The organism is Paenibacillus sp. J22R56 (assembly GCF_056269375.1).
Map to the genome: position 1 here is coordinate 749184 of NZ_JBWDNV010000001.1, position 115343 is coordinate 864526.

Annotated in this window: 95 protein-coding genes (2 of these 95 cut by a window edge); 26 read left to right on the forward strand and 69 right to left on the reverse strand. The window is 47.2% G+C overall.

Translation table 11 applies throughout. The features are described 5' to 3' along the window. The 3 genes from AC0YNT_RS03215 to AC0YNT_RS03225 form a co-directional block, all read right to left on the reverse strand. Positions 1–245 carry the 5' end (the start) of a response regulator transcription factor gene (locus AC0YNT_RS03215; protein ID WP_475803295.1) on the reverse strand. 1273 nt of this gene lie to the left of the window's left edge, so 245 of the gene's 1518 nt are visible here — the first part of the coding sequence; the start codon lies at positions 243–245; its stop codon lies beyond the left edge, outside the window. A gap of 5 nt (positions 246–250) precedes the next feature. Further along, complete coding sequence (locus AC0YNT_RS03220; RefSeq protein WP_475803296.1) at positions 251–2017, reverse strand: sensor histidine kinase; 1767 nt, start codon at positions 2015–2017, stop codon at positions 251–253. A gap of 206 nt (positions 2018–2223) precedes the next feature. Next, complete coding sequence (locus AC0YNT_RS03225; RefSeq protein WP_475803297.1) at positions 2224–4722, reverse strand: beta-glucosidase; 2499 nt, start codon at positions 4720–4722, stop codon at positions 2224–2226. Between the two features lie 35 nt (positions 4723–4757). Between AC0YNT_RS03225 and AC0YNT_RS03230 the strand changes: the two genes are divergently transcribed. After that, positions 4758–5867: an AraC family transcriptional regulator gene (locus AC0YNT_RS03230; RefSeq protein WP_475803298.1), complete on the forward strand. Its 1110-nt coding sequence runs from the start codon at positions 4758–4760 to the stop codon at positions 5865–5867. Positions 5868–6152: 285 nt separating this feature from the next. On the opposite strand, the gene AC0YNT_RS03235 is transcribed toward AC0YNT_RS03230, so the two are convergent. The 9 genes from AC0YNT_RS03235 to AC0YNT_RS03275 form a co-directional block, all read right to left on the reverse strand. Further along, positions 6153–7289, reverse strand: a complete 1137-nt coding sequence (locus AC0YNT_RS03235) for a bifunctional cystathionine gamma-lyase/homocysteine desulfhydrase (RefSeq protein ID WP_475803299.1) — start codon at positions 7287–7289, stop codon at positions 6153–6155. 14 nt (positions 7290–7303) lie between these two features. Continuing rightward, positions 7304–8221, reverse strand: a complete 918-nt coding sequence (locus tag AC0YNT_RS03240; protein WP_475803300.1) for a PLP-dependent cysteine synthase family protein — start codon at positions 8219–8221, stop codon at positions 7304–7306. A 43-nt stretch (positions 8222–8264) separates the two neighbouring features. Further along, positions 8265–8906: a class I SAM-dependent DNA methyltransferase gene (locus tag AC0YNT_RS03245; protein ID WP_475803301.1), complete on the reverse strand. Its 642-nt coding sequence runs from the start codon at positions 8904–8906 to the stop codon at positions 8265–8267. 166 nt (positions 8907–9072) lie between these two features. After that, positions 9073–11313: an ATP-binding cassette domain-containing protein gene (locus AC0YNT_RS03250; RefSeq protein WP_475803302.1), complete on the reverse strand. Its 2241-nt coding sequence runs from the start codon at positions 11311–11313 to the stop codon at positions 9073–9075. Between the two features lie 175 nt (positions 11314–11488). Further along, positions 11489–12547, reverse strand: coding sequence for an S-layer homology domain-containing protein (locus tag AC0YNT_RS03255; RefSeq protein ID WP_475803303.1), 1059 nt, complete (start codon positions 12545–12547; stop codon positions 11489–11491). 55 nt (positions 12548–12602) lie between these two features. Next, the gene (locus AC0YNT_RS03260; protein WP_475803304.1) at positions 12603–17114 is read right to left on the reverse strand and encodes a glycoside hydrolase family 3 C-terminal domain-containing protein; all 4512 of its coding nucleotides are present in this window, start codon (positions 17112–17114) and stop codon (positions 12603–12605) included. 368 nt (positions 17115–17482) lie between these two features. Further along, a complete protein-coding gene (locus AC0YNT_RS03265; protein WP_475803305.1) occupies positions 17483–18697 on the reverse strand; it encodes an MFS transporter in 1215 nt (404 codons plus the stop codon). Positions 18698–18768: 71 nt separating this feature from the next. Next, on the reverse strand, positions 18769–19368 hold the full coding sequence (locus AC0YNT_RS03270; RefSeq protein ID WP_475803306.1) for a TetR/AcrR family transcriptional regulator: 600 nt from the start codon (positions 19366–19368) through the stop codon (positions 18769–18771). A 444-nt stretch (positions 19369–19812) separates the two neighbouring features. Continuing rightward, the gene (locus AC0YNT_RS03275) at positions 19813–20856 is read right to left on the reverse strand and encodes an oxidoreductase (RefSeq protein ID WP_475803307.1); all 1044 of its coding nucleotides are present in this window, start codon (positions 20854–20856) and stop codon (positions 19813–19815) included. Between the two features lie 215 nt (positions 20857–21071). Here AC0YNT_RS03275 and AC0YNT_RS03280 point away from each other — a divergent pair, with 215 nt between their 5' ends. Continuing rightward, positions 21072–21833 (forward strand): DeoR/GlpR family DNA-binding transcription regulator, encoded by a 762-nt coding sequence (locus AC0YNT_RS03280; RefSeq protein WP_475803308.1) that lies wholly within the window; start codon positions 21072–21074, stop codon positions 21831–21833. 77 nt (positions 21834–21910) lie between these two features. On the opposite strand, the gene AC0YNT_RS03285 is transcribed toward AC0YNT_RS03280, so the two are convergent. Further along, positions 21911–22840, reverse strand: coding sequence for a glycoside hydrolase family 43 protein (locus AC0YNT_RS03285; protein ID WP_475803309.1), 930 nt, complete (start codon positions 22838–22840; stop codon positions 21911–21913). Between the two features lie 257 nt (positions 22841–23097). On the opposite strand from AC0YNT_RS03285, the gene AC0YNT_RS03290 reads away from it, so the two are divergent. Further along, positions 23098–24639 (forward strand): acetamidase/formamidase family protein, encoded by a 1542-nt coding sequence (locus AC0YNT_RS03290; protein ID WP_475803310.1) that lies wholly within the window; start codon positions 23098–23100, stop codon positions 24637–24639. A 63-nt stretch (positions 24640–24702) separates the two neighbouring features. On the opposite strand, the gene AC0YNT_RS03295 is transcribed toward AC0YNT_RS03290, so the two are convergent. The 6 genes from AC0YNT_RS03295 to AC0YNT_RS03320 form a co-directional block, all read right to left on the reverse strand. Continuing rightward, positions 24703–25152, reverse strand: a complete 450-nt coding sequence (locus AC0YNT_RS03295) for an Lrp/AsnC family transcriptional regulator (RefSeq protein ID WP_475803311.1) — start codon at positions 25150–25152, stop codon at positions 24703–24705. An 83-nt stretch (positions 25153–25235) separates the two neighbouring features. Continuing rightward, complete coding sequence (locus AC0YNT_RS03300) at positions 25236–25934, reverse strand: hypothetical protein (protein ID WP_475803312.1); 699 nt, start codon at positions 25932–25934, stop codon at positions 25236–25238. Between the two features lie 18 nt (positions 25935–25952). Beyond that, complete coding sequence (locus tag AC0YNT_RS03305) at positions 25953–26303, reverse strand: hypothetical protein (protein ID WP_475803313.1); 351 nt, start codon at positions 26301–26303, stop codon at positions 25953–25955. Further along, complete coding sequence (locus AC0YNT_RS03310) at positions 26287–26892, reverse strand: hypothetical protein (RefSeq protein WP_475803314.1); 606 nt, start codon at positions 26890–26892, stop codon at positions 26287–26289. Before AC0YNT_RS03310 ends, AC0YNT_RS03305 begins: the two co-directional genes overlap by 17 nt. A 438-nt stretch (positions 26893–27330) precedes the next feature. Further along, on the reverse strand, positions 27331–28188 hold the full coding sequence (locus AC0YNT_RS03315) for a sugar phosphate isomerase/epimerase family protein (protein WP_475803315.1): 858 nt from the start codon (positions 28186–28188) through the stop codon (positions 27331–27333). A gap of 96 nt (positions 28189–28284) precedes the next feature. Beyond that, a complete protein-coding gene (locus tag AC0YNT_RS03320) occupies positions 28285–28857 on the reverse strand; it encodes a P-loop nucleotide/nucleoside kinase family protein (RefSeq protein ID WP_475803316.1) in 573 nt (190 codons plus the stop codon). Positions 28858–29007: 150 nt separating this feature from the next. Between AC0YNT_RS03320 and AC0YNT_RS03325 the strand changes: the two genes are divergently transcribed. Next, positions 29008–30765, forward strand: a complete 1758-nt coding sequence (locus AC0YNT_RS03325) for a glycoside hydrolase family 2 protein (protein ID WP_475803317.1) — start codon at positions 29008–29010, stop codon at positions 30763–30765. Between the two features lie 83 nt (positions 30766–30848). Here AC0YNT_RS03325 and AC0YNT_RS03330 read toward each other — a convergent pair whose 3' ends face one another. The 10 genes from AC0YNT_RS03330 to AC0YNT_RS03375 form a co-directional block, all read right to left on the reverse strand. Then, positions 30849–31481 carry an ABC transporter permease gene (locus tag AC0YNT_RS03330; protein ID WP_475803318.1) on the reverse strand — a complete coding sequence of 211 codons (633 nt, stop codon included), beginning with the start codon at positions 31479–31481 and terminating at the stop codon, positions 30849–30851. A 14-nt stretch (positions 31482–31495) separates the two neighbouring features. Continuing rightward, entirely contained in the window at positions 31496–32392 is an 897-nt protein-coding gene (locus AC0YNT_RS03335; RefSeq protein WP_475803417.1) for a glycine betaine ABC transporter substrate-binding protein, read from the reverse strand. Between the two features lie 45 nt (positions 32393–32437). Then, positions 32438–33112, reverse strand: a complete 675-nt coding sequence (locus AC0YNT_RS03340; RefSeq protein ID WP_208420395.1) for an ABC transporter permease — start codon at positions 33110–33112, stop codon at positions 32438–32440. Next, on the reverse strand, positions 33109–34332 hold the full coding sequence (locus tag AC0YNT_RS03345; RefSeq protein WP_475803319.1) for an ABC transporter ATP-binding protein: 1224 nt from the start codon (positions 34330–34332) through the stop codon (positions 33109–33111). Before AC0YNT_RS03345 ends, AC0YNT_RS03340 begins: the two co-directional genes overlap by 4 nt. A gap of 256 nt (positions 34333–34588) precedes the next feature. Next, positions 34589–35581 (reverse strand): cation diffusion facilitator family transporter, encoded by a 993-nt coding sequence (locus AC0YNT_RS03350; protein ID WP_475803320.1) that lies wholly within the window; start codon positions 35579–35581, stop codon positions 34589–34591. Between the two features lie 23 nt (positions 35582–35604). Then, positions 35605–36051, reverse strand: a complete 447-nt coding sequence (locus tag AC0YNT_RS03355) for a CBO0543 family protein (RefSeq protein ID WP_475803321.1) — start codon at positions 36049–36051, stop codon at positions 35605–35607. 73 nt (positions 36052–36124) lie between these two features. Continuing rightward, positions 36125–36343: a hypothetical protein gene (locus AC0YNT_RS03360; protein ID WP_475803322.1), complete on the reverse strand. Its 219-nt coding sequence runs from the start codon at positions 36341–36343 to the stop codon at positions 36125–36127. A 79-nt stretch (positions 36344–36422) separates the two neighbouring features. Beyond that, positions 36423–37523, reverse strand: coding sequence for a GerAB/ArcD/ProY family transporter (locus tag AC0YNT_RS03365; protein ID WP_475803323.1), 1101 nt, complete (start codon positions 37521–37523; stop codon positions 36423–36425). A 21-nt stretch (positions 37524–37544) separates the two neighbouring features. Further along, entirely contained in the window at positions 37545–38666 is a 1122-nt protein-coding gene (locus AC0YNT_RS03370) for a Ger(x)C family spore germination protein (RefSeq protein ID WP_475803324.1), read from the reverse strand. 133 nt (positions 38667–38799) lie between these two features. Continuing rightward, positions 38800–40338, reverse strand: a complete 1539-nt coding sequence (locus tag AC0YNT_RS03375; RefSeq protein ID WP_475803325.1) for a spore germination protein — start codon at positions 40336–40338, stop codon at positions 38800–38802. A gap of 416 nt (positions 40339–40754) precedes the next feature. Here AC0YNT_RS03375 and AC0YNT_RS03380 point away from each other — a divergent pair, with 416 nt between their 5' ends. Continuing rightward, the gene (locus tag AC0YNT_RS03380) at positions 40755–41480 is read left to right on the forward strand and encodes an alpha/beta fold hydrolase (protein WP_475803326.1); all 726 of its coding nucleotides are present in this window, start codon (positions 40755–40757) and stop codon (positions 41478–41480) included. A 2-nt stretch (positions 41481–41482) separates the two neighbouring features. On the opposite strand, the gene AC0YNT_RS03385 is transcribed toward AC0YNT_RS03380, so the two are convergent. Genes AC0YNT_RS03385 through AC0YNT_RS03395 form a run of 3 tightly spaced genes read right to left on the reverse strand, consistent with a single transcriptional unit; the run spans position 41483 to position 44218 of the window. Continuing rightward, complete coding sequence (locus AC0YNT_RS03385) at positions 41483–42115, reverse strand: bifunctional 4-hydroxy-2-oxoglutarate aldolase/2-dehydro-3-deoxy-phosphogluconate aldolase (RefSeq protein ID WP_475803327.1); 633 nt, start codon at positions 42113–42115, stop codon at positions 41483–41485. Between the two features lie 13 nt (positions 42116–42128). Then, entirely contained in the window at positions 42129–43331 is a 1203-nt protein-coding gene (gene mutY, locus AC0YNT_RS03390; protein WP_475803328.1) for an A/G-specific adenine glycosylase, read from the reverse strand. Beyond that, complete coding sequence (locus AC0YNT_RS03395) at positions 43331–44218, reverse strand: AraC family transcriptional regulator (RefSeq protein WP_475803329.1); 888 nt, start codon at positions 44216–44218, stop codon at positions 43331–43333. Before AC0YNT_RS03395 ends, mutY begins: the two co-directional genes overlap by 1 nt. Positions 44219–44355: 137 nt before the next feature. On the opposite strand from AC0YNT_RS03395, the gene AC0YNT_RS03400 reads away from it, so the two are divergent. Continuing rightward, positions 44356–44697, forward strand: coding sequence for a c-type cytochrome (locus AC0YNT_RS03400; protein ID WP_475803330.1), 342 nt, complete (start codon positions 44356–44358; stop codon positions 44695–44697). Positions 44698–44766: 69 nt separating this feature from the next. On the opposite strand, the gene acpS is transcribed toward AC0YNT_RS03400, so the two are convergent. The 7 genes from acpS to AC0YNT_RS03435 form a co-directional block, all read right to left on the reverse strand. Next, on the reverse strand, positions 44767–45162 hold the full coding sequence (gene acpS / locus AC0YNT_RS03405) for a holo-ACP synthase (RefSeq protein ID WP_475803331.1): 396 nt from the start codon (positions 45160–45162) through the stop codon (positions 44767–44769). A gap of 8 nt (positions 45163–45170) precedes the next feature. Then, complete coding sequence (gene nadE / locus AC0YNT_RS03410) at positions 45171–45980, reverse strand: ammonia-dependent NAD(+) synthetase (RefSeq protein ID WP_475803332.1); 810 nt, start codon at positions 45978–45980, stop codon at positions 45171–45173. Positions 45981–46010: 30 nt separating this feature from the next. Further along, on the reverse strand, positions 46011–46445 hold the full coding sequence (locus AC0YNT_RS03415) for a BrxA/BrxB family bacilliredoxin (RefSeq protein ID WP_475803333.1): 435 nt from the start codon (positions 46443–46445) through the stop codon (positions 46011–46013). 81 nt (positions 46446–46526) lie between these two features. After that, on the reverse strand, positions 46527–46904 hold the full coding sequence (locus tag AC0YNT_RS03420; protein WP_475803334.1) for a DUF3905 domain-containing protein: 378 nt from the start codon (positions 46902–46904) through the stop codon (positions 46527–46529). Between the two features lie 11 nt (positions 46905–46915). Further along, a complete protein-coding gene (locus AC0YNT_RS03425; RefSeq protein ID WP_475803335.1) occupies positions 46916–47047 on the reverse strand; it encodes a hypothetical protein in 132 nt (43 codons plus the stop codon). 74 nt (positions 47048–47121) lie between these two features. Further along, complete coding sequence (locus AC0YNT_RS03430) at positions 47122–48783, reverse strand: ATP-binding protein (protein ID WP_475803336.1); 1662 nt, start codon at positions 48781–48783, stop codon at positions 47122–47124. 103 nt (positions 48784–48886) lie between these two features. After that, positions 48887–49720 (reverse strand): lysophospholipase, encoded by an 834-nt coding sequence (locus tag AC0YNT_RS03435; protein WP_475803337.1) that lies wholly within the window; start codon positions 49718–49720, stop codon positions 48887–48889. A gap of 139 nt (positions 49721–49859) precedes the next feature. Here AC0YNT_RS03435 and AC0YNT_RS03440 point away from each other — a divergent pair, with 139 nt between their 5' ends. Continuing rightward, positions 49860–51140: a BaiN/RdsA family NAD(P)/FAD-dependent oxidoreductase gene (locus tag AC0YNT_RS03440; protein WP_167279298.1), complete on the forward strand. Its 1281-nt coding sequence runs from the start codon at positions 49860–49862 to the stop codon at positions 51138–51140. 30 nt (positions 51141–51170) lie between these two features. On the opposite strand, the gene AC0YNT_RS03445 is transcribed toward AC0YNT_RS03440, so the two are convergent. Beyond that, on the reverse strand, positions 51171–51563 hold the full coding sequence (locus tag AC0YNT_RS03445) for a hypothetical protein (protein WP_475803338.1): 393 nt from the start codon (positions 51561–51563) through the stop codon (positions 51171–51173). A gap of 194 nt (positions 51564–51757) precedes the next feature. On the opposite strand from AC0YNT_RS03445, the gene AC0YNT_RS03450 reads away from it, so the two are divergent. Then, the gene (locus tag AC0YNT_RS03450) at positions 51758–52654 is read left to right on the forward strand and encodes a helix-turn-helix domain-containing protein (RefSeq protein ID WP_475803339.1); all 897 of its coding nucleotides are present in this window, start codon (positions 51758–51760) and stop codon (positions 52652–52654) included. A gap of 9 nt (positions 52655–52663) precedes the next feature. On the opposite strand, the gene AC0YNT_RS03455 is transcribed toward AC0YNT_RS03450, so the two are convergent. The 3 genes from AC0YNT_RS03455 to AC0YNT_RS03465 all read right to left on the reverse strand — a co-directional run bounded on the left by AC0YNT_RS03455 (position 52664) and on the right by AC0YNT_RS03465 (position 55580). Continuing rightward, positions 52664–54394: a methyl-accepting chemotaxis protein gene (locus AC0YNT_RS03455; RefSeq protein WP_475803340.1), complete on the reverse strand. Its 1731-nt coding sequence runs from the start codon at positions 54392–54394 to the stop codon at positions 52664–52666. Between the two features lie 215 nt (positions 54395–54609). After that, the gene (gene tatC, locus AC0YNT_RS03460; protein WP_167279294.1) at positions 54610–55353 is read right to left on the reverse strand and encodes a twin-arginine translocase subunit TatC; all 744 of its coding nucleotides are present in this window, start codon (positions 55351–55353) and stop codon (positions 54610–54612) included. Further along, entirely contained in the window at positions 55350–55580 is a 231-nt protein-coding gene (locus AC0YNT_RS03465) for a MerR family transcriptional regulator (RefSeq protein ID WP_167279293.1), read from the reverse strand. The genes tatC and AC0YNT_RS03465 overlap by 4 nt, the downstream gene beginning before the upstream one ends. Before the next feature lie 384 nt (positions 55581–55964). Here AC0YNT_RS03465 and AC0YNT_RS03470 point away from each other — a divergent pair, with 384 nt between their 5' ends. The 3 genes from AC0YNT_RS03470 to AC0YNT_RS03480 are packed head-to-tail and all read left to right on the forward strand — an operon-like array spanning position 55965 to position 58355. Next, positions 55965–57569 carry a flavin monoamine oxidase family protein gene (locus AC0YNT_RS03470; RefSeq protein WP_475803341.1) on the forward strand — a complete coding sequence of 535 codons (1605 nt, stop codon included), beginning with the start codon at positions 55965–55967 and terminating at the stop codon, positions 57567–57569. 15 nt (positions 57570–57584) lie between these two features. Continuing rightward, positions 57585–58145: a RidA family protein gene (locus AC0YNT_RS03475; RefSeq protein ID WP_341805835.1), complete on the forward strand. Its 561-nt coding sequence runs from the start codon at positions 57585–57587 to the stop codon at positions 58143–58145. A 24-nt stretch (positions 58146–58169) separates the two neighbouring features. Beyond that, positions 58170–58355, forward strand: a complete 186-nt coding sequence (locus tag AC0YNT_RS03480) for a twin-arginine translocase TatA/TatE family subunit (RefSeq protein ID WP_167279291.1) — start codon at positions 58170–58172, stop codon at positions 58353–58355. A 420-nt stretch (positions 58356–58775) separates the two neighbouring features. On the opposite strand, the gene xylB is transcribed toward AC0YNT_RS03480, so the two are convergent. Both xylB and xylA read right to left on the reverse strand, forming a co-directional pair. Then, positions 58776–60272, reverse strand: coding sequence for a xylulokinase (gene xylB, locus AC0YNT_RS03485; RefSeq protein ID WP_475803342.1), 1497 nt, complete (start codon positions 60270–60272; stop codon positions 58776–58778). A gap of 37 nt (positions 60273–60309) precedes the next feature. Continuing rightward, entirely contained in the window at positions 60310–61623 is a 1314-nt protein-coding gene (gene xylA, locus AC0YNT_RS03490; RefSeq protein WP_475803343.1) for a xylose isomerase, read from the reverse strand. 215 nt (positions 61624–61838) lie between these two features. Here xylA and AC0YNT_RS03495 point away from each other — a divergent pair, with 215 nt between their 5' ends. Then, the gene (locus AC0YNT_RS03495) at positions 61839–63002 is read left to right on the forward strand and encodes an ROK family transcriptional regulator (protein WP_475803344.1); all 1164 of its coding nucleotides are present in this window, start codon (positions 61839–61841) and stop codon (positions 63000–63002) included. 42 nt (positions 63003–63044) lie between these two features. Here the strand turns inward: AC0YNT_RS03495 and AC0YNT_RS03500 are convergent, their stop codons facing one another. The 5 genes from AC0YNT_RS03500 to AC0YNT_RS03520 form a co-directional block, all read right to left on the reverse strand. Further along, on the reverse strand, positions 63045–63872 hold the full coding sequence (locus tag AC0YNT_RS03500) for a hypothetical protein (RefSeq protein WP_475803345.1): 828 nt from the start codon (positions 63870–63872) through the stop codon (positions 63045–63047). A gap of 161 nt (positions 63873–64033) precedes the next feature. Continuing rightward, positions 64034–69736 carry a hypothetical protein gene (locus AC0YNT_RS03505; RefSeq protein WP_475803346.1) on the reverse strand — a complete coding sequence of 1901 codons (5703 nt, stop codon included), beginning with the start codon at positions 69734–69736 and terminating at the stop codon, positions 64034–64036. Positions 69737–70569: 833 nt separating this feature from the next. Continuing rightward, on the reverse strand, positions 70570–71769 hold the full coding sequence (locus AC0YNT_RS03510; protein WP_475803347.1) for an S-layer homology domain-containing protein: 1200 nt from the start codon (positions 71767–71769) through the stop codon (positions 70570–70572). Positions 71770–71949: 180 nt separating this feature from the next. Further along, the gene (locus AC0YNT_RS03515; protein WP_475803348.1) at positions 71950–73170 is read right to left on the reverse strand and encodes an MFS transporter; all 1221 of its coding nucleotides are present in this window, start codon (positions 73168–73170) and stop codon (positions 71950–71952) included. 27 nt (positions 73171–73197) lie between these two features. Next, positions 73198–74274, reverse strand: coding sequence for a lactonase family protein (locus AC0YNT_RS03520; RefSeq protein ID WP_475803349.1), 1077 nt, complete (start codon positions 74272–74274; stop codon positions 73198–73200). Between the two features lie 160 nt (positions 74275–74434). On the opposite strand from AC0YNT_RS03520, the gene AC0YNT_RS03525 reads away from it, so the two are divergent. Together AC0YNT_RS03525 and AC0YNT_RS03530 are read left to right on the forward strand one after the other, a co-directional pair. Then, complete coding sequence (locus AC0YNT_RS03525) at positions 74435–74797, forward strand: LytTR family transcriptional regulator DNA-binding domain-containing protein (protein ID WP_441891808.1); 363 nt, start codon at positions 74435–74437, stop codon at positions 74795–74797. 110 nt (positions 74798–74907) lie between these two features. Continuing rightward, on the forward strand, positions 74908–75912 hold the full coding sequence (locus AC0YNT_RS03530; protein ID WP_475803350.1) for an aldose epimerase family protein: 1005 nt from the start codon (positions 74908–74910) through the stop codon (positions 75910–75912). 48 nt (positions 75913–75960) lie between these two features. On the opposite strand, the gene sbnB is transcribed toward AC0YNT_RS03530, so the two are convergent. Genes sbnB through AC0YNT_RS03545 form a run of 3 tightly spaced genes read right to left on the reverse strand, consistent with a single transcriptional unit; the run spans position 75961 to position 79189 of the window. Then, positions 75961–76929 (reverse strand): 2,3-diaminopropionate biosynthesis protein SbnB, encoded by a 969-nt coding sequence (gene sbnB, locus AC0YNT_RS03535; RefSeq protein ID WP_475803351.1) that lies wholly within the window; start codon positions 76927–76929, stop codon positions 75961–75963. After that, the gene (sbnA, locus tag AC0YNT_RS03540; protein ID WP_475803352.1) at positions 76926–77930 is read right to left on the reverse strand and encodes a 2,3-diaminopropionate biosynthesis protein SbnA; all 1005 of its coding nucleotides are present in this window, start codon (positions 77928–77930) and stop codon (positions 76926–76928) included. Before sbnA ends, sbnB begins: the two co-directional genes overlap by 4 nt. Further along, the gene (locus AC0YNT_RS03545) at positions 77927–79189 is read right to left on the reverse strand and encodes a phenylacetate--CoA ligase family protein (RefSeq protein ID WP_475803353.1); all 1263 of its coding nucleotides are present in this window, start codon (positions 79187–79189) and stop codon (positions 77927–77929) included. The genes sbnA and AC0YNT_RS03545 overlap by 4 nt, the downstream gene beginning before the upstream one ends. A gap of 155 nt (positions 79190–79344) precedes the next feature. Between AC0YNT_RS03545 and AC0YNT_RS03550 the strand changes: the two genes are divergently transcribed. The 3 genes from AC0YNT_RS03550 (at position 79345) to msrA (ending at position 81817) form a co-directional block, all read left to right on the forward strand. Beyond that, positions 79345–80094: a YheC/YheD family protein gene (locus AC0YNT_RS03550; protein WP_475803354.1), complete on the forward strand. Its 750-nt coding sequence runs from the start codon at positions 79345–79347 to the stop codon at positions 80092–80094. A 371-nt stretch (positions 80095–80465) separates the two neighbouring features. Continuing rightward, complete coding sequence (locus AC0YNT_RS03555) at positions 80466–81131, forward strand: ABC transporter ATP-binding protein (RefSeq protein ID WP_475803355.1); 666 nt, start codon at positions 80466–80468, stop codon at positions 81129–81131. Between the two features lie 164 nt (positions 81132–81295). Beyond that, positions 81296–81817 (forward strand): peptide-methionine (S)-S-oxide reductase MsrA, encoded by a 522-nt coding sequence (msrA, locus tag AC0YNT_RS03560; protein WP_475803356.1) that lies wholly within the window; start codon positions 81296–81298, stop codon positions 81815–81817. Positions 81818–81861: 44 nt separating this feature from the next. On the opposite strand, the gene AC0YNT_RS03565 is transcribed toward msrA, so the two are convergent. After that, positions 81862–82866, reverse strand: a complete 1005-nt coding sequence (locus AC0YNT_RS03565) for an NADPH:quinone oxidoreductase family protein (RefSeq protein WP_475803357.1) — start codon at positions 82864–82866, stop codon at positions 81862–81864. Positions 82867–82941: 75 nt separating this feature from the next. Next, on the reverse strand, positions 82942–83613 hold the full coding sequence (locus tag AC0YNT_RS03570; protein ID WP_475803358.1) for an O-methyltransferase: 672 nt from the start codon (positions 83611–83613) through the stop codon (positions 82942–82944). A gap of 140 nt (positions 83614–83753) precedes the next feature. Here AC0YNT_RS03570 and AC0YNT_RS03575 point away from each other — a divergent pair, with 140 nt between their 5' ends. Further along, the gene (locus tag AC0YNT_RS03575) at positions 83754–84650 is read left to right on the forward strand and encodes a LysR substrate-binding domain-containing protein (RefSeq protein WP_475803359.1); all 897 of its coding nucleotides are present in this window, start codon (positions 83754–83756) and stop codon (positions 84648–84650) included. A gap of 55 nt (positions 84651–84705) precedes the next feature. On the opposite strand, the gene AC0YNT_RS03580 is transcribed toward AC0YNT_RS03575, so the two are convergent. From AC0YNT_RS03580 to AC0YNT_RS03590, 3 genes are all read right to left on the reverse strand, one after another. Continuing rightward, entirely contained in the window at positions 84706–91164 is a 6459-nt protein-coding gene (locus tag AC0YNT_RS03580) for an S-layer homology domain-containing protein (RefSeq protein ID WP_475803360.1), read from the reverse strand. Between the two features lie 322 nt (positions 91165–91486). Further along, positions 91487–92035: a GNAT family N-acetyltransferase gene (locus AC0YNT_RS03585; protein WP_475803361.1), complete on the reverse strand. Its 549-nt coding sequence runs from the start codon at positions 92033–92035 to the stop codon at positions 91487–91489. Positions 92036–92053: 18 nt separating this feature from the next. Continuing rightward, the gene (locus tag AC0YNT_RS03590; protein ID WP_475803362.1) at positions 92054–92890 is read right to left on the reverse strand and encodes an AraC family transcriptional regulator; all 837 of its coding nucleotides are present in this window, start codon (positions 92888–92890) and stop codon (positions 92054–92056) included. Positions 92891–93012: 122 nt separating this feature from the next. On the opposite strand from AC0YNT_RS03590, the gene AC0YNT_RS03595 reads away from it, so the two are divergent. After that, entirely contained in the window at positions 93013–94086 is a 1074-nt protein-coding gene (locus tag AC0YNT_RS03595) for a Gfo/Idh/MocA family protein (protein WP_475803363.1), read from the forward strand. Positions 94087–94100: 14 nt separating this feature from the next. Further along, positions 94101–95258, forward strand: coding sequence for a Gfo/Idh/MocA family protein (locus AC0YNT_RS03600; RefSeq protein ID WP_475803364.1), 1158 nt, complete (start codon positions 94101–94103; stop codon positions 95256–95258). Positions 95259–95903: 645 nt separating this feature from the next. Here AC0YNT_RS03600 and AC0YNT_RS03605 read toward each other — a convergent pair. Beyond that, positions 95904–97382, reverse strand: a complete 1479-nt coding sequence (locus AC0YNT_RS03605) for an alpha-N-arabinofuranosidase (protein ID WP_475803365.1) — start codon at positions 97380–97382, stop codon at positions 95904–95906. 35 nt (positions 97383–97417) lie between these two features. Then, on the reverse strand, positions 97418–97735 hold the full coding sequence (locus tag AC0YNT_RS03610; protein WP_475803366.1) for a DUF6171 family protein: 318 nt from the start codon (positions 97733–97735) through the stop codon (positions 97418–97420). A 133-nt stretch (positions 97736–97868) separates the two neighbouring features. Between AC0YNT_RS03610 and AC0YNT_RS03615 the strand changes: the two genes are divergently transcribed. After that, entirely contained in the window at positions 97869–98657 is a 789-nt protein-coding gene (locus tag AC0YNT_RS03615) for a helix-turn-helix transcriptional regulator (RefSeq protein WP_475803367.1), read from the forward strand. A gap of 2 nt (positions 98658–98659) precedes the next feature. On the opposite strand, the gene AC0YNT_RS03620 is transcribed toward AC0YNT_RS03615, so the two are convergent. Next, positions 98660–99439, reverse strand: coding sequence for a helix-turn-helix domain-containing protein (locus AC0YNT_RS03620; RefSeq protein WP_475803368.1), 780 nt, complete (start codon positions 99437–99439; stop codon positions 98660–98662). 174 nt (positions 99440–99613) lie between these two features. Here AC0YNT_RS03620 and AC0YNT_RS03625 point away from each other — a divergent pair, with 174 nt between their 5' ends. Continuing rightward, positions 99614–100417 carry a phytanoyl-CoA dioxygenase family protein gene (locus AC0YNT_RS03625; protein ID WP_167279266.1) on the forward strand — a complete coding sequence of 268 codons (804 nt, stop codon included), beginning with the start codon at positions 99614–99616 and terminating at the stop codon, positions 100415–100417. Between the two features lie 51 nt (positions 100418–100468). On the opposite strand, the gene AC0YNT_RS03630 is transcribed toward AC0YNT_RS03625, so the two are convergent. Together AC0YNT_RS03630 and AC0YNT_RS03635 are read right to left on the reverse strand one after the other, a co-directional pair. Beyond that, on the reverse strand, positions 100469–101431 hold the full coding sequence (locus tag AC0YNT_RS03630) for a carbohydrate kinase family protein (RefSeq protein WP_475803369.1): 963 nt from the start codon (positions 101429–101431) through the stop codon (positions 100469–100471). A gap of 59 nt (positions 101432–101490) precedes the next feature. Next, positions 101491–102474: a LacI family DNA-binding transcriptional regulator gene (locus AC0YNT_RS03635; RefSeq protein WP_475803370.1), complete on the reverse strand. Its 984-nt coding sequence runs from the start codon at positions 102472–102474 to the stop codon at positions 101491–101493. Between the two features lie 203 nt (positions 102475–102677). Here AC0YNT_RS03635 and AC0YNT_RS03640 point away from each other — a divergent pair, with 203 nt between their 5' ends. The 4 genes from AC0YNT_RS03640 to AC0YNT_RS03655 all read left to right on the forward strand — a co-directional run bounded on the left by AC0YNT_RS03640 (position 102678) and on the right by AC0YNT_RS03655 (position 107821). Continuing rightward, positions 102678–103613: an ABC transporter permease gene (locus tag AC0YNT_RS03640; protein ID WP_475803371.1), complete on the forward strand. Its 936-nt coding sequence runs from the start codon at positions 102678–102680 to the stop codon at positions 103611–103613. A 214-nt stretch (positions 103614–103827) separates the two neighbouring features. Next, complete coding sequence (locus tag AC0YNT_RS03645; RefSeq protein ID WP_475803372.1) at positions 103828–104709, forward strand: carbohydrate ABC transporter permease; 882 nt, start codon at positions 103828–103830, stop codon at positions 104707–104709. 22 nt (positions 104710–104731) lie between these two features. Continuing rightward, positions 104732–106348, forward strand: coding sequence for an ABC transporter substrate-binding protein (locus AC0YNT_RS03650; protein ID WP_475803373.1), 1617 nt, complete (start codon positions 104732–104734; stop codon positions 106346–106348). Positions 106349–106363: 15 nt separating this feature from the next. Continuing rightward, on the forward strand, positions 106364–107821 hold the full coding sequence (locus AC0YNT_RS03655; protein WP_475803374.1) for a glycoside hydrolase family 32 protein: 1458 nt from the start codon (positions 106364–106366) through the stop codon (positions 107819–107821). Positions 107822–108597: 776 nt separating this feature from the next. Here the strand turns inward: AC0YNT_RS03655 and AC0YNT_RS03660 are convergent. The 6 genes in view from AC0YNT_RS03660 to AC0YNT_RS03685 are tightly spaced (at most 22 nt apart) and all read right to left on the reverse strand, a layout consistent with a single transcriptional unit that may run on beyond the window. Further along, positions 108598–109659, reverse strand: coding sequence for an LLM class flavin-dependent oxidoreductase (locus AC0YNT_RS03660; RefSeq protein WP_475803375.1), 1062 nt, complete (start codon positions 109657–109659; stop codon positions 108598–108600). Continuing rightward, positions 109656–111122, reverse strand: a complete 1467-nt coding sequence (locus AC0YNT_RS03665; protein WP_475803376.1) for a DHA2 family efflux MFS transporter permease subunit — start codon at positions 111120–111122, stop codon at positions 109656–109658. Before AC0YNT_RS03665 ends, AC0YNT_RS03660 begins: the two co-directional genes overlap by 4 nt. Further along, a complete protein-coding gene (locus AC0YNT_RS03670; RefSeq protein ID WP_475803377.1) occupies positions 111119–113146 on the reverse strand; it encodes an ABC transporter ATP-binding protein in 2028 nt (675 codons plus the stop codon). Before AC0YNT_RS03670 ends, AC0YNT_RS03665 begins: the two co-directional genes overlap by 4 nt. 16 nt (positions 113147–113162) lie before the next feature. Then, on the reverse strand, positions 113163–114056 hold the full coding sequence (locus AC0YNT_RS03675) for an ABC transporter permease (protein WP_475803378.1): 894 nt from the start codon (positions 114054–114056) through the stop codon (positions 113163–113165). Between the two features lie 22 nt (positions 114057–114078). Continuing rightward, entirely contained in the window at positions 114079–114999 is a 921-nt protein-coding gene (locus AC0YNT_RS03680) for an ABC transporter permease (RefSeq protein ID WP_475803379.1), read from the reverse strand. A gap of 21 nt (positions 115000–115020) precedes the next feature. After that, on the reverse strand, positions 115021–115343 hold the final stretch of the coding sequence (locus AC0YNT_RS03685) for an ABC transporter substrate-binding protein (protein WP_475803380.1). 1339 nt of this gene lie beyond the right edge of the window; the window shows 323 of its 1662 coding nt (coding positions 1340–1662); its start codon lies off the right edge, out of view; the stop codon is at positions 115021–115023.

Below are 115343 nucleotides of genomic sequence, written 5' to 3' on the forward strand. Positions count from 1 at the left end.
AACACAATACAGGCTGTATCGGGCTTTTCCTTCGCAATCTCTTCAATAAGCTGCAGTCCGGTTAACCCGGGCATACGAATATCGGTCATGACAATGTCAGGCGCAAGCTCCCGAACCATCTGCAGAGCGGAGATGCCGTCATCGGCTGTGCCGACTAGCTCAATGCCGTATCGAGACCAGTCAACCATCATTTGAAGCCCTTGTGTCACGATATATTCATCGTCGAAAATAACGGCCTTTAACATGACTCTCAACCCTCTCTGATTTCATTTGGCCGGAATCTGATCTCAACGACCGTTCCTTTTCCCGGTTCACTGCTTACCCGAAGCGAGCTTCTCTGACCATAGTACAGCATGATACGCTCCCGGACATTTACAAGCCCATAACCCTTCTCCGTAGCCTGAATATCCTCCATCCCAACGCCATCATCTTCTACCGTGAAGACAGCCGTTCCGTCCTCCATTCTGCCTGTAAGCCGAATCATTCCTTCACCAATCTTCGGCTCCAGCCCGTGATAGATGGCGTTCTCCACCAGCGGCTGCAGAATAAGCTTCAGAATTTCAATGCTCATAAGCCCTTGCTCAACATTCACTGTGTATTGAAACCTCGACTTATATCGAAGGTTCTGTATCGTCATATAATGCTCGATATGCTGGAGCTCCTTGAATACCGGAATCGTTTCTTTCCCTTTGTTCAGGCTGATCTTGAAGCTTTCCGATAAAGCAATGGTCATCTTGGCGATATCCGCGTTATTCTGCAGGATGGCCATCCAGTAAATCGAATCAAGCGTATTATAGAGAAAATGCGGCTTGATCTGCGCCTGCAGCGTCCGAAGCTCCGCTTCCCTCTCTTTTAATTGTGAGTGAATCAGTCTTTCATTGAGTTGGATGTTCTCCGTGGAAATTTTACGGAACGTCTCCCCAATTGCCCCTACTTCATCCTCCTCAAAGGAAATCAGATGTACAGAGGCACCGGAGCCTTTGGACCAGTCAACCATCATCTTCTTCAGCTGCAGCAGCGGCCGGGTAATGCTTCCCGAAACAAACATCGACAGGATAATGGCAATAAGCGCAATAAAAGCAGCAATAAGAGTCGTATACGTACCGATCCGGTTCGAATCCTGCAGCAGCACATTCGCCTTCACAACATGCAGGAAGGTCCAATTCGTTGTCGCGTTATGATAACCAACCGTCAAATAGCCATGCTGATGCAGCTCCTGGAGTACTGCAGCTTCTCCATCCTCCCGATCGATTAGATTCGCAATAGAATCATTTTGCGCATATACGCTGCGTGACAGCTCCCCGGTCGTATCTAGCACGACAAAATCCCCGTCATCCCCCATTGCTTGCTCAAATATCGTTTTCTTCAAATTAATAATCAGCAGCCCGATAACACGGAAATTCGCCGGGTCACGCAGCAGCTTCACGCTCGAGAAAGACATGCCCGTATTGCCCGAGTTAAGGGATTGAAGCACATTGTAGCTGAAAAACACTTCTTTACCGTTAGCGGCAGCCGCACGCTTATACCAATCTGTCCGACCGATTAACTCCCGGCTTGTCTCATCATCATAAATACCCGCATTAGCTTCAACACTTCCGTAGCAGACGGAATGGAAGCCACGATCAAATAAACAAATTGAGTCAATATGGCGGGTATCAATTAAATTGCGTACAACGAGATTTTGCAGACGGTTAGCCGTCCGGATATCAAGTACATGGCTTTCATCTGCCGCACTATCCTTCAATTCTTCCCGAAGCTGATCATTCGCCAGAATCAGCCGGTGCATATTAATCACGTTTCGAAATAATAAATCCGCCACTTCGCTGGCTGTCTGCAAATTATGCTTGTTATTGTCCAGGTGGTTATGAACGATCGTATCCTTCGAGATATTAAACGAGATATACCCCAGGATAATGAGCGGCGGCACCGACAATAAAACAACGGCCAGGAGTATTCTTGTACGAAGTCTGCGGGGACGATACTGCCTTAGAAGCGAGGATAAGGAAAATAAACGCATCCGCTTTGATCTCCTTGGCCGATTCGGCTCGTAATGATGTTTCCTTCATTGTAAACGAATACATGGCGAATATCACGGCGCCTTTTTTTAGGTGGAGTGTCTGTTTTTTTTTGATTCGTTGGGTGGAAAAAAGCTCTGTAAGACTCCTTCGGGAGCTTACAGAGCAATGATTGCTTACAGCATTCAGGCTTACCTAATAATGGCTGTTAGTATACCTGCTTCCAGCCGTGTATGACGCTGTCACAGCGTTCGACTGCCTGAGCAAGCTCCAGAGACGGGATGACGGTTGTCTGTAGAACAAGCTGCTTGGAGGACTCGCCAATCAGAATGGTGAACTCTCCAGCTGGAACCACCCACTTATTGCTTGTAGTATTCCAAATGCTGAAGGCTCTTGGGTTTAGAAGCATTTCCGCTTGGACTGCTTGTCCTGCCGGAACCGCTACTTTCGTGTAGCTCCTCAGCTGCACCGGCGGTTCACCAGCAGCTGCCGGGAAGCTCAGATACAGCTGTGGGACGGCGTGGCCGTAGATCTCACATTCATTTCGAATATTGAAGGTAACTTGTAAGCAAGGCATTCCCGCATGCTCCATTTGCGCTGTTTGCAGGTCACCATAGCTGAAAGAGGTGTATGAAAGACCATGGCCAAACGGGAATAACGCCTTCTCTCCGGATGCAGCAAACCAGCGGTAACCAACGTCCAGCTTCTCGGAGTAAACCGTGTCGAGCCCTATGCCTGGATATTGTCCTTTCGTCACGATTGGACCTTGTTCGCTTGATGCCGGGAAGCTGACCGGCAGATGCCCTGACGGATTCGTATCACCGAACAATACTTTGGCTATCGCCTCTCCGCCTTGCTGACCGGGATACCAAGCTTCCACAACGCCTTTCACTTTGTCCACCCAAGGCATCTCAACCGGGCCGCCGGTATTCAGCACAACAATCGTATTCGGATTGGCTTCGGCGACGGCTTCAATTAATTGATTTTGTGCGCCGGGCAGCCTTAGATTCGGCTTATCGAAATTTTCGGTCATGTAGTCATTTACGAATACAACTGCTGTATCCGCCAGCGCTGCTGTCTTAACGGCCTCTTCTATTAAAGCTTCATCCGTTCCTGCATACCACTCCAGCGTAATAGAAGGAAGAGCTGCAGCTTCTCCGCTGGAAGAGGTATAGTGAACCTCCATTATGACACGGCTTCCTGCTTCTAATCTCTTGACTCCGGTCCGGTAGAGAGACTGAAAATTCCAGTTGTCGATGATAAGCTCTCCATCTACATATAAACGGGTCCCGCCTGAAGCCGGGACGTAAAACGTATAATCTGCCGTCTTCTTCGGAATCAGTGTACCAGTCCACTTCGCAGATGAAGTATGCGGAACACCGTCAAACTGCCAGTTCAAACAAAGCTTCTCCATCATTTGTGTGCGCACAGGTTCACCGCTTAAATTTGCAGAATCATATGCCTCCAGCAGCAAACCATTCTCGAACGCTTCGGCCGGAATCGTGTTGCCTGCATTCGGAGACGGATAGATAAAGGAAGGGCCAGAAGGAACAGGCGCTGTACCAGGTACGTAGCTAACCCGCACATCAGGTCCAGCACGATGCTCGATAGCTTGAAGCGGAGTAACCGAGCCTGCATAAGGCACATGGGCGCTGCCTCCGCCTGATGCAATCAGGTTTACAGCTGCTTGCCCGATAATCGCAATGGAATTGGCTTGCGCAAGTGGAAGGATGCTGTCATCGTTCTTCAGCAGAACAATCGATTGTTCCGCGAGGAGCAAAGCTTCCACATCATGCTTGGAATAGACTTTCCTTTCACTGCCTGACTCGTGCGATTCCTGGTCAAATAAGCCGAAGCTGAACATTTTCCTCAGGATGCGGCCGGCACTGTCATCAATCTTCTCCATCGGCACTTGCTCACTGGCTACAGCCTGCTTTAACGGTTCGCCGAAGTACCGCTTAAAGGGAATGGTAAGCTCATAGTCCAGCCCAGCGAATATCGACCTGACCGTGCTTTGGGTAGCTAGAAAATCAGAGACAACAAAGCCGTCGAACTCCCAATTTTCTTTCAGTACCTGATTGAGCAAATGGTGGTTCTCTGCACCGTATGCTCCGTTGATTATATTGTAAGACGCCATGATTGATGCGGCATTGCCTTCTTTAACTGCCGCTTCGAAAGCAGGAAGATAAATCTCGCGCAGCGTCCTCTCATCGATAATACTGTTCTGCACCATACGGTCTGCTTCCTGATTATTGGCCGCGTAATGCTTGATGCAGGCCATGACGCCCTGCTCCTGAATCCCTTGAATAACAGCCGTTCCGGTTACAGCCGACAGCATCGGGTCCTCGCCGTAGCCTTCAAACGTCCGTCCATTAAGCGGAGTTCGAGCGATATTAACGGTTGGACCCAGCAATAACGATGTCCCGCGCTCCCGAGCATCCTTGCCTATGATCTCCCCATATTGATAAGCGGCCTCTTGATCAAATGCTGCTCCCATTGCAATTGGAGCAGGTAACTGCGTCCCTACCGTTTCATGAGGCCCAGTTACACCGCCGGGTCCGTCGTTCAGCTTCAGTAGAGGAATGCCTAATTTTTCATCAGGTGTGCCGCCATGCATCAGGGCTAACTTGTCATCAAGCGTCATAGCCGCAAGCAATTCCTTTACTCTTTGTTCAACGCTTAGCGTTGTGTCCATCCATCGTTTCATCTTCTGTTCAACCCTCTCCAGCATTCTTCGATTGCATGCAGTGTTCATATCGCGATATTCTTATTAAAACGCTTTCTATCGCTCCTAACAATTCCGCTTTTACGGATATCGTTCTCCGATTTACAGATGATGAAGACAGGGGGATTATGGTGAACCACCAACAGCTGGATAGGTATTTAAAAAAAGTCAATGAGACGGAAGCAAGGCAGCTCGAGTGGAAGGAGAACGTGAATGACATTCCTTCTGCACCACGACAGCGGGAAATAAACGTCCCCTTCCGTATGCCGGATTCTCCTTTTTTCACTAACGGACCGATTCATATCCGCAAGCATAACCGTTTTGCTCCGATGCCGCCGCATTATCATGATTTTATCGAGCTGAATTATATCTATTCCGGAACGTGCAGGCAGACGATTAATGGTGAAGAAGTAGTGCTTCAAGAGGGACAAGTTTGTCTTCTGGATTCCGAGGTCGTTCACAGCATTGATGCTATGGGGGAAGATGACCTACTCATTAATATAATCATGAAGAAAGACACCTTCACCTCCTCCTTCTTAAGTCGCTTCGGATCGAGGGGAATTGTCTCGGATTTCCTGGCTAATGCCATTACGGAGAATACGAATCATAACCGATACATCGTCTTTGAGTCGGAGGGGCATGAGGATCTGCAGCTATTCATGAAAAATATGATAGGCGAAACGTTTGGCAGCCGGGTCTACGCACAGGAGATGATCTATAACTACACCATGCTCATCTTTACAGAATTAATGAGAGTTTATACAGTCAGAACGAACAACGAAAGCTTGCAAGGTGCTGCCAAAGCCGACCTGATCCAGATTCTTGATTATATCGAGAAGAACTATCGGGACTGCAGCCTCACCCAGCTGTCGAAGGCCTTCAGCTTTAATGCCAATTACATCGGCAATATGCTTAAGAAGAGAACCGGTAAAACGTTTATCGAGCTGGTCAAAACCCAGCGTCTGATCCATGCGGCGGGCCTGCTCGCGAACACAAACCTTCCCATCGAGGACATTGCCCATGATGTGGGATACAGCAGTCTCGGATTCTTCTACCGAATATTCGCCGAGCAGTATCAGATGACTCCTATGTCTTATCGGAATGATCGGCGAACTGGTGCAACATAGATCTCTATGTTATTAGAAGTCAGTAGTCTGAACAGCCTCATTCTCCGTACTGCTATTTCACAGCACTATTGACTCATTCTCGTTAGGTTGGATTTTGTCCAATAAAGCTTCATTTAGTTACTGGACAAGGTAGGCTAGATCAAATCCAACATAAGTCCGGCCAGGGTAACTGCAAGTTAAATTAGACTGTAGTAAATCCAACTTACGCCTCCTGATCGGACTTAAAGAGCAGCAAAAAAGGCTGTTCCACCAGCCGCACTGGCTAGGAACAGCCCCTCACTTCCACTATTCTCCCAAGCTCTGCACCAGATCTGCGATCAGATCCTCCCGGTCCTCAATGCCAACCGAGATGCGGATCAGCCCATCGGTAATACCAAGCAGCTCTCTTCGTTCCTTCGGAATTGATGCATGCGTCATTCGTGCAGGAACAGAGATAAGGCTTTCTACCGCGCCTAAGCTTTCAGCAAGTGTAAAATATTTCACTTTCCGCAGCACTTCCGCTGCCCGCTCCGCGCTTCCGACATCAAAGGAGATCATTCCGCCGAAGCCAAGAGCCTGCTGCTTTGCCAGCTCATGCTGCGGATGCTCCGCCAAGCCGGGATAATAAACCTTTCGTACCGCTGAATGGTCAGCAAGAACACTAGCGATTGCGCGGGCATTCGCCTCATGCGCCTCCATACGAAGCCCTAATGTCTTCATCCCCCGCATCAGAAGCCATGAATCATGAGGACCAAGCACGCCGCCAACGGCATTTTGAATATAATGCAGCTCTTCGCCCAGCTTCTCATCTGCCGTTACAACCAGTCCAGCAACAACATCGCTATGCCCGCCTAAATATTTGGTAGCCGAATGAACAACAACATCAGCGCCAAGCGTCAGAGGTGTCTGCCAATACGGCGTACCAAACGTGTTGTCTACGATAAACATCAGGCCATGGGTCTTCGCCCAGGCGGATACGGCAGCAATATCCGTCAGCTTCAGCAGCGGATTCGTTGGCGTTTCGACCAGCAAAGCTTTGGTATTAGGCCGCATTGCCTCCCCTAGGGCAACCAGATCCGCCGTATCCACGAAGGTAGCCTCGATGCCAAGCCGCGCCAGCACGCGAGTTACGATCCGGAACGTTCCGCCATACACATCATCGGTTACAAGCAGATGATCACCGCTATCGAGGCGGGACAGCACCGTATGAATAGCGGCCATCCCCGAACTAAATGCGAGCCCACGCGCTCCTCCTTCTAGCTCCTTGATCAATTCCTCCAGCGCATGCCGTGTCGGGTTGCCCGTACGTGAATATTCGTAGCCGCGGTGAACGCCAATATCATCCTGTTTATAGGTGCTGGTCTGATAGATCGGCACACTTACGGCACCTGTATGCGGATCAACCGGCGTACCGCCGTGGATCAGCTTCGTTAATCGCTTCATCCTTCGCAGCCTCCTTACTCCCCGTAAATCTGCTTGCTGAGATACCTCTCGCTGCCATCCGGGAACACCGTAACAATTCGGCTATTATACGGGGCAAGCTCCGCTTCCCTCAGAGCAGCTTCAAGCGCAGCACCGGAAGAGCTGCCAACGAGCAGTCCTTCCAGCCTTGCCAGCTCCTTCACACGGGCAAAAGCATCATCATCCGTTATCGTATGAATAGCATCGAAATAGGAAGGATCCATAAACGGAGCCAGCTTTTCCACGCCAATCCCCTCCGTCCGGTGGGAACCTGCCGCTCCGCCCGCCAATATTGAGCCCTCCGGTTCGACAATCACGGTCTTCAGAGACGGGCTTTGCTCCTTCAAATAGCGTGCTGTCCCCATAAAAGTACCGCCGGTTCCCGCACCTGCAACAAAAATATCAATCTTCCCCTCCAGCTCCTGCCATAGCTCCGGACCAAGCGTTGAATAATAGGCAGCAGGGTTAGCCGGATTGGAGAATTGTGACGGTGTATACGCTCCCGGAATATTCCGTACAAGCTCTTCCGCTTTACTTATTGCTCCGAGCATTCCTTCTGAGGTTGGAGTATGGACAACTTCCGCACCAAGCGCACGCATTAATGTCTGCTTCTCGATGCTGAATTTCTCAGGTACAACAAACATCACTTTATAGCCAAGCCCAATCGCGGCAAGTGCCAAGCCAATTCCAGTGTTGCCGGCTGTCGGCTCTATTATGGTTCCCCCAGGCTTCAGCTCTCCCCGCTCCGCCGCGTCGTTAAGCAGCGCAAGCCCAAGACGGTCCTTCACGCTGCCCCCGGGATTCATCATCTCCAGCTTAGCGAATAACCGGATACCTGCGGGTAACGGAAAACGGGTCAGTTCAACGATTGGTGTATTTCCGATCAGCTCACGGACATTGCGATATACAGCCATGTAAGCATCTCTCCTCTGCTGTTTCCATCTGGAGGTGCAGTTTCTAGGCCAGCTTGACTGCTTCCAGCAGCCAGACATAACGATTGAGGCGGGTGAAGCTGACCGTAAATCCATGCTCCATAAACAGCTTATTCAGGATCTCCAAAGACGTATAATATTCCGTGCGCAAATCTTGATAAAGATTCAAAAACCCCGCTTCAAGCGCAGATTGTTCAATCTCATGCCGCTCCTCCGCACTGGCAAATGATGTATCTGCGAATACAACACGCCCTCCAGGGGCAAGCAGCTGGCTGTACAACGCGACTGCCCGCTCTTTCTCCACATCCGTCAGATGGTGAAAAGCATACGTGCTTACAATCGCATCAATCGAAGACGGCAGTGCCGGAAATTCCAAAAAGTCGCCGTCCAGGAGCTCCATCGGCAGTTCTCGCTTGAGCACCTCCCGGCGCATCCCTTCCGAGGGCTCTATTCCATATACTTTATCGCTCTTCGCAAGCAATTTCTCGGTCAAATTACCTGTGCCAACGCCAAACTCTACAACCGTGCCGCTTACCCTCTCCGCTACTGCTTCGAGGATGCGGTCATATCCTTCGAATACTTCCCGATATTCCACATCTTCCCCGGCAACCGTACGATCATAAGACTCCGACCATTCGTCAAACAGCGCTGTAAACTCTCTGCCCATCTGTACGTATGCTCCCCTCGTGCTGCCACAATGTGTTGCTTGCTATCAGCATATGTAGCCGGGCTTTATTTGTTCTCAATATCCAATCCGTTTAATGGGGTTTAAAAAAAGAAACAGCCCTGCTCAGCTTGACCAATAGCATCAAGTGAACAGAGCTGTCTATTCTCTACAAATACTTTGCTGTAACCGAACGCTCGCAAGTCAAGATCCCTGCCGGCGGTCCTTCGTATATCATTTCCCCTCCGCCTGAGCCGCCATCCGGCCCCAGATCAATAATCCAATCGCTCTTGCGGATCACGTCCAGATTATGTTCAATCACAATTACTGTATTACCTTTCTCGACCAGCTCATTAATAATATTCAAAATGTTGGACACATCCGACATATGAAGACCGGTTGTTGGCTCGTCGAGAATATAGATATTGCCTTTCTTGTTCAGCTCTTTACCCAGCTTCAGCCGTTGGCATTCGCCGCCTGAGAGCGTTGAAAGCGGCTGGCCTAAAGTCAGATAACCAAGACCCACCAATTCCAGACCCTTCAGCTTAGTCCGGATGTCTTTGGCTTCGAAGAAGTCTTCTGCTTCAGCAATCGTCATTTCCATGACAGCAACAATATTTTTCCCTTTGTACTCATATTGAAGCACTTCCTGCTTGAACCGATTGCCGTTGCATTCGCTGCATTCGATCTCCACCTTATCCATAAACGACATGTTCAGCTCAATCGAACCTGTTCCGTTGCAGGCCTCGCAGCCGCCCTCGGAGTTAAAGCTGAACAGCCCGGCCGACACATCATTAGCATCCGCAAATGCTTTACGGATCGACCCCATAATGTCTGAATAGGTTGCTGGATTGGAGCGGATATTGCCGTTTACTGCACTTTGATCAATCCGAATCGCCTCGGGAAAATCATGCGCAAACACTTGATTAACAAGTGTACTTTTACCTGAGCCCGCTACACCAGTTATAACCGTGAAGACGCCTTTAGGAACGGAGAGGCTGACGTTCTTCAAATTATGAAGGCTGCTCCGCTTGCTTTCATAGAATTCCGAGACTGGCCTTGGATTAGCATTCAATTCCTCATGACGGGTTAAATACTCGCCTGTAAGGGTTCCCGATGTGAGCAAGCCCTCGTAGCTGCCGCTGTACATAATCTTTCCGCCGCCTGAGCCAGCTTTGGGTCCAACATCAATGATATAATCTGCCACTTGAATGACATCCGGGTCATGCTCGACGACGAGTACAGTATTGCCTCTGTCACGGAGCTTGACCAGAAGTTCATTTAGACGGTATACATCTCTTGGATGCAGACCCGTACTAGGCTCATCGAAAATGTACATTAGCCCTGTTAAGCTGCTCGACAGATGCTTGACCATCTTCACCCGCTGGGATTCACCGCCGGACAATGTTGCCGTCTCCCGAGTTAAGTCCATATAGCCTAGTCCGATTTCAACCAGATTTCGGAGGCGCTCCACAAGACCATCTACGATCGGCTTTGCCACCGGGTTGTCGAGGCGTTGCAGTACATGTATCAGTTCATCCAACTGCAGGACGGTCATGTCGTAAATCGAATAACCCATCATTTTAGAAGCTAGAACCTTCTCGTTATACCGTTTACCCTTGCAGACAGGGCATCTGCCGGTCGTTGTAAACTTGCTCAGCTTATCGGCACCTTTGGAGGAAGTTACCCTGTCGGTCTTAACATTCTGACGCATAAACCGGACTGCAAGCCCCTCATAGGTAGCGTTAATATCGCTCTCCTGATAAGTGACGGTAACCTTTTGCGGCTCTGCGAACAGCAGCTTGTCCAGTTCTTCTTCACTAAAGTCTTTAATCTTCTTATCGTTATCAAAGAAGCCTGATTCCCCATACGTCTTCCACTGCCAAGTACCTGGCGCAAAAGCCGGAAGCAGAATGGCTCCTTCGTTTAATGATTTATCCATATCCAATGCGGCTTCCACATTTAGCGTAATCGACCTGCCGATCCCTTCGCATTCGAGGCACATACCGCTTGGATCATTAAAGGAATAAGCATTGCTGTAACCGATATGCGGCTCGGCAAAACGCGAAAACAACAGACGCAGCAAAGAGTTAATGTCCGTAACTGTACCAAGCGTAGAACGGGCATTTCCGCCAAGCCGTTTCTGGTCAATTACAATCGCCGTAGCTAAATTTCTAATTTCATCAGCTTCCGGCCTGCTGTAACGCGGCAGAAAAGTCCGGATAAAGCTGCTATACGTTTCGTTCAGCTGCCTTCCTGCTTCCTGAGCGATCGTATCAAATACGATGGATGACTTGCCTGAACCGGATACCCCTGTGAAGATCGTGATCTTTCCTTTCGGGATCTGTACACTGACGTTCTTGAGATTGTTCACTCTTGCGTTAACGATTTCGATAAAATCCTGATTCATAGATTGGTATAAGCCTCCTTCGAATTTGGCACTACTCTTTCAGGCAGATGTTCAGTCTATCAGTAGGAGATACGAGATTTCAAGCGAAAATATTCAGTATTCGCAAACTTTACGCAGAATATACGAAGAAGCCCGGAATCACTAGGATTCCGGGTTTCTAACCGTGCAGTATCAGCTACTTATTATAATCAACAATTCGCAGGATCATCGTCACAGCCTCAGCCCTATTCGCAGAATCTGCAGGTACAAACTTGTTATTACCCCGGCCGTTCACAAGACCGGCTTTAACTGCAGCTGCAACAGCCTTCTTCGCCCAAGACGGTATGCTGTCTGCGTCTGCGAATGTAAGCTGACCGGCTTGCTCCGTATCCAGCTTAAGCGCGCGAACGGCTATTACAGTCATTTCCGCACGGGTGATCGGAAGATCAGGACGGAATGTTCCGTCTGCAAAGCCCTTGATCCAGCCTGCAGCTACTCCGCTCTCCACATAAGGCTTCGCCCAATTGCCGATTTTGTCATTATCCTTAAAGGCTGCAGCCGAATTATCCCCATTAAGAGATAACTGCAGCGCACGCGCCAACATCGTCACAAATTCCGCCCTTGTAACCTGCTTAAGCGGTTTAAACGTACCGTCTGTATAACCATTGACGAAGCCAAGCTTAGCCGCTCTCGTAATGGCCTCCTGCGCCCAGAAGTTTGCAGCAACATCTTTAAATTCGCCGCTGACATTCGTGGAAGCCAGGATATTCACCTGTACGGTTTTATTTGGCGTTTGCTTATCGGCTGTCAAATCCGAGCGGACAATCTTAACGGATTCAATAACTACCGAAGCCTTTCCTTCTGCTAATCCATTAAACGTAAAGGCAGCTAGAGATTTAGTCCCGGAAGCACCTGAAACCGAACCCACCTTTGTATAAGCGAAAGTTACCTTATTTCCCGATTTAATAGGAGAGATTGCGAAGCCGTTTTGTTCGGATGTACTGTTTTTCGGCAAAACATTATTCGCTGATTGAAAGGAAAGCTTGCTTGTATCGTAAGAAAGGACGATCTCATAGCCATAAACATCCTTCAATTCGTTCCCGTTAACCGTTACGATTAACGCATTATTCACGCTGACGCTCGTCTTATCCGTACCGATAGAATAAGAAGCTGTTGCCGCTGACACCGAATTAACCGCAACACCGGACAATAGCAAACATAAGGCGATTGTAGATAAGAACCATTTCCGCAGCATCGATAATCTCCCCCATGAAAGCAGGAGGAAGGGTCACCCCCTCCTCCTCTTTGAATTAAGATTGCAGAATTTTTTGCGCGATCATGACGAGGTCGGAAATATCGATAACACCGTCATTATTAAGATCCATCCGTTTTATCGCATTCCAATCTGTGGATTGCGATGTTTTGCCATAGTTGACGGACACTTGAGCCAGGTCGAGCACGCTGATTCTATTGTCACCATTCACATCGCCTACAACCTGCGTTACAACAAGCTGCTTGAACGCTTGAAGCGCTTGGCTAAGTGCTGCAACAGCATCTTGAACCTGCTGCTCAGTTGGTGTACCTCCAGCAACTGTAATCGCTGCATCAATTGCCGCTTGCAGAGTTGCTTTGGAGCCTGCAGGGTATTGACCAAGTGCTGTTCCTTCAACTGCAGCATCATGGAAGGCTTGTGCTTCTGTGATCTTATCAAGCAGCGCATGATTATTGACGTACAGAATTTGAACGCTTAACGAATCACCCGGTTCTGCCGTAATCTCCGTAGTACCGTCCGAGAATAAAGCGTTTGTGATCGCGAAGGCTGCTGTTTGGTTTTGCGTAAGCGCCTTGGCTTTCAAATTCAACTTGATCACATTACCATCGGCCGATACGGCATGGTCCGGACCTTCACTGACAAGCAGGATCCGCACGGTTCCAGGATCATCCGAATCTGTACCAACAATGCTCACACCATCCGCCAGAGATTCCGCACTTAGGAACTCAACCGCGCTGGAATCATAGCTTACCTCAATATCCTGAGCGAGCAGCGGTGAAGATACATGGCTTAAACCAATGTTAAGGCTAAATGGAGCATTGGAGTAGACTTGATTGACTCCGTTCAGGGAGGCTTTAAAAGCTCCCGCAGCGTTGACAACCAGTGAGTTAGTGACGGAAATCGAAGTCGTATTGGTATCCGTAACCGTAATCGTCACCGTATACGGGCTTGCTTCGTTTGTTCCTTCAGCAGGGGTTCCGGTAATTCTTCCGGTCGCTGGATCGAAGGTCAAGCCATCTGGAAGTCCCGTCACGCTCCACGTATAAGGAGCGGTGCCGCCAACAGCACCAAGCGTCAGCTGCTGATCGTAAGCACTGCCGATCTCTGCGCCCGGCAGAACCGCATTAGCAGCCGGAGAACTTATCGTAAGCTCATTTTCCGTTACCTGCATACTGTCGATACGCAGATCCGGCGAGTCGAACACGACATATACCGTGTGCTGCCCTTGCGGTGCATCATCAATTGTGGCTTCAACTTCTGTAAATCCAAGCTCTCTAACCGTTTGATCCGCCGCAGTCGGCATCGTGTAGGTAGATACACTCGTTACCGGCACTGCGATTGTTGCAAATGGCTCATTGGTCGGAGAGTCGGCTCTTAACGTAATGTTACCGCCGCTTCCATTACTCGCAACGCTGGCTACAAGGGTGTTAGCTCCGGTGAAGTCAGCTTTCGGAAGGGCTACCCAGGAGCCTTGTTTCTTCGAATTAACGGTGTAGTATTCGCCTGCTACTTTGTCGTCTCTCAAGCTCTCTACCGTCCGGGCTTTGGAAGCCTCCGAATAGTTCACATAACTTGCAGCAAAGGCATGATCGAACACATTAAACTTATCTGTTGCAGGGAGGGTAGAAAGCTGATCACCTGCAATCGTAATATTACTTGTGTAGCGGATATCATCTGACGAATGGCCTACCAAAAGCGAATAGGAGCCGTCCTCTACGATGTAATCTCCCTTATTCACATCCCAGATAGCGAGATCCTTAGGATCTACAGTCAGAGTAACCACTTTATGTTCACCTGCTGTGAGCGATACTTTCTCGTAACCAACAAGCTTCTTCTGAGGTGTCTCGGCACCGTATGCGGAGCCATTTTTCTTCGCATACAGCTGTACTACTTCTGATGTTGCAATATTGCCCTCATTCGTAATTTCGACGGACACGTTGAATGGCGAGCTGCTGCTGGTTGTAGACGGAGAGACGAAGTCTTTGTAAGTAAATTCAGCGTAACCAAGTCCATATCCGAATGGATACGTAACTGGAGCACTCGTATACATGTACGTTAATTTCGTTTCAACCGGATCTGCATTAAACATATCAACGGTATAACGCGGATCGATCTGGCTTAATGTTGTTGCATTGCCTTCTGGAATCGAATACTTATCGATTGCTGGCAGTGCAGACATATCTGCATACCAAGTGGAAGACAATCTTCCCGTAGGTGCATAGTCGCCATAGAGTACATCGACAAGACCTTGCGCATCGAACTCACCGGAATATGGCTGTTCGACGATGGCAGATACGTTAGGGTCATTTTGAATAGCTTCCATAATAACCGGCGAGCTTGCAAGCAGTACCACAATCGTTTTCTTGTTCTTCGCTGCGAAAGCCGCGGCTGCGTTCTTCACCAGCTTGTAATCATTAGCCCCAAGGTACAGATCGGCACGGTCATTGCCTTCTGCCGCACTGTTGCTTGGATGCGCGCCTACGAATACAAGGGCATAATCTTGTGTTTCGGCCAATGCAGCTGCGTCCGCGCCTGCTTCCTTCACTGTTGTTTTCTCAAACTTCACGTCATCGCCGCGTGTATTCAAGTTCGCTTGATTACCGATAGCTGCAGCGCCAGTTGCGATCTTGCCATCCCCTGCAGTTGTCAGGAATCTGCCGCTGTATACACCCGTCTGGAAGCCTAACCCGCCGGAGATAATGGAGACGGAATTGTCCGCATTGCTCTCGAAGCGAAGCTTAGCAGGCACAGTGCTGTTATTACCCAGAGAAGTAAGAGTAGACCAGTCCGGGTTTGTGAGCAGCAGGCTTGCTGTTGCCGTATTCCCAACGGCCGAGTTATTTGCGGTTGGAGCTGTAACCCAGCGGCTGTTTTCCTTGGAGACAAGACTTGTCGCTTGCTGACCCCAATCATAAACCTCGAACAGCTGGGCGTTGTTGAATGTCTCTCCAGCTGGCGTATAGTCAGCTGACAGTTGCGCTCCTGCAGCAGATCCAGCAGTCAGGTACCTGCCGTTTGCCTTAGATTTAAGCGCGATAACTTCGCCGCCTGTATTAAATTGCACATTGGAAGCGCCAATCGTGTTCAAGATAGAGAATAATGGTGTTTTCCCTGCCGTCGGAAGGCTTGGAGTGCTCGCCGAGTATTGGGCTTTCATACGCATATCGGCATAAGCTCCGATGACAGCTGCTTTTTTGTTTTTCGCCAGAGGGAGCGCATTGTCCGTATTTTTCAACAGTACAACGGTTTCTCTCGCAGCCTGCTGAGCAACCTCTTGATGGGCTGTGGTGCTAAAGCTGGTGAGATTGGAGGATACATCCTTTGCCTGGCTGGCAAAAGGATAATATTTAGGAATACCATTCTGATCCACTTCGTTAAATATACCTGCGCGGACAAGCTGATTGATAAGTGGACGACCAGATGCTTGAACATCCTGTAAGGTAATGCCGTACAAACCTTCTTTAACAGCGTTCGCCAGTGTCACGACATCCGTCTTATCCGTGCCGCTTGCCCGAACAGATTCCGAATGACCAAGCACCATAAGCGCAAGCGCATGTTTGCGGTCTAAAGTGTATTGCGTGTCATAACCGTTCCCGAAGCTTGTGTTATACAAATGCTGCTCCCCGTTAAAGTCCGGCGAGGAGTACATGCCATACTTGGCCATGTTATCGCCTAGAATCATGTAAGGAGAAATAATATTAGGAATACCGTTTGTACGTCCGAATGAGGTCATGATGCCAGATACTGAACCCGACTGTAATCCCTTAAACGCAGATGGAGTCTGATACTCGTAAATGGATCTTGCTCCGGCTGCCGTACTGGAAGATTGCCGGTACCACTCCGCGTTGTACATGGAGAAATGCTTGGTTCCTACAATTGCCCGGATCCAGAAGCCGTCTTCACTCGAGCTTTGATCCGTACCGGACAGGCCTGCTGCCATATTGTCGATCATCGTTGCCGACAAATACGGATCTTCACCATAGCCCTCTGGGAAACGTCCGTTAAGCGGGTTAATACGCATATCCGATAATGCAGTGAAAGCAATCAGTCTGGACGTATTAGAACCGTTGTGAATATTAGCTGTGCCTTGTTTTACATTGTTTTGGCTGATTTTCTCACTGCCCATCACTTGCCCTACTTGAGTCAGAAGCTCCTTATTCCAAGTCTGCCCCAAACCTACAAGAGCCGGAAAATCCGTTGATACTCCATACACGTTATCTGCCGCAGAGATGCCCCCAGGTACGGTTTTCCCCTTGATCGGATTGTCATCCATAACGAACGTATAATTGTCGCGGATACCCGTTGCATACAAGGCTGCACCTTCAAGCCCGACATAATTAAAGTAAGTATCAACGAATGCATCCAAGTGCGAAGGAACTCCATCAAACAATGGCATTCCATCAAAAATGCCGCCAACCTGCGTGTTAAAGCTAACCGCATCTGCTGAGACTTTACCGGGCATTACCTGCAGTGAACCGCTAAGCAATAATGTACCTGCCAATAAGACCGACGTTACTTTTCTTCTCTTTAGCCCCTTCGTACTGACCATGCTGACACCATCCTATTCATCCCAATTTAATGATTGTGACTGACGATGGATGCTTGCTAAGCTTGCAACGGCTAGCCTTCCTCCTCTCGGAAGTAAACAACTGATTTGTCGACACCCTTAGTGTAAACGCTTACTTTAAAGTCGGTAAGCGCCTCATTTTTTGGGATAAGTTGCTCTTTTTTTTTGATAATGGCATTAAATAAGTGTAAACGGCTACGCCGTCCTTAGGAGGAGCAGCAAACGTTTCGCGAAAAATATAATCCCTCATAGAGAGAGAGAATCTATACGTGGGCTTATATTTAAAAAAAACAGACGCCGGTATAAAAAATACCGACGTCTGTATGAAGGAACGGGAAGTCAAAGAACTATCACGTACGCGTACCTTGCAGACTTCGTTTCCTTTCACTTAACGTCAACAGGAAGCTTACAAGCAGAACTAGACAAGCTAACCCGTACGGATAGTTAATATCGATATCAAACAAGAATCCTGCGATGATGGGTCCTGCAATATTGCCAAGACTAGTGAAGGCGGAGTTCAGGCCCGCTACATAACCCTGCTGATCCTTTGCCACCATCGACATCTGCGTACTGATCGCCGGTCTTAATATATCGATTGCCAGGAAAATAATAAACGTAACAGCAAATACCATCCAGAATTGATGGACAAACAGCGTCAGCGCAATAAACAATCCAGCGAACAACAAGCAGATCGAAATGACACGCTTCTCGCCAAACTTCTCCAAAATCCAGCTGAAGATGGTCACCTGGACGACAGCGCCAGCGATCGAGCCAAACGTTATAATAAAGGCGATATCCTTAGGCTCATAGCCGAACTTATGATCAACGAACAATCCAAATACGGTCTCAAAATTCGCAAGCCCAAAGGACAAGACAAATACAATAATCAAGCTTAAGAAATAAGGCTCGCGATAGGAATGCTTCAGTTGGCTAAGAAAGCCGCCCTGTCCTTTTGCTTTAATTGTAGACGGAGCAGTTGAGGACTCTCCCACTTCCTTTACCGGTCTCGACTCCCGCAGACTCACCAGATTGATGAGGGCTGCAACAAGACCTGCTGCCCCAGCAGCATAAAACGGTGCACGAATTCCGAATTCGGCAATATAGCCGCCAATACCAGGACCGATAATAAATCCGGTTGTAATCGCTGCGTTGATAAAGCCCATTCCCTTGGCACGTTCTTCTTTGGTTGTAACATCAGCTGCATAAGCCATAACCGCAGGCATAATCATTGCTGCAGCAATGCCGCCGAGCAACCTCGACACAAACAGCAGGACGGAAGAAGAAGCAAATCCGAACATCGCTTCCGATACAGCAAATACAATCATCCCAATGACGATCATCTTTTTCCTGCCGAATTTATCCGACAGACGTCCGGCGAGCGGCGAGAACAGAAGCTGCGTCAGCGAAAAGGCAGCGACGAGAAGGCCTACAATCCCTCCCGTAATGCCCAGCGTCTCCATAAACTTCGGCATGATTGGGATAACGAGCCCAATCCCCGTGAAGACTAGCAGTAAATTAAACATCAGGATGAGCATTGCTCCCCGATTTTTTAGCAACAACGTCATTCTTTATTCCCCCGATTTCCAAGCTGTCATAATACTGAATATTCATTCTAGATTATTGCGTAAAAAAAGGCCTAGCGGCCCGACTTGGCAATGCCGTGTAAGAACACATCTATCGCCAGCCGGTAAGCCGCCAGCGCTTCATCCCGTTCCATTCTTCTCGTATGCTGATTTAGACCGTACATCAGACTATCCAGAATAATAGCGAGTCCGGTCACATTCGTCGTTTCGAATTCACCATTATCGATCCCCCGCTGCAACAGCTCTCGGTTAAAATCAATATAACCTTTAACCATCTCATTAATGCGCTCTTCTACTTCAGGATTTTTCTCTGCATTGTAAAAAAACTCATCAACAGCCTTAGTAAGAGGGTGATTCAGCTGATCTTCCGCCAGATGCTCTGCCATCCCATACAGCTTATCGATGGTTGTCGGGTAAAGAGGCTCCTTCGCCAGCCAGTTCACTTCCCACTCCGTATTCCAATCCTCGATCAGATGCAGGAACAGTCCTTCCTTGCTTTTGAAATGATAATAAATGTTGCCTGCACTGCAGCCTGTCGCTTTCACGATATCTTCAATGGAAGTCGCCTTGTAGCCCTTTTGCACGAATAAAGCTCGGGCGGCATCAGCTATCTTCTTCTTTGTCTGCTCGGTTTGCTGCTGCTTCTTATTCATCTAGTCTTCACCTCACTTGAGCTCCGATCATTCATACTGAACATTTATTCAGTATTGTAATGGATACACGCTTAATTGGCAACTCGCCAATTGAATGGAATACCTGAAGGTTACATATTCCAGCTCGTTCTTGGAAATAATTAGCGAGAAAATCTGCTGACTTCGGGAGGGAAATGATATTGGGGAACAAACAAACCATTAGCTCTAAGCAGATGCTTTCCCTAATGATATTGTTCGAGTTCGGCACGGCTATCGTCGTTCATATCGGATTTGAATCAAACCATGCCACTTGGCTGCCCATCCTGATCGCACTCCCTCCGATTAACTATTTCCAGTTTCCCGTTTTTTTCAAGATAATATGTATTCATGCAAGTAGACAAGTCAAAAAGCGCTTACCACGGAATGACCATGTTAAGCGCTATTCTACTTCATGCAATAGTTGCTTTAATTAAAAGGCAAAGCTCTTTTCTCCGCGCTGCTTTGCATCGCGAGTTCAATGACTCTGATCGTATTCCTTGCCTCTTCCGCAGCAACCGGCACAGGCTTATTGTCCGTTATCGCTTGGTACATCCCCTCATAGAAGCGTTCATAACTTCCTTGGTGGGTCTCAACCTTACTCGTCTCAGCTTTACCGTCAGCCATTAAAGTAAGCTCGCCATACCATTCTTCCCGGTCTTTGCCCCAAGCAGGCTGCCCCGGCAAGCCGCCATTTCGCAGCATCTCCTCTTGCGAATCCAGACCATACTTGATAAAGCTGCCTTGGCTGCCGTGTACCTGGAACCTTGGACCATGCTGCATGACAAGAGAACCGCTATGGAGAATTACCCGCATATTCTCATACGTCAATACAAGGTGGAAATAATCAACGACCTCAGATCCTGTTCTTTGAGCAAACAGATCCGCATACACACTTACCGGCTTCCCGAACAAATGCAGCGCTTGATCAATCAAATGTGCACCCAAATCGTATAGCATTCCGGAGCCTGGACCAGCCTGCTCTCTCCATCTGTCGGATACTTGCGGCCGGTAACGGTCATAATGCGTCTCGTATGAGGCGATGTCCCCTAATTGACCGGAAGCGATAAGGCTCTTAACGGTTAGAAAATCATTATCCCATCTCCGGTTCTGATACACGCTGAGCTTCTTGTTTTGCTGGTTGGCTGTCTCGATCAAATCCGCAGCTTCTTCCGACGATATAACGAAAGGTTTCTCTACAACGACATGTTTACCAGCAAGCAGCGCTTGCTTGGCAAATGGATAATGCGTTTGATTAGGCGAAGTTATAATAACGAGATCAATGCTCTCATCAGACAACAAGTTATCCAATGAAGCTACAACTGCCGCATGCGGCAGGTATTGCGCCACCTTTTCCGGGTTGCTTGAGACGACCTTCACAATATCCATTCCATCTATCGATTGAATGATTGGTGCATGAAAGACTTGACCCGATAGTCCGAAACCAACTAATCCTACGTTCACTTTGTTCATTTCTAAGCACTCCTTCTCCATCATTTCTTTTCACCAGTATAAGAGATAGCTTGCAGGTTTTCAATAATATTTAATTATTTAACTTAAATGTGTAATTAAAATAATTTTATTGATCTGGAAATTACGCAACTAAATAAGCAAAATACGCACGAAATGATTGTACATAAGTCACCGCTTGCTTATAATGAGAGAAGAAGCACTTATAAGGTGGGCACATGATGAATCAAGAAGAACGGATCAAATCAATCATTGAATATTTGAAGCTGAATCAAAATATAAGTATGACCGATATTTGTAAGATGTATGAGGTCTCCTACGATACGGCCAGACGTGATCTGGTCAAAATGGAATCGGATGGTCTAATCCTCCGCGTACGGGGCGGTGCGATACTGCCTTCCATGACCAAGCATATCAATAGTTACAAAGAACGGCTCACCGATGCTGGCAGCAAACGTTCTATCGCTTTGTCTGCAGTCTCGCTGATCAAGAACGGCGATTATTTGATGCTGGATACAGGAACAACGACACAATATATCGCCGAGTTCATGTCCACCCAAGACAACGTCGTGGTCACCAATTCGATTGATATCGCAGCTATTCTTTGCGACAAGCCGCATACGACAACCCATATGCTTGGCGGAGAGCTTCACGCCTGGCATCGATATGCATTTGGTCCTCGTACAATAGAGATGCTTAGCGACATCCGAGTAGATAAGCTCTTTTTAGGAACATGCGGGATTACTGCCGAGGGCTTATTTGCACCTACAGTGGAAGAGGCTTACATGAAACGTGAAATGATTAAGCGGGCCAATCAAGTTATTCTTCTGGCAGACTCAGCCAAATTCGAGAAAAACCTCTTTCACCGTGTATGTCCATTTGACGACATCGACGTACTGATCACAGATAGCGAGCCGCCAGCTCCATTTAACAAAATATGCAGCGAATACGATATTCAAGTGATCGTTACATCGGAGTAAACAGCTGCTAATGAGCATAACAAAAAGCTTAGCATTGAGTACTCAATGCTAAGCTTTTTGTTATACTTGACTGCCGTTTACTTGGCAGCCGACGTGCCCCATGCTTCCACTAATGCTTTATATTCATCACCAGTCAGGTTCAAGAAAGATCCATGTCTCTTCTTTGCTGCTCCAAGGTCGTACTCTTCCGTGTTCAAAACACGGAACTGACCGCTGGATAGGTCCTCGGTAATAAGCGGCAAATACCCTTTGCCGGTTGCATATTGATCCACCATCAGACACCATTCATTCCGGTCATTAAATTTGAACACCTCCGGTCCTTCAACCCCATACAGATTGTCCAAAACAGATGATCGCTTAGCCACGAAAGCATCACGAGATAAGGAGCTGCTCTCTTCTACCGTAATACACTTCGTTGTTTCATCCTTCGAGTAACAGTAATACGTATTACCCTCTTTGATAATCGTCGTGTCAATGACATGATTGCCACGCTCGATATATTTCTCAGGCTTTGTGAAGGTAACAAAATCCTTCGTTCTAGAGCTGTAAATGATCTGCTTAGGCTCCTTGTCTCCCTCTTTCACCATCGAAGCCCAGAACATGAGATGTTCACCGGCCTCCTCATCAAAGATCGTCTCCGGCGCCCATACGCAGCCCGCATACGGAAGATCAAGCTCTACACTTCTTTCCTTCGACCAATTCACTAGATCAGAAGACTCCCAGACGATAATCGAGCGGCTGCCGCGGTGTTGCGCGGTATCCCAGCCTTTGTCACTTGCAATCCGCAGATCCGTAGCAATGATATAGAACTTATTATCCAATGGAGAACGGATGATAAATGGATCCCGCACTCCCTTTTCACCGATACCAGATTTTAATACAGGCTGGCTTTGATTCAGATCATTCCAGTGCAGTCCGTCCTGACTTACAGAGAAATAAACCTGCTCTCCATCCTCATGCTCGCCGGTAAAATGTACAAAAAGATAAGCTTCATAATCCAATGTCATCTTGTCCCCCTCCTACCTCTACATATTAGGATATAAAAGGACAGCTTGATAATCACTTTTTATGCTATGAATTGACCTATTATGCTTATCGCAAACATGTAATTAAGTTTTTAAACCAGATAGACAAAATAACTTAATATATCAAATTAAAAACAACAAAAACTTTATATTGTTAATCTCGAAACCATCTGCTATACTCAGTCTCACTAACATGTTAGGAAAACTTACACAAACTAATAGAAAAAGGAGTTTTGAGTATGGGGAAACGGATGTCATGGAAGGTTGGAACAGCTTTATCTGCTTTAATGGTGCTAAGTTCGCCTGTTTATGTCGCGAATGCTGACACGAAACCACTGTCAAAAACACATTATCTTGCAGCAAACGCAGATAATGTCCGTTGGGGGAATATCGGAAAAGGTGACCCTGCGCTCACGGTCAATTCCGGAGACATTGTTACGATCGAAGCGATCACTCATCATTCCGGCGATGATTATGAGAGAATGATTGAGGGCGATGCCGGCGTAGAAGATATTTTCCACTGGGATAGTGTTGAGAAGAACGAAGATTTACGCGGACCTGGCGTACATATTATGACCGGACCTATCGCTGTCGAAGGGGCAGAACCGGGGGACGTCCTTGAAGTGAAAATATTGGACATGAAGCTTCGTCCTAACGGCAACGAGAAATATGCAGGCAAAACCTACGGCGTCAACGCTGCCGCCAACTGGGGGTACTTATACGGCGACATGGTCGAGGAGCCAAAGAAACGTGAGGTTGTCACGATCTATGAGATGAGTTCTGACGGAGTAACGGATTATGCCACCGCAGTATACAACTTCAAGTGGGAACCTCAGACCGATCCGGATGGCAAAGTACACCCAACGATCGATTATCCAGGCGTGATCGTAGACCACGACAAAGTTGAAGAGAACTTTAATGTGCTGAAGGGTGTGAAGGTTCCGGTAAGACTGCATTTTGGCACGATGGGCGTTGCTCCAAAAGAAGCGGATATCGTTGACTCCGTCCCTCCATCCTACTTTGGCGGTAATGTTGACGATTGGCGCGTAACTGAAGGCGCGTCGATGTACTATCCGGTTTCCGTACCAGGCGCACTGCTGTCGGTAGGTGATCCACATGCAGGTCAAGGGGATTCGGAAATTAACGGAACAGCAATCGAAACATCAGTGACTGGCGATATTCAGGTTATCCTTCATAAGAAGGCAGATCTGGATAAGAAGCTAAGCAACCTCAATTATCCGCTGCTCGAGAACGAGAACGAGTGGGTTGTACACGGCTTCAGCTACGCGAACCACTTGGCAGAGCTTGGAGATAATGCACAGAAAGACATTTACAACAACTCTTCAATCGATAAAGCGATGAAGGATGCTGCGCATAAAACGAAGGATTTTCTGATGAAAGGCATGGATCTGACCGAAGACGAGGCTTACTCCCTTATGTCAGTATCCACTGATTTCGGCGTTACGCAGGTTGTTGACGGTAACTGGGGTGTTCATGCCGTGATCGGCAAAGAGCAGTTTGGTGAGGCGGAACAAAAAACAGTAGGTCTGCGCGCAAGCTTTGAAAACTTTGGTGCGAAGGTTGGCTGGGAAAACAGGGCTCAAACAGTTACGATCAGCTATAACGGCAACAAACTTGCCTTTAAGTTTGGAGAAACAAACGCAACGTACAATGGCGAAAAGATTAAATTGATCGCACCTGTACAGCTGTCCGACGAAAAAGCGGTAGTCAGCGACTACTTTGCAAGCTTCTACAAATCCGTATTATCGAAAACAAATTAATTAGAAGCACTCATCCCTTACTAAAAAGGACCGCCGGACTTCAAGCCTCCGGCGGTTCTTCCTTTAAATATTCAAGCCATCCTGATTCTTGTGACGCTTGAGCAGAATTTGATTCTCGACGCGCAGGATCCCTTTCAGTGAATAGATTGATTCGTGCATGAATCGATCCACCTCGTCCATGTCCTCCACCAAATAGTGAACATGAAGAAGACAAGGCCCCGTCATTTCATAGAGAACAACGACACGTTCATTCGCCTTAAGCGATTCCAGAATTTCATCCAAATGCGCAGGCTCTACCTCAAGCTCCAAGTAGGCGGAAATTTTTTTCCCCAGCTTCTCGGCATTGATAACAATCGAGAATTGCTCAATAATGCCTTGATTCACAAGCCTGTCAATCCGTTCCTTCACCGCTACCCCCGACAGGCTCACTTCCTTGGCCAAATCGGTATATGAAATCCGGCTGTTCTGAGACAGCCTGAGCAAAATATGATTATCGATCGAATCCAGCTGCATGGCCATCACCTCTTTAGACGTTATTGTAACAGATCTAAAGAAGAAAATGGACACCTCCAGCATGGATGTGTCCATTCCTTATTTTAAACTGCATTCTCAGGAGAGCAGCAAATACAAACAAAGTCTGTGACTTGAACATAGCCCGAACAGAATCCGCCCTCTGGCACAGGTGTTTCGCTTGAGACACATCGTATCCAAATTGCTGCATAATTGTCGACAATAAGGTGGATCTCTTGGTTTGAAGTAGGTGGTATTCGAGGTGGCAACGGACGTTCAATTACGGTACCATCCATCTTGACGACAACAAGTACGGCTTGACAAGAACTACCCCATGTTTGATTACTTGCAGCCGTAATAAAAACTCTCTCGGATGATGCTGAAGATTGATTGTTAAATAGGACAGCATTTGTTCCACAAGGAATCCAGAAATTTTCGTAGCCTTCAATTCTCTCAATGCTGCAATTGGGCAGATTAATTGTGTTCATGTTACTAATAATGGTATTGGTATGGGCAGCTATCGTATTCTGCAAGCTGGCATTTAAAGTATTAATAGAGTTGGTCAGGTTTGTATTTAAATTGTTGTTGCTCGTATTAATAACACTGGTCAGGTTATTCAGATCACTGTTTAAATTGCTGTTGATTCCGATAAGCTGGGTGTTAATCGTGTTTAGCAGGTTTACAACTTGTTTAACTCCTGAATGCTTCACCGGACCCTTTTTGCATTTTATTAGCCTAGCATGCTTATGACTGCCATTACCTTTTATTTTGACACTCCCTGTCACCCTATTGTCACGCTCCTATTATTTTTTCTTGCCGCAGCCGCAGTCCACCGATTTGTTCTTCTCCTGAAGCAGCGAATAGATATATCGATAATGTGGATTTTTGTTAATCTCATCTCTGATAAATCTTTCTCTTACCACACTCAACGTATGTGGATTGGGAGAATGAATCCTCAGCAAGAAACTGCGATAAGCATCACTTCTTTCAAGCATCAATGTCTCGAAAGCTTCCAATAATACGGTATAATCAGCATTGTTTTGCACTAGGGCCGTCATTTGCGGCAAATCAATACGGGACAATCGATTCAGTAGGCTTAACTTTTGATAATCGTTCAGAACGAACCCCTCCTCTTTTTTAAGAAGCAGCGGCATCTACTGAGCAGCATAGGCAGAAGAACTCTTTCACTTCAATAAAACCAGCGCAAAAAGCGCCATCCGGTACCTCCACATCCTCCCGCTCACAGCGAATAGAAATACTTGCATAGTTATCAATCGTAATATTCGTTTCGGCACCCTGCGGAGGCAGCTCTTGCTCGATTGTGGTGCCGTCCATTTTTATAATGACCAATACAGCCCTGCATGGGCTCCCGTAAGGAATAAAGCTTCCCGCGCGTATAACGACTTTTTCTGGTGTTGCCGCAGACAGATTCTCAAAATAAGTTTGACTTGTTCCACAGAGGACGGTGAAATCGGTCCAGCGGGTGACTCTCTCTACCTCACAGTTTGGTGCATTAACCGTATTCATGTTGCTGATAATCGTATTCGTGCTCGTCGTGATACTGTTTGTTATACTCGCATTATGCGTATTAATCGCATTCGTCACATTACTATTTAAGTTACTATTGTTATTACTGATAACGTTGCTCAAATTATTGATGTTGTCGTTCAGATTTGTGTTCAACCCGACAAGCTGCTCATTGATCGTATTGAGTACGTTCACAAGCTGGTTAGTTTTAGGCAAGCATGCTTTAGCTCTGTGGTGTTCTTTTTTACAGGTACAGCTTTTTTTAGTTTTGAAGCATATTTTGCAGCATACTTTCACGGACATAGTAGATCTTCACGCTCCTGTAGATGCTCATAATTGAATGAAAGACTCCTACCTTTACAACTAGACGGATATGATATAGGGCAAAGTGACATGGAATGGCATTCGGTATCCGCTATTGGATGGAATGTCCTTCGTCTATTCATAGAATATACAGATATAGCTGCTACGGATTGTACGAATAGAGGGGAGAAAATAGCGGATTTTCAAAACTGTCGTTCGATTAATAGAATCACAACATAAAAGCGCTCACCATGGACTCAACCATGTTAAGCGCTTTTTCCAATTACATAAGAAACCTTCCAATAACTTAATGGAAGGTTTCTTATCAGTTATGCTTCCCCGATCTAACGGTTATCTTATTTCTAACCAAAGTCTTTTAGCTGTATTCAAAAAGAACAACGACTGGTCCCATCGGTCGCTAATTTCATTGGTACGTCCGGCGTATTCATCTGTCGTTATCGCATAGGACGGCGGACCAAGCTCCACAACAAACGGCAGCACATCTCCTTCTCCCGCTCCCGATTGCCAATTCTTCATGCCATCGCTCCACCAGCGTTCGAAGTGTCTCATCATAGGGTGTTCCCCTGCTTTCCCTACGTCAACCTGCACCTGCTCACCATTAGACACCCGGGCGTGGAAGGCCGAACTGCGTGTCAGAACCGTCTGAATCAACTGCTCCGCTTCTTCCGAAATGGTATGCAGTTCGCCAGCCACCACATAATGAGATAAATCAATCGTCAGGCGAAGACTATCCAGCGCTTTGATGTAATCAATAGTACGCAGGAGATCCTGCGTAATTGTACCGCGATGCGTCTCGATATAGGTTGGAATTCCTGCCTCCCGAGACAAAACATCAATAGAACGAAGAAGCTGAACAGCAGGTTCATCTATTAGAAAAGGCGTCATCACTTGAACGTTGATATGTTGAATGCCGCCATATTCTTTTGCCCTTTTCAGGAATTGCTCCATGTCTTCAGAAGTCTTCGGGTATGCATTCACACTAAATGATAATTGATGACGCTCCAGAAGACGTCTCCATGTATCTTCATCCTGTGGAGCAGGGATAAATCCGTTAATACCGTCAAAACCCGCTTCCGCAATCATTTCTACCTGTTCTTGGGCACTGCGTTCCACAGTCGCTGCTAATCCTGACATCCCCCACCATGACATCTGCACATCAAGTCTCGGATTTTTATTATTCTCTTTCAATGCCTTCTCCCCCTCACAATCAACCCTATCCTCTAGTATATTTATTAGGCATAAAGAGGGGCAGTAACGATCCTGCTTTTCACTCACCGTATCCTGCTATTTATTTCTCCCAAGCGCTGTGATAACCCGCTCTAGTAAATCCGCATAATCACAATCGGTTGTTGTATTCAACTCGACAATTGTTCCGCCAATCGACATAGACTCAAGTTGCTCCTGTAAGAGACGCTCCTTATTGCCCTCTTGTTCAATCCACTCCTGGTCCTGATGACTAACATGCCGTTCTGCAGATCCCATCCTGGAATAATAGCGTTCTACCAGCACTTCTCCATCGGCCCTGCACATAATCTGAAGCGGTTCATAATCATACGCCTGTTTCAACTTGAGAAACTCAGCACCTCTTAATTCCGGCCTGCCAAAAAAGCCTTCAATAATCATCGACTGTCCAGCCGCCAGCAATGTACCTGCAAAAGAATATAAAAACGTAAAGGCTGCTGGTGCAAGCAAAGGTGGTGATCCATGGGTCCTACAATCTAAAGCATCAAATAGAGTCTCATAAATACCATCTCGAGACAATAAGGGCAGACGTACGTCTTGAGAAAGCCGCTTTGCTAAAGTTGTTTTTCCTGCACCAGGAAATCCATTGATGATAATGATTAAAGGTTTATTCATAATTGTCTTCCTCCTTAATTAGTTAACCATATGGTTTATTAATTAACCTTTGTATTGACATAATGAATATCCTAAAACATAATATGTACTAGAATCATAAAGTTATTACTTATTATATTAACCTAACGGTTAACAAAAGGAGAGAAAAACATGACCAGCACGCACAAATATGTTAAGGATTATCCGCGCCCGCAATGGGTGCGCGACGAATGGCAATTATTGAACGGTGAATGGTGCTTCCGCTTTGATGATTCATTTGAAGGCGAACGCAGCAAGTGGTACAGTGAGCTCGATGCGGACCTGAAAATTCAAGTCCCGTTTACATATGAAACAAAAGCAAGCGGAATCGGTGAGGAGAAATTCCATCCGTGCGTCTGGTATGAACGCAATGTCAATATTCCTGAGGAAACGGGAGACAAACGTGTGATTCTCCATTTCCAAGCGGTAGACTATCTGGCAAAGCTATGGGTGAACGGCGTTTATGTCGGTTCGCATGAAGGCGGATACGCCGCGTTCTCCTTTGATATTACAGATGCTGTGCAGCTTGGCGGAGACAACCGTATCACGGTCTGTGTCGAGGATACCAACAGCACTATGCAGCCGCGCGGCAAACAGCGCTGGACAGATAAAAACTACGGTTGCTGGTACGTACAGACGACTGGCATTTGGCAGTCCGTATGGCTGGAATATGTTGATGTATACCATGTTAACAGAGCGAAAATTACACCTAAGCTGGAAGAAGCATCGGTTACGTTCGAATACGAGCTGGGCTGCCGCTCCTTTGAGGGTTTAACTCTGCAGACGATTATTCGATATGACGGCAAACTAATCCGCTCCATGGAAATGAATGCAGACCGAAAGTTCCTGAAGCTGGACTTAAGCGTCATGAACGATGTTAACGAATGGAAAATTCATTCCTGGCACCCGAATCATCCAAATTTGTACGATGTAGAGGTTGTTCTGAAGAAAGACGGCCAGCCAGTTGATACCGTATATTCCTACTTCGGTATGCGTCGTATTCAAATTAAAGGTGAACGTATTTTACTAAATAAACAGCCGCTTTATCAACGTCTTCTGCTCGATCAAGGCTACTGGGAAGATACTCACCTGACGCCTCCATCCGAAGAAGCAATTATTGAAGATATCGAGAAAACGCTGGCGCTTGGCTTCAACGGCGTGCGTAAGCATCAGAAGCTCGAGGATCCAAGATATTTGTACTGGGCAGACCGCATGGGCTTGCTCGTCTGGTCAGAAATCGCTGCTACTTACGAATTTGGGGATGACGCAGTAGAGCGGTTCACTAAAGAATGGATGGAAGTTGTTCGCCAGCATTACAACCATCCAAGTATTGTGACTTGGGTACCATTTAATGAATCGTGGGGCATCGGACAAATTTTCACAGACCGGAAGCAGCAGCAATTCACGGAGTCGATCTATCATTTGACTAAAGCTTATGACCAGATGAGACCTGTCGTTGTTAACGATGGCTGGGAGCATACCATCTCAGATATCATTACGCTGCATGACTATGAGGAGCTTGGCTCTGTACTCGAAGCACGTTACAAGGATAAGGACGCGCTGCTCAGCAATGACTTCGCCCATGACAAATACCGCTACCCATTCGCTAACGGGTACAGCTACCAAGGCCAGCCTGTTATCATCAGTGAATACGGCGGTATCGCATTTACCAGCGAGTCTGGATGGGGCTACGGCAACCAGGTGAAGAACGAAGAAGATTTCTTGGCCCGTTATGAAGGCATCACCCAAGCGATCAAAAACCTGGATTACGTCAGCGGCTTCTGCTACACCCAACTGACCGACGTACAGCAGGAGGTTAACGGATTACTCACCATTACACGTGAACCGAAGATCGATATGGAGAAAATCAAGAAAATTAATTTGAAATAATAAAGCACAAATAATCAGCATACAAAACAAAGAGAAACCAGCATCTGAAACAGACGCTGGTTTCTCTTTGTTTTGTAGACGATCTATCTGCTCGCAACCTCCGCCCTATTCTGCAGCCGCTCTAAGGCAAGGTCAGCAAGAAGCGCCAGAATCGCGGCAGGTATAGCTCCTGCGTACAGACGAGCAGAGTTATTCATATTGATACCTGAATAAATTTCCCGCCCCAAGCCGTCCCCGCCTACAAGCGGGGCAATGGTTGCGACTCCAATCGCAATAACTGCTGCGATCCGTATGCCCGTCAGCATGAATGGCAGCGCCAGCGGCAGCTGAACATTCAACATAATTTGCAGCGGGCTCATTCCGACACCTTTGCCCGCTTCCATAATCGACTTATCCACTTGGGTCAAGCCGACGTACGTATTCCGAATGACCGGCAGCAGCGAATATAAGAACAAGCCAACAACTACTGTTGTGGTCCCAAGGCCAAAGACGACCATCAAGAGTACCAAGAGCGCAAGGCTCGGGAATACTTGAATGATATTCGCCACCGTCAGAATAATCCTCGCGCTCACACGATTTCGCGATGCCAATATACCAAGAGGAATGCCAACGACAAGCGCAAGCAGCAAGCCAATCAGCACCATCATAATATGCTGCCCTGTGAATACAAGCAGATCAACCCAATTTTCTCGCACATAGCGGAAAAACAATTCCATCTCGCTTCACTCCATTACTTCAGCAATCCGATCTTTTTCAAGTAATCTTCGGCTACTCTTTTCTCATTCCGTTTATTCACATCAACTTCGTAGTTCAGATCAATCATCGTCTTGGCATCCAGCTTGCCGATGAGAAGGTCAATGACCTCCTGAAGCTCCGGATGTTTCTCCAATACTTCCTTACGAATAACAGGAGAAGCATCGTAAGGCGGGAAGAAATGCTTATCATCCTTGAGCGTAACGAGCTCGTACTGCTTGAGGCGTGCGTCTGTGGAATAGGCGACTACGATGTCCATTTTATTCGTTGCAATTGCACTGTAGACAAGCGCAACCTCCATTGGGTACACCTTGCCGAATGAAATACCGTATACTTTCTGAAAATCTGCATAGCCGTCACCAGCACGTTCAAGCCATGACGTATCGACACCAAGCCTCATCGATTGTGCTTTATCCTTCACATCGGATATGGTCTGAAGCTGCTCCTTCTCTGCCAAATCCTTGCGGACTGTAAATGCATACGTATTCTCGAAGCCATAGGAATCGAACCATTTGAGCCCATAATGCTTATCGAAGCCCTCTTGTGCCTGCTTTAGAATACTAGCCCGATCATTCGTACGCTCAATCGGAAAATAATTATCCAGAATAATTCCCGAATAAAGCGACGCCATCTGAATGTCATCCCTTGTTAAGGCATCAAGTACAACCGTGCTTGTCGCCAAATCAGGCATAACCTTCACTTTCATATTCGTCCGATCCTCAATGAGGAGCTTGTACATATTCGCGATGATCTTCGGTTCAGAGAAGGTCTGCGTCCCGATTATAATCCTATTGCTGTTACCGCAGCCCGACAGCAAGATACAAACTGCGATAAACGCAGCTCCTAACGGCGCAAGTCTCGCCTTGCCTTTCATTCGTATTAGCATCTGTTTATGTCTCATTCCAATTCCCCCATGCTGTCATACCGTACCGGATGCCGGTGCGCTTCTCGTCTTGGCCGTGACCCATTTCTCCGCGAGTCCCAGAAGGAAATCTGCTGCAAGCGCCAGAAGAACAGCCAGAATAGCTCCGGTCACAATCAGTTCTGTCTTATTGACACCCATACCGGAGAAGATGAGCTGCCCAAGTCCGCCAGCTCCTATTAATGTCGCAAGCGTTGCCCAGCTTATAATATATACCGTTGTTACTCTAAGCCCCGACATAATGTAAGGGAAAGACAACGGCAGCTGGACGCGAAGCAATCGCTGCAGGCGGCTGTAGCCCATACCGCGAGCCGCTTCGATGATATTTGGATCAACGGCCTTAAAGCCAGAGTACGTGTTGCGCATAATCGGCATTATCGAATAGAGAAACAGCGCGAAGACAGCTGGTGTACGTCCGATACCTAGCAGCGGAATCAGTATGGCGAGCAGCGCTAGACTCGGAATCGTCTGCAGTACGTTAGCAATAGTGAATATGATACTGTTTAGCCAGCCAATCCTGCTTCCACCAAGCCATATGCCAACCGGGATTGCGACAATCGCTCCAAGGATTATGGAAAGGGCAGAAATATAAATATGTTCACGCAGAGCAATCAGAATATCCCCCTGTCTGCTCGACAAGAAAGATCCATAATCAGACAGCCACTCCATCATGTGCGCTCACCCCCTTCTTGATCAGCCTCAGCCGGTTCAAGCGGAGTCTCCTCCTTCAGCTTTTCCGCCTCCGCAGTAAGCTCTTCCAGACTCATATCATCCGGATTATACATCTCAGCCATATGTCGCACGACACTCCCCCTCGTAACGAGTCCTACTAGTTGTCCATCCCGAACAACAGGTACATAAGGCAAGCCATGCTCATTCATCAACGTCAAAGCAAGCGCAACCGATGAACCAGATTCCACGACATGAACAAAAGGTCTCATAATGTCGGCCAGACGACTGTCTTCATGTCTATATCCCTGCAGAACATTGAATATAGAGACATAACCGAGCAGCTCTCTTTTTTTACCAACAATAATTAAGGAGTCGACCCGATGCCTTTCCATGAATTGGATAGCAGCCGCCATCCCTCGCTCAGGTGAAGCAGTAACAGGATTGACCGACATGACTTCATCAACGATCATACCAGGGTCAAGAGTATCGTTCGTCAGATGCCTCTTGCCGATAAAGCTCGTAACGAATTCATTCGCTGGATGACGTAAAATATGTTCAGGTGATCCGGTCTGTACAACCTCCCCGGCCTTCATCAGAACAATCGTATCGGCGATTTTGATCGCTTCATCCATGTCATGGGTCACGAATACTATCGTCTTCTTCAGTTCCTGTTGAAGGCGAATCAGTTCATCCTGCAGCTGTTCCCGGCTGATCGGATCAAGCGCACTAAACGGCTCATCGAGCAAAATCACATCTGGATCAGCTGCAAGAGCTCGAATAACACCAATCCGCTGCTGCTGTCCACCACTAAGCTCCGAAGGATACCGATTCCGGTATACATCAGGATCCAGATTCACCATACTGAGAAGCTCATCGACCTTACTCGTAGTAACCTCTTTATCCCACTTGAGAAGTTTTGGCACAACTGCTACGTTCTTCGCAATATTCATATGCGGGAACAAACCAACATTCTGAATGACATAACCGATGCTTCTGCGCAGCTCAACGGGATCAATGCTGGAGATGTCCTTGTCACGAATATAAATTTTGCCGCTGGTCGGATTGTTCAAACGGTTAATATGCTTCATAAGAGTCGACTTACCGCAGCCGCTGGGACCAATCAATACCGTCAATTCGCCCTCTTTGATTTCCAAATTAATCATCTTTAATGCTTCAAAACCATCATCGTATGTTTTTTTGACGTTCTCAAATCGGATCATCTATTGTCAACCTCCGAATTTTCTTATGCTTAGACTTTCCGATTCGTGGACATAAAATCCAGCTGTACAAGATTAAGGTGAATTTTTCTTAAGAATTACTACTACCCCTTATCGCTACCGGAAAAATGCATTTCCTAGTTATTACACTCTATATGGAATGTTGAAACACTTTAAGTGCAATTAAACAAAAAAAGTGCCTAACATTACAACATGTTAAGCACTCTTTGTGGCCGCTTTTCAAAATCGCTTTTTGCTTTTATGTATTAACCGGCTCCGGGTTCCAGTTCCTCACTCCGTTATCTTCAAGAATTCCTATCGTTACATCTGCGATCTCCGTTTCATTTAGAAGGGAATCTCTAATTTTGAATTTAATATCATCTGCATCAGCAAGCGTTAATCCTGGCCGCAATTCAACTTGCCCTTCTACGTGATAATAACGTCCCTCTTGAAGGACTCGCATTTGAAAAATATCAGTAACATAAGGATTCGAAAAAATAATTCGAGCAACTTTGTCCTCCACATCTTTTGGGGCAGAAACACCAATAAGGCCAACCATATTGTCGTAACCAACTTTAAAGGCAACACCAAGCATTAGTAAGCCGATCAGGAGTGTAGAAATTCCATCAAGCAGTGCAAAGCTAGTAAACGATGTTACAACAACCGCAAGAAGAGCTAAGAGGGCACCTGTTGTAGCCACCAGATCTTCGTAAAATACTAAACGTGTTGGGGGCGCGGCCCGACCCACATTTTTAAAGGCTTGCCGTACCATCGCTAAGCCCTTTGCTTCTACCCTTGACTCATGAACGATTTCCTTAGTCGCTTTTATGAGTACAAATCCATCAACTGCTACGGATAAGAGTAATACAATAAGGTTCAACCAAAAACCATGTGATTCCGATGGAGGATGAGCTAATAAATGAAAGCCTTCTTTAATTGTCTCATAAGCCATAACGGTTACAACAATAACGGCCACCATACAGAATAGGTTGATTACACGCCCAAACCCGGTTGGGAATTGACGCGTAGGCTTTTTCTCTGCTAAGACACTTCCGGCATATACAAAAGCCTGATTCACTGTATCGGCAATGGAGTGCATAGTTGATGCAAACATTGCTCCACTACCCGTAGTTACAGCAGCAAAACCTTTAATAATTGCAATTCCGGCGTTACCAAGTGCAGCGGCTGCTGAAGATGTGTTTCCTTTTTTTAATACATGAATAAACCTGTTTTGCGTACTTTCAGATTCCATTACAAGCTTTACCTCCCGAATAATTACATTTTCCTATTTGATTTGCTGTACAGGTATACGATTGAGAATGCCATAATGTATGAAATGAAAGTCATCATGATATGCCAGCCATTGTCATATACAACCCTTCCCATCTCTACAAGGACGTACTCCGCAACCGTAATCCCTATACTCCAAATACAAATAAAAACAATAGGTGACCAAATACGTCTCTCAATAAAGTAGATGAGGAATATTCCCCACACTGGATACAAACCTAAATTATATGGTATCGCCGAGTAGGATTCGTTCTCATCAAAAATCGGCTTAACAATCCAAAAGCCATGTTTTACAAAAAAGTCGTTAAGAAGAAATGCCATAAGCGAGCTAATTGGTAAAACACGAAGGACTAGCTTTAGTTTATTGGGAAGTGGTGCAACAACAAGGCATATCCAAGGAATGATGAACCCAACGATAATATTAAAGATCATAATTACACCTTACCTGCTCTTTTTACAAACAGTATGGTCAAAAGTTAACCTAAAAAGACGAAGAAGCAGCCGATCATCTGATCGACTGCTTAATGGATAGCGTAATTGGTACCTTAATATTATCCGTACCTGCCATATTCACATCATCTTTGACCTCTGATCCGACTGCAATAGCAAGTTCGAACGTATCTGGTTTTATCTTGACATTTTTATCGTACTCTATTTCAAGATTGACCGTCCCTGTATCACCTTCACTTACCCTATTAATACTGTCTCTCCCAATCTCAATCACGAATCTTCCAAATCCAGCCGGTCACTGCACCCGGTAGCAATCATCATAATGAAGAAAAAAACGTATAGTGGCCGCTTATTCATAAGTGCTTCCCCCACCCCAAACGATCATGTATCCATACATATAGGAGTAAACAAGCAGGAACCATGTACTCGACAACAAAACCGATCTGACCAAGCAAAGTATTCATCCGTTCGCTCTGAAAAAAAGTAGGCATGAAGAAAAACGTGCCCACAGCAATGAATAGCCAAAGCAGCCGTAAATGATTGCGGTGGTCCTGCTTTCCGACCAGCCAAGTTGTGCAAAAAACGCTCATGTACATCGTCGGTATCCATGATAATGAAAAGATAAGTAAATAAAACGCAATAAATAACACTTCGATCCGCGCTATAAACTTAAACTCGATAGCTTTCAATATATTGATCGTCGGTTCGTTGTAATCCATAATTCCATCTGGACCAAAATAGACGAAACAGATAACGGTAATGAACAAATACATGAGCATCGCCAGTGTATACGAGATAACGATTCCGACTGATGCCTTCCGCTTGTTTTTGAGAAATGGATACAGAATAAACGTGGTTGAAAAACCTATATGATAATAGAAAGTGCCAGGTACCGCTGATAATACAGGCTTCCATCCTTCCTTAAGCACAGGAAGCAGACGGAGCCAATGAGCGTCCTTAAGCGGAATCAAATAAACGAAGGGGATCCATAAAGATAGGAGCATAATCACTTCCACATATCTGCCCAATATGCGCGGGCCGTTCCGCACAATGACATAAGTGGGAATGAGCAGCAGAAGCATAATGATATACGCCGGAGTTTGCTGCAAAAGATATTGTTTTGTTATCAATATTGTATATACAAGACCGGTGTATCCGTAGTAAAAGAGATAGAGGGCAAATAGGACGGCTCCGACTTTGCCTGCCCATTTGCCCAAATACGCCGTCAATAGATCTAACAAGGTGCCATCTGGGTACTTTTTCATCACTTGTATGACGATCAAACTCGCTGCAATAGAGATCAACCAAACAATGATGAGAGCGATCCAGCCAGCCGTACCTGCTCGTTCGGCTAATATTCTCGGCAGCGACAAAAAACCTATGCTCACTACCATACCAAAGTTGAGAAAGATATACTGCATTATGGTGATTTCATTCCATGCATATTTTTTCACTTGTTGCCCCCCCTTAGAGCTTTACTTCACTGCTCCCATAGCGCCTATAATTGTTTTTACGGAAACATGAATGTCCGCTTTGGCCAGCGTTTCACCCCAATGATCTTCTACATCCTTGAAATGGCTATATTCGTGAGCCCGCGCGTAGAGCCCAAGCCCAATCGGATCGATTTTATCCGCTTGTATTTTCTTTATGAGCCTTTCCATCTGCTTTTGCATTTGTTCGGTAATCTTATTCTCCAACTCTTTTCCATGACTTTGCACGTCGTAAGGAAACAAAAGCTCCGATAGTCCAACGTGCATGGTAATGTGCATGTCAAACTGAAAGTTGTCCCTGAGGTAGGAGGTCTTGATTTTCACCTTTATTTTTTGAGCGTTTAAACTTAATTTGTCAGTATGAAACGGTCCGATCTTCATTTCGCCGGGAATGGGAAATGTTAAGCTGACGTTCTTTTTCGTATTATTTTGCAATATTCGAAGTAGAATACTTTCCTGTATGTTCAGAGAATTAGCAAATTCCCCTTTATGATCCAGCAGTGTCGTGCCTGTTATCGCAATCTGTTTATCTTTCACTCGAACTTCAGAGATAACGGGAGTGATACCCTTCTCACGTATTTGCTGGTGCAACCCCTGTAAAGTCGTCTTTACCGTTTCCGATCTGGCGTCCTTCGTTTCGACCATAGCCCGCAGCAATAAGGGGAGCATCGGCTGATCTTTCCGGTTTAGGTATATAATTTCAGAGAGAGGTCCATCGAAAGCAATGATCCTTGGTGTTAACGAATTTTGCGGATCACGAAACCAAACATCCGTTAGTTGGAACCAATTTTCTTGCTGCAGGATTCGCTTAGATATCAGTATGACTTGAATACTTCTGCCTTGGAAAACACCTGGCGTATAACTGTCCTGTTTTTCTCTTGATTGACGATTCGTCTGTGGTTTCACCCTAAGTTCACGCGTTTTTTTCTCGGCATCTTTGCTGAAAACGGGAGATGTACTATATACAATGAACTCGTTTTCTTTATCAAGATCAAAACCTACTAATAAGGCAAAAGAGGAATCTTCCATATCTAATCTGTCACTGCAGCCCGGAATGATGAAGACAACCATCGCGATGAGCATAATATGAAGGAGCAGCTTGTTCATTAGCGCTTCCTCCACTGGAAACGATCATGAATCCATAAATATATGAGTAAGCAACCGAGAAAAACGTATTTTATTCCAAAACCAACCTGAGTAAGAAAATGATTAGAGGTGACCTCATTGCATGCATATTTCATCATTTCCCATCACCTTTTGGACGATTTGATCCTTGCCTCTGCGATTGGGTCGCTCTGGTGCCTAAAGGTCGCTTGCCCATTTTCCACAGCGGTAAACGGACGAACGTATCTTTCCAATCAGCAAACCGTATCGGTGCGAAAGGAGTACTGTACGGTGTTCCAAGCGATTCGAGCGCAATCAGATGCCCGATCATGGTCATCAGAGCAATAATGATGCCAACAATGCCGAACATTGATGCAGCTATCATCATGACGAAGCGGATAATCCGAACAGCTGCGACCATATCATAATTAGGCAGGATGAACGATGCAATGGCCGTAAAGGCAACGACAATCACCATAATATTGCTAATGAGTCCTGCCTGAACGATTGCTTGTCCGATAACAATGCCCCCGACAATACCAATGGTTTGCCCAACCGGAGCAGGGAGACGCACCCCAGCCTCCCGCATCATTTCTAGAGTTACCTCCATGAGAATCGCTTCCACAAAGGGCGGGAATGGCACTCGACCTCTGAACTCGCCAATCGTGAGCAGTAATTTAATAGGAATGATCTCGAAGTTATAAGAAATAACAGCAATGTAGAACGCCGGCAAAAGGATAGCGATGAAAAATGCGAATATCCGCAGCATTCGTATAAAAGTAGAGATTGGCCAGCGTGTGCTGTAGTCGTCGATGTTTTGAAAAAAAGAAATAAATGCGACCGGTGCTATCAATACACTTGGTGAACGGTCTACGACAACAGCGAATCTTCCTTGCAATATTTGTGAAGCCGCAGCATCCGGTCTTTCCGTCGTAATAAATTGAGGGAATGGCGAGTAAGGATCGTCCTCGATAAACTCTGCTAACTCACCTGTGTTAAGGATGACATCGACATCAACTTGCTGAATCCGGTCTTCCAGTTCTTTAAGCACTTCAGGATGCGCGACATCAGCTAAATATAAAATAGAAACTAAGGTTTTTCCTCTTCGCCCAACCACCATTTCCTTAATTTTCAATTCACGGTTTTGAATATAGCGACGGATTAAGGCAATATTCTGACTGCCTGTTTCAACAAAGCCTTGATGCGCTCCTTTTAAAGAAGCCTCGATCTGTGAGTCTTCAATCGCCCGTTGCGGCCAGCCTTGCGTCCCTAAGGCGGAGGCTTCTGTTTGCCCATTAACAAAGAGTACACTACAGCCTTGCAAAATGGCATTCTCGACATGCGGCCAAGTATACAAGCTTTGAACTTGGCCTACATTTACCGTAATATCGTCAACTGCATTGCCGTTTCCCGTTTCAAATTGCAGCGGGCGAAGCACATTATTATTAATTGCGTTTTTATCTACTAGTCCACTTAGGTAGACTAGCGCTGCCTGATCCCCAGACTGCTTGATGATAAAATGCCGCACAACCATATCGGGGGTTAGACTGAACTGACTATGTAAATAGGCTAAATTTTGCACCAAAGACGTACTTATGATGTCGCTAGGCGGCTGATTAACTTGCTCTGGAACCGAACGATACTTCTTCCTTCCGAACCAGTTTGAAAATAGCATCGATCTTCACCACGCTCATCCCATATTTTTTACATATTTTTTATTGTCCCATGAATTTGGGAATTTCATTCATGACAAAGACCGTACTCCCAACGAATAAGGCTTGGGGATACATCAAAGGGTCCTTTGATCCTCAAGGAAGATGGCGGTGAATAGAACTTCCCGCACCAAATCTGAGAGAATGCTCAGAGAGTCATAACCTTGTAATGAAGCTGTAACATTGCACTCAGGTTGATTTCATTTACACAATCTATAATAAAGGACATGACCCCCCTTTATTATATTTCTCTCTTGCAGCCTGTGGCCCCCGTGCCACAGGCTCTTTGTTTTTTATAGGAGAACTTTAAGTTTAGGAAGATTTCCACAGGAAATGATGATAGTCTAAATAGGTGATTGTTATTTGTCGGAGGGGAATTATGAATCCAAATCAAACAAGTATTGCTGATGTGCCTTGCTTGCAGTTCGAGCCCGCAGGACAGCCAATTGGCACCGTTCTCTTATATCATGGCTGGGGCTCTTCTATGGAAAGCTATCAGTTCTTCGCCTCCCTTGTTACAGGCTGGGGCTACAAGGTTGTTGTCCCCGAACTGCCGTATCACGGACAGCGGGGCAAGCTGGATTATGCGAATCCAGAAGTACTGGAAAAGCAGTTCCTGGAGATTGTGTTGCAAGGGGTAAAAGAAGTACGTTCAATCGTCGATGAGATCTCGGATTCCAGCGGCCGTATCGGCATCATCGGACATTCGGCTGGCGGATTTATCGCGGCGGGTTCATTCGCGAAGCATGCGGCTCTGCAAGCTGCCGTCGTCATTAATGGATCCTGTGCGTGGATTCGATTCGAGGAGAAATATCTTGAATATATGGGCAAAACGCCGCTCACCCCAGAGGAGCGAACGGCGCTTAGAGCCCATGATCCGTTCACGCAATTAACGTTTGAGGATGAGCGGGCATTGCTGTTGCTTCACGGAAAAGAAGATACAACCGTTCCGATCGACAGTCAGCGGTTTTTTATGAGCAAAAAGTCAGCTATCGCATCCCAGCAGCTCCACATGATTGAGTACAGTGGAGTGAATCATCAGATTACACTCAAGATGCTTGAGCAATCCAAGCTATGGCTGGATCGTCATGTAGCACGTCTATAGTTCTACAAAGGACGGACCGCATCAACAAATTGACGGGCACGCTCTGTAATCAGTTCATACTTGCCTTCACGAACCCATTCCAGGTTCAAGAGCTTGCCGCCCATACCAACAGCATTTGCTCCAGCGGCAAAATATTCAGCAATATTATGTAGGTCTACGCCGCCAGTCGCCATAATCGGAATAGAATCAAGCGGTCCGCGGATTTCGGTTAAGTATTTGGTGCCAAGCGTCCCCATCGGGAACAGCTTCACTGCTTCGGCACCAGCTTTCCAGGCTTTCACGATTTCCGTTGGCGTCATAACGCCCGGCCACACCGAGACACCCTTCTCAAGTCCGTAGCGGATAACTTCCTCATCCAGGTTAGGTGAGATGAGGAACTGTGCGCCAGCAGCGACAGCCGCCTTCGCCATATCCACATCCAGCACCGTTCCTGCGCCTACGGATGCTTGACCGTCGAACCGGCTCCGCCAACGTTCGATCATGACAGTAGCTCCCGGTGTATTCATCGTAATTTCCATCAGGCGAATGCCGCCATCAATCAAGGCTTGTCCAGCAGCATCTGCTTGATGGTCTTCAATTCCTCTTAAAATAGCTACAATCTTATGCTCCAGCAATAAATCCAGCATTTCACTCATGTTATTGTCCCCTTTACGTCCAATAATCTCGCAATATGCGTAAGAATACATTTGGAAAAGCTAATGTCTCCATATCCTTCGGACCAATCCAGCGATATTCGTCCCTTAAGCTGTCAGCTTCATAGGCTGCTGCTGTCTCTGCGGCCAAGCTTGCACCTGCTGCCTGTGCCATCTCAGCATGAGGACCTAAGTCAGCCAGATAAACACGCATCTTCCAATGAATATGGCTGAAAATATGATCCGTATCCATAAACCAGCCACGCGGGCGAATCAGGATACCCGTCTCCGTTTCCAACGACCGTGTCAGCCATTCTCCGGTTGCCGCATATTCCGTGCTGCTGCCGCTGCCTTCACCTGCCGCCTCAACCACTTGCTCTTGCTCCTTCGGCACCAATAAATGCGGTAGCTCCCACATCTGGGCGAGCAGGCCTGTCTCCGGACGCTGACGGACCAGAATCTTACCTTCGTTTACACCAGTACCGGCAACAATAACGGATACCCGCTTCTCAGGACGAGGCGGCTTCGCCTTTGTCTTAATTGGAAGCTCTGTTTCTCTTCCGGCAATGCGGGCTGCACAATGCTCCATTACGGGACATGGCAGGCAGCTTGGCGACTTTGGCGTACAGACAAGTGCACCAAGCTCCATCAAGGCTTGGTTGAAATCACCAGCTGCCCCTTCAGGAATTAATGATGCAGCAAGCTTTTCGATCCCCACGCGAGTGGCGGGCTTCGCAATATCTTCCTCCAGGCAAAAATATCTGGACAGAACACGCATCACATTGCCGTCAACAGCCGGCTCTGGACGATTAAAGGCGATACTCATAATCGCGCCGGTGGTATAGGGACCGACCCCTTTTAAACCCGCTACCGATGTCTTATCATCCGGCACCACTCCGTCATAACGCTCGACTACTTCACGCGCCCCTGCCTGTAGATTACGGGCACGCGAATAATAGCCAAGTCCTTCCCAGCACTTCAGTACTTCCGGTTCTGGCGCTTCCGCAAGCGCACGAACGGTCGGGAACTTACTCATGAACCGTTCATAGTAAGGGATAACCGTATCTACCCGAGTTTGCTGCAGCATAATCTCTGACACCCATACACGGTATGGATCCTGATTCATCCGCCACGGCAGATCCCGCTTTATCCTTCTATACCAGATCAGCAGCTCACGGCTGAAGTAGGCTTTTGCCTCCTCATTATTAATGGCTCCCATTAATCTGTCACCTCATTATTTCCATCGCCTGGTTTAATATTATGAATATCCACCTGCATCAACCGGCGATATTGCTTGGGTGTAATCCCCGTCTGCCGTTTGAGCAGCCTTGGCAGATAATGATTAAGCATACCCACCTTACTTGCAATATCGGAGATCGGCAGATCCGTCTCCTTCAGCAGCTTCTTCGCCATTTCGAGACGTCTTTCCGTCACATATTGAATAGGTGAGCAGCCCATTACTGTTTTGAAGGAGGTAATCAAATAGTTCGGATGAAGAAAAGCGACCTTAGCCAAATCTTCAATTTGAATATTATGATGAAGATTTTTCTCAATATAATCAATAACCTCAGCCCACTTCTCCCCGCTCTCAAGCATCTCGAAATAATTAACTTTGGATAACATAAGAGCACTATTATCGATGTAGAAAGACAATAACTCTAATATCGCTGCTTTTAACTTCAGAGGGCTGGAAATTGACTCCTGATTAAAAGCATCCATCATACGCAGAATGATGTTTATAACAAACTCCCCATCTGGTAACGGAACCGAGGCGGTAAATGGTATTCGGAGAAGCTTAATAAACTTGAATTCCTGCGTATCCAAGGAAAAATGGCACCAATACAACTTCGCCTTTTGTTGTACGGTAATTTCATAAGTTTCATTTGTTTTAGGTCTGAGCAAATACAATCGCTTAGGTTCAATGTTATGAGTAACACCGTTAATCTCGACAACAGCTTTTCCCTCAGTTGCATAAATAAACCGGTAAAAGTCCATACCATCCCGACTGTCGGTCCATCCGACATCTCTTTCGGAATAGGCAGCCATAATAACCTCTGGTTCAAGCAGAGAAAATTGCCTTTGTAATATTCGTTCATTCGTGTCCATGACTACCCCTGTTGTCTTGTCTAGTTTTCGTAAATTATTTACTTTATTATATAGGCTATGGAGATAAAATCATATTGGAAGTTAAATCATTTATTTAGACTCATTTTAATCTAGAGTAGCAGAAAGAAGGATCAACAATGTTTTCCAAAGGAATTCTACTCTCTACAGCCGTCGCTGTACTGCTTACTGCCTGTGGAAATAATGGAGGGACAGGCTCCTCAGCCATCTCAACCAGTCATATGGACGCACCAGAAAAGACAGGAGCTGTCTATCGGGCCAACTGTGTCAGCTGCCATGGTTCAGATCTGCAAGGACGAATGGGAGCACAGACCAACCTGCAGCAGGTTGGCGCAAGAATGACTAAGCCCGAAATTGTGGAACAGATCAAGCACGGCGGAGGTTCTATGCCGCCTTTCGAGGATCGGCTGACAGACGAACAGATCGATGGCCTCGCCGAATGGCTTGCAGGCAAGTCCTAAATGAGAACAACAAAAAAGGCTGATTCGTTAAGCAGCTGCAGCAGCCGCTTAGCGAATCAGCCTTTCTATCTATTCTACCTGTTCCACAATCGCGACTGCCGAAGCAATAGAACGATCATGTGTAATCGTAATATGAATGCGATACCTTTCGCGCTGCATCTCCAGCCGCTCCCAGGCAGCGCCGGACAAATAACACTCCGGCTTCCCGGCAGGCCCTCGCAAAATCTCAATATCATTAAACCCTGCTTTAGCACCAATGCCACAGCCAAGCGCCTTCACTACGGCTTCTTTCGCCGCAAATCTTCCTGCCATAAATTGCGCCAGACGTTTGCCATCATAGCCGTCAGCCAGATCCCGCTCCCGGCTTGTTAACACTCGCCCCAGGAACCTCTCGCCTGCCTTGCCCGCAAGCAAAGCAGCTATCCGGTCCATATCCGTCACATCATGCCCGATCCCTGAAATCATCGTTTGGATCAGACGCCCGGAATCGGAGAACGTTTATGCTCAGTACGCAAGTATTGCTTCTCAAGCTTCGCTTTCGCTTCCGCTCCGATTTCTTGGCCTTCGAGATAAGCGCTGTTCTCATCATACAAAATGCCCAGCTCAGACTCGTCGGTCTGTCCTTCCCAAAGACCCGCTGTAGGAGCTTTGTCCAGGATGCTTTGCGGCACACCTAGCACGCTTGCCAGTTGACGTACTTGACGCTTGTTCAGCGAGCTAAGCGGTGTAATATCAACCGCTCCGTCTCCCCACTTCGTGAAGAAGCCGGTAATCGCTTCCGATGCATGGTCCGTACCAACAACAAGCAGGTTCAAATCAAAAGCCAGCGCGTACTGGACAACCATCCGCGTTCTAGCTTTCACATTCCCTTTACCGCCGCGGCTCAGATGGCGGGACATCCCGATTGATTTGAAGGCATGTTCTGTCTCAAGCGCAATCTCATCTACCGCTTCGCCGATATTCGTCTCCACCCTATGCTTCAGCTGAAATGCTTCCGCTGTCGCATAGCTGTCTTGAATATCTACTTGCTCCCCATAAGGCTGGAACACGCCAAGCGTCATATACTCCTGGCCAGTCTGAGCAGACAATTCATCCGTTGCCATCTTGCATAAACCAGTTGTAACCGCGCTGTCAATACCGCCGCTGATGGCGATCAAGAGGCCCGTTGTACCTGACTTCTTCACATATTCTTTCAAGAAGTCTACACGTTTCCGGATCTCCACAGCTGGATCAATCTCCGGCTGGACGCCGAAGCGCTCGATTATTTCCTGTTGTAAAATCATAGCACAGGCTCCCCCTACCCAAATAGCGAATTAACGGCAGAAACGGTCAAATGCGTTTGTCAGATCTTCCGCAATCTCAGCAGCAGAACGATTCTCGATTTGATGACGTTCGATAAAATGAACAAGCTCGCCATCTTTCATCAGAGCGATCGATGGGGAAGAAGGCGGGTACGGTGCGAAATATTCACGAGCCTTAGCCGTAGCTTCTTTGTCTTGACCTGCAAATACTGTGTACAGGTGATCCGGTGTAATATCATGTTGCAGCGCTTCAGCTACGCCTGGGCGGCATTGTCCTGCAGCACAGCCGCATACGGAGTTAACAACAATAAGTGTTGTTCCTTTTGCTTCTGGCAGCGATTCCGCTACTTCTTCAGGGGTACGAAGCTCTTTGATCCCGATTCGGGTCAAGTCATCACGCATTGGTTGAACCATATCCAGCATATATCTTTCAAATGACATCGACATTTGAAACACACTCCTTTTTAATAACCTAATTTTAGTTACTATTATACCGCCCGCTATGAAAATAAAGCAACCGGAGTGCACTCACTCCGGTTGCTTTGGTGACTCTTCTTCCGTGCTGAGGAGGGGATCTCCAGCCCGGTAAGCACTATTTTTGTCTAAATGCATAAAAATCCCCGCCTGAGGCTCAATTCCATGTTCGAAATATTCCCTGTTCTCGGCGGTTTGGAACCCGATATCCTTATACGGATGAACCCACTGGTCACCAGCCATTACAGCCGGATCCGTATCGGTGCTCCACTGATTAAGCGGCGAATCAGGTGAATCATAGTCATGATCCCCGATTACAACGCCATGTTCGTTCACGAACGGCTCATGCGGGCCTCTTCCCTCACGAAATTCCGGAAGGAAGGCGATCTCGAACGGATCAAGTGACGGATCGTCCTCTTTGCCCTTACCCATTGATGAATACCTTAAATCGAAGGGCGGTTTGGCCCATCCAGCTTCTTATCGAAGCCTGCCTCACCAGGAGCTGCCGAGCCGGCTTTATTTTTAGCTGCTTGCTGGGATTGCTCGGTTGAGTTGCCTTTTTTGTTTCTTGCCATCGTAGAGGACCTCCTATGTGTGACTGATCTTCCAACGATAGTATGTACGCAAGTCTCAAGCATTATGTTTGGAGTTACGCCGATTGACGTGTAAACGAAACGATAAAGGTTGTTCCGACCCCTTGCTCCGATTCAACGTTAATTCGGCCATTGTGGCGTTCTGCGATACTGACACATAGCGGAAGGCCAAGTCCTGTTCCTTGCGTCTTGGTTGAGAAGAATGGATCAAAGATCCGCTTCTTCTGCTCTTCCGATATACCAGTCCCTTGATCTTGAATTCGAAGCACAATTTCTTCTTTGTCAGCTATGTAAGTCGTATGTATATACAGACGGCCTTTCTCGTTCATGGCTTCCATGCCGTTGCGAGCCAAGTTCAAGAGCAGCTGCTTGATTTCTTTTTCATTTAGCGGAATAAAAGGAATGTAGTCGCAGAGCTCTACATCAATGGTCTGACCCCGCATATTGGCATCCGCGTTTAAGAGCGGAACCATTTCCCGGATAATATCATGCAAGGAGCCTTCCTCCATTGTCAGTGCCCTGTTCTGGGCCAGCGACAAGAAGTCACTTATGATCGTATTCGCTCGGTCCAGCTCGTCCATCACGATGCGGAAATAAGCCTGCTGATTGTCGGGGCTTCGCTCCCGCATGAGCTGCACGAAGCCTCGAATAACCGCCATTGGGTTTCGGATCTCATGCGTAATGCTCGCTGCCATTTGTCCGATCAAGCTGAGTCGCTCCATCCTGCCAACTTCATTCCGCAGCAAGGATAATTCCGTAATATCCTGTGCTAGCAGCACCGCTCCTGTCACTACATTCGTTTGCAAATTGCGGATACAAAATGCCGTCTTAAGCAAAGTACTGTTATCCTCAATCTGCAGAAATTCATGAACAGGGCTTTGGCCTCGAAGGGCTTCTCGCAGCAGCCTAATATTCGTTTCATGCTTTCCTTCGTCATAAAACTCATGGAAGTATTGTCCTATAATATCATTAAGCTCATATTGCCCATCAGCCAGCAGCCGGATTCCCATGTTGTTCACGTGGGTGATCTTGCCATGCTGGTTAACCAGAATGATCGCAATATTTGTCTGATCAATTAACTGCTGGAGTTTTTCTACTTCCTGCTGATAGCTGTTAGAGACCCGCTTCACATCATAATGAAGCTGGGCATTCTCTTTAGAGCTCTCTACCGCGTAGACCGAAATCCATGATGACATCACCGACATGACAAGCGTGAGGACGAAGCGCAGTACAAACTCTGTTGTCACAGGCATATTAGTCGTTAATACAGCAACCGCAAAGGATATAACCACAAAACCACATATACCCGAGATGAGCTGCATCACCATTCTAATCTTACTGCGCCGGTTCGCCCTCTGGAATGGCCCTATTACCGCCAGCATGCTAACAACAAAGATCAGCATAAAGGAAATAAATACGATTGTCTCCCCGGTACTATCGAGATATGGGACTCGAAGCGCCGTATATACGCCACTTAATAGTAGTAGATAGTATGGACCTCCATACAAAGAACCTAATAATAATGGTGTAAGCCTGAAATTCAGTTCACAGCCGTAATAGTCCTGCGTAAATATCATGCACAATGCCATAGCAATACAGCTGGATAAACCCATAACGACGGGAATACTCCGCCAATATCGGCTGGAGTTATGCCATAATTGAAAGGCAAAGGCAGGTACTAGCGTAATAAAGAATTGTAATAGCAATTCTTTTAACACAGACGATCAGTCTCCCCAAAACGGATTCTATATTTATGCGTCATGTTATAGTAAATAACCTGTCTTTCCCTGATAGTCCGATTAAATCATAACTCTCATTATTTTACAATCGCTTTGTAATCCAGTTAGTAACAATATTTAATAAATGTACAGCAAAAATATCATTATGAAGCTCATGGTAGCCGCCATCATACGTAACAAATTTACACCGTTCCTGCAGACGGCCAGCTACCTCCTTACTTGCTTCATAGGAAGTTACCTTATCGCCCGTCCCGTGTACCAGTAATACAGGAACCTGCAGCTCATCACAATGTGCGATAGCCCACTCTCCGGAGTCTGTCATAATATGAAAAGTCCGAATCGTAATGGAGCTATGACATAGCGGATCATTCATGAAGGGTATGGCATGATCGTATCCGGGACGATACAGATCATCTGGGCTGATCCCGGTTGACAGTGACAGTCTTGGAACGGCACGCACCAGAAGCCGTGCGAGCACTTTCATAACAGCATTGGGCCCTTTTGCAAGGCGCAGCCATGGACTGCTTAGAATTAGACCATCAATATCGGGCTGAAGACGCAACACGTAGTTAATGGCAACGTTGCCTCCCATACTATGTCCGTATAGGAAGCATGGCAGATGCGGATGACGAGTGCGAGCCTGCTCCATCAACAGCGATGTATTCTGAACGGCTGCTTCTATAGAAGAAACATGCCCCCGCTTACCAAGTGAACGGCCATGACCTTCCTGATCATGGGCTAACACCGCATAACCATCGCTTGTCAGTCTCTCCGCTACTGAAGCATAACGCTCTCCATGCTCGCCCATCCCATGCACGATACATACGACGCCTCGTGGCTCTTTCACGTCAGGCAGCCACTCTCTTGCATATATCTCCCCATTTGCTCCGCTGAACCGCCAGTCCGTCCGAATCATGCGCCTCGCTCCTTTATGGTTGAACGTGTGATCGTTATAATTCAATTATACTTTCTTCTATTTTAGAAAAGAATGTTACAATGTATCTCAAGTGTAAACGTTAAACGTTATATATGTAGGAAAGGCAGTGGAATAAAAGATGTTTGATGTCATTATTATCGGCGGGGGGCCATCTGGCTTGATGGCCGCAGTAGCAGCCAGCGGTGCAGGCGCTTCAACCCTTCTTATAGATAAAGGCGATAAGCTTGGGCGCAAGCTTGGTATATCCGGCGGAGGCCGGTGTAACGTCACGAACGCGAATGAAATGGATGAGCTGATCAAGAATATCCCCGGGAACGGACGGTTTCTGTTTAGTGCCTTGAACCAATTCGGCAACCGCGAGATTATCGCCTTTTTCGAAGGGATGGGCATTGCCTTAAAGGAAGAAGACCGAGGTAGGATGTTCCCAGTGTCAGATAAAGCAAAAACTGTTGTAGACGCATTGATTCGGAAGGTAAAAGAACAAGGCGTCGAGATCCGCACAAATATGCCTGTGAAAGAAGTGCTGTACGAGAACGGTGCGGTTCAAGGTATTAGACTTGCTTCTAATGAAGTAATCCATACCAAATCGGTCATTATCGCAACCGGCGGCAAATCCGTTCCACATACAGGCTCAACAGGTGATGGCTATCCTTGGGCGAAAAAAGCTGGTCATACGATTACCGATCTGTACCCGACAGAAGTACCACTCACATCGGCTGAGCCATGGATTCGCAGCAAAGAGCTTCAAGGTTTATCGCTGCGCAATATTACACTAAGCGTCTGGAACGCAAAGAACAAAAAGCTGGTCTCCCATGAAGGCGATATGATCTTCACTCATTTTGGCTTATCCGGACCTGCTGCTCTGCGCTGCAGTCAATTTGTTGTTAAAGAGTTAAAGAAAGCTGCCGAAAGCGCAGAAGAAAAAAATACCGTACTAGTAACTATTGATCTGCTTCCAGACCGCTCGGAATCCGAGATATTCGATGAGACGCTACAGCTCGCGAAGCTGGAGCCTAAAAAGGCAATCAAAAACGTACTGCGCACCTATATCCAGGAAAGATTGCTGGAGCTTCTGCTCCGTCAATGCGAGATCAGCGGCGATACAACGTTTGATCATATTCCAAAAGAGCCTTGGCGCGAGCTTGCAAAAAGAATGAAGCAATTCCCTGTTGCAGTGAACGGGACTTTGTCGATAGAAGAAGCTTTCGTGACAGGAGGCGGGGTGCATCTGAAGGAGATTGATCCGAAGACGATGCAATCAAAGCTTGCTCAAGGTCTTTTCTTCTGCGGCGAGGTACTCGATATCCATGGCTATACGGGAGGCTATAATATTACGGCTGCCTTCACGACAGGCCATAGTGCAGGAACAAGCGCAGCATCCTCTGCTTTAAGCAGCTGATGCTGCGCTTTTCTTTTTGTCCACGCTTGGCTAAATATGAACATCCCCTGAGAAATGACCATACTCCCCGGGATCCGGCAGAAATTCATTGCTCGTATCCGCTTCATCATCCCGATTATGCAAGCCAGGAGCTTCTTCGGCCTCTACCCAATCCTCATTCACGATATGTGCAGGAATCGTAATGGCATTCATGGAATAGGCGGAATCTGTTACCGCACCACTCTGGATTGCAGACTGTTCCACCAACTGACCGCCATGTGACATGGCAATCTCAAGCGCCGATGTTAAATCTACACCATCCACATGAATATGCAGACGGTTTCCTTCGTGCATCAATGGTTCATAGCCAAGCTCCTGCAGCGTATCCCGCGCCAGTGCAGCGCTGAAGGAGTCTGCGAAATCAAATAAAATTGCTGAACTCATCGCCATCATCTCCTTTCATTTGCTTCCAGAAAGTTAGGCTTCCCCAACATCAGCCATTTTATTGACCAAAAGGTGTTGTTATTTCGGCAAATCTTTATATAATGGTAGTTATACTAAATGACGTTATATTTATTAACATTTGATGTTATGTATAGGTTTGTGCTGTAAAATACTTCTAGGATGGTGACGTTCAGATGGATAATGTGTTCTATTTATTAGGTGATCCGATGTTTATCGTCGAGCTGGAGCATAATCGATGGTATATACGCGATATAAATTATGCCTTCACAACGTTAACCGGGTACAAGAAATCCGAATTAATGGATGCTGACCCTGACGGGCTGTTAAGAATAGGTTTTTCCTTTGGCGGGCTCATGACACGACTAGGCGAGGATAACGAACCATCGATTGAACAAGTACTGATCTCGAAGTCGACCGCTTCAGTCCCTGTACGGTTCACCAGCCGGCGCCTCCCCTCAAGCGAACAAAACTGCTTTATTATTATTTGTAAGGATTTATCCGAAGAGAAATATATCGAAGAATTCGCAATGGATAATCAGGTACTAATGAGCATCGGAGTGTCTGAACAATTCCGGGTTACAAGCGCTAATCGGTATTACTCACCAATCAAACAGCGAGGGGCCAACCTGATTAATCAGGTCATATTCGATCATGTCGCGGAAGAGAGCCGCAAGCCGCTGCGCCGTATTATGGAATACGCCCGTACCCATGGTACAACCGAAAATACAGAGATCCGTCTGCATGTGGGTGATCAGATGCGGATGACAACCGCTGTCATTAAGCCCTTTTACTCCGGCAATAAAGAATTTAAAGGTTATGTCATCTTGCTGACAGGAATACTCCAGCCCGTGCCGGTACGGGAAGAAGACCCAGCTTATAAACTACGTATGCTGATGCTAACCAAGAACATAACAGCTACTTCACTTGCCCAATCGACGCTCATTTCCTTAACTACCATATCGAAAATTCGGAATGGTAAAATTAAAAAGCCCCAGCGTCTCACAGCCGAACTAATAGCCGGAGAGCTGGGGGTAAAGCCGGAATCGATATGGAGTGGCTACAAACGATAATTCGATTGACTAGAATCGGAACTTCATCACCTGATCGTTCAAATCTTGTGCAATATCCGTCAAACCGCTCGAGGCCGATGCAATCTCTTCCGCCGAAGCGGTTTGTTTGTCTGCACTAGTCGCAACCGTTCTTGCAATATCATAAGTACGATGTGCAATCTCCACCAATTGCTCAATGGATGCCGATACTTCCTCGGAGCTTGCGGCAAGCTGCTGAGCTGCCGCAGCAACCTCCTCGATTTTGCCTGACACATCACCGGTTGCTGTTGTAATCTGACGAAACGATTGCCCTGCAGCATTTACATTCTCCAGTCCTCTTATTGTTTCCGTGCGGCTGGCATTCATTTTATCAACTGTTACTGTCGTATCGGCTTTAATCTTTCCAATAACATTGGCGATGTCGGATACGGATGCTGCCGTTTGCACAGACAACTTGCGTACCTCTTCTGCAACAACCGCAAACCCTTTGCCCGCTTCACCAGCACGAGCCGCCTCAATAGCCGCATTCAGAGCGAGCAGGTTTGTCTGCTTCGAGATTGAGCCAATAAAATCTGTGATTTTGCCAATATCATTCATATGATTCTCAAGCAACGAGACATGCTCGGCAGCCGACCGAACGGTCTCATCAATTACACTCATCGTCTGAACCGCCTGCCCAATCGTGTCGGAGCCTTCTTGCGCTTGCCGCTCCGCCTTCGACGAGAGCTCTGCAGCTAATGAGCTGCTCTCCGCAATTCGCTGCGTCCCAAGTGCCATCTCTTCTGTAGATCGTCCGATTTCCTCAAAGCTGTGCAGCTGCTCCTGCGAACCGGATGCTGCTTCCTTGAACATCGCGGCCGCCTGCTCCACCGCACCTGCATTTTGCTCCGAAGCAGCCAGCATTTCCTCTGATGAAGCAGAGATATTGGTCGAAGCCGTTTGTACGCTTTGCATCGTTTCACGAAGCGATACTACCATCTCATCAAGAGCACGTACCATAACACTAATCTCATCCCGTGTTCTTACTTTAGGAATAGTGACGGATAAGGATCCACCGGCCACCTCGGCAAGCACATCTGAAGAACGTTTGATCGGAAGCGATATCGTCCTGCGTATGTAATAAAGCAAAGCCAGCACCAGCACCAACGCTGCGCCAAGACTGCAAGCAATAGCTAATACCGCTTCGCGGTTAATCTTCTCGCTTGAATTCTCCGCTGCTTTCGCCCCTTCTTCATTCACACGGATTAATGTATTAATATAGGACTGCATCGTACTGAATGATTGCTCGGATGCCATCAAAGCATCGGTAATCTGCTTCTCATCCTCTTGATTAGAATAGCGGATCACGTTGCGGTATAAAGCCAGATAGGCTTTCCATTCACCTTCCAGATTACGGGATAAGTTCATATCATCGCCGGATTTCGGAAGAGCCATAAATTCCTGCAGCTTCTTTTGCAAAATGACAATCGTGTACTCTCCATCCTCCTCCAGCATCTTACGTTTCAATGGATTACTCTCACCCGCCATCTTGTATTGAATCGTCAGCATGTGCTCATTCAAATAATTGATCTCATTGATCGTTTTGATATTAGCGAGCCATACCTGAGATATTTCCTGTGCATTGTCCGTCAGCTTACCCATCCGATCAAAACTGAGTGCGCCATTGCCCGCCATAAGGATAACGATTACGAGGAAGGATAACGTCAGCCGCTGACTGACGGATATTTTCCATTTCCATTTACTAGTGAATGTTGGTTGCATATGAAGCCCTCCCCTGGTCTTGCTCAGATATAATGTCAGTATATCTCACATATAGATAACAACCAACATCTTCCGCTAGCGATAAATCGCCGAATACGCCGCATTTTCTCTTTTTTTGTCTATCACAATCGAATTAACGAACAAAAGGTTAAAGCTTTTACTTTTTAATAAAAAAACAGCCTCGGCATGGATGCCGAGGCTGTTCCGCTGTAGGTTTATGCTTCAACAAGCGCTGTCGTTTTCCTTCGTCCGTATACCACACGCGACAGTAGTACACTGATCTCATAGAGCACGACGAGCGGAACAAATACGAGCAAATGAGAGATGAGTTCTGGAGGCGAGATTAAGCTCGCCACAATAACAAGCACCAGATATGCGTACCTTCTCATTTTATGAAGCACCTGTGGAGTAAGGATTCCAATCTTCGTTAGGAACATAACAATGACGGGCAATTCAAACGCTATGGCAAGCGGTATAACGATATTCATCATAAAACCGAAATATTGAGCAACACCGTAGGTTTCGACCAAGTCCATACTTTTTGTAATTTTGGAAGTGAACGAGAAGCTCATTGGAAGAACGACAAAATAACCAAATGCAAGACCGGTAAGGAAGCAAATAACACTATAAGGAACATATCGCAAAGCGGCTGTACGTTCCTGTTGATGAAGTCCTTGTTTCACAAAGCCCCACAGCTGGTACAAAATATAGGGCAGCGACACCGTAAGTGCAATAACAAGTGCAATGGACATGTACATCCGAATGCCGTCCCAAGGCGAGAACACATTCCAGGTCATCTCAGAGCCAGGCGGCACACTCTTCAAATAACGTAGTAACTTAGGCGCCAAATACAAGCCGCCTCCCATTGATAGCAGTACGACAGCAAGACTTCGCCAGATGCGACGCCTAAGCTCGGTCAGATGCGAGAGCAGCGTCATCGTTTCCTCGATCCTCTTCATTCGCTGCACAACCTCCCCGGTTTTCTAAGCTCAAAGGTATGGAAGCCATCCCGAAGCTTATCATTAATTTCTTTTAAGCGATCCACATCTTCAAAAGAATACTTGCGCGCGCCTCCCTTGGACCTCCCCGGGAATATCAATTGCTTCTCCTCATAATAACGAATTTGCCTTTCCGTCAAACCAGTTAAGTCACTAACGATTCCAATGCCGATTACCTTGTCTTTCATCGCCGGACGCCTCCTCTAACGAACATGTAAGGAAATCTAACATAAGTTCTCTTGAACGAGATATTATCAGGGCTGCCAAATTCCGTCAATGGGACTGATTGCCCTTGTCAGACAACCTGGTGTCAGATGAGATTATGTAACAAAACGAACAGAACCGATGTTCAAACGCTCATTTTACTTGAGTTTTTATGAAACTTACCGTCACAAAGCACACCTATATATGGTTATAATTACCTAATGGTTATTTAGTGAACAGTTATTTTTATTGGTTATATAAATTTTATCTATGTCAACCTTCCTGACAAAACGTTGGCTAACACTTGAAAATCCGTGTTACATTTTTTCCCGAGAGAAGCAAACGATCAAGCGAAGGAGCTGAAGGGCATGGAAACGAAAGAGACACCTAATGAACTATCGCGCAGACAATTTCTGACGACAGTCGGCAAAATCGGTGGGGCAGCCGCGGTATTTAGTGTGATGGGGACGATGGGGCTGTTTACACCGGAAACGCTGAAAGCAGCAGAGTATACGCCCCCATCCAGCTGGGATCTGAAAGGCACGAGCCGTTCCGGTAAAAAAATCGTGATCCTCGGCGCAGGTCTCGCTGGTCTAACAGCTGCTTATGAGCTTGGCAAAGCAGGCTATGACTGTACCATCCTGGAAGCTCGTGCTCGTTCCGGCGGGCGGAACTGGTCCGTACGCCGTGGTACAACGGTGACGGAGTTGGGCGGTCAAAAGCAGGTTGCACGCTTTGATGACGGCATGTATTTGAATGCAGGCTGTATGCGTATCCCTCAGTTCCATGTCACAATGGATTATTGCCGTGAGTTCGGTATTATTATGGAGCCGTTCAACAACGTAAATGATAGTGCCTACTATTACAATGAGAATGTCGGCGCCTTATCCGGCACTCGTGTTCGGAAACGGGCTGCAAAGGCTGATTATAAAGGCTTTGTCAACGAGCTGCTCGCCAAAGCTATTAATCAACCAGGCCTTGATCTTCCGGTTACCGCGGAGGAGAAAGCGAAGGTTGTCGCGTATCTCCGCTCCGAGGGCAACCTTGATGCCGACTTGTTCTACAAGGGCTCGTCCCGCGGTGGTTATAAGGATGAACCAGGATCAAGATTAGATGCAGGCGTCATTCGCGATCCATTCGACATGAAAGCGATCATTAACTCCGGGTTCGGCAATTTCTTCTCAAGCGAATACAGCTACGATCAACAAATGATGATGTTCCATCCGGTTGGTGGAATCGATGCCATTCCGAAGGCTTTCGAGAAACGGCTTGGCAATAAGATCAAGTTCCATTCCGAGGTCAGCGAATTCAAGCATGTCGGAGAAAAGGTACAGGTTACCTACAAAGACCTCTTGAATGGAGAAACGAAACAGATCGAAGGCGATTATCTCATCTGTACGATTCCTCTCTCCGTGCTGAAGAACATCAAGCATGATCTCTCTCCAGAGATGACTAAAGCTATCAATAATACCAAGTACGCCAACGCCGGAAAAATCGGTCTGCAGTTCAAACGCCGGTTCTGGGAGGAAGACGACCAAATCTATGGCGGTAACACGCTGACGAACATGGACATCTCCTCAATCTACTATCCACCAACGAACTATTTTGCCAAAAAAGGCTTACTGCTTGGGTATTACGCTCAAGGTTCAAACGCAGATACAATTGGTGCTTTGTCCTTTAAGGAACGCGAAGCACATGCGCTCGCCCAAGGCGGGAAGATTCATCCGCAATACTACAAGGAATTTGAATCATCCTTCTCCGTTAACTGGAAGTCGATTAAATATAATGAGGGCAGCTGGGTATCTTACTCTGCGGATGACCGCAAAACGAACTATCCGGTGCTCTGTAAGCCTGACCGCCGCGTATATCTGGCCGGTGAGCATATCAGCTATATTACCGCTTGGATGGCAGGCAGTATTGAATCCGCGCGTGAGGTTGTCACAGACATCCATGAACGCGTCATGAAGGAATAGCCTAGGAGGGGTCAAATGATGAAGATGACAGGTAAAATGAAAGTTATCGCAGGTGCCGTTATTATTTCCTGTATGGCCGCAACGGCCAGTGTATACGCAGCGGTTACACCAAACAAATATCCGCTTGCACCTATTCATGAGCCTGAATTTTACGGCAGCCCGCAATCCTCGATCTCAAGCGCGGTAGCGATGCCGGCAGGCACTGCAACCTTCGAGACGAGCGGCACGGTCCCTTCTGTCATTAACAAAGAAGGCAAAACGATCTACGATCGTTATGGCAATACAGAGACGCAAGGCCTCAGCATTCTGAAAAACATCGAAGCCCAGTTGAAAGAGCAAGGCTTATCAATGAAAGATGTTACTTATCTGCGCGTATACATAGCGCCTGATGCTGCTAAAGAAGGCAAGTTCGATTTCGATGGATGGAATAAAGCTTACGCTAAATATTTCAATACAAAAGAAAATCCGACTAAGACAGCCCGTTCTACCGTTGGTGTAGGCGGACTCGTTAACTCCGACTGGCTTATTGAGATCGAAGCAGTAGCGGCTTATCCAAGCAATCATAACCAAGACTAATAATAATCGAATGGAGATGATCGTATGTTGCAAAACGTAGGTTTCCCAGGACTCATGATGATTCTTGTAGTGGTATTGATTATATTTGGACCTTCCAAGCTGCCTGAACTTGGCCGCGCAGTAGGCCGTACGCTTCATGAATTCAAGACATCTGCTAAGGAATTAGTGTCCGATTCCAAAGAAGAAGTATCGACTGAAGCGAAGTCTTAATCCGCCACATTACAAAAAAAGTCCGTCCCCCCATCACAGAGCTGACGGGGAACGGCCTTTTTTTGTTGTATTACTTACTTCCATTCTGCTTTTTCACAAGTTTTTGGCGTACCATTTGAAAGAACTAATCCACTAGGCGAACATCAGCCCTACATTGGAGTTTGTCCAACGTAAATCATCCCAATTTCCCACTGACGCTAGCTATGTTGGATTCTATCCAGTAACTTTTTCCATAATAGCCTCATTTTATCCAAACCAGTCGATCCCATTGGAAAGAATCCAATATAGCGAAGGCCATCGGTCTCGATGCACCATTTTGCTGGATGAATTCCAACGTAGATTGCCATGATTCGCAAAAAAAGAACCGTTCCTCCCAGTTACGGAAGAAACGGTATCAACTCGCGTTATAGGGTAAAGCTATTAGCCCCGGTAAGCAACAAGCGCTTCGTTCATGCCGCGCGTTTGTGCATACACTTGCTGGTAGATGCGGAACAGCCCTTTGTACGTTTCAACAGCTTCAGGCTGTGGCTCGTACGAAGCAGCATGCTTCACGAACTTGTCTGCACAAGCTTCAAGGCTCTCGAACCAGCCGCAGCCGTATGCTGCCAGCATTGCTGCACCAAGGCCTGGGCCTTGTTCATTCTCAAGCGCAACAACTGTTGCGTTGAAGATGTCAGCTTGCATTTGCAGCCATACTGGATTTTGCGCGCCGCCTCCAATGGAGATGACCTTGTCCACTGTCTTGCCAACGCTGCGGAACAGATCAACGGACTCGTTAAGCGAGAAAGTAATCCCTTCCATAACAGCACGGGCAAAATGAATCCGCTCATGCGAGCCGTCCACGCCAATAAAGCTTGCGCGGATTGCCGGATCGGCATGTGGTGTACGTTCGCCAACGAGGTAAGGCGTGAACAGAAGTCCGCCAGCACCAGGTTGTACTTCCCCTATACCTTGCAGCATTTCATCAAACGATTCGTTAGGAGCAAAAGTCTTCTTGAACCAGCTCAGGCTGTAGCCTGCTGCCAAAGTAACGCCCATTGCATAGAAGGAGTCCTCTTTGCCGTGGTTGAAGAAATGAACTTTGCCTTGGAAGTCTTTGTTCTTGTCATTCTCGTAAGAGAGAATAACGCCCGAAGTACCGATACTCGACAGGGTCAAGCCTTCGGACAAAATACCTGCTCCAATGGCTCCGCAAGCATTATCGGCGCCGCCGGCAAATACTTTCGTCGAAGCCGTAAGGCCCGTACGCTCAGCAATCTCAGGAAGCAGCGTACCTACAAGGCCATGCGATTCTACTAGCGGCGGGCAGAAGTTTGCAGGCAGACCAAATGCAGCCAGCACTTCGCTGCTCCATTCTTTTGCAGCAACATCAAGCAGCAACGTACCTGCAGCATCGGAATAATCCATGTGCAGCTCGCCAGTTAATGCATAACGAACATAGTCTTTCGGCAGTACAAACAGCTTTGCTTGTTCGAAGGCTTGCGGTTCGTATTGACGAACCCACAGAATCTTCGGAAGCGTAAAACCTTCAAGCGCCGGATTGCGCGTAATACCAAGCAGCTTGTCACCAAGTGTGCGCTCGATCTCACGGCATTGCTCCGTCGTACGTGTGTCATTCCACAGAATGGCATTACGAACAGGCTTGTTTTCCCCGTTCAGCAGCACGAGACCGTGCATTTGGCCGGAGAAGCTAATGCCTTCGATTTGTTCAGCAGAAATTCCATTAGCTGAAGCAACCTCATGAAGAGCTTCAATTGTAGCAGTTACCCAATCTTCCGGCTTTTGCTCGCTCCAGCCGGAATGCTCGTGGAACAGCGGATAGCTGCGGGATGCTTCCGCAGCTACCGTACCGTTCTTGTCAACGAGCAGTGCCTTAACAGCACTAGTACCTAAATCTATACCAACAACATAACTCATTGACATAATCCTCCCGTTATCCGGTTATAATCAGCGATTAAACGCTGAAGATAACTTCGCTGAGCATCAGTCTCATGCGCTCTTGTTTGCCGGATTTGTTAACGATTGGGTTGTTTTGCATTGCATAAGCTTCCAGGGAAGCCAGGGATGCTTTACCAGCAACAACTTCAGCGCCGATGCCGGATTTGAAGCTGCTGTAGCGATCTTCTACGATGTTGTCGAAGATTCTTTCTTCGATCAGTTTCGCAGCTGCTTTCAGACCCCAAGCGAAGGAATCCATACCAGCGATGTGAGCCAAGAACAGATCTTCTGCTTCGAACGAGCCACGACGTACTTTCGCGTCGAAGTTAACGCCGCCACGGCCGATGCCGCCAGCTTTCAGAACTTCAAACATAGTCAGTGTAGTCGAGTACAGGTCAGTAGGGAATTCATCTGTATCCCAGCCAAGAAGCAGATCGCCTTGGTTCGCATCAAGTGAGCCCAGCATGCCGTTGATTGCAGCTGTACGAATTTCGTGCTCGAAAGTATGACCAGCAAGTGTTGCATGGTTCGCTTCAAGGTTCAGCTTGAAGTAGTCTTTCAAGCCGTATTTTTGCAAGAATGCAATTGTTGTAGCGGAGTCGAAGTCGTATTGGTGTTTAGTAGGCTCTTTTGGCTTAGGCTCGATCAGGAATTGTGCGTCGAAGCCGATTTCTTTCGAATAAGCGATAGCCATGTGGTACAGACGAGCAAGGTTATCAAGCTCGAAGCCCATATCTGTGTTCAGAAGGTTTTCGTAACCTTCACGGCCGCCCCAGAATACATAGTTTTCTGCGCCCAGCTCTTTACCAACTTCAAGGCCTTTTTTCAATTGTGCACCAGCGTATGCATATACGTCAGCGTTACAAGTAGTACCTGCACCGTGAACATAACGCGGGTTCGAGAACATGTTAACTGTATTCCAAAGCAATTTCTTGCCGGATTGTTGTTGTTGGTCTTTCAGCATAGCAACGATTACGTCGAGGTTTTTGTTCGACTCTTGCAGCGTTGCACCTTCAGGAGCGATATCCACATCATGGAATGCATAGAACGGCGCGCCGATTTTGTCCAAGAATTCGAAGTTAGCTTCTACGCGTGCTTTTGAACGATCCAGACCATCGAATTTATCCCAACCGCGGAACATTGTTGCATTACCAAATGGGTCAGAACCGTTAGCGTTAAAAGTATGCCAGTAAGCAACTGCGAAGCGAAGGTGCTCTTCCATCGTTTTGCCCATTACCACTTGGTTTGGATCATAATGTTTGAATGCAAGCGGATTGTCGGAACCTTTACCTTCGAATTGGATCTTGCCGATGTTAGCGAAATAAGTCATGAGATGAATATCCTCCTTTAAAATGTACGAGTATAATTGCAATCTTCTCGTTAGCTAAATGTGTTTTGAAAACGCTCACCAATAATATAGCACCTGCGACTTAGTTTGTCTATTAAACAAACTAAGTTTTTATGTTAAAATATTTTACAACAGCCTCACTACGCAAATTCTGATACAATAGGCTGAATGGACGACATGGACGGAGGCAACTGCAGTTGAAAGTGACGACGACAGGCGATTTGACACTGATCAAAAAAATAAACACTTCCATCGTGCTCGAAGCCGTGCTGAAAAATGCCCCCCTCTCACGGGCGCAAATTTCCGAGCTTACTGGGCTGAATAAAGCGACTGTCTCCAACTTGGTGCAAGATTTGATCGACAGTCATCTTATAATAGAGATTGGTCCTGGGGAATCAAGCGGCGGCCGCAAACCGGTTATGCTGCTGTTCAACGGACAAGCAGGTTATGCGGTAGGCATCGACCTTGGTGTTAACTATATTCGCGGCGTGCTTTCCGACCTTGAGGGCAATGTTATTGCGGAATTGCAGAAGAGCCTCAAGAAGCATCAGCTTGAGTTTACCCTTAAAGAACTCGTTCAATGTATTGAAGAACTAATTGGCAAAGCACCGGTAAGTCCGTATGGCATCGTTGGAATTGGCGTAGGTGCTCCTGGTATTGTTGATGATCAAGGCTCGATCCTGTTTGCTCCTAACTTGGAGTGGAAGCATGTTGAACTGCAGAAGCTGCTTGAGGAGCGGTTCCAACTTCCAGTGACCATAGATAATGAAGCTAATGCCGGTGCGCAAGGCGAGCAAAAATACGGTATTGGCCGCGGTATCGCCCATCAAATCTATGTCAGCGTCGGGATTGGTATTGGTACAGGCATCATACTTAATAAAGAATTATATAAAGGAGCGACCGGATTCTCCGGTGAGCTTGGGCATTTGTCCATCGAATATAACGGTAAGCCTTGCCGCTGCGGGAATGAAGGCTGTTGGGAACTGTATGCTTCCGAGAATGCCCTGCTCGAGCAGGCTGCTCCGCTTGGCTTTGATAATTTGGAGGACCTGCTTGAGGCAGCAGAAACAGGCAACGAAGAGATTCGTGCCTTGTTCTATAAGATTGGTGAGTATATGGGGGCGGGCATTTCGAATATCGTCAACGTGTTTAACCCGGATGTTGTCATCATTGGCAATCGAATGAGCCGGGCGAAAACATGGCTGGAGGAAGCAGTTCAGACCTCCGTCGCACGCCGGACTTTGCCATATCACCGCGAGCGGCTCAAGATTTTGTTCGCTGAGCTGCAGGATCAATCCGCTGTACGCGGCGCTGCGTATTATGCGATCAGCAAGTTTTTCACGAAAATAAAGAGTGGATAAAATAATGGCTGCCCCTGATTAGGGACAGCCATTATTTTATTATTAAACTTTATGATCTATGCTGAACTCAATGTTTTTTGGTTTTAAAACTTCATTCACATCAATATACTCAGCAATTTCTTTTGTTGTACCAACGAATGTTGTTCCTATGTATTCATCATAATAATAATACTTCACGATTGTAATATCATATTGATCGTAGTTCATCCCGCCATAATGATCCCGCGAGTTGTATGCAGATTCTTCAGGTGGACCTGTCCACGTGTCAGATGCTGTGTAAGTTTTATAAGCTGTCCCGCTTACAGAAAGGTTTAAAGCAGTCTTAACAAGTTCTATAACATGACTATTATAAGTCCCTTTTATAGATAATCCGCCAGTAACAGAAACGTTTTGTGATGGGCTGCCGCTTGAATGCCCATTTGCAACACTCACAATAAACTTCTGATTATCAATTGGCCCAACACTGATCCCTACTGCTGTCAACTTATCAATCGCATAGAGTGTATTTTTATAGACGCGATGGTCACCAGCACGTGAAGTGGATGTATCATCGTTACCTAAGTGTAACGGGTCAACAAATGTTACTGTCGCACTCTGATTAACGCCAGTATCATATTCTTTGTAGCTAGTAATCTCTGAATCTTCCCCAACAAAAGTGCTGAGAGAAGCAGGAGCTGCCTTCTCCTGTTCAACTGATGGAATGGTCTTTTCGGTCTTGTTAAATTCAATTTCAGAGGCGTCTGCTAAATGAGCTTCAGCATTGATAGAGTCTAGATTCGTCGTTTTATCGGCTGTTGAAAAAACTTTCGTCCCCAATAGTAAGGCTGCTGCGGCAATTAAAACTATTAGGGGGTATATCGATTTCTTCAAAATCCTCAATCCTTCCAATATCGGTTTGCTCTCATAACATCACTACATAATACCTCACTTCCATAATTTATGAAATCTATTATATTAAAACTCATTTATACAAAAAAAATAGACTCCGTTTTTATGCGGAGTCTTGTCCAGAGTGGGACAGCAATATTCCATTATTTCAATCGATGTACGCCTACGATATCGTACACATTCCCTTCAATTTGTATTGTGACCAAGTCCCGCTTCACAATGCCATTATTATAGTAGGCGGTGAATTCAAAGGTTAACGGCCCTTTCACTAATTCCTCGAATGATTCATCCCACAACTCACCTTGCCAGCTAGCGCGAGAGGAGTTCGATGATGACAATGACTCAGAGTAAGTCCTCATCTTAACCTCTACTCTGTCAGCTTTTGTTGCGGTCCCCGTATTTGTCGTCGCAGCGGAAAGAATGAACTTTTCCCCAGCCCAGAATACGCTATAACCGCGAGGCGACAGCTCGCTGCCGCTTTGCTTCTTGTTAAATTCTTTTCTCTTATCATCCCATTGATCTGTATGCTTTACATATCCTGTTAATCCAAGTTCGAGTACTTTGACTTTCTTCTCTGTTTGAATAGTTTCCATCCCATCGCTTACGGCAAGCTGCATCGTCCATTCCCCTGTTTCAGTCATACGATATGCCGGCCCCGTTGATGGATAAGGATACTTGAAGGAGTAAGAGAAGGTCTTAGTTACGCCACTTGGGCTAGTAAGTTGATACGTAATTGATAGATCATTGCCGTCAGGATCGTCTACTGCAGTTGTGAATGCAACCGTATCCCCTTCGTAGACAGGCTTTGGTGACCAGTCGAAATCAGCTGTCGGCGGGCGGTTCGTCGTAAAATAAATGTATTGATATTTCCCCATGTTACCGGCAATATCCCAGTCTACAACCATCAGACGATACTTAGCTCCCGCAACTAATCCACCTACCGAATAGCTGGTTGTCGAATTAGATAGCGGGATGCTGTATTCCACTGTTCCATTTCCGTTCAAATCGATGTTGGTTGTTGAACCGTCATCATTAACCTTTTGCATGTAAAAGGCTCTTGTCGCATGTCCCGATGACGGATCTGCATCACTGAACGGATTAAAGCTGACTTTCACTGAAGTTGGTTTGATATCGAGCTGTTCATTCGTATCATCTGGCGGAACGGTATCTACAAAGAAATAGCCATTCTCGGAATAACTGCCCCAAGCAAAGCTGTCATTCGCCCTCGCCCTCCAGTTATGAAGTCCTTCCTGCAGCGCAGATGATGTATAGGTTGTTGTGCTTATCGCACTGTTTGTATCTATAACAAGTTCACCTGTCGCATTATAAAACACCTCATAATCGACTTTGGACACCGGCTGTCCATCTACATCAGTAACAGATACTTTCAGCAGCGGCTTGTTATTATTCGTATAGATGGGAGCCGATGCTTTCAGTCCATTAAAGCTAAGCAAATGAGTCACTGGCGGTGTATTCAGGATGAAATACACGGTATTACTGTCATCCGACCAATAACCTTTCGAATACACGCGGCCCTGTACTTTTATTTTCCGCCCCTGCTGAATCCCTTCATCCAGAATAAAGGACGTATCATCACCGGGGTAAGTTCCTTCCATAATCGTTGCTCCATTGTCCACATAAGAAACTTTTAGATAAAACTGCTCCTGCCGATCATGGTCAACGTCACTGTAAGTCCAACGCACAATTGGTTCACTGCCAAGCAAAGTTGGAGCTGCTAATGTACCACTTGGGTAAGTAATGACCATTTGTGGTCGATGTTGATTCGCTGCCGGGAGTGCATCTTTGTAAACTCGAGTTTCCGCCCAATAGGACCACACCCCAAAGCCATCCTGCACTTGCTCTTGAATGATCAGTTCTACACCAGGGCGGCTGTAAAGCTCGCGCTTGCCGGACGTCCAACCTGTTTCATCGGCCCATCTTGTCCGGAATGAGCGATTTGCTAAGTAATCCGGGATATCGGGGTCGAACGAGGTATCAAAAGTAGAGTAATCCAAAGTCTCTCCTTCCGGATACACAATGCCCGTGAAACGAACTTCCGGCTGTGCAATCGGCCTTCGATGCACATAAAGCTTTTTAATCACTGGTTCAGACCATTCCTCGTACTCATCTATCCGTGGATTGTCTTTTGCCTTAAAGGTAATGTTATACAGACCCGGCTTATCCAGCATTGGAAGCTTGGTATCGAAGGATTTTCCATCAAAAGCACTCAGTCCAAGTGAATTAGCGAAGTAATTCGGATCATGCTGGTAACTCCAATTTTCTAATGACTCCGGATCCTTCTCGATGTCATCAAAGAATGCATCATACTTGATCTCTTCTCCTACAAGAACGGATTCATGAGTTTCTTCTACATAATAGTCACCGTAGTTTTTTATCTTCACATCACTAAACTTCGCTTGCTGCTGACCAAGTGACATGAGGCCTACGGAACCTTTGCTATAGGTGCTATCCGATATCTCAATTGCCTTAGCATGGTTGATGTAGACGCGCAGCGTTCCATTAGAAACTTCAAGATCGAACGGATACGTTATAAATGGTGCTCGTTGGTAATCGACCGATTGAAGAACCGTTTTAGAACCAGCTGCAACCTTATACAAAGTGAGCTTGTCTTTGGTCCACTCGGCTGCGTACATGTTCTTACCATCTTGTACATGGATTGCTGCACCAACTGGCTTATCATTCACAGCATCGTTAACAGCAACGTTGAAGGAAAGACGATCGTTCTTCAGCTTTGTCGCCGGATCATACCAAAGGCCAGCCCAAGAGGAATCAACAACTTCAACGGTATTATCATCCATTACTTTCGGATAATCGCCGCTGCCACTCGCAGGTACAAAAGGAAATACATATTGAATACCAGATGCTTGGCCAGGTGCCGAAAAGCCATAGAACGATCCGTCTGGCAGTATGGATGTGTTTAATGTCGGATCTTTCTGAGCAGCACCAGGAAAAGTGTAGCCCGTATCTAAAATCTCGCTTTGATAAACCTTATTGCCATAGTAGTTATTATAGCTATCTACCGGTACTCTACCTGCAGCTGCTATACCTGCATATGGCTTATATGTAGCCGTGGCATAATCTGCAGTAGCTCCGTTTATGGGATATGCTATTTTACCGCTTGGCATTAGAAATGCTTTAGAATTCCCGATTCTATTTCCTCTTGTATTCTCAAAAGTGTACTTGGAACTATTGTATTGAAAATATAAAGGGTTCAAACCACTATCTAATTTAAAATCTCCATACTGGTAACGAACGGTAGAATAAAGTGTTCCATCTGGATAAATAATCGGTGTTGCTGCTCCCCATGATTTTAATGCTGTAAAACTATCACAGTAAGGGTAGTCTTCACAACTCCAGCTTTCAAATCCAGTAGAAGTTGGTGAAGAAACATTTGGATAGCCAATCCTCGATAGATTACCCGTTGTCTTATTCCAGGAGTATCCATAGATCCCTGTACTCATATAACTATCACTCGAATACATGGATTGAACGTATGCACCCACGGTGAAATACAAATACTTGGTATTCTGATTGATAGACGTTGCTACGATATAAGAAGGGTCCGATTGGTAACTAGTAAATGAACCATAACCCATAACCCCTGTTTCACCATTAACGGCCATTGCATACGTTTCGTAGCCATCATAAGTTGTATAGGTACCCCAAGTGAGATATAAATCCCCATCCGAGTCTATAACCCCTTTATAGTTCTGTAATATTGTCGGGCTATATCTCATTTCGTTCGTTTTTACATCCCACTTAACTGACTTATCCAGCATTGAATATTTCACAGCATGAACATTCCAGTATTCTTGAGTCATACCAACCCTTGCACGGTAGGCCATATAGAAATTTTGCCCATCATCCGAAACCTCAAAATACAACACGTAAGAAATACCTGTTGATATCGGTATGGTATAGCTGGCAGAGAGTTGACCACGATTGTTAATTTTCTTGAGCTCATAGGTTGTTGCTTTTGAAGAATCACCAACCCATGCCCCATAATAAAAGTTCTCGTTTTTATCTGCCCCTAAATAGGTTAAACCACTTACTTCGGACAAAGAAAACCTGCTGATTTCCGTGCCATTTTTCGCATTGCGTTCTACCATGTCCACGCCTTCACGAGAATATAGGCGATGACCGGCATAAATATATGGGACAGCTACAGCACCTACTGGCAATCCCCAAACAGGCAGATTCGTTAAGTCGGCAGCCAGCTCATACTTCGAGCGACTATTAGCCCCTAACCCCATATTCGGGTACTTAATAAAGAAATCAGCCATTTTTGCATTCTTTGTTTGAAGTGCACCACTACTCGTCTTCCAGCCGATAGGTTTATTCGTGTTGGTTGTATATGGCTGAATTAACTTCCACGAACGCATAATCGAATCGCCTGTATAAGCCAAGTCTTCAGGTGCGCTATCGTCGCCTTGATCTGGCTGCTGCGTAAGTCCAGAGACATCAAAGTCCACAAACGGTGCATAGTTAAGCACATTCGTCGCAGCAATCTCAGAAGTAGCCGATAATCCGTAATCCTCAGTTACGCTCGCTCGATATTGTCTCTTCCCTACACTTGTATATGTGATAGGATAGGTATCCATGAATGGCCCTGTATAAAGGATTGTCCAAGGCTCTTCCTCATAGTTCCCATCGTTATCGTGATCATAACGCTCTTCGATTTTCATACCAGCTAATGTATCGCCATCAACACTTTCGGCATCAATAAAGACCATAGATTCATTAAATCGATAAGTCTGTTCCGGAGCCATTATACTCACTATTGGCGGCTGATCGGGAACAACTTCGAATTGATGAGTCCCCCACTCACTCTCGCGTCCTTGAGAATCAAAAACCTTACCCTCAACGGAATAATCCCCAAGGCCAGACGGCCCTTTGGATGGCCAGCCTTCCGTATATCCAGGATCACCAACCTTCTTGAAACGCGTTTGATTTTTAGTAAAATCGATGGTTACCCCGCGATCTGCTAACGGAGTATACGAGTTAAATAGATGGAAGATACTCGTAAAATCCCTTCCCTGAATAACCTTTGTCGGGCCTGTCACCACTGCAACCGGATTTGGATCAATAACCTGCAGCGAGGCTGTATCCCATCTTGTTTCTGAACCATTAGTAACCATTATTTTCGCTTGATAAAAGCCTGACTTATCGAACTTCACATTAGGATAACGATATTGGCTGGAATCCGTTATAACTTCTTGTAAGTTGCTAGAGAATGTCCATTCCATAGAGGTATAACCATCAGAGTTATTATCTAAGGTGGATTGATCACCTGTAATGATGGTATTCGGTATAAACTCAACATCTGCGGTTACCGGCGGTGCTGGTGGCGGAGTTGGTGTTCCTCCTGGATTTGGTGTGGAAGTTCCTTCTCTTACCACTGTTGTTGTACATTCAATGGGCTCTTCGGCTGTCGTACCATCTGTGAAGTTAACCCGAGCACGCATGACCCATGTCTCGGTATAGCTGTTGACTCCTTCAAGTTTGGTCTTGGATATGGTGAAGTCAAACTTCTGTTCGATGCTCTCCAACCCATAACCTACCGTTGATGTTGAGTACTGCGTTCCGTCATTGGCTCGTCCATAAACCGTCCAATTCTTGACTGTCTTGTTGCCTTTTCCTGAGAGTGAAGCGTTTAGTGTTGCTGTCACTGGGACATCTTTATTAGCAAATGTTATGGTGTCTGGTTCAGCGGAGCAGTCACAGGATACGGTCGGGGTGTCCTTTGGAGGGATTGGTTCGTAGGTGACTCGGACTTCGCCTTCGTAGTAATAGGTTTCTGCAGACCAGTCTAATTTTGTTTCCATTGTATATTTTCTAGCGATTGCATTATTTGAACATCCTGAACAATCCGCATTATCAAGAACTGAAGATTTAACCGGAGGTATAGATACCGACAACAGACCTTTACCAGTTGTACCTTTACCAAAATTCTCTACTCTATGTTGCGCATAACCGGACGGTGTAGCTTTAGTAACAGTAACCGAATCCTGTAGTAATCCTGTTTTATAAACATCTGAGTTATCAATTGGTGAGGTGAAATAAACGGGACTACTTACTCCATCACTTACGGAAAGAATTCGCCCATCTTCTGTTCTGATTTTTTTACTAATCGTTACTCCATTATCATCTTTTGCTGGCAAAGATCCTGGACAAACTGATAAATTTCCACTCCAGCACGAATTACCAGACTGAGGCGTTACATTATAAGGACCTGCTCCATTCCCTTCAATAATCCACTGCTTACCATTTGATCTTCGATTGATTACAGCGTACATTTCTGAAGGTTGTCCACTAGCAGTAAGTTTAATTTTCGTTCCCTTTACATTATTCAATACTAAATTGCTACTACTAACCGCCCCAGTTGATTGTTGTGTTAGTATTAACTTTCCACTGCTATTTGCTACCATCATCCATAGCTGATATGATTTGGGCTTGTACCCTAGAGGTACAGACAAAGAAACAGATAAGTTAGACAGAGAAGCGCTCGCGCTATATTTCTCACTGGGTTTAAATGTTATTGATTTAGTTTGAGCTACTGATTGATTAGTCGCAGCGTCAGCTTTTGGAGAGACATTGAACAAACTACTTAATATAGCTAATACAAGAATGATCGGTAATGTGAATTTTTTGAAATTATTCATTTACCTTTTACATCCGTCAAGTAAATTTGTTCTCCACTACCAAGCGCTACATTATAAGGGATTAAATGAATTGATACCCCACCATATCTCTGAATTTGAGATTGGATATATTTCTTAGAAATTGTCTTAAAGACAAAGTTGTATGCTGCACTGTTTATTTTGTGGAAAGCAAACTCTTGATTGTTATAGAATAATCCCGCTCTTTCAATTAATTTTCCATCTTCATAAACAAATGGATCTCCTAGCAAAATTGTACCTGTGTTACCTTCTGTATACATTTCAAAGCTTGTACGCATAATTTGTCCTGAACCATCTGCTACTAGATTTTTTCCGATTATTTTATAAGCAAAGATATACTGATCACTTGGCTTAAGTGATTGGTCTGCCGGGAAATACGTCGCACCCTTCAAATACTCCGCATAATATCCCTTCGTATCCGCAGGATCTAGAACAATCAACTTATCAATCGTCACATTATACTTCTTACTGATATCCACCGAGTAAGGCAACTTCACCAAATCATTCTGATCAAACATCGTGATCATATTATGCCGGTGCCAAGCGATCTCCGCTGCGCTTGATGCTCCTTGGTCTACGGTTAACGTGCCGCCGTTTGCCAGCTTAAGCAGACGAGTGACCAACACTGCTGCCTCCGCACGGGTCGTCGTGCCCTCTGTATTTATGGTCTCCGCTTTTGTGCCAGAACGTGAAAGTATCCCCTTGTTAACAGCACGGAACATTAGCTCCGCTGCACTTAGCTTTTTGCTCCGATAATCCGTATACTCACCACGAACAGCAAGCTTTGCCATCTCATTACGCGTCGCCGGATTGTTGAGATTGCCTGGGTAATCACCCTCCATATATACGCCAGCTTTCGACAACGCCGTTTGGTAAGGTGCGTACCAAGTAGATCCGCCTGTACCCACTTCGAGCTTAAATGTCAGAGCCATCACTTTTAACAACTCTGCCCGTGTAATCGTATTGTTCGGCTTATAAGTCCCATCCGAATAGCCGTTCAATACCCCTGCTTGGACGGCTGTCTCAATGGACGATTCCGCCCAATGGCCGCTTATATCCGAGAACGAAGGCTTGGCCGCTGCTGCCGCATTCCCCCCTTTTCCAATCAATCCTGATCCTGCCACACTACCTGCCAAAACCACGCCAGCTAGTACTATTGATACCCAACCTTTTCTCACAATCTATCATCTCCTTCGCTAATTTAGGACCTAATAACCTACCATTTCCCCTCCGTATACACAAAATTGGATAGAAAAAAAGCACACAAAAAACCTGTAAGGCTTTTGGCGTGCTTCGCTCAAAAATTATTTCTATAATATCGTATTTTATCTTTTTCTGTCAAATGTTACCGATTACTATTATTCTCTTCGATCCTTCGGCAGCAAAATAGACAACAAGCCAACCAGCGGTAGGAAGCTGCTGGCAACCATCGTATCGATAATGCCATAATGATCAGCTGCTGTACCAAGTACAATGGCGCCAAGTCCGCCCATCCCGAAGGCAAGACCCGTAATTAGTCCGGATGCCATACCTACTTTACCCGGCAGAAGCTCCTGCGCATATACAACACTTACCGAGAAACCCGACTGCAGAATAAACCCTAATACGAACGTAACTGGATATACCCAGCCAAGCGACACGTGTGGCAGCAGCAGTGCGAATGGCGCAGATCCTGCAATTGAGAACAACATCATCCGCTTCCGACCGAACCGGTCCGACAGTATCCCGCCGAAGAAAGTACCTAGTACGCCCGCCGCCATAAAGATAAAGAGCGGAACCTGTGCAGCTTTTATGGACAAGCCATACTTATCCTGCATGTAGAAGTTATAAAAGCTTCCGATCCCAGCCGAATACCACGAGCGTGCGAAGACAAGAACGAGCAGCAGGGTAAGGGCGAAAGCGATCACTTTGCTGTTATACGGTGACACCGCTGGCGCGGAGCCAGCCGCCTTTTTCTTAACCGGAGCACCATTCTGTGCAAGCTGCGCACCGTACCACGGAACAACTCTCAACAACACGATAATCGCAGCAATAGCCAGGAAAGTACCTAATACAGCACCCTTCTGACCTAGCGGAACAAAGATATAAATCGTCATCAGCGGCGCAAGCGCCTGGCCGAAGTTACCACCAACCTGATAAATGGACTGTGCAAGTCCACGGCGCTCACCTGCAGCGAAGAACACAACTCGGGAACCTTCCGGATGGAATACGGCTGAACCAAAGCCAACAAATACAACGGCGAGAAGCAGCATCCAGAAGCTTGGCGCATAAGCGAGCCCCGCCATGCCGACCAAACTGCAGGCCATCCCAACCGGAAGCATCCAAGGGGCTGGTTTTTTATCTGACAAGTATCCAACTGCAGGCTGCAGCACGGAAGACGTCATATTAAGCGTAAAAGCAATCCAGCCGATCTGGCCGAATTTTAGTCCAAGCGAATCTTCGAAAATCGGGAATAAAGCGGATACGACCGATTGCATCGCATCATTAAGTAAATGAACAGAGCTTATGGCAAAAAGAATAGAATATACCGTCCCCAGCTTGACGGCTGGAGAGATTTTCGCCGAATTGCTAACTGACATGAACAATTCCTTCTTTCTTGTACCAAGCTACTCAGCTGCTCCTAGGCGAATACATACCGGGCTTGGCACTTCGAATATCGTTCCTTTTGATTGTATAAGTCCCGTCTCCGGATCAACCGCAAACAACACAATATTACCTGTTTTCTGATTCGCAACAAGCAGCTGTCCGCCGCCTGGCAGCACGGAAAAGTTACGAGGTGCATCACCTTCGCACGAAGCATTCTGAATGAGAGTCAAACTTCCGTCTGCCTGATCAACCGTAAACACGGCAATACTGTTATGACCACGGTTCGAGCTGTACAAGAAACGACCTGATGGAGACAAATGAATATCCGCCGCATCATTGTAACCAGCAAAGCCTTCCGGCAATGCGGATACCGTCTGAACCGGAGTCAATTCGCCATTATCTGATACATTCAGAAGTGTAATTGTAGAGTCCAGCTCATTCATCACATAAGCCGTGGACAAGCTTTGATGGAAGACGATATGACGAGGTCCTGCTCCCCCATGCAGCTTGCATGAGCTTTGCAATGCCAGCTTCGTTCCTTCTTCGATTTTAAACGTATGAATCAAGTCCGTTCCAAGATCGTTCACATACACAAAGCCACCGTTCACGACAATAGCATGCGCATGAGGCGCATCCTGGCGCGCAGTATTACTGCCAAGAGGAGCTTCCTCACGGACAATAGACGTTGCAGGAGCAATCGTGCCATCCTCATTTATTGGGAGAAGTGATGCGTTACCGCCTGAATAGTTGGCAACAAGCACAGCTTTATTCCCTTCATCAACCGTTATGTAACAAGGGTCTGCGCCATGCGTCAGCTGGCGGTTCATCTCCGTCAATGACCCGCTGCCTTGTTCAATAGCAAAAGATACGACCGAGCCGCCAATTTCAGCACCTGTACGACCGGTTTCACTAACCGCATACAAATGAAGGCCAGATGGATCTACAGCCAAATACGATGCATTTTCCACACCCGCAACTTGCTGCTTTACCGTGATTTCTCCCTTATCTCCGTCAAATGCACAAACGAGGATCGTAGGTTCCGATGATGCTCCGTAAGAGCCAATATAAATCGTTCTATTAAGAGATGTGCCCATCATTCAACACCCTTTCCGATATAGAGTACAGTAAAGTGAACATAGCACATGCGAACACTCGGATCAACGATTTTTAAAAAATGTCTTTTCATCCATGAATAGGCGTGTTATAATGTAAGCGCTATCAAAATCAGTAGTTCACATTTCTTGAGGGGGAATCGGAATGATGAATACTACGCTGAGCGGCCGAAATGTTTATGAGGATTTCGAACTGGAGTCAGACGTGCTTTACTTTAAACTTGGGACACTTGGTTTAGTAAGCTTCCACGGCAGAAACTACAACATAAAGAAGAGAATGACTGCCGAACAGATCGAGCAGCTAACAGCTAATAGCAGTTTCTACCCGGTGAATACGAATTGCTACATTAATATCGGCAAGATTAAGTCCATTGCTGGCGGCATCGTTTATTTCGGCTCGGAATATTCCGAATCGAAGCAGGTACCGGTTCCTAGAAGAAAACAATACGTGCTTCAGCAGCTCTTCACGCAACGCACCATTAATAATGAGCTGCGCATTACGCCATAAGCTTAGCCTGTATAGACAACCGCCGCCTTTCCACTAGGGAATGCGGCGGTTGTCTGTTCAAGTTCATCCTGTTATTCTAATGAAAGATTGATTATAAGGAGGCAATAATTTTGACTACGCAAGGAAAAGCATTCGAGCAAGTGTATAAAGGCGAGCCAGCGGTATGGCTGCAATGGGGTTCATATGAAGCTGCCGTGCTTCCTGAAGTTGGTGCGAATCTAATCGCTTTCCGTGATACAAGCAAAGGTTATCATATTCTTCGCGAGCCAGCGGAGCAAGAGATGGAAGCTTTTAAAGCTAATCCAGGTATTCATGGTATCCCGGTGCTGTTCCCGCCTAACCGATACGAAGATGGCCGTTTCGAGTTTAACGGCAGAACGTACACCTTCCCAATTAACGAGCCAAAAACAGGCAACCACCTGCACGGCTTCGCCCACACGGCAATCTGGAACGTTGAAGATTATGGCGTAAACAAAACAGAAAGCTATGTAACACTAGCGCTGTCGGTTGACGAGAAGCATCCGATTTTTGAATTCCTGCCCCACATCTTTACTCTTCGTCTTCGTTATGCCCTGAATGATACAGGCCTTCTTCAACATATTTCCGTACATAATGAAGGACAAGATGCAATGCCTTGTATGGTCGCTTTCCATACTGCGGTTAATGCACCATTCGCTCCAAACAGTACGCCTGATGACTGCTCCTTCACCATGACAATCGGCAACCGTTGGGAAATGAGCGAGCGCATGCTGCCTACCAGCAAGTTCCTTCCTTTGTCTGATGGTGAAAAAGCGATTCAATCCACTGGCGTACCTACTTATTGGGAAGCCATGGACAACCATTATACAGCTGAGCCGCGTAATGGCCGCAACCAAATGGTGCTGACGGACTCGCGCGAGCAAGTATCGCTCGTATATGATGTTGGTACTGCCTTCAAACAATGGATGGTATGGAACAACAATGCGACAAAAGGCTTCTTCTGCCCTGAGCCGCAGTTGAACCTGGTTAATGCACCAAATGTGGACCTGCCTGCTGACGAGATTGGCCTTGTAAGCCTGGAGCCAGGCGGCATCTGGGAGAACTCGAGCCGCTTCTACCTGAGAGCAGCGAAGTAATAGAAATACGAAAGGAGCCTGGGCAATTCATTGCCTAGGCTCCTTTATTTACTCTAATCTCTTCCCAACCCCAAGACGAACAGCTGCATTAGCATAATGTGCCGCCACTGCAACATCGAATACAGCCAGCCCCATTGGAGTGAACAAGGTTGGTCCTTCTGCCCGAATAACCTGCTCCAGCGGAAGGGCAATGGCTTCCGACAACGTCATCGTATCCTTTTCCTGTAAACCAGCGGACAGATGCAGCCTCTCTGTATCCGTATCCGCACGACATACCTCTTCCCAGCTGTCGACAATGATGGTTCCTACATTACTCAGTGCAGCCAGATGATAATCACGCAGCGATACATGCATCAGAATTGTGCCCGGCGCTGCAGCTTCATCTATATAACGTTCCGGTGCTGCGGTACAAGTGAACACAACATCCGCACCACGATAAGCCTCCTGCCAAGTGGCTGCCTTCTCGACCGGAATCGTCACCGGCACATCATTCAGCCATTCTTCTACATCTATGTCACGCCGGTCATAAGCTACAATCCGGCTAATCCGGCTGCTCAGCAAGCCATTCAGCATATGAACATGCATCCGGCCAATTGGCCCCATACCAATCAATGCAACACGAAGCGGCTTCTCCCCTCCAGTTACCAGCTTGCGCAGCAAAGCGCCGCTGACTGCTGCTGTTCGAATGGCACTAATGAGGCTGCCTTGGACTAATGCTGTGGGAACTCCGGTATCTGGATCGTTCAACACGGTGACACTATTCGCCCGCGGCAGCCCAATCTCAATGTTGCCAGGAAAGCTGGCAATCCATTTCAAGCCTGCAGCACGTACCGGACGGCTGACATAAGCCGGCATGGCAATAATGCGATTACGCTCATTGCCATATTTCAGATAAGGTTTGATCGGCTGTGCACATTCCTCCGCTGCAAAGGCTGCAGAAGCTTCTTCAATCACTCGAGCGAGTTCAGCCCAGTTAATACCGATAAGCTCCAAGTCCCGCTCATTCAAATAGATCATTCTTCGATCGCCCCTCCTTGCTTATGCAGACCGGCCATAAAGTCATTGCCGAACAATTGCGACACCCATGTGTCGTCATATACGGTATTCAAGTATCTTTCTCCCCGGTCCGGCAGCAGCACAGCACAGGTTGAACCAGGCTCGATATGGGGACTGTATTTTTCCACCGCCCTGATGACGCCGCCTGAGGAACCACCTGCAAGGATCGACTCCATACGAACTAGCTTCCGACAGCCGGTAATACAATCTCGGTCATTCACTTTAACAATTTCATGAATACCCTCATCCGGACACAGCCCTGGCTTAATACCAGCCCCAAGCCCTGGCAGCATGCGGGTAACCTTGCCCTTTTCCCCGCCGAAAATAATGCTGCCCTCCGCATCCACCGCAATTACTTTCGTCTTAAGTCCGTTTAACTGGATATAGTCCACGCAGCCCCGAATTGTTCCGCATGTACTTACTCCGCAAAATAAATAATCGAGATGAGGAAGATCAGCCGCGATCTCCGCCATCGTGGTCTGCTGGTGAGATAAGGCGTTATTCTTATTGCCGTACTGATTCGGCCAGAATGCATCTGGCAGCCGCTTCAGCCAACGGCGAACACGGGCAAGCCTCGCAGGAACAAACTCTCCTGTCTCCGGGTCCGGCTTTTTGACCAAATCAATTCTTGCCCCGTAAGCGCGAAGCACTCGTAAGTTTGCTTCAGTTGTCTTAGGATCAACAACGCAAATAAATGTAAAACCCATCGTATTGCATAATTGCGCAAGCCCTACTGCCAAATTACCTGAACTGGATTCTACGATGACGGAGCCTGGTCTAATCCGGCCTTCCTCCAGAGCAGCTAGCAGCATCGCTTTAGCTGGACGGTCTTTCACACTGCCTCCGGGATTATGCATCTCCAGCTTCGCATAGATGTCAAAATGGGCATGCTCAAACAGTCTTCCTAGCTTCACCATAGGGGTATTGCCGATCATTGAGGCTATATTATTGTAAACGGTCATTGACCATCACTTCTTTGGCTTGCTTGCTGCACAAACAGCTTCTTCTGCTTAATCGGCTTTTTACCTGATCCCTCCGGTGATGGATCGTCCATATCATTACTAAGGAATACAACATCCATCTCCTCAAGGAGTCCACCGCGGATCATCGCGCCAATTGCAGGTATCGTACTATGCAATTCGTCACGGATCACCTCTCTTAATGCTTCATTAATGACTTCAACAGTCGTAATCATTACCTGCAGTTTATTGCCGTTTACGAGAACCTTAACGACTGCTTGCTGAACATGTTGAAAGATCGCATTCTCAATATCGTATACGCTGATTTTCTCCCCATGCTTCAGTTCAGGCCCAACACGCTTCACGATAGCCTCAAAGGTGGTGATCAACTTGCCATCTTGCTCCTCAATTCGCAAATCCCGGACCACATCATAAGTGACGAAACGCAGTGCCGGAAAACGCCGACGCACAAGTGATGTGAGGACCAGCAGCTGCTCGCCTGGAGGAAGTTCAACATCAGGCAGTCCCGCTTCAGCAGGCGTAACCCCTTCTGCGATAACGCCATCCATCACGACATAACGCTCAATTGACTGATCATAATAAGCGATCGTCCCAATCTCAATGCTGCCGAGTGTATCCATTACATCATGCTCGGTAATCCCAAGCCTCTCGGCAACCCTCTGCCTCCATGCAGGTGGAGCCGGTTCCCCAACCAGAATCACACATTGCAGCCCCCACTTGAAATCCGGTGGAGCGACGCGAAGCATCCCGTCCAGAAGCGAAGGCATTGTATACAGCACATCCGGCTGGTAGTCAGCAATTCGCAGCAAATGAGCCGCCGCCGGCAGCCCGAATGGAACAGACTCACACGCAAGGCCAATTCCTTCGAAAATTTGCACAGCTGTAGCCTCTGCATGACCTGTCCCCATATCACTCAGCGCCCGAGACACGTTGTAGCCTTTCAGAAGTTCCGCAAACATCTCTATTTTATACTGAATATAAGCTTCTTCATCTATCGCATCATAATAGATTGCCTTACGTTTATTGCCGCTTGTACCTGATGTTCGATACACATTCCAGTCCTGCGGGACAGCCTGCTCATCACTCTCGTAATAGGGAAGCAGACGTTCCTGCGTCAGAAGTGGAATATCCCTCCAATCCATCGTATCTCTATCCCCCGTGATAGATTTATACCAAGGATAAAGCTGTCTCACTTCCTCCCATTTGGCTTGAAGAGAGAGATTATTCTTAGAAATAGGCATGAAGCATCCTCCATTTCAGTCGATCACTATCCCTCCATCGTATGCGCCCCAATCCGGAATCGCCCCGTACAAAGCCCACTCGTACAAGAAAGGGCAAGCATATGTTATTTCTGTAAGACTATCATGTCAGGAAGACGGAGGAAGATAGTGTCCCTATGAAAAAAAGAAGAGGCGTCTATAACAAATGGGCAAAAACCGTGGTGCTTAATAAAAAAGCGTCAACCCGAAGTCATGTTCCGCATACACTCCTGTTCAGTGCATACTCCTTGAGAAAAATGCTTCAGCTCTATCAAATGGTATATGTAAAACCGAATTCTGGCTCCCATGGCGTAGGCGTCATGCGTGTTGAATCTCATAACGGCACCTACTCCTATCAGATCGGTGCAAAAAGAAAAAGCAATCTGAGCTGGAGACAATTAATAACTTCCTTGAAACGTAAAATTGATAACACAACTTACATCGTTCAACGAGGCATCCATCTGTCGAGATACAAAAACCGGATTTATGACCTGCGTGTTGTACTTCAGCTGAACGAAAGCCGCGTTTGGCAAATTACCGGTATTGCCGCGAGGGTCGCTAAACCCGGTATGGCTGTAACGAACGGTGCGCAAGGCTCTGATACTCATACCTTTGAATCCGTCATATCCGCTCAGGGAGGCACCGAGTTAGTTGAAAAGCTAAAAGCTGAGTTCCATGACGTATGTATTGATTGTGCGCATCTGCTGCATGCCAAGTATCCTTTCCTTAATGAACTGGGATTTGATATTGCACTTGATCACCAAATGCATCCCTGGATTCTGGAAGTGAATACAACCCCTGAGGCTACTCCTTTCCGCAAACTTGCGAATAAGTCGATGTACAATCGAATGCTTCAATTGCGCAGGCTCAATGCCCGAAGATCTTAATGAGAACAAGCTGAAAAAAAAGCGAAAAACCAAGCTTAAACGGCTGCGCCATCCTTAGGAGGCGCAGCTTACTTTTCGCGGCTGAAAAATAAACCCACTATAGGGAAAACTTATACACTTTCTGATATTTTGAACAAGCTGTTTGAATAGCCTCTATAGTAGGTCAAGAATTGACGCCAAAACACGCGCCAATACTTTAAGCTAATGCTTACGCAGTAAGAATTGACGCCAAAAGCATGCGCCAATTCTTTAAGCCAACGCTTACGTAGTAAGAATTGACGCCAAAAACACGCGCCAATTCTTTAAGCTAATGCTTACGTAGTAAGAATTGACGCCAAAACACGCGCCAATTCTTTTTAGGGGGGATCAAGATGGCCATCGTTCAAATGGAGCAAATTACGAAGCATTACCGAATGGGCGGGCAACGTTATACGGCCTTGCAGCATATTTCTCTGGAAGTTGCTCAAGGGGAGTTTGTTGCCATTCAAGGACCGTCCGGCTCCGGTAAATCAACGCTCATGAATATCATGGGCTGCCTGGACACTGCTGACAGTGGTACTTACATGCTGGAGGGCAAACGGGTATCGGCGTTGAGCGATAATCAACTGGCGGATGTACGCAATAAACGGATTGGATTTATTTTTCAAAACTATAATCTGATACCAAGTTTAACAGCTTATGATAATGTCGAACTGCCGCTTATTTATAGGGGAGTTTCGGCCAGTACTCGAAAAAAAGCGGTGCTGGAGACGCTCGAATCGGTTGGACTCAGCGGACATATGAACCACCGCCCTGCGGAATTGTCTGGAGGACAGCAGCAACGGGTTGCTATTGCGAGAGCGCTTGCAACGAATCCATCGATTCTGCTCGCAGATGAACCTACAGGGGCGCTCGATTCACATACGGGAAAAGAAATAATGGCTCTGCTTGCCAAACTTCATGCGGAAGGCCGCACCATTATTCTCATTACTCATGACCAAACGGTGGCCGCCTGCGCAGACCGTATCCTTTATATTCGAGACGGTGCTATCGCATAGTCAATTCATTCGTAAGCCCCATCGCGCTCTCCATTTTACATGGGGAGGCAATGGGGCTTATCTGAGTTTACATAGCGGTAAATTGACTTCTTTCGCTCGGCAAGTTACTTTTAGAGGAACGATGATTCATGTAAGCAAGTCGCAATAAGAGAGGGTTAGGTAAGATGCAATTACAGCAAGCAACATTTGCCGGAGGCTGCTTCTGGTGTATGGTTACACCATTCGAGGAGCTCCCAGGGATTCATGGAATTATATCCGGTTATATGGGAGGCCATGTGACGGATCCAGCCTATGAGGAAGTAAAAAAAGGAACGACTGGTCATCTTGAGGTCGTACAAATTACGTTTGATCCAGCGTTGTTCCCCTATGAACGCCTGCTGGAGCTATTCTGGCCTCAGATTGATCCAACCGATGCAGAGGGACAATTCCAGGATCGCGGAAGCCAATATCGCACCGCTGTCTTTTATCATAATGAAGAGCAGCACGAGCAGGCACTTGCTTCCAAGCAAGTATTGGAGCAGTCCGACCGCTTCGATAAGCCAATTGTGACAGAGATCCGTGCAGCCGAAACGTTCTATCCGGCAGAAGAGTATCATCAGGATTTCCATAAGAAAAATCCGAAGCATTATAAAGAAGACCGCGCGCAATCTGGACGCGATGAGTTTATCGAACAGAACTGGAAATGAGAAAAAGGGGCAGCTCATGAATGTCATGAGTCTGCCCCTCCTTCCTATACTTCCCCGATCTTCACAATGGTTCTGCCTCTAACCTGTCCTTGGAGAATGCTGGATAGTTCTTCTGGCAGCTGCTCCAGCGTAATTTCGTTAACGATTGTTGAACTTAACATCGTTGGCTTCAGGTCCGTCCCAAGCCGTTCCCATACACGCCGGCGAAGCTCCATCGGGCACTCAACCGAATCAATGCCAAGCCAGTTCACGCCTCTTAGAATAAACGGATAGACGGAAGTTTCTACTTCGATGCCGCCAGTTAATCCGCTGGTTGCAACCGATCCGCCATACTTAAGAGTGCTGAGTAAATATTGAAGCGTTTTGCCGCCTACTGGATCAACCGCCGCTGCCCATAATGGACGACGGATGGGCTTGCGCTCCGAAGATTCCATCAGCTCATCCCGATGAATAACATGAGCGGCACCAAGCTCCTTCAGATAAGCTTCTTCCCTAAGCCGCCCTGTGCTTGCCGTCACCTCGTAACCACGTCCCGCGAGAATGTTCACAGCCACACTGCCTACTCCCCCGCTTGCGCCAGCAACAACAACCGGACCTTTATCCGGTGTCAGCCCATTGTCTTCAAGCCGTTGGACAGATAATGCAGCTGTGAAGCCTGCTGTGCCAAGAATCATTGCTTCACGAAGTGTCAGCCCCTCCGGCAAAGGAACAACCCAGCTGGCAGGAACACGAGCTAGCTCACTGTACCCGCCATAATGTGAGACACCAACGCCATAGCTCGTTACAATGACGGAATCGCCCGACTTATAACGAGGGTCGCTTGATTCAACTACGGTACCGGATAGATCAATTCCCGGGATATGCGGGTAGCTTTTCACCATTCTCCCTAGTATCGCTATCATTCCGTCTTTATAGTTAACACTGGAGTAAGCTACTCGAACGGTAACTTCCCCTTCCGGCAAATCTGCTGCTGTCAGACTCTTAATGGTAAGCTCTGGCTGTTGTCCTTCTTCATTGCTATCTGCTACTAAAGCACGAAAGTTATCCACCCTTGTATCCACTCCTTTGACTTGTTTCCTCTTTCTATTTTATCGCAAAGGAAAGAGGAGAGCCAATGAAGGAGACTAGCTATTAACAAGGCCTAGAACAAATCCGTCATAACCTTTGACGCCAACCGTTTGAATCGCTGTTGCTGTCACCCTGGGTTCCTCAGAGAGCAGATCGTAAAATTTTCTTACTCCTTGAACACGAGGATCTGTACTGTTCTTGTTTATCACTTCACCATCTCGTATGACGTTGTCGCCGATAATAACCGTACCGGGATGAGAGAAACGAAGCGCCCATTGCAAGTAGTTAGGGTTATTTGGTTTATCTGCATCAATAAAGATCAGGTCAAATGCTGCCGCCCCTTCCTCCTCCAGCTTCGCCAGTTGCGCTAAAGCATCTCCGACTCTTATCTCTACCTTTTCCGCTAGCTGGGCTAAGTTTATATTCTCTTGTGCGACCTGTGCATGGAAGGGTTCAAGCTCGAGGGTAATGAGTTGACCGTCTGTTGGTAAAGCTCTAGCCATCCAGATCGTGCTGTAGCCGCCCAATGTTCCAATCTCCAAGATTCGTTTAGCACCAATCATTTGCGCGTATAGATTCAACAGCTTTCCTTGATTTGGCGCTACATCAATCGCCGGCAGCTCTGCCCGCTTATTGCTCGCAAGCACCTGCTCCAGCACAGAATCCTGCTGAACAAGGAGGTCCGTAATGTAAGCATCAACTTTTTCCCAAGTGTGTACAGAACTCATAACGATCACTTCTCCTCGTTGTGGGGTTAACTTCTACTTCTATAGTAAGCGAGTTACAATGATAGGAATAATATATGTTTTTCTTGTACTTATATATAAAATATATGATATCTCAAATGTCTCAAGGAGGTGGCTTTGCCTTGAATTTACATGCTTTGCGTTTATTCCATACAATTGCTGCTGTTGGCAGTGTCACTCGCGCTTCGGAATTACTCAATATCAGCCAGCCTGCTATTACTGCTCAGATCAAGAAGTTCGAGAAAGAATTAATGATCTCGCTGTTTAAGCCACAAGGCCGAGGTATTGCATTAACCGATGCGGGAGAAGAGCTTGCTGTGTTAGCCAAAAGACTATTCGCCGTCGAGCAGCAAATCGAGCTGTTTGCATCTAATTACAGCAACGGTGCGATAGGCAGTATCCGGCTCGCTGCAACTTATCTGCCAGCACACTTCCTGATCCCCGCCTGGATTGCAAAGTTTAAGCAGCAATATGAGCAAGTCGAAATGAAAATTACAACAACCAACTCAAGTGATGCCTTGAAGCAGCTGTTAGATGTAGAAGTCGATATCGCAATATTCGGAGGCATTGCCGAGAACTACCCGGATACGATTCAGACCGAAGAGTTATTTCAAGACGAGCTGTGGTTTGTTGTAGCACCCGGCCATCGCTATGCCAATCAACGGGTATCGCTGCCTGACATGATGAAGGAGCCTTTTGTTATGCGTGAGGAGGGCAGCTCTACTCGGGAAAGGCTGCTCTCTTTATGCCGTACTTACAATTCATCCGCACCAACCATCTCTCTGCAATTTAACGGCCTGCATGAAGCGATCACCGCCGTTATTGCCGGTTATGGAGCCAACTTTGTCTCCTCTCTGGTTGTACGCGATTATGTCGAGCGCGGCGAACTTGCTCGTGTGTACGTGGAAGGCATCGATCTCAAAAATACGATCGCAATTTGTACCCGCAAGAACGAAAAGCTCCCGGCTTCCACCATGAACCTCGTACAGATGATCCGCCAGAACCCGTATGTGAAATAGGGGGCAAAAAATAAAGCTGTCCCCCATCATTCAGGGGGACAGCTTTTTACTGCTGTTATACACCTAGCAGCTTATAAATCACTTTCGCGCTTTCGGCGCGTGTCGTGTTGCCTTGCGGGTCGAACTGACCTTGGCCTTTGCCACTCAGGAAGCCAAGCTTCACGGCTGCTTCAATGGAGGCTTTTGCCCAGTCGTGGATAGCAGCTGAATCGGTAAACGTACTAAATGATTCACTGCCTTCTGCTTTCTTACCCGTCTTCACTTCATACGCACGCATGAGCATAACTGCCATCTCTTCACGTGTAATAACAGCATTTGGCGCAAAGGTTGTTGCTGTACGGCCGCGGATGATTCCCGCTTCAGCAGCAGCATTAACACTCTTGGCATACCAACTGCCAGCCGCTACATCTGTGAATCCAGCTGATTTAGTCGCCTGCAAATTCATCGCACGAACGAGCAGCGCTGCAAATTCCGCACGAGTAATGCTTCGTTCCGGCTCAAACTGATTTGCCGTCACACCTGTGATCACATGCTGAGCAGTGAGCTCCTTAATCATTCCCGCAGCCCAATGGGAGGAAGGAACGTCCGTAAACGGCTTGTTGTATTCCAACGCAGCATAACTAGAGAAATGGTGAATGTCTGCCGTCATCGTACCGTCTGCATTTAACGTGCCACCGACATACTCAAGCACACCGTTGTCTGCCACATAATAGATACCAGTCAGCTTCTTATCTGCCTCACCATTTAATTTAAACGTCAGCTTAAGCGGCTCATCAAACTTGCTGAGTACCGTTATTTCTTTACCGCTGCCATCAACAAGCGCAAGACGGAAATCAAATACTGTTGAGGCTGATTTCAGTTCCACATCGCCTGCCGCAGAAGCTTTAGCGAGCAGCTCTTGCTGCGTTTTCGCATCGAGTGGTTTAAGCTGCAAGACGATATGTGAGGAAGAACTTGATCCTCCAGCTTGCTTAATCAGTTCTTGAAGCACCGTACTTGAAACTTGGAGCGTCAAGCTGCCTTGCTTCAATTCAAGCGTCTTACCAGCCAGCAATTCGGCAGTGTTAGCAGGCAATACAATCTCCATTTTCCCTTCAGCAGCAATTGTTACTTTGCCATCACCGGACTGCTTGATTGCATCTTTTAATTGCTGTTCCGTTACGGTCACGGACGATGGATCCGGCGTTACTCCACCACTTCCACTGCCGTTACCATTCCCATCACCGTCTCCGCCGCCGTCTCTCGTAATGGTAAGCTCCATCGTTTTAGTCGCTTGAGCAGCACGACCCGCATCGGTGTACCAATCCTGGGCAAGTGTCTCTTCGCTTGGCTCAATATGAAGAGTGAATTTGTTCGCTCCCTTTTGAAGCGGAATATTCTCAATTAGAACATTACCGTAAGCATCCATTGCATCGCCATCAATTGGCTGCCCATTAATAGTAAAGTCTACGCCGTACGGCACATTCGACCGGAGAGTAAACGTCTCATCCGTCGTATCGTAAGAGATATCCTCACCATACGAGATACGCGGCATCGTTACGATCATCGGCATATCGACCCAGCGCAGCACGTAATCGTCAACGACCATCGTATTGCCGCCTTGATTTTTAATTGTCAGCCTCATGTTCGTATCCGTCGATGAATACGCATAGTTACCGGCATCTACGGTATCATTCGCCAGACGAGCATGCGAGGTAAACGCCTCCGTCTCCCATGTGCCGCGTGTATATTTGTATTGAATCGACTTGCCAGCCATCATTTTGAAGCTGTATTCTACCACATCACGTGTTGTTGCACCGCTTGGAACATTCAGTTTATTCCCCGAAGATTTCCAGCCATTCAAATCACCAGCAAGGTAAATATCATCTTGTACCGGCGTATAGCTCGGCAGGTGAACGCGAAGCTTCACGTCGACCATAACCAGCTTTGGTGTAACTGCCTGCTCACCAGAGAAAGCACGATTATACGCGTTGTCCACAGCAGCTACTTTGTACGTGTAAGTTGTATCATTACTTACGGTGAAGTCTACATAAGAGACATCCGCCTTGCCGGCAATCGCGATTTTTACAAATTCAGAATCAACCGTCTTGCGGAAAATCTCATAATGATCAACTGTTGTTTCCTCAGCATCCTCTGTCCAGTTAAGCAGAACACGGTTCGATTCAACCGCAATATCCGCGAGTACTGGTGCTTCCGGTGCATTTGTATCCGAGCCGTCTGCTTGAGCAATTAGTGAAGCTTCTTCAGACTCCGTGAAGGACTCACTGTTATCCGTGGATATCTTGGCAAAATACTTATAGGTTCCCGCTTCCGTTGGCTCAAAAGCTGCCCAGTATACTTTTTGGCCATCTTCCGTATCTGCTTTGTAACGAAGCTTTGTTTCTTCTGCAATCGCTTTGCTTGTGCCATCCTTATAGAAGGCAAGACGGGCAATCACATTTGGCGCTTCTTTACCCGCATAGGCTTCGTCATCTGTCAGACCTGGAATATCGATGGTCACTTCAATCTCCGAAGTCTTGTTGCCAACACCTAGCGTAACCTCATCCGATTGCTTCGTAATCGTTACACTATTAACCGGGAACGAAGGTGTAGCGGAGCCGTATTCGCTGAGCGGGCTTTCGCCATTTTCCGTTACTGCTGTTACTGTATAGTAATATTTCTTACCGTTTACAACATCCGAATCGGTAAAGCTTGCATCATCCGGCTGGCCAACCAGCTGCAGTTGTCCGCCTTCAATCGCTGCACGGTATACGTTATAGCCCGTTGCCCCAGGCATAGCATCCCAAGTCAGCGTCACTTGACCATTGCCTCCAGCTGCGTTTACCTGCTGTACCTGCGGCACTTGCACCAATTCAGTCGTCGAAGTCATCATCAAACCGCTCATAGCCTTAATGGTCAACGTAATCTTACCGCCTGTAACCGCTGCTTCAACCTCGCTGCCAAGCTGATCTACAAGCGTCAAGCCTTCCGGCAGGAAGCCCGCTACATCAGCCTCAATCGTAATATCCGTTTCGCCGCGGTTTACAACAACCAGCCCCGCTTGACTGTTTGTTTTACGAGCATAAGCAATAACATCGCCCGCATGATAAGCTGTCTTCAGCTCTCCTGTACGGAATACTTCATTGTTATCTCGGATGCTGCCCGCCGTTTGATACGTAGCAAACAGATCCGCATAGCGGCCTACTCCTTCATACGAACCTTCAGTACCTGCTACACGTTCCCAAGGGAAGGTACGGCGGGAATCCGGATCCTTTGTGCCTGTAAGACCCACTTCATCTCCATAGTAGATCGTTGGTGCACCGGGATAGCCCATTTGGAAAATCGCCGTCAGCGCTTGCATCTTCAGCGCTTTGTCCGAAGCATCAGGTGCAATCGCCAAATGCTCTTCTTCCCATTCCGGCTTATCGTATTTCGTAATCGAACGAACCGTATCATGAGAATCCACCAGGTTCAGCATCACTTCCCATGCTTCAGCCGGATAATCCTCACGGATCGATTCCAGTGCATCGTTGAACTGCTGCGCATTGCCGTTAATAATAAAGCTTTGCAGCGCACCACGGAAGCGGTAGTTCATAACCGAGTCGAATTGATCCCCTAGCAGGAACTTTGTTGCTACGCCCCACTCTTCGCCAAGAATAATAGGTTCTGGAATCGTCTCGCCATTGGTGTCCACACGGCCTTCTGTCGACTTCACTGCTTCGCGGAATTTCTGCCAAGTGCCTGCCGATACATCAGGAGCAACGTCCAGACGCCAGCCGTTAGCGCCCCTCCATTCCCAGCGCTGCGAGTTGGCTTTCTGCATCATCGCTGAAGCATCTTCATCGCTTTTGCCAGTCAGGTCATGACCAATAACAAGGTCGCGGTAACCTTGAACGTTCCATTCATGATTGCCTTCAAGCCCTTCTGTATCACCTACTGCAGCTGTTGGCGCATCGATGACAGGCAAGGAATCATACCCCCACCAGCCTTCATATTTGTAATGCCCTTCCACTTTTTCATTGGATACCGTAAACCATGTTGTAAAATCAAAATCCGCCGGGTAAGCATAATGCTCGCCTGTTGCCGGGTTGATCTGAGCCGTGAACGAATCAACCACCTGCTGCTTCGCTTCTTCCAGCGCTGTACCTTTGTCATTTACCAGATCGTACACTTTAGCCCAGAACTCATAAGCACCAATCTCGGGATATTTCCCATAACGGTCAAAATAAATCGAGTCGTCGCCGACATGGTTAAACACGCCGTCAACAATCAGCATGATGCCCATGACATGGGCTTTTTTCGCAAAGTCAGTGAACACACGGTCGGATGCTACCCTTGTCGCTTCATAATCCAGCCCGGAATTAGGATCACCTGGCGTATTGTACACGGGCTCGCCAAACATCGGATCAAGATGCTCGTAGTCTGTTGCATCGTATTTATGATTTGAGCTTGCCCAAGCAATTGGATTAAAGTAAATGACGTTCACGCCAATAGACCTCAAGTAATCGAGCTTCTGCGAGGCACCTTGAATATCGCCGCCGTAGAATTCATTGGTCCATACGCCGTCCGATTTCGCATCCGGGAAATACGGCTTCTGCTCTGGTGTAATCCGGTCCGGATTCTCCGGTGCAGTCGACCATGTGCCATCCACTTGATTTGGCGTTGGATCATTCGCAACTCCGCCGTCGAAGTACTGCAGCTCATACCCGCCTTTAGAGGTTACGCCTGCCGTTGTTGTGTCGCCTTGGACAGGACCACGATAGCCGTCTTTGGTCTTCGCACGGTTATTCGTCTCATCTCCATCATAGAAACGATCAGGGAAAATCTGATAAACAACCGCATTTTTCATCCAATCCGGAGTTGTAAAATCTTTATCGTACACGGTCAAGTCATAGGGCAGTACGCCTTCGTCCGCCGTAGTGCCTGTCGCACCACGTGAGCCGTCATCGCCGTATTCCACCTTCGCTGTTCCGTCGATTAGAATAAACTTATATCCCCATACGCCAATGCCTTGGAAAGCCTCGCCCGGAATCGTTACTTCCCAGTAATCCTGGTTATCAAAAGAAGTCGCTTTGTGCATATCAAATGCGGAAGCAATACCTTCCGGATTGCTAAGCTCAACCCGCACCACCTGTGCGTCACCTGCTTCTGTTGCAATACGCAGCGTGACATCTTCGCTTCCTTCTTTTATAGCGCCAAACGGTTTCTTATAAGTAATCGAGCGGGAATCAAAAACCAGCTTATCTCGCTTGATCATCCCGTCAAACTGGCTGTCCGCTGGTTTGTAATTACTAGTAATCGTCCGATCTGCAAGTACAGTGCTGAAAGTGATATCCGCAGGATCGAGAGTCGTCAGAATGAAATCATCACCACCCGTACCGTAATTATTCACCTGCCAATTGTCGCCCTGTACGACTTTCATCTTGTAACGGCCTGCCGGTATCGTTCGCTGCAGCTTATAGACCGAGCTGTCGAAGTTATAATCGACGAACATTTGCTTCGCTTGATCAGGTGCCCAATCAGATTCGCCAAATACAGTTTGCACATCACCTACAAGACGAGGCCATTCTGCTGCAGTCAGCACAGGCACATATTGCGAGACACCACTCACGTCAGGCAAGTTGATACGAATTTGTCCGAGCTCATCATTTAAGTAGAAATTGACTTTCGTTGGAGCTGTAAGTTTAAAAGTGAAGTTATTGCCATTATTCGAATAACCATCCCATGATCCTTGGCGCACAAGCTTGAACTCATAGCTGCCGGGATCCAGCACAATCGAATAAGCGTAATACTCACCGACCAAATGACTCATTTGCGTGACTGTTGAAGCATTGTTCCATTCTTGGAACGATCCAACGACTACCCATTTGGCATTGCCGCCTGGCTGATTAACGAATAAATCCGCAGCTGGTCCTTCCGCAGGAGACTCACCTACAACAATTTTACTATTCCCATTAGATGTCGCATCGTTCGTTGGATCAGCAAACCATATACTTGGCAGCCCATCTGCCGCCGAAATAAATTTATACGTATAAGTGCCGTCTGCCAGCGAATCAACGGCAAACGTGTAATTACCTTCATCAAGCACCATCTCATGCTGATCACCAAAAGCATTAGCGTCGAAGCTGCCCGCCACTTTCATGTGTGGGGTATAGCTGAGATGAATGATACTATTCTCGTCCGACGTAACACTCAGGTTCGGATTATCCAGCCAATTGCCGTTGACGAGAAATTTATAGCCATAAGCTTTGTTAGCCGCATCACCTGTCACTTCTGCCGTAAAGGTGCCGTCCCCATCCTCATCCGTCAGCACAACCGCAGGATCACCCCAGCTGTTGAAATCTCCTTTTGCCGTAACGCTGATCGCCGACTTTGGCAGTACAAAATGGATCGTACCGCCTTCCGCATAAGTCCCATTGACAGCGCTTGCATTTGATTGCTGCGGGAATTGTCCAAGACCTTGAATAACCATAAAAATAGCCAGCATGAATGACCAGACACGGGTCCTTTTCCTGCTTCGTAATTGTCTCTTCATACGTGTGTAATCCTCCCTAAATCAACGAAATGAGCAAACGATTGCACAAAAGTACGTCAAAACTCCTTTCCGCTGATAAAAAAAAGCTATCCCTCGGATTAGAAGAGATAGCGGGGTTGTTCCGATTTTTCTTCGAAAAATCAGAATACATTGCCCTTGAACTAGGCGTTTATCAGCATGTATTAACTATTCTCATCCTATTATGAAAACGCTTTACAGTCAATAAGGAGTTAGAAGAAATTTACTATTCGACAGGATGGGAGAATATATGAGCAACCGTTTGCGCAATTTGAACTAGGAAAATAGACGGATTGCTCCCCGCCTATTCAACTCGCGGCTCATAGACCATCAGCCAGCAGTCGCGATATTCGCCTTCATGCCATTCATGCTTTTCGAGCAGCTTTACTTTCTTGAAACCACACTTCTCATAGACCCGCAAAGCCCTCATATTCCAGGCCTGTGGATCCATGACAATCTTCCCTGCCTTACAATCCTCAGTAAGATAACGCACTGTTTCCTTGATTAGCTCCGAGCCTATTCCCTTATTCCAATAGTTCGGCTCGCCGATAAATTGATCCATTCCATAGATGATGCCTTTATGATCGGAGAGGTCATACTCTTCTTTTTCATCTTCTTCAATCTCATAGAATTGCAGATAACCGATGTCGATACCATGATGCTGTATAATGCAGGACGTTATCCCTTCCCGATCCTCGTAAAAATGCTTCTGAACGAGTGCTTCGTCATGCGGATTATCCCTGCCCTCATAGAATTCCAGCACAACAGGATCACTCAGCCATCGAACAAGCAGCGGTACGTCCGACAGCTCAAGCTTCCGCAAATTGATCTTCTTCCCTTGTAGAAGGATCATATTATCACCTCGTATCCTTTATTTAAGCAGGTGCTGCCTATAGGCCAAAGGAGCAACCCCCATAATTTCGCGAAATACTTTGCTGAAATACGAGGCATTGGAAATGCCCACCTGATAGCCGATCTCCGATAAAGGTAAGGAGGTTTTGCGAAGTAGTCCGCAGGCAAATCGGACTCTTGTCGCCTGGGTATAAGCAACAATGGTTGTTCCCGTCGATTCCTTGAATAGATGGGCTACATGATACGGTGACAAATGAAGGGCACTAGCCAGCTCCTCCAATCGGAACGGCTCCATATAATGCTCTTCAATCCATTGCATGATATCTTCTACGTGATGGTTATGCTTTTTCAGAAAAGATGCGTCACCTTCTGGGTTTTGCTTGAGCTGATGAACGAGGCTAAGCAGAAAGACACCCATATTTTCCTCGAATTCACCCTCACGCATGCTGCTGCTTGTTTCATTGAATTGCCTCAGCAGCGCAACAAACGGCGTGTTTTCCGCTATCGCATGGACAGGATGTATATTGGACTGCTGACGCAGAATCCGTTGAAAAAAGCTTCTTAGTGAAGGAAAATCATTCAAATAGCTTTGCAGCACAGCCGGCTCGAATAACAACACACTTCGTATAAAAGGCTCCTCTTGCGTCACCTGAATTTGAATCCGGTGCATCTGAAACGGCGGAAACAGGAGCAGCGTGTTCGGCTCTATGGAATACGACTTTCCCTCTATAATTAACAGCCCTCGGCCTTGATGCACATAAGTAAGCTCCATTTGCGAATGAGCATGAAAGACTTCGCCGAAGAATTCTTTTGACGTTCTCCGATATTCGTAGTTGAACCATTCTGTCGGAAACAACCTTTTCCCCGCCCTTCTCTCATAACCGCAAGATATAAACATTTTAACGCAAAATGGAGCCATTCACCCTCTCTTTTTTCATTTATTCTATTATCAAATCCAATTAAGGAGCTGTTAGTGACGTGAATAAAGCAGATGGCATGAATTATGCACCACAGGGTAAACCAAATCCAGTCGTAAAGCCTGGGGAGTTCCAGTTCGCCGCAATAGCACTAGATCATGGGCATGTCTACGGCATGTGCAACGGACTGATCGAAGCCGGAGGAGAGCTTGTCTCTGTATATGATCCCGATCCAGCGAAGATAGCCCAATTCGTTCAGCGTTACCCGCATGTAAAGGCAGCAGCATCGGAAGAGGAGATTTTCGCAGACCCCCGTATTCAGCTGGTTGCATCAGCAGCTATTACTTCCGAGCGTTGTGCCCTTGGCCTTCGAGTCATGCGAGCGGGCAAGGATTATTTTACAGATAAAGCACCACTGACGACCTTGGAGCAGCTTAAAGACGCCAAGCGGGTTTCCGCTGATACCGGTCGTAAATACATGGTCTACTATGGAGAGCGGCTCCATAACGAGGGAGCTGTATTCGCTGGTCAATTAATTGAGCAAGGTGCAATCGGCCGGGTTGTACAGGTTATGGGTTGGGGACCACATCGCACGAACGCCAAAGCTAGACCAGAGTGGTTCTTCGAGCGTGAGAAATACGGCGGTATCTTATGCGATATCGGCAGCCATCAGATTGAGCAATTTTTATACTATACAGGTGCGAAGGATGCGACAGTCGCTCAATCTCGAATCGCCAACTACCATCATAAGCAATATCCCGAGCTTGAAGATTATGGTGATGTGATGCTGACAGGTGATAATGGTACGGCCTCCTACTTCCGAGTGGACTGGCTCACACCAGACGGACTCAGCACATGGGGAGACGGACGAACTCTGATTCTTGGTACAGACGGTTATATTGAGATCCGCAAATATGTCGATCTCGCACGCGATCCACAAGGCGATCAGGTGTATATGGCTAATCATGAGGGAGAGCATCATTTTTCCGTAAGAGGTGAGGTTGGCTTCCCGTTCTTCGGTCAGCTTATCCTCGACTGCATCCATCGTACCGAGAATGCGATGACACAGGAGCATGCCTTCAAAGTTGCCGAGCTTAGCGTATTATCCCAAAATCTTGCGGTCCGCATGGAATAGGAGATGATCTAGTTATGTTGAAAGTTGCTATTATTGGAGCCGGAGCAATCAGCAGAGCGCATATCGACGCTTATCTGAAGTTTCCTGATCGATGCCAGGTTGTTGCTGTTACTGATATTTATGTCGATAAAGCCGAGAGCCGTATTTCACAATGTCAGCTTCCCGGAGCAAAAGCATACGGCGATTATAAAGAACTACTAGAGCAGGATATCGATCTTGTCTCGATCTGCACTCCACCTTACACCCATGCTGAGCTTGCTGTGGAATTCCTGCGGGCAGGCAAGCATGTTTTGGTCGAAAAACCGATGGCCTCTTCCCTTGAGGAATGTGATGCGATGAACCAAGCCGCTCAAGAAAGCGGCAGGCTGTTATCGATTGTCGCCCAAAATCGCTTCCGCACGCCGATGATGAAGCTCAAGTCTGTCGTGGACAGCGGGCTGATTGGTCCAATCGTTCATTCCCAAATCGACTCCTACTGGTGGCGCGGCCATTGCTACTATGACCTGTGGTGGCGCGGAACTTGGGAGAAGGAGGGCGGCGGCTGTACACTCAACCATGCCGTCCATCATATCGATGCGCTGCTATGGATGATGGGACGCCCAACCGAGCTTCAGGCCTTCATGAGCAATACGTCGCATGATAATGCAGAGGTAGAGGATCTATCGATTGCGATGCTGAAGTTCGATAACGGTGGGCTTGGCCAAATTACAAGCTCCGTTGTTCATCATGGCGAGGAGCAGCAGTTGATTTTCCAAGGTAAGGCAGCTCGGATCTCCGCCCCATGGAAGCTGGTAGCCTCAAGTTCGATGGATAATGGCTTCCCAACTCGGAATGATGTTCTCGCAGAGGAAATCCAAGCCTATTACGATAATCTGCCTGAGGTTGCTTATGAAGGGCATACTGGTCAGATCGATAATGTCCTCTCAGCTATCGAGCGTGGAGATTCCCTGCTCATAGACGGTCATAGCGGCCGGGCAACGCTTGAGCTCATACTGGGTATCTACAAATCAGCAAGCACCGGCGAAAAAGTCCGCTTCCCGCTCCATGCCGATGATCCGTTCTACACACGGAAAGGCATTCAGGACAACGTCCCGCATTTCTACGAGAAAAGCGCCTCCGTCGAGAACTTCCAGGATCGTACGATTACGACCGGGAGTAACTTGAGAGGATAACAGACTTTACGCCAATTGCAATAAGACCCTGACGGGGTCTTATTGCAATTGTTCGCACCCGAGTTAGGCCAGTTTTTACACTTACGCGGACCAATAAGACCCTGACGGGGTCTTATTGCCTCCCAATCTACTCTACTGTTGCCAAATAAGACCCTGCGAGGGACTTATTTCATCTGTTCGCACCCGAGTTAGGCCAGTTTTTACACTTACGCGGACCAATAAGACCCTGACGGGGTCTTATTGTCTCCCAATCTACTCTACTGTTGCCAAATAAGACCCCACGAGGGTCTTATTTCATCTGCTCGCACCCGAGCTGGGCTAATTTTAATGATTAATCTATAAGTTAAGGTCCCTAAAGGACCATAACTCACCAAGCAGGGGCAGCATGTACTGACTTAAGGTCCCTCAGGGACCTTATGTACCCGTGAACCCACCGTTTTCATCGTTCAACTGAACAATCCCGGCAAGTTAAGGTTTCTAAAGGACCTTAACTTGCCAAGCAGAGACAGCATGCGCTGACTTAAGTTCCCTCAGGGACCTTATGTACCCGTGAACCTGCCACTATGGCCACTTCTTCAGTAGGAGTAATATCAAAAAAGCCGTTAAGACCCTTTCGGGTCGTAACGGCTTCTATTTTTCGCCCGACTATTGCTCCAGTCGCAATGTTACCACTGATGCAGCCGGCAAATTGAGGCTCAATTTACCGTTCTCGATCTTAGCTTCGTAGAATGACTTCACGCTTACTTTTGCCGGATCCTCGAAAGTATTATGAGCATGAACGGTATCTGCTGCAAGCAGCTTGCCTGTGCAATTGAAGCCGCCCTCGGTGCCACGAAGCTCCAGGCTGATCTCCGATTGCTCGGACGGATGCAGGTTGTACAAGCTGACATGGATAACGCCGTCTTTCTTCGACGCCGTAATGCCAACTTGATCAAGCTCCTTGCCATCGGCATTTACTTTGCCAAACTCACCGTGAATTGCAAGCGCCTCAGCATCTTGATGGACATTGTACATCTCAAGCACATGATACGTTGGCGTGAGCAGCATTTTGTCGCCTTCGGTCAAGACTACTGCCTGCAGCACGTTAACCATCTGCGCAATGTTCGCCATCTGTACACGATCGCAATGCTTATGGAAAATGTGAAGGTTAACCGCAGCTACCAGTGCATCACGCATCGTACTTTGCTGGTAGAGGAAGCCTGGATTGGTGCCCGGCTCTACGTTGAACCAAGTTCCCCATTCATCGACAATAAGGCCAACACGTTTGTTCGGGTCATAACGGTCCATCTCCGTGCTATGGCGGGTGAGGAGCTCATCCATATGAGCCGCTTTTTTCATCGTTACGAACCAGTCGTTCTCATCAAACTCGGTTGCTGAGCCTTTATCCGCCCAAGTGCCAGGCACCGTGTAATAATGGAGGCTCAGACCACTCATGAAACGCTCCGCTTTGTTCATCAAAACATCGGTCCATCTGTAGTCGTCTGAGTTTGCGCCACCAGCAATTTTGTAGAGTTTATTGTCGCCGTATTGACGTACATATGTCTGGAAGTTGCGATACAGATCCGCATAATGCTCCGGAAGCATCTCACCGCCGCAGCCCCAGTTCTCGTTACCCACGCCAAAATATTTTAGCTTCCAAGGCTTCTCCTGACCATTCTGCCGGCGCAGATTCGCCATTGGGGAATCACCGTCGAAGGTCATGTACTCCATCCATTCGGACATTTCCTGAATCGTTCCGCTGCCTACGTTGCCGCAAATATACGGTTCAGCGTCAATCAGCTCACACAGACGGAAGAACTCATGCGTACCGAAGTGGTTATTTTCCACAACGCCGCCCCAGTGTGTATTAACCATTCTCTTACGAGTCTCACGAGGACCAATGCCGTCCTTCCAGTGATACTCGTCCGCAAAACAACCGCCCGGCCAACGGAGAACAGGAACTTTCAGGTTGCGCAGCGCCTCAATGACGTCATTACGAATACCGTCCGTGTTTGGGATCTCGGAATCTTCCCCTACCCACATTCCTTCATAAATACATCTGCCTAAATGCTCTGCAAAATGGCCATATATGTTCTTATTAATCGTGCCGATACTCCAGTCCGTATGTACAACTGCTTTATTCATCCTGTTTTGCCTCCTAAAAAGAATTGTGATGATTCTTACCTCGTAAGCATTAACTTAGTTGATTGCTCCCATTGCTCTCGAACAGCCTTCTGCGGGTGAGGGCATCCCTTGTCCTTCAGCTTTGCTCGTACCTGAACCAGACATCCGCAGTGCATGCAGGTTGTGTCATAAGCCAGACTCGCGCAATTCCCGCACGCCTCAAGCCGCTTTGCATACAGCTCATCGGTCACGCAGGCATCCGCTTTTATTTTGGATATCAGGCGCTGGATCTGCTCGACCGTCACTTTCACATCAGCTGAGCATCCCTTACAGCCATCCCGCTCTTTCTTACTGACAGATTCTGTGGTTGTCATGTTTGCTTCAGCTCCGTTCGCAGGCAGGACATTATTTATTTCCTCTACTAAGATTGTATGGGATTGTGGAAGCGTCAACAATTCACTATAATGAGAAAAAACTGACCTATCCTGCTTTTTTCGAGAAACGGAGTTGTTCATCATTATCCGATTAGACAGCTGCGGCTACCGCTTTGTCCATCCTACCGGCATATCTATTATCCGGCCTCATGGCTCGGGAGATTATGCTTTTGTCTTGTTCAAAAAAACGTCTGAAGTGATTGTACGGGGAGAGCGAATGATTGCCGACAGCGATTCGTTTATCCTGTTCCAGCCGGATACACCGCATTCTTATAAGGAGATTGAACTGCCGTTTATTAACGACTGGTTTCACTGCAAGGGAGAAGAACTGCGGGGGCTGCTTGCCGAACTAAATTTCCCACTCGACACGCTTGTGCAGGCGGTTGATCCGATGCTTATCTCCAAGAGTATTATGGAACTGCACCGGGTGCAGAAGCAGGGTGGGCATTTGATGGAGCGTATTCTGGATACTGACATTCGGGCGCTTCTAATGAAGCTGAGTAATCTATATGAACTGTCTCAACATCCCGAGAGACCAGGTCGGTATATCCGGCAGTTCTCGGAGCTTCGAGATGAGCTGTATAACTCACCGCAAAGCCATGTAACCGTAGAGATGCTGGCCGACCGCGTTCACCTCAGCAAGTCTTATTTCCAGCATCTCTATAAAGATATATTCGGCTGCTCGGTTGTGACCGATATGATCAACGGCAGACTGGAGCTCGCCAAATATCTGCTTAAGAACAGCTCCTTAACCGTATCTGCAATAGCCGCACGATGCGGCTATGAGCATGAGACGCATTTCATGCGGCAGTTCAAGAAATTCGCTGGCGTAACGCCTAGCCAGTTCAAGGCGAGGGTGTAGGCTCATTCACTATCCGTCTTTCGCTTATACTCCGCCGGCCCGCAGCCATACCGTCTGCGGAACAACGCAGCGAAATGGTTATAGCTTTGGAAGCCCACGTCAAAAGCCGCTTCGCCTGCTGTCCGGCCTGCTTGCAGCATAAGCAGCGCGGCCTGTTCCAGACGCATGTTGTTGAGCGTATCGACAATCGATCTGCCGGTCTCAGCTTTGAACAGATGAGACAGCCGGGAGGCGGACAGCCCTACCCGTGCCGACAGCTCGTTAATGGATAAAGGCTCCTGCATCTGGGCGGATAAAATACGCATAACTTGGCTGACACGATAATCCAGTTTATCCGCCAGCTGACCAGCCATCAGCAGAATTAAGGCACTCAGCTGATTATCGCACAGCTCCTGCCAGAAGCCGACTTGCGCCCTGGAATCATGAAGCAGTGACCGGAATATTCGGAGTACTCGCCGCTGCAGCTCACTCGAGGGCAGCGGGCAGATCAGCACTTCCTCATCTGGAAGCAGAGATGACTCCGGTACCCGCTTGAAATGTACCCACATGAAATTCCACGATCCCCCTTTTACCGTACCATACGTATGAGGAACGCCCTTTCGGAGCAGCACCAGCTCGCCTGCTTTGCATTCCTTCTCTCCGGCAGGCGTATGGAAATAGCCCTGCCCCTCCAGTGTAAATACAAGCAGCCAATCCTCTCGTCCACTAGGCCTCGCCATGGAATACGTATCATTTTCCCGGAAATGTCCGGTTAGAATGCCATTCTTCGATTCAATTGCCACTGCCTCCACCTGCCTTCTCTCGTTACCATAAGCGTAAGGCTTAACAGAGCATCCGTCCAGCATAATAGCAGAATCCAAGCAGTAATGAGCATAATCCCGACTTCAATCGTCCCCCTTAATTCCATACAATTAGAGACAAGAAGAAGCAGCAACCAAAGGAGAGGGGCAGTCGAAATGACACAGTCACTTAAAGTGCTTACCGAAGAGCAGATGAAGCAGTTCGAAACCGAAGGTTATGTCATCGTAAAAGGGGTTTGGAACAAGGAAGAGATAGAGGAAATTAAGGCAGAATTCGAGAAAATCAGCCTTACTCCTGTACCCGGCTATTTTGAGCCTGTAATGGAAGGTGAGCAAGAGGATCCGCTGCGCCGCTATCCGCGAGTGATGCATCCTCACCGATTCAACGAGCTGAGCAAAAGCTATATGCTTCATCCTGGTGTTCTCGAAATCATGCATGATCTGTACGGAGAAGAAGCTCTTGCTGCGCAGAGTATGTTCTATTACAAACCGCCGGGCTCACGCGGGCAAGCGCTGCATCAGGATAACTTCTATTTGAAAGTCGAACCGGGTAACTGTATTGCCGCTTGGGCAGCAATCGACCGCTGTGACGAAGAGAACGGCTGTATGCTGCTCGTACCAAAAACGAACACCTATGACATCGTTTGTCCAGAAGAATCGGATTCTAACGAATCATTCACCAACCATTACGTGAAGCCTCCAAAAGAAGAAAAGCCGGTTGCAGCTATTATGGAGCCTGGCGATATCCTGTTCTTCAACGGCAATCTGATTCACGGCTCTTACCGTAACAAATCGAAGGAGCGCTTCCGCCGGGCGTTTATTTCCCACTATGCGAACAGCAGCGCGCTGTCGATCTCGCACTGGTATAACCCGCTTTATAAAGCAGACGGCTCTGAACTGTCTCTAGAAGCTAATCCGGATGGCGGACCTTGCGGTATTGAGACTCCAGCGTATCACTAAACAAAATAAAGGGAGGCAGCGGTCACATTGGATCGTTGTCTCCTTCTTTACTTATGCATGATACTGATTCACTTCTTCGAGTGTTGGAAGTGCCGCGATAGCGCCAACCTTCGTACAGACGATCGCCCCTACTTTATTCGCAAACGCCACAAATGCAGCAAGCTGCTCGAATGAGAGAAACGATTTCGGCTCCTCCACCCTGCTGATCTGATCCAATAAAGCACCAACAAAAGCATCCCCTGCACCAGTGGAATCAATCGACTTAACCACAATGCTTGGCACTTGAATCATAGCTGTACCATCTGACACCAAAGTTCCATTCTTACCAAGCGTCACACATACCCGCTTTGCCCCAAGCTCTTGCAACGAGTGGATAGCCTCTATGCGGTCCGCTATTCCCGTCATCAGATGCAGTTCTTCCTCACTGACTTTAACCAGATCAGCAATCGCCGCCCCTTTGCGCGCCAGCTCAACAAATTCGGACAATCTGTCTGCCCACAGGTCTTTACGGTAATTCGGATCAAATGAAATAAACGGCCGTCCGTTCCTCGCAGCACCCTGCATCAACTCCACATACGTAGTACGAAAAGGATCCTCCAGTAAAGCTGTCGCCGAGCCAAAATGCAGAACCTCCGCTTCATAAAGACGGCCTCGGTCGATCTCATTTGCAGTTACAAGCCGGTCAGCTCCTCGGTTAAAAACAAAATCCCGCTCCCCGCTTGCCTCCAGCGATACGAAAGCCAGCGTTGTAGGTGCATTCGCATCCATCATCAGCATAGATGTATCGACATTTTCCTGTTCGAGCGTCCGCTTCAAATATTGTCCGAACGGATCATTCCCAACCTTCCCAACAAAGGCAGAGCTGCCACCAAGCCTGGTGACTGCAGCGCTGACGTTCGCCGGAGCTCCTCCTGCTTTTTTTACAAATTGCCCGCCATGAACCAGATCCACATCAATATCCATGCAGAAAAAATCAATCAGCAGTTCGCCAATACAGATAACTTTCCCCATCATTCTAATCCTCCTCTTCTATGTTAACCGGTTGACATAAGCTCCAAAAAGAAAACCACCTTTTAAGTGGTTTCCCGTTCCAGTAAACGAACAGGCAAAGAGACTTCCTCTGCCTCATGGTCGGCCGCACCGTCAATCTGCTCCGATAAGATCCGTACACATTCGTACGCAATTTCTTTAATCGGCTGCTGAATCGTAGTCAACTCCGGCAGAAAGGCTTGTACCGTTTCCGAGCCGTCATAGCCGACGACTTTAATATCCTCCGGAATACGGAGTCCTTTTTTCTTCGCATATTGGATAAAAGTCGCTGCAATCAGATCATCACTGGCAAATACACCGTCCACCTCTATCTGCTCGGCAAAAATCTGATCAAACAGATTCGAATAGGACTTCTGATCAAACGACTGATGATTCTCATACACGATCGGCTCACGACCGCTTTCTCTCATCACATCTTCATAGGCTTTCCGCCGTAAATTCGCTGGCGTCTCCAGTTCAATCGGTCCATTAATATGGACAATATGCTGACAGCCCTTCTCCAAAAGCAGCTCTGTCGCCAGTTTGCCGCCGTTATAGTTATCCGAGCCAACTACTGGAATAGTAGGAGCTAAATAATGGTCAATTGCAACAACAGCCATTTTGCCATGATTGTAATGATTAAGGCCACGGTTATGAGAGCAGACGATAATACCATCGACCTGATTACGCAGCAGCATATCGAGGTAACGCTCCTCATTGTCCTTGCTGTGGAGACTGTTGCAGAGCAGCACCTTATAGCCTTTTTCCGAACAGATACTCTCGATATAGAAGGCAAGCTCACTAAAGAACGGATTGTTCACCGTTGGGAGAATGAGCCCGATCAAATTCGTCTTTTTATTAAATAACGACCTTGCCACATCATTCGGAAAATAATTCAGTTCCTTCATCGCACCATATACAGCGTCTTTCGTTTCCTGGCTGATATATCCGCGATTGTTAAGTACCCGCGAAACGGTTGTTTTCGATACGCCAGCTTTATCGGCCACATCACTGATTTTCGGATTCAATGCCTCACCTCATTCCTGTCTTACCGCTTTATGGAACTTATTATAAGCTTAATATCTCTATGATTAAACCACAAAATCAGAATTTATGAAACCGGTTGACATATGTCATCCGGTTGACATATAATTGCCCTGAAATCGGGAAAACGTATTCTTCTTCCTTTTCCGAGGTCCAATTGAAAGCGCACTCTTAAGGGGGATTATCATTGGCAAGTACATCCATTACCAGAAAACAAAAGCCAAGCTGGATTTATTATGTGTTCAGAAATTACACGCTTTATCTCTTCCTTCTGCCAGCCGTCGTGCTGACGATTGTATTCAAGTACATCCCGATGTACGGCTCGATTATCGCCTTCAAAAACTTCAGTCCGCTGCAAGGCATTATGGGCAGTGAATGGGTTGGGCTTGAACATTTTCACCGTTTCCTGTCGTCACCCAACTTCTACGACATCTTTATGAACACGCTGAAGCTGAGCCTCTACGGATTGCTGCTGGGCTTCCCGGTTCCAATTGTTCTCGCGCTTATGCTCAACCAACTCAGAGGCCCTAGGATCAAGAAAAATATACAGCTGATCCTATACGCACCTAACTTTATATCTGTTGTTGTCCTTACCGGTATGCTATTCGTGTTCCTGTCTCCTACTGGACTCGTTAACTCACTTGTGACGATGTTTACGGATAAGCCAATCTCGTTTATGTCCGATCCCGCCTATTTCCGCTCGGTCTACATTTTATCAGGTATCTGGCAGGGTGCTGGCTGGGCTTCGATTATTTATGTAGCTGCCCTATCCAATGTTGATCCGCAGCTTCATGACGCGGCAACCGTAGATGGTGCTTCGCTCCTGCGACGTATCTGGCATATTGACCTGCCAACTCTGAAGCCGGTGATGGCGGTTCTGTTCATCTTAGCAGCAGGCGGTATCATGTCGATCGGTTATGAAAAAGCCTTTCTAATGCAAACCGCGATGAATACGCCAACTTCTGAGATTATTGCTACCTATGTATACAAGGTTGGTCTACAGTCCGGCGATTATGCCTATTCCACCGCAATCGGCCTATTCAATTCACTCATTAACATCATCCTGCTCGTCCTCGTCAATACAGTCGTGAAGCGGCTGAACGAAGGCGAAGGGCTGTATTAAAGTTAATGCTTACGATGTAAGAATCATCACGAACAGCTTATCAGCTGTTTGGGTGACAATTCTTTAAGCCAATGCTTACGATGCAAGAATCATCACGAACAGCTTATCAGCTGTTTGGGTGACAACTCTTTAAGCCAATGCTTACGACGCAAGAATCATCACGAACAGCTTATCAGCTGTTTGGGTGACAATTCTTTTTAGGAGGTCCTGTCACATGGACATTCATCATTCCCCAAGGGACCGCGTTCTACTCGGTATCACCTATGTGCTGCTTGCCTTGCTCGTGCTGATCGTTCTCTTTCCGCTTCTGTACGTACTCCTTGCCTCCTTTTTGAACCCCAATGTGCTGCTAACGAAAGGGCTGTCCCTTAACAGCTCGGACTGGAGCATAACCGGGTACGAGAAAATATTAGGCAATGCCGCGATGTTAAGAGGCTTCCTTAACGCGATCCTGTATTCCACAGGTTTTGCACTGGCAACAGTTATCGTATCTGTCTTTGCCGCCTATCCGCTTAGCATCCAGGGATTTGTTGGCAAGAAGCTGTTTATGGTTTTCTTCCTCATCACGATGTTCATCAGCGGCGGCCTGATCCCAACATATTTGGTCGTGAAGGATATGAACATGCTCAACACGATCTGGGCAATAATTTTGCCCGGTGCGGTCAGCGTGTACAACATTATTTTGGCGAGAACCTATTTTGCTGGTATTCCAAAGGAATTAAATCAAGCTGCTCAGATTGATGGTGCAACGGATCAGAGACTCTTTTTCCAAATCATCCTGCCTCTATCCAAACCGATTATCTTTGTTCTGGCGCTGTATGCGTTCGTTGGACAATGGAACTCGTATTTCGACGCCATGATTTATCTCGATAACAGCCAGCTCTTCCCACTTCAACTTGTACTGCGTTCGATCCTCATCCAGAACCAGGTTGATCCGAGCATGATCTCGGATATTCTCGCCCAAGCGGAGCTGAAGAAGCTGTCGGAGATGATCAAATATTCGTCTATCGTTGTTTCCAGTCTACCACTCATCATTATGTATCCGTTCTTCCAGAAGTATTTCGAGAAAGGCGTTATGGTCGGTTCCATCAAATAACATATACGGGGGAAATAATCTTATGAAAAAAACGATTTATTCCGCAACCGCACTCGCATTATCTATCTCAATGATCGCAGGCTGCAGCAGCGGAGGCGACAAAGGCTCAGCCGCATCCAAAAGCTATGAGCTGACCAATGTGTCCTTCCCGCTTCAGGAAAAGGTTTCGCTGAACTTCATGACCCAAAGCTCGCCGCTCGCCCCAACCGATCCGAATCAAAAGCTGATCTACAAGCGGCTTGAAGAGAAGAGCGGCGTTCGCATCAATTGGAAGAACATCACTTCGGACTCATTTGTGGAGAAGAGAAATCTCGCGGTAGCCAGCGGCGATCTGCCAGATGCGATTCTAGATGCGGCTTATTCCGACTACGATCTGCTGAAGCTGGGCACAGACAAGACGATTATCCCGCTGGAAGACATCATTACCCAATACATGCCTAATTTGCAAAAAGTGCTTGATGCCGCGCCGGAATACAAAGCGATGATTACTGCACCTGATGGTCATATTTACAGCTTCCCTTGGATTGAGGAGCTTGGCGCTGGCAAAGAAAGCATCCACTCCGTCAATGACATCCCGTGGATTAACGTGGAATGGCTGAATAAGCTTGGTTTGAAAATGCCTACAACAACGGAAGAACTGAAGAACGTGCTGATTGCATTCAAAAAGGACGATCCAAACGGCAACGGCCAAGCTGACGAGATTCCATTAAGCGTCGTGATGAACAACGGCAACGAGGATCTGAACTTCCTGTTTGGCGCGTTTGGCCTTGGCGATAACGGCGACCATACGGTCGTTACTAATGACGGCAAGGTTGTATTTACAGCCGATCAAGACGGCTACAAAGATGCCGTTAACTATTTGCATGATCTTTACGCTAACGATTTGATCGACGAAGAGTCCTTCGAACAAGATTACAATACCTTCCTGGCAAAAGGCCAGGATGAGCGTTACGGCTTGTACTTCACCTGGGATAAAGCCAACATTACAGGCAGCAACGACAAATACGATCTGATGCAGCCGCTTGCCGGCCCATCCGGTGAGGTTAACGTTACTCGCACAAATAACTATGGCTTTGACCGTGGACGTATGGTTATTACAAGCGCGAACAAAAATGTAGAGCTGACAGCCAAATGGATTGACCAGCTGTATGATCCACTTCAATCGGTACAAGACAACTGGGGTACTTATGGTGACGAAACCCAACAGAACATTTTCAAATTTGATGAGGCAAAAGGCATGCTGGAGCATCTACCACTAGAAGGTGCGGCACCAGCAGAGCTTCGTCAGAAGACCAATATCGGCGGACCTCTCGCCATCTTGGATGAATACTATGGGAAATTCACAACGAAACCGGATGATGCAGCTTGGCGTCTGAACATTATGAAGGAGAAGCTTGTTCCTTATATGACAGCAGATAATAACTATCCGAAAATCTTCTTCTCCCTCGAAGACCAGAAGTCGCTGTCAACGATCGAGACTGACTTGTTCTCCTATGTAAATCGCAAACGCGCGGAATGGATTAAGACGGGCAAGGTAGATGAGGAATGGAATGATTACCTGAAAGAATTGAATCGTCTAGGTCTCGACAAATGGCTGCAAATCAAACAAACCGGCTACGACAACTATATCAAATCATAAAAGGTGGACGTCTACTTGGAAGCTATCAAAAATAGCGCATATCGGCCGTTATGGCATTTTTCGCCTCAACAGAACTGGATTAACGATCCGAATGGACTCGTCTTCTTTAATGGAGAATATCATCTCTTCTATCAATATCATCCTGCGGGAACAACATGGGGTCCAATGCATTGGGGACATACCGTAAGCAAGGATCTTGTCCATTGGGAGGAATTAGAGATTGCTCTCTATCCCGATGAGAACGGCACAATTTTCTCAGGCAGCGCTGTTGTTGACTGGCATAATACAACGGGCTTTTTCCCAGAGGAGCCTGGCCTCGTCGCGATCTTTACTAGTCATCACGAAGTGAAAGGTGAACAAGCTGTACAGACGCAAAGCCTTGCTTATAGCCAGGATAACGGCAGAAGCTGGACAAAATATGAGGGGAATCCGGTGCTTCGTTCGGCAGATAAGGTCGACTTCCGTGACCCGAAAGTTTTCTGGCACAAAGATTCCAGCAAGTGGATGATGGTGCTCGCAACCGGCCAGACGATCTCCTTCTATTCCTCATCAGACTTAAAAACATGGGAGCTTGAAAGCGAATTCGGCGATGGCATCGGCTTTCATGGCGGCGTATGGGAATGCCCGGACCTCTTCCCTTTGACGATTGAAGGTACGGACGAGAGCAGATGGGTCCTGCTCGTAAGTGTTGGCGACAATCCGGAGTTTGATGAAGGCTCGCGTACGCAGTACTTTATCGGACAGTTCGACGGTTCTGTCTTTACACCTGATGATGAGAAGCTTCGCTGGCTCGACTTCGGCCGCGACAACTATGCAGGCGTCAGCTTCTCAGATATTCCTGAGGAAGATGGCCGCCGGATCTATATCGCTTGGATGAGCAACTGGCGTTATGCAAACACTGTTCCGTCGAATGGCTTCCGAGGTTCGATGACAGCAGCCAGAACACTTGGTTTGCGTCGTCATGAGGAGAACGGGGAAATTATTATTGTTCAGCATCCCGTTGAAGAGCTTGAAAAACACTTCTCTAAGGAAGCCTCTATCGTGAAAAATGTTTTACTCGCTGACGGTGCTACGCAACATATTAATTGTACCCTCGACGCCTTCGAGCTTCGCTTGAAAGCCGAGCAGAATGAGGCTGAGCAAATTGGCATTATCATTCATCATACGAAAGAGCAATACACAACCATTCAGTACGCTGCGCAGGAACATACGATTACGTTGCTTCGTGAGCATGCCGGACCACATGATTTCTCGGACATGTTCGCCAAGCCTCAGCAGATGAAGCTGGCTCCAGCAGATAGCCTCAACTTGAGGATTCTTGTGGATGCTGCATCCATCGAGTTGTTCCTAGCAGATGGAACAGCCGCAATGACAAGCCTGATCTTCCCAGATCAGACTTGTGAGAAGATCACGCTATTCGCGAATGGCGGAACCGTGCAGCTAGCTGATTTTACGATCCTGGCAGCAGAGTAAATGGAAAAGGGCAGTCCCAAAGCCGGTGGCTTTAGGGGCTGCCCCTTTTTTGTAAGTAAATTATGTTTAGGTCCCTAAAGGACCTTAACCCCTGCAAATTTCTCCTATTAATTCTAGTTAAGGTCCCTCAGGGATCTTAAAATCTCTTAGAAGCTCCAGTATAGGCTGATTTATGGCCAGCAACTTGTAATTAAGATCCCTGAGGGATCTTAACCTATAGACATAGCACCTTTTAATCCGTGTTAGAATCCCTCAGGGACCTTAACGCCTCTACGTTTCAGTACATCCAAACGCCATACGGCATTCGATAAGACCCTAGAAAGGGTCTTATCCCTTTCATACTAGCCACTACTTTTCTAACTAAGACCTTCGCAGGGTCTTAGTTCTCCATCTGCCTACTATTTCAGCACGCCCTCTACGCTTTCGACATTCAATAAGACCCTGGCAGGGTCCTATCCCCTCCATACTAGCTACTTTTCTACCACATAAGACCCTCGCAGGGTCTTATTCCGCCATTTGCCTACCGTATCAGCACGTCCTCGCGACTTCCAGCATTCGATAAGACCCTAGCAGGGTCTTATCCCTTACTAATTAGCTACTTTCCAACCAAATAAGACCCTGGCAGGGTCTTATTTCTTCATCTGTCTATCGTTTCAGCACGTCCACGCGCCATACCACATTCGATAAGACCCTAGCAGGGTCTTATCCCTTACTAATTAGCTACTTTCCAACCAAATAAGACCCTGGTAGGGTCTTATTTCTTCATCTGTCTATGCTCAAGATACCGATACTCCCTTCACTTGCGCCTCCCATACGCTGCTCGGCACCTCCCGGCGCAGCACCGGGGCAATGTCCGCTGCAAACCGCTCCATCTGCTCCCGCTGCTCAGCTTCGGACAAGCCATCTACGCTAAGCGACAACACCTGATGACCAAAGGCCGCCTGGTAGTTTAGTATTTTCTCAATGATCTGATCCGGGCTTCCGATCAGACTTGGACCTCTGGCTATATTGTCCTCGAGCGAGGTAAACGGCGATTGGTTATGCTGCGCTGCAGCTGTTGATTGGAACGCCTCATAATAAGGGCGGTACCGGCGGATCGCCTCTTCCGTCGTATTAGCGATATACAAGCTGCCTGCACCGGCACCAACTACAGCTTTCTGAGGATCGTGACCGTAATAGGCTAGCCGCTCGCGATAATGATCAATGAGATCTTTGTATTTAGCCTGTGGATGAAAGCTGTTCGAGGAAAATATCGGCTCACCGTAACGTGCAGCGAGTTCAGTGGACCTTGTGCTGGACGCGCTTCCATGCCAGATCGGAATCGGCCGCTGAAGTGGTCTTGGCTGCGTGGTCACCTGATGAAGAGCTGGCCGATATTTCCCTTCCCAGCTCACATTCTCCTCCTGCCATAGACGCCTCAACAGTTCATACCGCTCCTCCATCGAATCCCACTGTTCCTCTTCCGTAATCCCAAACAGCGGATAATGCCGTGGATCATTACCTTTGCCGATGATCATCTCGAGTCGTCCACCGGACAGGTGATCAAGCGTTGCATAATCCTCTGCAACCCGAACCGGATCCAGTACGCTTAATACGGTTACTGCAGTTAGCAGCCGGATACGGGATGTTCTTGCAGCAATAGCCGATAACAGCAGTGGCGGTGAAGACGACAGGAATGGCGCTCCGTGCCGCTCACCAATGCCATAACCGTCAAACCCCAACTTTTCAGCAAGCTCAGCCTGCTTGATTATATTTTCGAATTTTTCACTGGTCGTGAACTGCTCGCCTGTCACCGGGTTTGCGAGATTCATGACGAGGCTGAACCAGATGAATTTCATAAGCTTTCACTCTCCTTTGGTGTCGTAAGAGATGCCGTCATTCGTCTGCCAAGCAGCAGCGCAATTGGAATTGCACAAGCCACTATAATGCTTGATACGAGAAAAACATCATGAATGCTATGCATGTAAGCAAGGCGATATTGACTGGTTCCCTCAACACCGCCGCCTAATTCAGATTGATGAAGCTCTAACCGAGAATAAAATAACGAAGTACACAGTCCTAACGCCATAGCACTGAACACCTGTCTCAGCCAGTTCAGCAAAGCGGACGCGTGTCCAATCCACTCCTTAGGAACAGCTGACATGCTTGCGTTGGTTGTTGGTGTCGAGGCAAGGCCTGTTCCGATATTACGGACAGCCAGCCAAATAATAATGACAACAAGACTGGTCTCCGGAGGCATCATGCTGAAATAATAGGTGCTCACGAACAAAATAGAACAGCCGATCATAATGAGTTTGGCTGGACCAATTCTGCTGTACCATTTGCCTGCCGCAAACGTAGCAATCGTTAAGCATCCAGCTGCGGGCAGGAAGAGAAGCCCCACCCTGAAGGGCGATAAACCTTTCATCTCTACTAATAACAACGGCATAAAATAGACAACGGCATATAGTCCAAACGATAAAATGAGGGATGCCATAAGACTAAGCGAGAATCTTGGATTAAGCAGCAGCCGAAGCTGCAGCAAAGGATGATCACTGCTGCGCGCCTGCCGTACAAAAAGAACAAAACAGCCAATGCCAATAAACAGCATCGTCCATGTAAGCATATTGTCCCAGCCCCATGCATTCATATTGCCAAAGAGCAGGAGCAGAGCAAGACTTCCTCCCGTAGCAAGCAGCAAACCAGGCCAATCCAGCCTTGCAAGGCTGTTCGCCTGGTCCTTCGGAATAACAACTGCACCTACAACCCATGCGATGATGCCCACAGGCACCGTCACAAGAAAGATAAGATGCCAGTCAAAGCTTTGCAGCCAGCCGCTTAAGGATGGACCAATCGCTGTACCAAGTACAGTCGCGAAAGACCATACACTTAGGGCAAAGGACTGTTTTTCGACTCGAATTGATCTGTAGATTAAAGCAAGCGAGACTGGCTGGATAAGCCCGCAGAAGAGTCCCTGTAAAATACGAAAAGCAATAAGCGCCTCAACATTCCACGCTTGTGCACATAGAAACGAGCTTACGGTAATTCCCCCGATTGCAAATAGAAACAACCGCTTGCAGCCGAACCGTTCCATCGCGTAACCGCTGATCGGAACAACGATGCCGCTTGCTAGTGTAAATCCGGTCATCATCCACTGGACGGTTTGCAGCTCCGTACCAAATATACGAATAAAACCGGGGAGCGATACGTTAAGGGAGACGACATGATACATGCCGACGAAAGAGCCAATGAATATAGCCGTCAACACCGGCCAGAACGCTGGAAAAGACGAAGCCGACTCCTGCTGCTGATTTTGCTTCATATAAGTGTGTAGTGGCAGGCGGCGTATCGATCCTCACCTAGTGGGCGAAGCTCCGGCTGCTCCTTCCTGCATCGTTCTGTTGCGAACGGGCAACGGGGATGGAACCGGCAACCGCTAGGCGGATTGGCAGGTGATGGAATTTCACCTTGGATGGCAGCAGCGCTGCTATTCTGACCTGGAACAGGCTGCGGAATCGAGTCAATGAGCAGCTTCGTGTAAGGGTGAGCTGGACGACGGAACAATTCATCACTAGGCGCTATTTCAACTAACTTGCCTAAATACATGACGCCAATCCGGTCTGAAATATGCCGTACAACCTGTAATCCGTGAGCGATGAATAAGTAGGTCAACCCTAGCTGCTGCTGAAGCTCCTGAAGCAAGTTAACAATTTGCGCCTGGACGGAGACATCAAGTGCAGACACCGCTTCATCTGCAAGAATAAAGCTTGGATTCAAGGCGATTGCCCGGGCAATGCCGATCCGCTGCCGCTGGCCTCCCGAGAACTCATGTGGATATTTGCTGCTGCTGGCCGCATCAAGACCAACCAGCTGCAGTAATTCCTCCACACGATGCTTACGCTCGTAACCCGTCATCACACTATGTACCTTAAGCGGCTCGGCAATGCTGTCCCCGATCGTCCATCTTGGATTAAGGGAACCATAGGGATCTTGGAAAATAACCTGCATATCCCGTCTCATGGAACGTAGCTCAGCGCCATCTAGACTGGTTAGTTCTTTCCCTTGAAACTGCACTTTCCCTGAAGTAGCCTGCTCCATCTGCAGCAGAACACGACCTAGTGTGGATTTACCGCTTCCTGATTCCCCAACCAGACCAAACGTCTCGTTCTTCCGAATGGAAAAGGAGACGTCGTCTACCGCCCGGATGAAGGCACGAGGGGCGGTAAAGCTTTTACGCTTGACTGGATAATATTTATGCAGATGCTCCGCCACAAACAGAATTTCGCTTTCACTGCGGGACTCAGCTTCCGTGAACTGTCCTTCTAACAGAGCCAGTTCATCAATTCGAATATTCCCTTTATGAAGAATGACTGCCGCTTCTGCAGCAACCCTCTCCTCATTCCAGCAGGCAGCCCCGCTGCCGTTCCGGTCAGTTAGAGGCGGCGCTTCGGCTCTGCAGCGGTCGGTCGCATACTCACAGCGAGGGTGAAACAAACAGCCGGACGGAAGAGCCGATAGTGGCGGAATCGAGCCTTTAATCGCGTACAGCCGCTCCCCTCGGACACTATCAAGCGGTGGAATGGATTGCAGCAGCCCTCTTGTGTACGGATGGCGCGGCTTCGCGAATAGCTCTGCAGCTGTTCCTTGCTCGACGATTTGACCAGCATACATAACGACAATTCGGTCAGCCATCTCCGCAGCAATACCCAAGTCATGAGTAATGAGCAGAATCGACATCCCAAATTCCCGCTTCAATTCCTGCAGCAGCTGTAAGATTTGTGCCTGAATCGTCACATCAAGTGCGGTCGTTGGCTCGTCGGCGATAAGCAGCTCTGGCCCGCAGGAGAGCGCCATCGCAATCATCGCCCGCTGGAGCATGCCCCCGGATAATTCACCGGGATATTGCTTCATCCGAATGGCAGGCTCAGGTATTCCAACACGGGTGAGCAGCTCGGTTCCACGTTCCCAAGCCTCGCGCCGGCTGACCCGTTCGTGCTGTATAATCGTCTCCACTATCTGTTGTCCGATGGTGAAGACTGGGTCAAATGCCGCCATTGGCTCTTGGAATACCATCGCAACCCGCTTCCCACGCAAACGACGAAGCTCAGCTTCCGGCAGTGATGCTATATCCCGGCCCTGCAGCACAATACTTCCATGTGTAATGGAGCCATTCTCATAATCAATCAGCCGCATAATGGCTTTAGAAGTAACGGTCTTACCACTGCCAGACTCGCCAACAAGACAGACGGTCTCCCCGGGCTGTATGGAAAACGTTATATTCGTAATGGCTTGCAGCGGGCCATGCTTCGTACGAAACCCGACAGACAGCTCCTGAATATCGAGCAATGCTCCCGCCTCCTTCCTATCTCATACTTTTCTTCGGATCCAACTGGTCTCTCAGCCTGTCGCCAATGATATTGACCGCAAGCACAAATAACGTAATCGCAACGCCTGGAAAAGTACAAATCCACCAAGCAACCGTCAAATAACCTCGTCCCTGCGACAGAAGTGTCCCCCAATCGGGTACTTCCCGAAGAACACCAAGACCAAGAAAGCTAAGTCCTGAGCCGGTCAGAATCGATGTTCCAACGCCGATTGTCGCCATTACAAGCAGCGGAGAAAGCGAATTGGGCAGGACATGCTTCCAGAAAATGTGAAGTGGAGAAGCGCCTGCCGCCTGAGAGGCTTGAATAAATGTCCGGCCTTTAATACTAATAATCTGCGAACGCATAATACGGGCATATCCCGGAATAGAGGCTACTGCCACAGCCAGCACAATGTTAAACAAGCTTTTGCCAAGTGCCCCTGCAATAGCAAGTGCCAGCAAAATGCCGGGAATCGTCATCAGAATATCGTTGCAGCGCATCAGCACCGCATCGATCCAGCCTCCTGCATAACCCGACAAAGCGCCAACAGCCCCTCCAGCCAGACCTCCAACGATAACGGATGCGAACCCGATAAACAGAGAATCACGGCTTCCGTACACGACAACACTGAATATATCCCGGCCAAAATAATCCGTCCCGAACAGATGAGCAGCACTTGGCGGGGCCATGATACTGTCCGTTAACATCTCCGTTGGTGAATAAGGAGCGATGAAGGACGGTACGATCGCACAAGCCACGATGAACAATACGACCGTGACAGCTCCCAGTACGAACAGATTAGATGCCGTGAACCGCCTGAGACGTATAGCGGCAAGCCGCCGCCCTCTTTGCTTTTGCCAGATCGTACTGGCAGTAGCTGCTTCACGCATGCGAATTTCAGCTCCTTTCTCCTTACGTAGAGCGCCTCACTCTTGGATCTATAATCGAGTAAGACAGGTCGACAAGCAGATTTACGATGACATAGATCAGCGCTGTGAAAAAGATAACGCCCTGCACAACCGGAAGATCCTTCGCCATCAGAGCGTCAGACATAATCCGGCCAATGCCTTGGCGCGAGAATACCGTCTCTATGACAACGGTGCCTGCCAGCATTTCCCCGATCAGCATGCCAACCATCGTTACAGCAGGAATAAGTGCATTACGCAGTGCATGCTTATACATCACTAGCCGTTCGGACAATCCTTTGGCACGCAGGGTCAGCATAAAATGCTCATTGATAATATCAAGCATGCTGCTCCGCACCATCCTTACGATGAAACCAGCCCCAACTATTCCAAGAGTTAGGGCTGGAAGTACCAGCGTCTTCCATCCGCCAGATCCCATTGCCGGGAACCAACCTAGATTAAGACTGAATAATACAATCAGCAGAATACCCGACCAGAAGGTCGGCATAGAGATGCCGAACAATCCAACAACTCGGGCAATCAGATCAATTGGGCCATTCCTGTGAATAGCCGAGAGGACACCTAATACGAGGCCAACTACCGCCGCAACCAAGGCACTAACTGCCGTAAGGGCAAGCGTAGCTGGAAAATGATCAATGATTTTATTCAGCACCGGTTCGGAATTTAATAGGGAGTCTCCGAAATCCCCCTGTACCATATCGCTTATATACCGGGAGAACTGAATATAGAAGGGTTGGTCTGTACCTAATTGATGCTTCAAATTCGCAACCATCTCCGGCGTGGCAACCGACGGATCAAGCATCGTATCCGTCGGGTCGCCTGGGAGTACATAGAGAATCGCGAACACCAGCACCAAGGTGCCCGCGATAACTAGCAAGGAAGATAGAATGCGTCCGGCGATGAACATGAAGAGCCGCCTCCCATCCGTTTATGAACCGATTGATACCGCGTTAAACAGTGGATAACCAAGTGAATCAAAGACAAGTCCTTTCACGGATTTATCCGCAGCTACGGTGTATGGGAATACATAAATCGGAAGAATGACTGCCTGATCGATAATGTATTTTTGAATTTGTTTATAAATATCCGCACGTTTCGTATCATCCGTTTCTACGCGCCCTTGTTCAAGCAGCTTATCGATCGCTGGATCGGATAAGCGAGTGAGCGACTTCGGAGCCTTAGGATCAGTAGAATGATAGAAGGAATACAACGCATTAGGATCCGAATTTACTTGGCTGTTTCCATAGAGAT

Bases quoted from the DNA above. Each gene is read 5' to 3' on its own strand.
- AC0YNT_RS03445 (WP_475803338.1), bottom strand. From the start codon at position 51,563: ATGAGTTCAGCAATTTTATTTGATTTCGCAGACTCCTTCAGCGCTGCA.
- tatC (WP_167279294.1), bottom strand. From the start codon at position 55,353: ATGAAGAGGATCGAGGAAACGATGACGCTGCTCTCGCATCTGACCGAG.
- nadE (WP_475803332.1), bottom strand. From the start codon at position 45,980: ATGATTTTACAACAGGAAATAATCGAGCGCTTCGGCGTCCAGCCGGAG.
- AC0YNT_RS03400 (WP_475803330.1), top strand. From the start codon at position 44,356: ATGTTTTCCAAAGGAATTCTACTCTCTACAGCCGTCGCTGTACTGCTT.
- AC0YNT_RS03320 (WP_475803316.1), bottom strand. From the start codon at position 28,857: ATGAATAAACCTTTAATCATTATCATCAATGGATTTCCTGGTGCAGGA.
- sbnB (WP_475803351.1), bottom strand. From the start codon at position 76,929: ATGATCTATTTGAATGAGCGGGACTTGGAGCTTATCGGTATTAACTGG.
- AC0YNT_RS03675 (WP_475803378.1), bottom strand. From the start codon at position 114,056: ATGCGTGAAGCAGCTACTGCCAGTACGATCTGGCAAAAGCAAAGAGGG.
- AC0YNT_RS03665 (WP_475803376.1), bottom strand. From the start codon at position 111,122: ATGAAGCAAAATCAGCAGCAGGAGTCGGCTTCGTCTTTTCCAGCGTTC.
- AC0YNT_RS03545 (WP_475803353.1), bottom strand. From the start codon at position 79,189: ATGCCTATTTCTAAGAATAATCTCTCTCTTCAAGCCAAATGGGAGGAA.
- AC0YNT_RS03585 (WP_475803361.1), bottom strand. From the start codon at position 92,035: ATGATCCTTCTACAAGGGAAGAAGATCAATTTGCGGAAGCTTGAGCTG.
- AC0YNT_RS03350 (WP_475803320.1), bottom strand. From the start codon at position 35,581: ATGGAATCTGAAAGTACGCAAAACAGGTTTATTCATGTATTAAAAAAA.
- AC0YNT_RS03660 (WP_475803375.1), bottom strand. From the start codon at position 109,659: ATGAAATTCATCTGGTTCAGCCTCGTCATGAATCTCGCAAACCCGGTG.
- AC0YNT_RS03240 (WP_475803300.1), bottom strand. From the start codon at position 8,221: ATGGCTGTATATCGCAATGTCCGTGAGCTGATCGGAAATACACCAATC.
- AC0YNT_RS03520 (WP_475803349.1), bottom strand. From the start codon at position 74,274: ATGATGGGCACATCTCTTAATAGAACGATTTATATTGGCTCTTACGGA.
- AC0YNT_RS03480 (WP_167279291.1), top strand. From the start codon at position 58,170: ATGTTGCAAAACGTAGGTTTCCCAGGACTCATGATGATTCTTGTAGTG.
- AC0YNT_RS03335 (WP_475803417.1), bottom strand. From the start codon at position 32,392: ATGAAAGGCAAGGCGAGACTTGCGCCGTTAGGAGCTGCGTTTATCGCA.
- AC0YNT_RS03255 (WP_475803303.1), bottom strand. From the start codon at position 12,547: ATGCTGCGGAAATGGTTCTTATCTACAATCGCCTTATGTTTGCTATTG.
- AC0YNT_RS03525 (WP_441891808.1), top strand. From the start codon at position 74,435: ATGATGAATACTACGCTGAGCGGCCGAAATGTTTATGAGGATTTCGAA.
- AC0YNT_RS03220 (WP_475803296.1), bottom strand. From the start codon at position 2,017: ATGCGTTTATTTTCCTTATCCTCGCTTCTAAGGCAGTATCGTCCCCGC.
- AC0YNT_RS03580 (WP_475803360.1), bottom strand. From the start codon at position 91,164: ATGAAGAGACAATTACGAAGCAGGAAAAGGACCCGTGTCTGGTCATTC.
- AC0YNT_RS03415 (WP_475803333.1), bottom strand. From the start codon at position 46,445: ATGTCGATGTCATTTGAAAGATATATGCTGGATATGGTTCAACCAATG.
- AC0YNT_RS03465 (WP_167279293.1), bottom strand. From the start codon at position 55,580: ATGAAAGACAAGGTAATCGGCATTGGAATCGTTAGTGACTTAACTGGT.
- AC0YNT_RS03425 (WP_475803335.1), bottom strand. From the start codon at position 47,047: ATGGCAAGAAACAAAAAAGGCAACTCAACCGAGCAATCCCAGCAAGCA.
- AC0YNT_RS03380 (WP_475803326.1), top strand. From the start codon at position 40,755: ATGAATCCAAATCAAACAAGTATTGCTGATGTGCCTTGCTTGCAGTTC.
- xylA (WP_475803343.1), bottom strand. From the start codon at position 61,623: ATGACTTATTTCGCTAACATCGGCAAGATCCAATTCGAAGGTAAAGGT.
- AC0YNT_RS03245 (WP_475803301.1), bottom strand. From the start codon at position 8,906: ATGGGCAGAGAGTTTACAGCGCTGTTTGACGAATGGTCGGAGTCTTAT.
- AC0YNT_RS03225 (WP_475803297.1), bottom strand. From the start codon at position 4,722: ATGAAACGATGGATGGACACAACGCTAAGCGTTGAACAAAGAGTAAAG.
- AC0YNT_RS03395 (WP_475803329.1), bottom strand. From the start codon at position 44,218: ATGGACACGAATGAACGAATATTACAAAGGCAATTTTCTCTGCTTGAA.
- AC0YNT_RS03385 (WP_475803327.1), bottom strand. From the start codon at position 42,115: ATGAGTGAAATGCTGGATTTATTGCTGGAGCATAAGATTGTAGCTATT.
- AC0YNT_RS03355 (WP_475803321.1), bottom strand. From the start codon at position 36,051: ATGATCTTTAATATTATCGTTGGGTTCATCATTCCTTGGATATGCCTT.
- mutY (WP_475803328.1), bottom strand. From the start codon at position 43,331: ATGGGAGCCATTAATAATGAGGAGGCAAAAGCCTACTTCAGCCGTGAG.
- AC0YNT_RS03235 (WP_475803299.1), bottom strand. From the start codon at position 7,289: ATGAAGCGATTAACGAAGCTGATCCACGGCGGTACGCCGGTTGATCCG.
- AC0YNT_RS03455 (WP_475803340.1), bottom strand. From the start codon at position 54,394: ATGCAACCAACATTCACTAGTAAATGGAAATGGAAAATATCCGTCAGT.
- AC0YNT_RS03505 (WP_475803346.1), bottom strand. From the start codon at position 69,736: ATGGAAACAAAATTAGACTGGTCTGCAGAAACCTATTACTACGAAGGC.
- AC0YNT_RS03370 (WP_475803324.1), bottom strand. From the start codon at position 38,666: ATGAACAAGCTGCTCCTTCATATTATGCTCATCGCGATGGTTGTCTTC.
- AC0YNT_RS03340 (WP_208420395.1), bottom strand. From the start codon at position 33,112: ATGATGGAGTGGCTGTCTGATTATGGATCTTTCTTGTCGAGCAGACAG.
- AC0YNT_RS03610 (WP_475803366.1), bottom strand. From the start codon at position 97,735: ATGACAACCACAGAATCTGTCAGTAAGAAAGAGCGGGATGGCTGTAAG.
- AC0YNT_RS03630 (WP_475803369.1), bottom strand. From the start codon at position 101,431: ATGATGGGGAAAGTTATCTGTATTGGCGAACTGCTGATTGATTTTTTC.
- AC0YNT_RS03550 (WP_475803354.1), top strand. From the start codon at position 79,345: ATGAAAAAAAGAAGAGGCGTCTATAACAAATGGGCAAAAACCGTGGTG.
- AC0YNT_RS03345 (WP_475803319.1), bottom strand. From the start codon at position 34,332: ATGATCCGATTTGAGAACGTCAAAAAAACATACGATGATGGTTTTGAA.
- AC0YNT_RS03260 (WP_475803304.1), bottom strand. From the start codon at position 17,114: ATGGTCAGTACGAAGGGGCTAAAGAGAAGAAAAGTAACGTCGGTCTTA.
- AC0YNT_RS03600 (WP_475803364.1), top strand. From the start codon at position 94,101: ATGTTGAAAGTTGCTATTATTGGAGCCGGAGCAATCAGCAGAGCGCAT.
- AC0YNT_RS03420 (WP_475803334.1), bottom strand. From the start codon at position 46,904: ATGGGTAAGGGCAAAGAGGACGATCCGTCACTTGATCCGTTCGAGATC.
- AC0YNT_RS03450 (WP_475803339.1), top strand. From the start codon at position 51,758: ATGGATAATGTGTTCTATTTATTAGGTGATCCGATGTTTATCGTCGAG.
- AC0YNT_RS03280 (WP_475803308.1), top strand. From the start codon at position 21,072: ATGATGAATCAAGAAGAACGGATCAAATCAATCATTGAATATTTGAAG.
- AC0YNT_RS03265 (WP_475803305.1), bottom strand. From the start codon at position 18,697: ATGACGTTGTTGCTAAAAAATCGGGGAGCAATGCTCATCCTGATGTTT.
- AC0YNT_RS03325 (WP_475803317.1), top strand. From the start codon at position 29,008: ATGACCAGCACGCACAAATATGTTAAGGATTATCCGCGCCCGCAATGG.
- AC0YNT_RS03470 (WP_475803341.1), top strand. From the start codon at position 55,965: ATGGAAACGAAAGAGACACCTAATGAACTATCGCGCAGACAATTTCTG.
- xylB (WP_475803342.1), bottom strand. From the start codon at position 60,272: ATGAGTTATGTTGTTGGTATAGATTTAGGTACTAGTGCTGTTAAGGCA.
- AC0YNT_RS03680 (WP_475803379.1), bottom strand. From the start codon at position 114,999: ATGTTCATCGCCGGACGCATTCTATCTTCCTTGCTAGTTATCGCGGGC.
- AC0YNT_RS03290 (WP_475803310.1), top strand. From the start codon at position 23,098: ATGGGGAAACGGATGTCATGGAAGGTTGGAACAGCTTTATCTGCTTTA.
- AC0YNT_RS03305 (WP_475803313.1), bottom strand. From the start codon at position 26,303: ATGCCGCTGCTTCTTAAAAAAGAGGAGGGGTTCGTTCTGAACGATTAT.
- msrA (WP_475803356.1), top strand. From the start codon at position 81,296: ATGCAATTACAGCAAGCAACATTTGCCGGAGGCTGCTTCTGGTGTATG.
- acpS (WP_475803331.1), bottom strand. From the start codon at position 45,162: ATGATTTCAGGGATCGGGCATGATGTGACGGATATGGACCGGATAGCT.
- sbnA (WP_475803352.1), bottom strand. From the start codon at position 77,930: ATGACCGTTTACAATAATATAGCCTCAATGATCGGCAATACCCCTATG.
- AC0YNT_RS03515 (WP_475803348.1), bottom strand. From the start codon at position 73,170: ATGTCAGTTAGCAATTCGGCGAAAATCTCTCCAGCCGTCAAGCTGGGG.
- AC0YNT_RS03330 (WP_475803318.1), bottom strand. From the start codon at position 31,481: ATGGAATTGTTTTTCCGCTATGTGCGAGAAAATTGGGTTGATCTGCTT.
- AC0YNT_RS03625 (WP_167279266.1), top strand. From the start codon at position 99,614: ATGACACAGTCACTTAAAGTGCTTACCGAAGAGCAGATGAAGCAGTTC.
- AC0YNT_RS03230 (WP_475803298.1), top strand. From the start codon at position 4,758: ATGCAGTGTTCATATCGCGATATTCTTATTAAAACGCTTTCTATCGCT.
- AC0YNT_RS03645 (WP_475803372.1), top strand. From the start codon at position 103,828: ATGGACATTCATCATTCCCCAAGGGACCGCGTTCTACTCGGTATCACC.
- AC0YNT_RS03555 (WP_475803355.1), top strand. From the start codon at position 80,466: ATGGCCATCGTTCAAATGGAGCAAATTACGAAGCATTACCGAATGGGC.
- AC0YNT_RS03475 (WP_341805835.1), top strand. From the start codon at position 57,585: ATGATGAAGATGACAGGTAAAATGAAAGTTATCGCAGGTGCCGTTATT.
- AC0YNT_RS03250 (WP_475803302.1), bottom strand. From the start codon at position 11,313: ATGAATCAGGATTTTATCGAAATCGTTAACGCAAGAGTGAACAATCTC.
- AC0YNT_RS03275 (WP_475803307.1), bottom strand. From the start codon at position 20,856: ATGAACAAAGTGAACGTAGGATTAGTTGGTTTCGGACTATCGGGTCAA.
- AC0YNT_RS03375 (WP_475803325.1), bottom strand. From the start codon at position 40,338: ATGCTATTTTCAAACTGGTTCGGAAGGAAGAAGTATCGTTCGGTTCCA.
- AC0YNT_RS03650 (WP_475803373.1), top strand. From the start codon at position 104,732: ATGAAAAAAACGATTTATTCCGCAACCGCACTCGCATTATCTATCTCA.
- AC0YNT_RS03285 (WP_475803309.1), bottom strand. From the start codon at position 22,840: ATGACATTGGATTATGAAGCTTATCTTTTTGTACATTTTACCGGCGAG.
- AC0YNT_RS03605 (WP_475803365.1), bottom strand. From the start codon at position 97,382: ATGAATAAAGCAGTTGTACATACGGACTGGAGTATCGGCACGATTAAT.
- AC0YNT_RS03270 (WP_475803306.1), bottom strand. From the start codon at position 19,368: ATGAATAAGAAGCAGCAGCAAACCGAGCAGACAAAGAAGAAGATAGCT.
- AC0YNT_RS03295 (WP_475803311.1), bottom strand. From the start codon at position 25,152: ATGCAGCTGGATTCGATCGATAATCATATTTTGCTCAGGCTGTCTCAG.
- AC0YNT_RS03435 (WP_475803337.1), bottom strand. From the start codon at position 49,720: ATGATTCGGACGGACTGGCGGTTCAGCGGAGCAAATGGGGAGATATAT.
- AC0YNT_RS03570 (WP_475803358.1), bottom strand. From the start codon at position 83,613: ATGAGTTCTGTACACACTTGGGAAAAAGTTGATGCTTACATTACGGAC.
- AC0YNT_RS03440 (WP_167279298.1), top strand. From the start codon at position 49,860: ATGTTTGATGTCATTATTATCGGCGGGGGGCCATCTGGCTTGATGGCC.